The organism is Arthrobacter tumbae (assembly GCF_016907495.1).
Lineage (GTDB): Bacteria > Actinomycetota > Actinomycetes > Actinomycetales > Micrococcaceae > Arthrobacter_D > Arthrobacter_D tumbae.
Genome location: NZ_JAFBCC010000001.1, coordinates 1936054 through 2049491, shown reverse-complemented (window position 1 = coordinate 2049491; position 113438 = coordinate 1936054). Strand labels below are relative to the sequence as shown.

Sequence of the window (113438 nt, the reverse complement as noted above, 5' to 3'; positions counted from 1 at the left end):
CTATCAAACATATGGTGGAGAAGCGAACTACTTCAGTGAAGAACAGGGATTTTCCGACGGCCTCGCGGCAATAGCGCGGGCACGATCCTATGGGTTTCGGTCCGGAACGAGGATCTACTTCGCCGTCGACTTCGACGCCCTCGACTATCAGATCACAGATAACGTCATCCCCCACTTCCAAGGAATAACGAACGCAATCACCACCTACGGACCTCAATACGATGTCGGCATCTATGGTCCCCGAAATGCGTGCAGCCGGGTATCCATTCAAGGCTTAGCATCGGCGAGCTTCGTGTCCGACATGTCAACGGGATTCTCAGGAAATCTGGGATACCCGCTACCCACCAACTGGGCATTCGACCAAATTTCCACCATAGGCGTCGGCACGGGTTCTGGGTACATAGAGATCGACAACAACATTGCATCTGGGTTGGATGTAGGTCAGAGGGCTTTTGATCCAGCTCCATTATTTGAGTACCCGGATGTCTCCTTCAACCTCGCCCATCGTGACAGCCTCCTCGCCGACCTCCAGACCTACTTGGAGGGTATAGGGGTCCCGGAGCAGGGCGGTGAGACGCCGGCTGAGGCCGGCACATACTTCATCAACACCACCACCGAAGCTTTCGATAAGGTGTTGGAATTCGATGACCTCGTAACTCAACTTGCTAGAACCCTCAAGCTGCGCAAAGCATTGATCCAGACTCCATTATTCTGGGAAATCAGGAAGAGTAACGTCGATGAACCCCCTGCCGACGCATTGGTCAGGTCTTACTATGCGGGTACGGGCGGTATCGACGACTCATCAACAGGTATCGGTCAAATAAAGGCGAAAACCGCCATCAACTCTCGAAACACATGCATCGATGAAGGGATCGTTTACGGCTCGAAGAAGAGCGCTGACCTACCTAATGATGTGTGGGAAGAATGGCAGCTGCTCAACGAGAGCGAGACGCACAATGTGGCTCATCGTAATTGAGGGTGTAGCCGGGGTCTGAAGCCGCCTGATTCGAGCAGGCTGCGGACAATATAGTTTGTGAGGTTCCGGAATCCCAGGGCTGAGCCGCGGAGGTGCTCGAGGCCGCCCATTGATCGCCTCCGTGGGCCCGTTGCTGGTGCCGGGGCGGTCGAAGAACGCGAGGACGTCAGCGGCACGTTGCTTCAGTGTCCGGCCGATCCGGCGGATCTCGATGAGTGCAGCCGGAACGCCGCTGGTGACCGAGCCGATCACGGCCTGCATCATCTGCTTCCCTCGTGTCTTATTCGGTTCCCGGTAGGCGGCGACGATCCGCTGATAGATGCCCCAAGTCGCTTCAACCTCGACGTGCTCATCGACCGCGAACACCGTGTTGAGTCGGTCTTGCTGCTTCTCCGTCAGCAGGTCTGCGCCGGTATGCAGGGTCCGCCGGGCCCGGTAGAGAGGGTCACCGGCACGACCCCGATGCCCGAGCGTGGCCTGCTGAATACGCTGCCGGCACCGGTCCAACCCGTCCCCGGCAAGCCGAACAACATGGAACGGATCCATGACCGGCACCGCATCCGGGAGCTCCTCGGAGGTCGCGGTCTTGAAACCGGTGAAGCCATCCATCGCGACGACTTCCACCCCGTCCCGCCATGCTTGCGGACGGCCTTGAATCCAGTCCTTGAAGACCTGCTTGGAGCGACCCTCGACCATGTCCAGCAACCGCGCCGGGCCTGTCTTCTCGCGGATCGGAGTGAGATCAATGATCACCGTGACGAACTTGTCACCGCGCCGGGTATGCCGCCACACATGCTCATCCACGCCAATCGCGGTAACCCCGTGAAATCTGCCTGGGTCATCAATCAGCCGGCGCTTGCCTTCAGTGAGGATCGCGGTGTTCGCGGTATGCCAGGACACCCCGAGACCTGCCGCGACGCGGGACACGGTGAGGTGATCGATGACAATGCCTTCCAGCGCCCAACGAAGCCCGCGACGGGAAATTTTCGCCCTCCCGTCAGCCGCCTTCGATGTGTCCTGCCGCCACGTGCGCCCGCACCCGCTGCACCGGTAGCGGCGCACCCGTACCAGCAGCGTGGTGGGGCGGTGGCCGAACGGTTCGTGCGCAAGATGACGGGTAATCGTGTCTCGCGGCACGCCCTCTGCTCCGCACGACTGGCACCACGGATTCGCTTGAACGACACGGCACTTGATCACCGCCCGCTCAGAGCCCAAATGCTGCCCCACGGCTTCGAGCCCGAGCTCCTCAAGACGGCAGAACGTGGTCAGATCAGGCGCAGCGAAGGTAGCGTGGAGCATCGTCGAGGTCTTTCAGATGGGCAGTGTAGGAACTTCCATCATCGGAAGGCCTCGACCTCTATCCCGCCACCGACGCGCCAAACCCGCTCACGCCGACTACACCCTCAATTACGAAGAGCCCACAATGTGCGTACTGTGCCTATCGTCCTGATCGCCGGTGCTCTGGAGATGCAACTAGGAAGACCTTCGCTAACCACAACTGAGGACCAAGTGAAAGGCACGTTAGCCCGTTACAACGGAACCGGGTCGGAGGCTGCGATCTATGGCGATCAGCTCCTAGGTGTTTTCCGGTGCTTCGAGAAATTCAACAGTCTTCTTCGCTTCAGCTGATCCCAGCCCCTCCCCGAAAGGTACGAACATGAGTGTGACCATAGTAGGGCGGCGCCTCGTTCTCAAAGGACTCAGCGTCCTGGCGAGCGTCGGAGCTGTTGCATTGATCACCCCTGGCGCAGCATCAGCTACACCAGTAAAGAAAGACGGGCAAATTCCCTCTTCTCGCAGCGCTAATGGATGGCCGATTGAGCCCGAGGCCAATACGAAAGGCACGGTTTGGCGGCGCGAAATCATAGGAAGTGGAACCTTTGTGGACATCAAATTGGGACCGGTAGAAGTCGTGATGATGCACGCGCTCCGCAGATACCACTACGAAGTGGCGCCCATTCGATCTGACGAAGTGATCGGATTTCGGCACGCCGTCCATGCGGATGCAGGATACGAGACCAACCACGCATCGGGAACTGCCGTCGATGTCCGCCCGGATTTTTATCCGAAAGGAACTCAAGGGGGCTACTCGAAAAATCAGATGGAGACGATCCGATCAATCCTGGATGATTGTGAGGGAGTAATAGAGTGGGGTGGCGATTGGAATGATCCCGATGAAGCGCATTTCCAGATAGCAGTGCAGCCCGGCTCAGCAGAGTTGCATCGAGTTAGTGAAAAGATTCAAGGCTGGAAAGACGCACCGAGTAAGGGTGCCGGTACGCCTCCATGGGCCCAGAACCAGACCAGAAACTAAGTAAGCAGAGATTTGAAGAAAAAGGTCGCGGTCCTATCCATTGGCGTAGGCTTGAGTTCGGCTGCGTTCGCGCTTGTTACAGCCGTCCTTGTATCTTCAGCGCCAAGCGCCACGAGCGACGATTTCGGGCCGATGGCCCTAGCCATTTTTTACTTCGTCTTGGCATTTGTCACATGGCTTCCGATATCGCTCGTACAGGGAGCCCTAGCCCTAGTAGTACTGCGCCTCGTTCGCGTAAGCACCCTGAGACTGGTTCTCGTTTTCGTAATCACGCTAGGAATTAGTTCGCTTGTCTTGTTGATCGGTTTAAGTGAACTCGGCTTGAAGCCGAGCATGGTCCTCTCGTGGGCAGCGGTGGTCGCACCATTGAATGCCGTCTCATGGACATATGCCGCAGGCAAGTACTTGAAAGTATCGATATAAATGGGACCTTGGCTTTGGGTGACACCGTCTGGGTGGATGGAGAGTGCCCGGCATAAACGCAGCTCCCAACCATGGTGACCGAAATGTCCTCCCAGCCAGCCTCCGCACGCCGAACCGTTGTCCTTGATGCGTCAATTCCAGAGCTTCGCGCAGATCTGCTGCAAGAGTCAGAACGCAACGCACTATCTGGTGGTAGAGGCCTGTGGCGTACAGGTGTACCTCAACGCCACACTCCTTCCCGCCGCTTTGGGTATTCAGATCGGCGGGGCGGTTGCTTACTAACCACACATAGCCGCGGTCTATTGCTCATCAGGCCCCTACTGGTTGTTGGCGGAATGCGCGTTGCTCTCGGGGTGTGATGATGGGGAGTGTTGGGGCTATCACCCGCTGCTATCACCGCTGGGAGGATAAACCATCCGACAATCCATATTGTGGTGGCAAGTTGAATGGCGGGTCAGTAATCGATATAGCGCTTGGGTAGTCCCGGTGAGGGATCCCTTTACGCATTCAGTCCTCGCTAGGGTCACCTAAGTGAAAGTGCTGCTCGAGTGGCTTGAAGAGCGATCCGGACATAATGGCAGATCCTTGGATCGTCCGGCTGGACTCGCTTTGGCTGTCGATCACGCGTGAGTTGAGCACCGTCCGTCGGAGGATCCCTGATTCGGGTAGTTGGGGCTTCTGCAACGTTTAGGTGGGTGCCGGCCATGTATTGGGTAAGTGCCCAGCCTAAATGTGGAGGATGATCCTAGTGACTAAGCGATCGATTGATGAACTGCTCGCCCAGAGCGCACCACCGACCCGTGTTTCGGAACCTGGGGTCCAGTCCGCGCTTCGACGGGTAACGATGGAATCGCGAGAGCGAGCCCAGGCTTTTCGCCCGGCCCGTTCGCGGCTGCTGTGGTTGGCAGCCCCGGCCGTTGCACTGCCAATGGTTATCGTTCCTCTGACGGGAAGCACTGATGACCGGCCAGTACCGGATTTCACGATTCCAGTCAGCTACACCACTGACACCGGTCGGGAACTTTCTTGTTCGATTGACCTCTACAACGGAGAGATGAACAACGTGGTGACGAGCACTGCGGCAGTCGACTATCTCCGCGCTCAGAATTGGTCGGGAATCGGTCAGCGCATCTATGACAAGGCGCTTGTATATGAGAGTGCCGGTGATCCCAATGCCTGGGTCAGTGCGGAGATTGATCTGACTGCCGGGCAATTACCCGATGGAGTCCTGAAGCAGGGTGATGGTGGACTAGGCAGCAGCTCGGATTGCTCCGGAGAGCTCCATTGAGCGCCGGCGAAACTGTCTTTCCTGTGAGGTCGCTCCGCGCCTTGTCCAGCGGTCGCGACCGAGGCGCGGAAGTAGCAAGACTCGTGGAACGTGAGTCGGGGAGCCTGCTCAACTACTTTCTCCGTCGGACTGCAGCCGCTGAGGATGCAGCGGACCTTCTCGGGGAGACCCTTCTGATCGTCTGGCGTCGCGAGTCGTCCATCCCGGGAGATGAAAACCAGTCCAGAATGTGGCTATTCGGGATCGCCAGGAAGGTGCTCTCTGGCCAACGCCGCTCGACAAACCGGAGAAGCGCCCTCACAAACCGTCTGATCACCGAACTGACCGCCAACGATCGAACAGTGACTGACGACGTAGGAGAAGGAGTACGTGAGGTAATCGGCCTGCTGGACGAGAAAGACCAGGAGATTATCCGACTGGTGTACTGGGACGGATTCACCCTTACTGAGGTCGCCCAACTCCTTCACTCGCGCCCCGCAACCATACGCAGCCGGCATGCTCGCGCACGAACAAAACTTCGCAACGCATTTGCACAACATTGCGACCCTGACTGAGGAACCCCTTCAAGGAACCTCACAATCAGACGGTTTGGACATTTCAGCGAACGGAAATGTCCAAACCGTCACTTAAAAGCGGGTGAGCCTGTAGCTATGCAGGTGGTTCGGTGAAGTCATAACCCGCCCGTAGGAGAACTGGTAAGCAGGCTGACTGATGACTTGATAAAATGATGATTCCTGCGGAGTTGAGCAGGATCTCAAATGGAAGGCATTCATGCCTAATGTGGAGAATTGGTCAACGCAGCGTTTGCTGGGCACCGCCGCTCGTTTGGTTGAGCACCAGGTCAATCAGGAGCTTGCTGCTATTGGAGTAACGCACGCTGGAGTGCTCATCCTCACGGCTTTATATGATCGTGGAACGTCAACCCAGGTTGAGCTTGCCAAGGCGATGCACGTGCAACCTCAAACGGTGGGCAAGACACTCGAACGCCTCGAAGCAGCAGGACTGGTCGGGAGGAGCCGCTCAGATGCTGACAGGAGATCTCTGATAGTTTCCATCACCTCTCGCGGGCGTAGTGTGCTTGCCCACGCACAAGAAGCCGATCAGCATTTCCCGCTTGTTACGCACGGCCGACATGCCGAGTTGCGCGCACTGCTTCAAAACGTAATTTCTGGCCTAGCAGTTGGACGTCCAGATACGGAGGGCGATTCTTTGGACGTCCTTCCCGCCTCAGGTGTCATCAACATTCCAACAGCGTTCTCGGCTTCACGTTCTCTTAGTTCTTCTGACAGGACACTGTAGTTGTCCCTGGCTGTAGGGCCGGGGCTAGGTGTGTCGAGTTCTTCGAACGCCTGATCGCACAGCCGCCGAAGTTCCGCCGCGCTTAGAGCGCGAAGGTCGAGCGGAAGGAACGAAGGCTCGTCAGAGTCCAGGCCGAAACCCGCAGAGTCGAACTCACCAAAATAGAGGTCCAAACCATCGGAGAGCGCAGCGGAGCCCTCCGCTGCGGTATATGTCCGCGACTCGCTCATGCTGCCACCTCCTGTGCCCGCTGGCTGAGGGCCAGTGCCGGGCATACAGGAGGTATGGGCGGGGCCTGAACCGCTATTTTGCCGGAGGTTCCCATGCCGGCCAGCATCATGTTCAGTGCTTGTTCCAGCGAGCCGATTGCGTTGCCCTCGATGTGCCTGGCTCCGGTGAGATCCACCGTGACAGACAAGCCGCCGATTAGTGCGCATGCCCTCCGGGCGATCGGCAGCAGAGCGCGGTAGTTGATTTCTGTAAAGCACCCGTTCACGGCCAGAACCGCGGCCGTGCGGTCAACATCAAGCCTGACAAGTACACGCAGTTTGTGATTCATGAAGAACTCCACAAGATAACCGATCCTGCGGCTCACTGCTGAACCTAAGAAATTCCGCGGCCTACTGCTCGACCAGAAAAAGTGTAAAGCCAAGAGATTTAGTTAGGCAAGCGAGCGAACATTCGAGTAGCGACAGGACATCAAATGGAAGACGGGACGCACTCGTGACGTAGAACTGGCCACAGGGTTTTGCGTCCTGTGACCAGTCCTGTACAGGGCTGACTGCTTAACCCTGCGGCAACCTCATAAGAGGTGTACTCGCGTTCTGGGCCCGCTAATGATCGAAGTGGGTTGCCGGTTGTGAATTAGCGTTCGAGCTGGCGACGATCTGCCCGGCGAGGTCACGCAGTTTGATGTTCCGGTGTGACGACGCTTTTTTCAGGTACTCGAATGCGTCGGTTTGGCTGCACCGGCTCTGACACATAATGATGCCAATCGCGATATCAATAGGGGTGCGTGATTCCATCGCCGTTGCCAAGTCCTCAGCATGCTCGCTGTGACGTGCAATCCTCACCGCCAGGCGCAGAGACCGAGAAGCTTCACCGGCATAAGCTCTTGCACGTTCTATGGCTTCATCCGTGAAGGTGTGCGTGGTATCCGAGTACAGGTTCAGTGCAGCTTTCGCATCGCCTGCCAGGTCGAAGGGGACGGCGAGAATCGAGCGCATCCCGTGCCCGCTGATGGCATCTATATATTCCGGCCACCGTTCTTCCCGTTCCACGTTTGGGACTTCAACGGTGGTCTGCTCGCGGGCAGCGCTCAAGCATGGCCCATCATCGAACCTGTACTGAACCTCGTCCATCTTCCGGGCGGCTTCGCTGCTGCTAGCCACCGTCGCGGCCTTCCGATCACGCAGCAACGTAATCCCACACAGGACCTGTTCCCCGCCCAAGGACTGCGCGGCATGGCGGCACAGTCCATCAAGGAACTGGCTCACGTCCAGCGAATCTAGAACGGCATCTTGAAGGTCATTGGTGCGGGAATCAGCTGGATCGCTGCTCATTGCAGGGGCCCCGGATCTGTCATGCCAGAGCGGCATCAGAAGATAATTTCGACGCCCGGAGCACCAGCAGGCATGCAAAGGGAACAAAAACTAGCAACCATGTCGGCGTAGCTATTTTGACGGCCGTTTTGCTAGACCGTACCTCCAGTCTACAGGCCCTCCTGAACAGCTGCTGTGAGTAGATGTGATTGGAAGTTGTGAAACTCGCCAGAGAGTCAATCCGAGAATGGCCGCTAGCTGCTCTTGGTTTACTGAACGCCGAGCCATGGGACGAGGTTTAACCGGACCATTTTTCGGAGGGTGCTGGGCAACACATAGCTGAGCGCGCTGCAGTACGCGTCATCAGCCCTTCGGAGGAAGGCCGGCCGCTGGACTTGGACTCGCGGGTGTCAGCGCAGTAGCACTGGCTCTGCATCCACGCGTATCCGGAACAGTGTGTAGGGCTTTGCGCGCAGGTCTTCGCCGTTCTGATAGTCCGATTGCCGGTGCAGCTGGTTCGCGGTGACGTAGAGGTATCCGTCGCGGGCCAATGAGAGTGTGTCGGGCCATAACAGCCGGGGGTCGTGTGCCACCGTCTCCCACGCTCCGTCAGATCCGGAATCCCAACGCAGGACGGCGTTGTGTTCGTAGTTCGTCGCGTAGATGTAGCCTGCCGCGTCGGATTCGAGCCCGTCCCCGGCGCCGCCTTTGTCTCCTTCCTGGGTGACTGTGGCAGCCACGTCAGCATCGTCGAGTGAACGGTCCACGAGCGCATAGGTTGCCACACTGTAGAGGCGGCGGCTGGCCAGTGGACAGTAGTACAACCGACCGCCGTCGCTGCTGATGGCAATACCATCGGAGCCCATCGCTATCGCAGGCCCGGCAGAACCGTCCGGTTGACGTTCCAGCACGGGCCGCCCCTCGACTACCGGCACGAAGTCAGACAATTCCTCCGCTTTCGTCGAGGGGTGATCGTGCAGCCGCCGCCAACTTTCACCGGTGGCCAGATCGGCAACCACTATTCCGTTCGGTCCCTGGTCCGAGGAATCCGTCAGGTACGCGATACCCTCCTCTCCGCGGTGCAGATCGAAGCGGACATCGTTGAGATAGCTGGTCGGCAAGGCCACATCCTGGGGAAACAGAATGGTCTTCACGACTGTGTCGGTTGCCAGATCGACGCAGACCAGCTTTGGACCGCCAAATTCCGTTGGTTGGAACAACGGACTGCCGGTGTCCAGGATCCATAACCGGTTCGCCGGGTCCACCACCACACTTTGCACCGAGAGTAAGGTGCCCGCCAGGTCATCCGGATCACTCCGGTTGATCTCCTGATTGGGGTAGGCGACCGCCTCACCATTGACGACCTCGGCAACGGTGTACTCCACGTCGTCGCCCCATTTGGGATAGTTCACAAAGATCCGGCCCTCATGCGATACCGTGACGCCCGTAAGCATCGCCCCATGAAAGTACGCGACCTCCTCCAATTGGCCCAGCGGCTGCTCGGCGGGCAGCTCCCGCATCTGATCAGTCATGACATACCTCTTCCGGTCATTGTCCTGCGGTCTCCGGTCCCTTGGGCGCACAAGGGACCGGCCGCTTTTAGGGGAGTTTGTGTGCGATCACGTCCACGGGTTCGACGTCGGGCGCCTCGGTGAACAGTTCCTCTGCGCGGGCCATCAACGCAGTTCCGAGGCGTCCACCAAGGTGGGCCTGCCGCGCCGCGTCATCAGGAAACGCGTCAAAGATCCCGAAGCTCGATGGACCGAACCGGACCGCGAACCACGCCACCGTCCCTGGCTCGTCGTTCACGATCGCCAACCCATCACGTAGGAACTGCTCGACCTCATCTTCTTTCCCCGGCCGCGCCTGAACCCGCACCAACAACGCAGCGCTGACCGGGCCGCTCATGCGTTAGCCAACTCGGGCTTGATAACAACCTTGGTCCACCCGTCATTACGCTCATCGAAGTTGCGGTAGGCATCCGCCGCTTCGGTCAGCGGGATCTCGTGAGAGACGATCCAGGACGGCTTCACCTTGTCTCCGGCAATCAGGTCACGAAGCTGCCGGTTGTATTTCTTCACCGGGCACTGGCCGGATCCGATGGTCTGGCCTTTGAACCAGTGCAGGCCGTAGTCAATAGCAACCTTGCCCTGCTTGGCATCCTCATTGGGGCCACCAGGATCGGCTGGCATGAAGACGCCGACGACGCCGATCCCGCCGGTGAAGCGCACCGAGGCGATCAACCGATTCAACGTCAGCGCCGGATCTTCGGTACCTTGCGGGTCATGGGCCTGGTAGCCAACGCATTCACAGCCGCGGTCAGCACCCAACCCCATGGTCTGATCCAACACGAATTGCACCGGGTCGGTCTTCGAATCATCCACCGGGATGGCGCCGATTTCCTCGGCGAGCCGCAGCCGGTCCGGATGGCCGTCGACCACCATCACTCTGGCGGCGCCTTTGGTCGTCGCGGACAGCGCCGCCATCAACCCCACGGGGCCTGCACCGTAGATCACCACCGTGTCCCCAGGGACCACGCCGGCCATTTCAGTGGCGTGGTAGCCGGTGGGGAAGATATCGGCGAGCATCACATAATCGTTCTCTTTCTCTTTGGCGTCCTCCCCCAGGCGCAGGCAGTTGTGGTCACCGTAGGGAACCCGCAGCATTTCTGCCTGCCCGCCGGCCCACGGACCCATTCCCGCAAATCCATAGGCGGCGCCCGCCAGCGCTGGATCGGGCTGGGTGGTCAGGCAGTAGTTGGTGTGGCCGCGTTCGCAGTTCTTGCAGAACCCGCAGGAAATGTTGAAGGGCAGCACCACATATTCGCCGACCTTGACCTTGTCGACGCCATTGCCGACCTCAACGACCTGGCCCATATTCTCGTGGCCGAAGTTTCGTCCGGTCTCGAAATCCGTACGTCCCTCGTACATGTGCAGGTCGGATCCGCAGATATTCGTTGCGGTAATTTTCACCAACACATCGGTGGGCCGTTCAATCTTCGCGTTCGGAATGTCATCAACACTGACGTTCCTCGGACCGTTATACACAACAGCTTTCATCCTTGTTCACTCCTTTGAGATTCGTGTGTGCGTCACGGACGGAAAACGGTCCGGACGCAGTTGTCCTTCTTGTTCTTGAAAATGTCATACCCTTTGGGTCCTTCATCAATGGGCATGATGTGTGTGGCGAGATGCTCGGTTTTCAGCTCATCGGCTGCCATCCGCTCCAAAAGCATGGGAACGTAACGCTGTCCGTGCTGTTGAGCGGAGCGGAGGGTGAGCCCGTTGTTCATCACCGCTCCCAGTGGGAACTTATCCACCAGTCCACCGAAGACGCCGAGTACAAAAACGCTTCCTCCCTTGCGGCAGGCCATAATCGCCTCACGTACCGCTGTCGGGCGGTCGGTCTGCAACCGCAGCTGCTGCTTGACCTGGTCGTAGAGGTAATCGGGGCCGGTACTGTGGGCTTCCATACCCACGGCCTCAATGCATACGTCCGGCCCGCGTCCGCCAGTCATTTCCTTGAGCTCGGCCAGCACGGATGTCTTCGTGTAGTCCAGCGTGTCCGCCCCGATGTGCGTCTGAACCTGGTCCAGCCGGTACTGGTAGCGGTCGATGACCACCACGCGTTCAGCGCCGAGCAGTACCGCGGCCCGCGCTGCCATCTGTCCCACTGCGCCAGCTCCCCAGACGGCGACAACGTCACCGGGTTGAACGCCGCCAAGATCAGCGCCCATCCACCCCGTCGGGGCGGAATCCGAGGCGAACAACGCGCGTTCGCTACTGACGCCGTCGGGCACTTTGAAGGCACCGACGTCTGCGTACGGCACGCGAATGTACTCTGCGTGGCTGCCGGTCCAGCCGCCCATCGCATGTGAGTATCCGAAGCACCCGCCGGGGGCGTATCCCCACAGCGTTTCGGGGATTGCGTCATTGTTGTTGCCGTTATCGCACAGTGAGTAAAGCTCGTGCTTGCAAAACCAGCAATTTCCGCAGGCGATGAAAGAGCAGACCACTACCCTGTCGCCGATCTGATGCTTGGATACCGCGGAGCCGACCTCCACCACTTCGCCGACGAACTCATGACCGAGGACATCACCGGCGCGCATTGTGGGTATGTAGCCGCCGAGCAGATGCAGATCAGACCCGCAGGTAACCGTTAGCTCCACCTTGACGATCACATCGTGGCCGTTGAGGATGGCCGGGTCATCGATGGTTTCCACTTCCAGGGAATTGATTCCCCGCCATGTCAGGGCTTTCATAGGTATCCGCCTCCCTGGGCTCGCTTCTCCCACGCATCTACAAGTTTGCCGGTGGGTGTGGCCGGTCTTTTCCCGTGGGGCTTGGGCTCATCCCGGAGGATTTCCCCGGTCTCCAGGAGCGTCTTTGATTGGCGTAAAGCCCGGCGCACATCCTGCTTCAGTTTTCCCGCCGAAGTACGTGATGCCCCAGCCTTCGGCCGTGCACCAACCTCCGTTCCCCAGCTGCCTGGGCCCGGGATCATCCGCATCTCCACGGTGTCCCCGAGATCTGCCAGCGGTTGAGGGTAGCTCCCGCCGGGTGCAATCTCCTCAGGAGACAAGTCAACAGTGACGGAATTCCACCGTGGTTTATCCGAGTGCGAGGCCCGTTTTGTCTGAGCGTTCAAAGCGCGTTTCCCGACGACGGCGGCGGCTGCGACTGCGCCCCCAAAAATCATTAAACTTCCACGCATAACTGTCCCTTCAAGCTGTAATCAGTGAGGGAAACCAGTGAATTGCCAAACCCCGGAGGCCGGTGGCCACCGATCAGGGGGTGTCAGCGATGATGCCGGGCCAGCGTCCGCGCGTACGACTACTGGGCCGGTGTTTCCTGCCGGCGGCATACTCTAACGCCGGCATCGGGCGCACCCCCAGCGGATCCTTCTACAACCAGAGATGCCAAGCACCTACATTCTAAGCACGCTTACCAATCGGGCAACAGGGGCAGCGCGCGATTAATCTCAAGATGCGCCAGTTCATACTGTGGCTGTGGCATAGCCTGATGCGCGGTCGATTAGTCGGCGGATGAGGGATCCCCGACAGTGGTGATCCCTTGGCGTTCAATGGCCTCAGGAGCTGTCAACCGGCCCGATCGCAGGGTGCCGCCAGAGTTCCCAGCTCGTCTGCAGTAGGCAGACCAGGGTGAGCCCGGCAAGGGCTGCCAATGCCGGCGTGAACACAGCGACCGGGATGAGCGCGGAAGCCCCCACCCCGGCGAGGAGGCGATCGGCGGCGAGCTGGTGATGATCACGCCAGCGGTAGGCGACGTCGCCGAGGAAGAACAGCGCGACTCCACCGGCCAGGGCGACGGCAGGCAACAACGGAAGCGGCTCGGCCACATCCGAGACGGCCTCGTGTACACCGAGTGCGAAGAACACCACCCCGGCTACCAGCGGCAAGTGCAGATAACTGTAGGAATCCCGGGCCAGCCGTGCCCGCTCCCGGTCCCCGGTACCGCGCAACCGCCGTTCGGCCCCGCCGCGGAGATAACCGAAGTAGGACCACCATAGACCGGCCGCGATCAGCACGGCGAGCAGGACAGCGATCACCACACCCGGCCGCCCCACAGAACCTTCAGCACCGGCCCCGACCTCAACGATCGCCTCACCCAGCGCGATGATGATGATGAGCCCATGCCGCTCCACAAAGTAAGAGGGTGCCACACCCCAGCCAGCGGTGCCGACCAGAACCGGTCCCGAGAAGTCGATCACCACAGCCGCTATCCACAGCAGCTCCCGCGCCGGTGTATCGACGAACGCGGCGGCGACCAGCAGCACCGGCCCGGCGAGCAGAGTGGGCACCAACCGCAGAGCGTGCCCACCCACATCCGCATCGCTCCGTACATCAAGAACCAGCAACGCGACGTGAATCAGTCGGACCGCCATTAATGCAAGCCCGAACACCAGCGCCTCCGCGCCGAACGCCTGCGGCAACGCGACCGCGGCGACCAGCATCGCTGCCATCGCGAGAAAAATCAGCAGGCGGTGCGCAGGTCCGGCGTGGTCGGAACTGTTAGTTAGCCAGGCGTAGCAGACCCAAGCCCACCACACCGCGGCGAGCATCAGAAGCCCGCGACCGAAGCCCGTCCAAGAGATGTCCGCCAACATCAGGATGGTCACCTGGGACATTGCATAGACGAAGACAAGGTCAAAGAACAACTCCAACGTTCCGACCGATCGGTCCGCCGTCTCATCGGATCCCTGCTCACCGGACGCTGCTGCTGCGCCGCCGCTCATGTCTTCTAGATTACCCACGTCGACGCGGACCGCGCTGGTGCTTTCCCCGCCGGTAACAGAGTCCCGTTCTCGGGGGCCTGCTTACCACTCCGCTTCGTTGTTTTAGGGAAGATAGTTAGTTTGTTATTCGGCGCCTGCGCTCAACTCGTTGTACAGAGTGGGGTTGAGGGGGGCGCTTGTGACAACGGCGATACTGCCGGGTTCGACGCGGTCCTCGAAGGCAGCTAGTACGTAGCCGCGACCGGTCGCGGAGGGAGCCAGGACTCCACCGAACTCGAGAAACCAGGCTGCGTGCCCGACACTCTGGCAGGCATCCCACTCATCGCCGGCAATATCATCCATCGTCAGGCCGACCTGCTCCAGCATCTCAGCTGCCCGGAGATCCAGAACTGGCAAATTTGTGACAGTGAGGGAGTGAAACGTCTTGGGAGCTTCCAGAAACGTTACTGCCGCCATGCCTTGTGACGCTGCCGCCCTGTCCAGTTCACCCATACATGCGCTCTCGGGTATTGCCAGATAGGTGGCAGCGTAAATGCCTCGCGGGTTCCACCGACCCCCAAAAAGCCTGGCACCGGCCCCTGACAGAGGATCACGCCGGGTGGCGGTATAGCGATAGGCGAGACCAGAAAACGGCGTCGCTCCGATGCGGTCGACTTGAGCGACGACCTCATCGTTCGCAGGGGAACTCAAAGAACGACACCTTCGGCTAAGGCCTCAATTAGATCCAGAACATCACGGTATTGACCAGCATGAATTCGGTCAGCTGGGCTATCGTGCCCGAGCATACGATTCGGCGAGAACATCCACAGATTCGCGTGCTCCCTAGGAATAACTTCGGTGACTGCCTGCGCGACGTATGCCAATTCGAGCAATCTTTGCTTATTCAGGCGCTGAGGTACAACGACGCCTTGAGTCCACCGCGAGATCGTGCGAGCAGAGGCGTCGACTATTTGGCCAACTTCCTCCTGGGTCAATCCGAGGTTGTCGATGATGTCATGGACTTTGATAGCTAGCGCGTTATTTCCTGCAATGGCGGTCATGGCGTGTCTTCCGTAGTGTCGTGCTTATGTCGCCTAGTATGTCACCTATTACGGCATAATAGGAGAGGCAGTAAGGCATGGGTGTCGAGTTCCGTTTGGGGTACAACAACCACTTGAAAGTGGAGGACTTTGTAACACGAGAAGCCGCAGCAATTGGGGCAATCGCTCTCCACGTGTCCGGAGCTGTACACCAAAACGCCGTTGCTGAGGCCGCTCGCGAAGCAGGTGTCTCTGTTACTTTTGATCCTCGGACGGAGCGGCTCGCCAGCCCGGGATATGGGATGGAGAAAATTCCTGGCTACACAGGGATTCCCTACAACCTCCAAGACCTGGCTGCTGATCCAGGTGCACGCGCCAAATTGGTCGCCTCCGTGCTTGAAGCACATCCTGCCGCCACTACGCTCATCACCCCGCCAAGCTTCTTTATTGCCGCGCCGGAAACCGCGCTGCTAAACCTCGGGTTGGCCGAGATGACGCGGACTGAAACAAGCACTCCGGTCCGCCCAGTCATAACATTCGGATCACGGTGTTCCCACGCCCTGGTACGCAACGTCGCCGAAGAATATGCACGAGCCGGTTTCACTGCCGTGGATGTGCGATTCTCTCCACTGGGTGGCGAGAAGGAGAGTATCCGCAAGATTCGGGCAGTTTATAAGAATCTGGACGCGTTCAAGGGTTACGGATTCGAGGTGACCTTGGGACAATCGGGCAATATCGGTCAAGCCGCTGTGGCGTTGGGGCACGCGAACCACTACTCCGTGGGTGTCGCTCAGCTGGAGTCTGTTAATCATGCGCGTACAATCAATGCCCAGTCGAAACCGCCGATCCTTGACGAAGACGGTAAGAAAAAGCCTCGCCCCTCCCAAGAAGGTGTTTATCTCCCTGGCCTTGCGCTCACTGTCAGCCGTGCAACCGGCACCGCGCTGCTTGGACACACTGACATTCGGACACGCATCGGATGCCGTATTGGACCCTGTGCCAGCTCAATCAAAGGTCCACTCGATGACAATCGGGGTCACTACTTGCATGCAAGGGCAGCCGAAATGCAACAGCTAATGGCGCAGCCTGCAGCCTGGCGCGTGAAATCGGAAACCGATCGTCTCGCCCGAGCTCTCGAGCTACGCAAGCTGATCAACCGGAAGTATCTCGGCAAGGACGAACCGCAACTCAACACCCGCACCCTCGAAAGCATCCTCGGACAGATCGGTGAAGAGCAGGCGGCGGCGGTCGCTTAGCTAACACCTCAGCCAGGCTAAGCAGACAGAACTGGCGAACTCGCTCAGCCCTTCAGGGCAAGAAGGACAGTACGGCCCACCATGTCACCGATGCTCGAAGGTCACCTTGTCATAGCGGTGAGCATGCACAGCCTGTTCCTCATGGACGAGCTTCACCAACAAAAGGTGATTACTTCGTCCACAATGCGTCGAGATGTGCCTCGTACAACAAACCAAAGGGGTACGGAAACCGAGACAACACCCTATCGGCGTGTCCGAGTCAGGTTCAGCCTTGTCTTGCAAACTATGGCGGTCTCAACCGGTCGCGGACCACGTGGGAACTATCGCGTTGAGCGTTTCTCTTACCCTGGGCCTAGCTGGAGGGGTGTGTGAGGCAGGCTAGGGACATGACGACCACCATCGCCGTACTTTCCGACGTCCATGGGATGCTTCCCGCCCTGGACCGGGTTCTCGCAGAACCCGCCGTGCAAGCTGCTGATTCGATAGTCGTTACCGGCGACCACACTTGGGGACCACAGCCCACTGAAGTACTAGACCGACTGATGGAACTCGGAGACCGTGCGGTTCTTATCCGCGGCAACGCCGATCGGGAGCTCATGCAGATGGCTCAAGGCATCAGTGTCGGCCTCGACGATGATCCATTGTCGATATGGGGATCCGCTCAACTGTCCCCCGCTCATATCCAGCTGTTAGCTGGCATGCCCGAGCAACAGATCCTAAATGTGCAGGGCTTTGGTTCCGTCTTGTTCTGCCATGCCACCCCTCGCGACGATGAGGAGGTCGTTCTGGTCGACAGCCGAGTAGAACGTTGGGAGCAGGTTCTGCAGGACGTGCCAGCCGAGGTCGAGACTATTGTCTGCGGGCACACACACATGCCGTTCATGCGGCTCGCAGTCAATCGCATGGTGATCAATCCCGGCAGCGTTGGACTTCCCTACGGTAGGTCCGGTGCACACTGGGCGTTGCTCCACAACGGTGCTGCAACTTTCGCCCGAACAGTCATCGACACCGACCAACTCATCGACGAAATCACTTCTCATTCAACCTTCCCGCAGGTTTCGGAGTGGCTAGAGGAAACAATTCGCCGGCCTGCCAGTGATACCGACGCCCTTACAACGTTTGGACCCAGAGACGGACGACCGTCCCATTGACGGATCCGTTCGCGGCCCAACAGAACCGCCAATCGAAGCTGCGAATAACCGCCGTCCTAGTTGACAGTCACACTAAACAACGCGGTTTCCTCCGTTTTGCACAGTTGCGTTTGGGTGTACCCCAGCGCAACACGCAGGGGTACGACCCTACCCAATCTACGAGATGATTTCCGTCACCGATTGGCTGTCAATAGCAAAGTAGCGGAATCTGGGCTTAATTAATAAAGTCGATATACATAACGATTGTAAGTCACAAACCTGTTGCATTCTGCAATTACATCTTCCTATTTCTGCTGCTTTAAATAGTCTGAGAAGGGTAGGAAACTAAAAATTTGGAGGAGTAATGTTCAAAAAACTGAATGCAAAAGCGGCAGGCCTAATCGCTGGTACTGCGCTTGGAATAACAGCGCTGACCGGAAGCTCACTTCCACCCAATCAGGTGCAGCCCGCGCCTGATGCGGAAATGGGCACCCAGGCGGTAGAGCTCCAGGTTGCTGTGTCGTGCTTCCCAGGCGGTGACTACGCTTGGAATGCCACTCTGGTCGACGGGCCTGCAAACAGCTCGTTCTTTGTACAGAACATCTATACCTACTCATACGTTGGCGGAGGGGCCTTCGGTTCATATCAGTGGAAGTATGCAGGCCAGCTTTCAACCGGGCAGTACGGCATTGGAACTTCCTCCACCTTCTACGGAGAAGCAGGACCGGACGTAGAGGAAGTCGTCATAACCGCGCGCGTTCTCGGAGCCGGGGATCCAGTCGGCACCGGCTCCGACACTTGCTAATATCGGCTCATGGGTATCATTGCGGAATCATCGAACTACCGCCCCGGTGAACCACTGAGAGGATGGTTAACTGAAGACGTCGCTTCAATTGATATCAATTTAATAATAAAGAAAGCAGATGCGGGCGACGCACTCCAGCGGCTTATTGATAAAGAGCCACTGACCACGGAGGATTACCTCATATTCGGTCGCTTAAATTCGTGGTGTGTTCTCGACTGGTGGGAACCTCTTGTACTACTTATTGATCGCGCTCGAATAGCGCCCGAGATCGAGGATTTCCTAAGAAGGAACGCGAAAGTGATCAAAACTCACTGACGAGGCTCGCTTCGTAGGAAGGCCCGGAAGCTTACACGACAGGCTCCGGGCCTTCCGTCTATCAAGCACCGCTCGCTGGAAAAGCTTCCGCAGGAAGCCCGTTATCAAGACAGCGAATGGGTCACGGGAAACGAGGCACGTTCTGTTGGCGTGTCCTGTCTCACTGTTCGGCGTCTCGGAATCCATCGTCTGCGGGATAATCGATGAATGTCTAGCGCGAAGTTGTTGGGGAAGCTTGCCGAACTGATAGATGCACACCGGTGGGGCGAGCTAGCAGGCCTGTTACACCCGGAGTTTTCTTGGCTCTTCCCAGATGAGGGTGTAGGTCGGCCGGGAGCGTCGGTCCGCAGATAGACGTCGAGGTCTCCCGACGACGGAGGTTCCTACGCCATCCGTCCGAAAGACCTCGACGTGACCGACGCTACCCCGCCGGCCGGCTTCGGCCGCCCTGACCTGACCGCCTTCGCGTCTCATCCCAGTCGACCCTGATCGAGTCTGCTGACCCCCTCGACGAGAAAGCAGCGACATCACAGCCACCCAACCCCGACCGTCCGGGAAGCCGGGACACGTCACATGACCTGTGCTGCGGGCGTGTCGAGTGGGTCGTCCAGGGGCGACGCAGGAGCGTCGACGCGACGTGCTGAGAGGTGGTTCCAGTCGAGCGCTAGGACACCGGCTACAGGCATGGCGATAGGTCAGGAACGGCGTCGCTCCCTGCGCAGGAGGGAGCGCAGAGTCTCGGCGTTCGCGTAGCCGACCCGTAGCGCGATCTCGGCGGAGGTGAAGTCCGTGGTTGCTGAGAGGTGCCGAGCTCGTTCGATGCGAAGCCGTTGGACGAAGCCGAGCGGAGTGAGGTTGAGCGCCGCACGGACTCGTCGTTCGAGGGTGCGCCGGCTGGTGCCGAGCGACTGCGCGACGAAGGCGACGTTGAACGGTTCGTCCAGGCGGGCGCGCACGAAGCGTTCGAACTCGACGACGATCGGGTCCTCGTGCCGGAGATGTTCGTAGGCGACGAAGGCCGCCTGCGACGGACGCTCGTCGATGATGAGGAGCTTGGCGACATGTTGGGCCAGGTCGGGGCTGATCGATCGCACGAGTGAGAGCGCGAGGTCGATGTGGGCGAACGCGGCGCCGGCGGTGACGAGGTTCCCGTCGACCACGACCATGGTGTCGAGATCGAGGGCGACGGTCGGATAGCGCTTCAGGAACTCCGGCCCCAGGAACCAGCTGGTCGTCGCCCTCCGATGATGCATCCGTCCGGTCTCGGCGACAGCGAACACGCCGGTGCACGCCGCGGCGATCCGGGTGGTCGCCTCGTCGAGGCGCCCGAGCGAGGCGATGACCGAACGAGCATCTCGGCTCTGGAGGACGTCGTTGGTAGCGGCGGCCGTAAGGGTTCCAAGCGCAGGGACGACGACCACGTCGAACTCTCCGGACTCCGACAGCGGGTGGTCCACCGACAGGGTCATCGATGCCGTCGTGGTCACTCGCCGTTTCGGTCCGAGGATGGCGAGTTCGATCGGGTCGATCCGCGGGTCGACATCGCCGCGGGCTCCGTCGGCCACCCGCACGATGTCGATGATCGACGCGATAGCCGAACCGAAGCAGCCGTCGATCGCGATCAGTCCGATACGCATGACGTAAACAATAGCAATACTGCCGCATACGCCACTCCCCACCGGCCCTCGCTCGTCATACGCTGGACTCGTCCCACGAAGAACCCCGACGTCAAGGAGAGTCCCTCATGTCCACACCCGCATCACTTCCGTATGCCTTCGTCGCCAAGATCGTCGCGGCCGATGGACAGCACGACGCGGTCGCCGATCTGCTCGCCGGCGCTGTCGCACTCGCCAACGAAGAAGTAGGAACGATTGTCTGGTTCGCGGTCAGGACCCACGCCGACACCTTCTGGATCTTCGATGCATTCCCCGACGAAGCCGCTCGCGACGCCCACGCCAACGGCGCCATCGTCGCAGCCCTGATGGCCAACCAGCACCTCCTCGGCGCAGCACCCGAGATCCTGGCGGCCGACGTCCTCGCGTCCAAGCTCCCGTAGTCCGCCAACGCACGAGACGATCGCGCCCCGCCGAGCCGTCGCCAGGTCGCGACGCAACGCCACGCTGCGTTGCCGAGCGGTGCGAGGCCTATCGGCACACGGACAGGATGCCGGCCGCGAGCGCTCAGCCGGCGAGGGGTCCGTCGCAGAGGAGAGCGACGTCGGTGTCGGGCAGAGCCGTGAGGCCAGCGCATCGCGCGACCACCAGAACGGTTCGCCGGAGCCGCCTGTCGCAATCGAACGGACGACCTAATCACGTCGGCTTTGCGTCTATCGCTTGATGCGCCCACTGGGCGAACGAGCCGCTGACCTGCGCAAACGCCGAGCGTGGAGGACGCCGCCATCCGGTGGTGACTGACGACGACCGACCAGTACCGACCGTTTCACCGGAGCTTGCGGCGGCGTCGAAGCCGAGCAAGCTCCATTCTTTTAGCTCACCGCGCCCTCCTCCTCGCCGGCCCCGTCGTCGGCGAAGACGTTTCAGGGGTCTTCTCAGATGACGGTGTAGGTCGGCCGGGCGCGTCGGTCCGCAGATAGACGTCGAGGTCTCCCGACGACGGAGGTTCCTACGCCATCCATCCGAAAGACCTCGACGTGTCCGACGCTACCCCGCCGGCCGGATTCGGCCGCCCTGACCTGACCGCCTTCGCTCGACTCGACGGCCTCGGTCTGAGCGTGACCGGACAACGACTTGAACCGGATCGTGCGGTCCTCGCGTGCCGCGTGGTGGAACCAGATCAGTGGTGCCGACGGTGCGGCAGCGAAGGCGCTGCTCGTGACACCGTGATCCGGCGGTTGGCCCACGAGCCGCTGGGCTGGCGACCGACCGTGCTGGAAGTTGTAGTGCGCCGCTACCGCTGTGCCGACTGCGGACACGTGTGGCGCCAAGACACCAGCGCCGCGGCGGAGCCACGCGCGAAGCTCTCGCGCACCGGGCTGCGGTGGGCGCTGGAAGGGATCGTGGTCGCACACCTCACCGTCGCACGTGTCGCCGAGGGACTCGGGGTCGCGTGGGACACCGCCAACAACGCGGTCCTGGCTGAAGGCAAGCGGCTGCTGATCAACGACCCCACGCGGTTCGAGGGCGTGAAGGTCATTGGCGTCGATGAGCACGTCTGGCGCCACACCAGGCGTGGCGACAAGTACGTCACCGTGATCATCGACCTCACCCCGGTCCGCGATGGCGCCGGCCCAGCAAGGCTGCTGGACATGGTCGAGGGCCGGTCGAAGGCGGCGTTCAAGACCTGGCTCGCCGACCGCGACGACGCCTTCCGTGACGCGGTCGAGGTGGTCGCGATGGACGGCTTCACCGGGTTTAAGACCGCCGCTGCAGAGGAGATCCCGGACGCGGTCACGGTGATGGATCCCTTCCACGTCGTGCGCCTGGCCGGTGACGCCCTCGACAGGTGCCGGCGCCGGGTCCAACTCGCGATCCACGGGCACCGTGGGTTCAGGGACGACCCGCTCTACAAGTCGCGGCGCACGCTGCACACCGGCGCGGACCTGCTCACCGACAAGCAGAGCGACAGGCTACGCGCGCTGTTCGTTGATGACGCTCACGTCGAGGTCGAGGCGAGCTGGGGTGTCTACCAGCGCATGATCGCCGCCTATCGGCACGAGGACCGGCAACGTGGCCGCGAGCTCATGGAGAAGCTGATCACCGACCTCAGCGCCGGCGTCCCCAAGGTGCTCACCGAGCTCACCACCCTGGGCCGGACCCTGAAGAAGCGAGCCGCTGACGTGCTCGCCTACTTCGAACGACCCGGCACCAGCAACGGGCCGACCGAGGCGCTCAACGGACGGCTCGAACACCTGCGCGGCTCCGCACTCGGGTTCCGCAACCTGACCAACTACATCGCCCGAAGCCTGCTCGAGACCGGCGGCTTCAGACCCCAACTCCTACACCCCCGATTGGGATGAGCCGTTTTCTTGTCGCTACGTGCACACTAACGAGTCGTTCGACCGCGATACTTGGGTGCGGCTCAACGCGGACTATCCCGGTTTCCACAATTTCGTTCTTCTGGATTGGGTAGCCAACGGTGATCGCGCGGCAGGTCGAGCGCACGTAACGGGAGTGAGCCAAGGACAAGTGCAGCATTTCGAAGTCGCAACCTTCATCACGGTGCGCGATCAACTCATCATCGATATGACAGAAGTCTGGACGGGCGTCGAAGAAACCGCGCCCGAGGGAACCCGGCCCTATTGAGGGGTGATGTCTTACATACCATCGTTATTGAACGCACCAGGCGAAGTGCCACGGTCGAGGGCTCATGCTCGTCATATAGAACTGGCCACAGGGTTTTTGGTCCTGTGACCAGTCCGTACAGGGCTGACTGCTTAACCCTGCGCCTGACCTGCTAGTGATCGAAGTGTGTTGCCGGTTGTGAATTGGCGTTTGAGCTGGCGACGATCTGCCCGGCGAGATCGCGCAGTTTGACGTTCCGGTGTGAAGACGCCTTCTTCAGGTACTCGAATGCGTCGGTTTGGCTGCACCGGCTCTGACACATGATGATGCCGATAGCGATATCGATAGCGGTGCGTGATTCCATCGCCGTGGCCAGGTCCTCGGCATGCTCGCTGTGATGTGCGATCCGCACAGCCAGGCGCAGCGACCGGGAAGCCTCCCCTGCATAGGCTCTTGCACGTTCCATGGCTTCATTCCCAAATTTGTTTGGAGCATCCGAGTACAGGTTCAGTGCAGCTTTCGCATCCCCTGCCAAATCGAAAGGGACCGCGAGAATCGAACGCATCCCGTGCCCGCTGATTGCATCCATATACTCCGGCCAACGTGCTTCCCGTTCAACGTCCGGGATATCGACAGTGGCCTGCTCGCGGGCAGCGCTCAAGCAGGGCCCATCATCGTAGCTGTATTGAACCTCATCCATCTTCCGGGCGGATTCGCTACTGGAGGCGACCGTCGCGGCCTTCCGATCACGCAGCAACGTGATCCCACACAAAACCTCTTCCCCTTCACCCAGGGACTGCGCGGCATGGCGGCAGAGTCCATCAAGGAAGTGACCAACGTCCAAAGAATCAAGGACGGCATCTTGAAGGTCATTGGTGCGGGAATCAGCTGGATCGCTGCTCATTGCAGGGGCCCCGGATCTGTCATGCCAGAGCGGCATCAGAAGATAATTTCGACGCCCGGAGCACCAACAGGCGTGCAATGGGAACAAAAACTAGCAACCATGTCGGCGTAGCTGTTTTGACGGCCACTTGCTTAACCGTCACCTCAGTCTAACGGGCCACTTACCGAAGCGTTACCACCTTTGTCAGCACCACCTCAGGCAGACACGCGAGCGGGTACGTAGAGTGAGACGCATACCCGATCCGAGGTGGTTGCTGTGACGAACCATTCACGACTACCAGCACACACACGAATATGAATGCGGTGACAGGGGGAAGCTCCCGCAGAAGGAGCCAGTTCCCGGATGCCTAACGCACGGTTGCACGATGACACTGTTTTGCCGCTGATGATCGACGGCGAGGGACCGGCGTTGCTCGTAACGCTTGGCCTGGATCCGGCCCGCGGCGATCGCGAGCCTCAGCTGAAAATCGCTGACCTTGATCCGGATCTGGGCGGGACTTTGCTGCAATCGCTCACTGAACATTTCACCGTGGTGGCTTTCGATTATGAGCATCACCGGTTGAACCAACCAGCACCACGAACCCTGACACCACAGAATGTAGCCGAAGACCTTCTGGCGGTGGCTGACGCCGCCGGTGTGGGTTCCTTCGCCTATTACGGATCTTCCTGGTTGGGCCTTGCCGGGATTCTCCTCGCGGCATCTTCTGGCAGGGTCACCGCGCTGGTGGTTGGAGGCTTTCCCCCGATCGGGGCGCCGATCGATGCGCTCCATGATTTGGCGGTCCAGGCACACCGCAACGCTGTTGCGCGGGTCCAGACCACAAACCCGGCCACCCCGCACACGTTCGGACAGCCGCAGCCACAACTCCAACCGCTGGGCGGGAAGGAACACGCTCTGTTGCCGATGCGCGCCGCGCAGGCCAGGCAGTTCGTGGCGTTCTTCCGGGCTTTGAAGGACAGTAACGGCGCTGCGGAGGCGGTGCATCGGGTGAATTGCCCGGCATTGTGTTTTATCGGGTCCCAGGACGTTCTGCCCGGCCTGAGCGGGACCATCTCGATGGCCAGCCCGCTACTGGCGAACAGGGAAGAGCTGACGGAAGCTGGTTGGGATGTCCACGTGCTCGATGGCCTGGACCAGCCCGCCGCGATGCAACCGGATGTCGTTCTTCCGCTGGTTCTTCCCTGGCTTCAGGAGAATCTTTCCGGCCTGGACACCACCGGGGCTGTATCGGTTGGGCAGCGCAGCGGGAATCCGACCAGTGGGTAAGATCTCAACCCGGTGATCTGTCTATCATCAACGAAGCTGGGGTGGGCATCTACGATTGCTTGTTATGAACCTGCTCTCCGATCCCGTCGTGGGCAATGTGATCCAGATCGTTCTGATCGTGCTGACCGTGCTGGGCCTGTGGGTTGCGTTACTCAACGGTAAGAAGGGCCGCGAGAACGCGATCCGGCTGGCGATCAGCGACCGGCGTGCCGCTGAGGAACGCACGGAAAGCGATCGGCGGGAAGCCACCGTGACCCTCGAGGACGAGCGGTGGTACCTGAGGGAACAAACCCAGTTGCAGATGCAGTTGGATCATGCGCTGAAGCTGGTCCAGACAGCTGAGAATTACCCAGTGCACGATGTCCATGCGATGAAGCACTGGGGTCTGTCGATGCGGGCATCGATCATCGTTCTGGGCCAGGACGCAGCGCCGGCGGCGTGGTCCGTGTTTATTGACCGGGCGCGTTCCTGGGATGAGGGCCGAGAAGACGTGCTCCGCGAGATCAATGACCTGGCTATCCAGGCGGCACGAACACTGAATTGTTCCTCCTGTGTCCATGTCCACCGCATGCCGTCGACGGGCCGGGCGTGACGGGCACGGCTCCGGATGGAGCGTCTGCGTGCCGTGCCGCCGATTTGGTGGCTACGCGGGAAGAGTTGGCGGCGGCCGTCTTGGAGATCCGTGCACGGTATGAGGGCTGTGGGCCCGAGCGCGGAGGGTCAGGAGCTGCTCAGCGCAGCTGTGAAGGACCTTGAAGACATGGACGCCAAGCTGCTTCATCGACGGGAAAGGGACTAACACCCATCCTGGTCAACGCGCACAAGGTATTCCTGCCAGCAGCGTGCTGCCCGTGCTCTTTATACTGATCTTTTGAGACCGTTCCGGCTGATCTTGCTCTGACCGGGAACCGCACCACTTTGGGGCGCAAACTTTTGACCCACGATCACACACCGAACCCAGCCCAGGAACGCCCCGTGATTGAGGGCGGTGACTGGGTACGGATCCGGTTTTGGCGCACCGCGCTGGGATTCTTTGTCCCGGTAGCGGTTCTCAGCGTTGCCAGCGGCGCCCTGTTCTTCGCCGTTGACGCCGCCACCCCGGAAACGTTCGACCGGATTCACTTCTGGTTCTACTTTTTCGACGTCGGCCGGGAGATCAATGTTCCGACCTGGTTCAGCTCCGGGATGTGGCTGATCGCGGCAGTGCTTACTGGCGTGTATGCCGCCCGGTCCTCCCGCTACCGGATCTCCTGGTGGGTTTTCTCCGTCGTGTGCGTGGTGTTCTCGATCGATGAAATGCTCGAACTCCATGAACGCCTTGACGTCATCGGGCACGAGCTCTCCGTGTTCCTGCCCTTCGATCTTGGCTTCGTCTGGGTCATCCCCGGCGCCGTCATAGCCCTGAGTATTGTGGCGTTCCTGCTGCGCCTGATCATCAGCCTCCCGACCGGTGTCAGGAACGGGTTGCTTCTGGCCGGTTTGGTGTTCATCAGCGGTGCGCTCGGAGTCGAAACCCTGGCCGGTCTCACCCTGGCCTCCGACGGCGTCACCCCGGCATTCTTTGTTTTCACCCTGCTGGAGGAAACCCTTGAAATGGTTGGCATCGCCCTCTGCCTGGCCGCCCTGCTCCACTTGATCGAGTACCGGCCCTCCCCCACCGGTGGCACCACCTACCGCCTGGCAACCAAAACCCCCAGGGCTGCACGACGTCAGACGGCCGCTGCACACCGGCCGAACGCGGCGTAAACCAGGACACCAGTGGGCCTCTGTAGCGGTCCGGTGGTGACGCGTCCCGCCTGGCGTGGGTGCTGGGTTGAAAATTGTGGTGAACCTGCGGGTATCCGCGGCTGCTGTGCGGTCTGGGGGTGTTAGATTCGGGCAGCGCACCGGATGTGGAGCGCCTTTCACACGCTCATTCCTGGGGATACTGATGAACAGAAACATCTTGCACGTCTCCGCCCGGCTTGCTGCCTTCGTGCTTCTCGGCGCAGCCTCCCTGGCCGGGGGTGTGTCACCTGCGGCCAGGGAGGCTGCGCCGAGTAGCACGTATGTGGCTTTGGGAGATTCTTACTCCTCGGGAACCGGAACCCGGTCCTACCTTGCCGATGGCACGAGTTGTCAGCGTTCGGTGTACGCGTACCCGTCGCTGCTGGCTGCCAGCAAGGGGTACAGCCTGAACTTCCGGGCCTGTTCCGGGGCAACGACCTCCGATGTGACAGCCACGCAGCTGGGCGCACTGGGAAGCACCACCAGTTACGTCACCATCAGCGTCGGCGGCAACGACGCCGGGTTCGTCGATGTTCTCACTGAATGCGCGAAGCCGGCGTGGATGAGTAACTGCACGACGGCGATCGACAGGTCCGTGAACATCATCAATAACCAGCTCCCTTCCCGGCTGAGCAGCTTGTACGCGTCGATCCGCACCCGCGCGCCGCAGGCAAAAGTCGTCGTCGCGGGGTACCCGCGGATCTTCAACGGTGAGGACTGCAACGCAGCAACCTGGTTTTCCCCGACCGAGGAATCCCGGCTCAATGCCACCGCTGACCTGCTCAACACCCGCACCGCGGCAGCCGCCGCGGCCGCCGGCTTCACCTTCCGGAACCCCACCCAGGCATTCACCGGCCGGGCGGTGTGCGATGACACCGAATGGATCAACGGGCTCTCCCGGCCGGTCGCCGAGTCCTACCATCCCAACCGGGCAGGCCACACGCACGGATACACCCCGTTGCTGGCAACCAGCCTCACCGGCAGCACTGTCACCGTCACCACAGCAACCCTGCAGGAAGCCGCCGCCAAGGAACAGGAACTCACACACCAGCAGCGGACCTACACCGCCCAGGACAACACCATCACCCCGGAAACCTTCGAAGTACCGGACCTCACCAGCCCCGAAGCGAAGAAAGCGGCCAGCAAAGCCGGCGTGAACCTCAAGGACAAAGCCAGCGTCGACCGCGCCGACCGGCGCCACGAAACCCAACAGAACCGCTCCCGCCCCTGAAAATAGACCACCCACCGGAACACCACCGCACAGCAAACCCACCCGCACGGCCACCGCACGTGTCTGGCGCGATGGCGGGGGTGTGGGCGCGACAGGATGCTGGGCGCACCGTTGAAGCGAGGGTGTATAACTAAGGCAGCTGATCAACCGGCGGGTATAGGAGACAAAATGGCAGCTGCTCCAGGATCCGACGACACTAACCGAGGAAGCACACCGGTTCCTTCGAAGGCGGCAGCCGCTGCGCGGAAGGTCAAACGCGACGCAGAGGAACTCGAAGGAGCTGTGGAAGAAATCCCGCGCCCCTTTACCTCTCACACGATCATCGCGAACCTTGCCGATGCTGAGGAATCCTTGGCTGAGTCCGTGCAGGAACTGGCTATCTGGCACGGTCAGGCCTCCGATGGGACCCACTTCGCGGAATCAGGCGGGAAAGGGCCGGGCCGGCACAGCCGGGGCGGCCGTAAAACTCGACGAAGCAGCGGAACTGGCACTCGAACTCAAACACAAGCTTGAAGAAGCCCTCGACGAGAACGGCAAAGTGCGCTGGCTCGACCGGCCCGCAGATCCTCCCGCCGTATCTGAGCCAGACGATGAGGAACGAAGCGGCCTCAGGTAAACGTTCTGAGCCTCCTGCCGCCGTGGTGATGCACTTCCTCAGAGCAGTGTTTCGTGGGCTGCGGTGAGCGCGGTAATGAGCCGTTCCATCCGTGCGATACCTGCGAACCTGCCGGCATTGTCTGTGACCAGGACCGGGTCGAAGCGTTCCACGTCGGGGCGGGTCATGCACCGTGCCAGTGCCTCATGCACGGGGGTGTCAAGGTTCGCGCGCATCCCATCGTTCACCACGCCCATCGCCGCCCCGGCTGCGTGCACGAGGCATACCGGTCGGCGGTTTTCCCCGTCGACGAGGACCACTGTCTGCAGTCGTGGGTCGCTGGCGAACACGCCAGCGGCTTCCTCGACCGTGTGGACGGTCACGGCCGGTTCGGTGATTGCCCGCAACGTGGTGGAGTGCTCCACCTGGTTCCGTGAGGCCAGCCGCAGCGCCGCTTCCCCGGCAATCCTGGCCCACGGATCTCCCGGCCGCCCCAGGTAGTAGCCCTGTACCAGCGGCACACCGAGCCCGGCCAGAGCGTCCAGTTCCTCCGCGGTTTCGACTCCCTCGGCCAGGATCCAGGCATCGACGCGGCTGGCGAAGGTCCCGAGCATCTCGATGAGAGCGCGTTTAGCTTCGTCCCGGTCCACGTCATGGATCAGGTCGCGGTCGATCTTGATAATCGCTGGGCGCAGTGAGAGCAGGTGCCGGAGCCCGGCATACCCGGCGCCGGCGTCATCCACAGCGATGAGGGCACCGGCTGAACGGAGCTGGTTCAGATCCGGTTCGAGGTCACGGTAGGAATCGATTGCCGCCTGCTCGGTCAGTTCCACGACCAGACCGGCCAGGTTCCCCTCCTCCCGCCAGATCCGCCGGATGAGCTCGGAGTTGAGCAGGTCCGGTGAGATGTTCACGGTGAGAAAGCAGTTCGGCGGCAGGTGTCGACGTGCTGAGAGCGCCGCCCGGAGGGTGGCGGCCTCCAACTGATCCGATACGCTGAGCGCCCGGGCCGCAGCGAACCAGGTCTCCGGGTTCTTCTCTGTGTATCCGGGGAACCTGGCTAGGGCCTCGTAGCCCACGACCGTTCCCCGGGCACAGTCGATGATCGGCTGGTACGCGGCGCTCAGGCCGTGCCCGTCCGCGGCAAGAGCCAACCGGGAAGCCCATCCTGCCTGCGCGCCGTCCAGGATGCGCATCGGTTGCAGCGAGGAAACCTATGACCCCACGGTAACGATCGAGCGGCGCACCGATTCGACCAGCCCCGCAGGAACCTCATGCATACCGTGGACCGTGCGGGCGTGCGAGGCGACCTCGACAAGGACCTCGTCCTCCGTGCTGCACACCCAACGGGCCTCGCAACCGGGAACCACGTCACCACAAGCAAACGACTTCACAACATTTCCTCCAACGGAACAGTGAAACAAACAGCGAAGAAACAGACAGCAAAACAGGGACTGATCAAACTGCTGCCACTTCTTCGTCGCAGTGCCAGTAATGGATGAGTCATCAGCTTCAACAACTCAAAAAACTTTGTGTGCTGAAGATAGCAGGCTTCACAAATCCAGCACCCTTCACGGGTGTTCTCGCGGAAATCAGCGGTTATGATACTGAACGGCCCGCGGCGTTACCGCCCCCGGCCTCCCAGGTCTAGCAGCAGGCCTGACTACATTACCGTCTGATAGGTGCCCATGAGCAGCAGACTAGACCCTTCTGAATCGTTCCCCGATGATCTTGCCGAACTTGAGCTTCCCGAGGTGGAAGTCCTCAACAGCAAAGTGCACCGGGAACTGGAATTCGAGTACACCCGAAACGGTATCCCGGCAATGGAGACCGAGTTCCGAAAAGAAGAACTCACCGAGGAACTCGACCGGCGTGACGCCGCAGCCGATAAGCGTGAAGCCGCCACCGATGAGCGGGAAACCGCATAAGAAGCTCCCTCTTCCCGACGCCAGGGTGTCCCTAGGTTGAGGGTTTCTTGCCCCAAAGCACCCGGTTTTCCTCCCAAGAATTTCGGTCTAGGCCGGTAAGGTTGCCTACCACGTCCTGCCTCACCGGGTCGGGCGTCCCGAGGGGAGTTGAACGTCGATGGAGATGGACACCTGGTCGGTAAGCCGGCTGCTGAGCACCGCCGCCCGATTGAACGAACGGTATGACAATGAGCGACTGGGCGCCCATGGCATCACCCACGCCGGGATGACCCTGCTACGGGTACTTGACGTACGGGAGGCGATCAGCCAGGCGCGGCTGGCCGCCCTGCTCCACATTCAACCCCAAACCGCGGGGAAAACCCTGGCCCGGCTAGAACTGCGCGGCCTCGTCCAACGGGACCGCACCGAAGACGACCGGCGCCTCACCCTGGTGAAACTCACCCCAAGCGGGCACGATCTCCTGGCAGCCCTGGACGCTGAGGAACGACAACTCGAGGAATCCACCGGCCTATCAGATGAGGACCTGCGCAACGCGTTGCAGTCCATCATCGCCTCCCTGCGCCCCGACGCTTTCCATACCAACCACGAACCCGCGCTAGGTGAAACCCCTGGGCCGGATCCGCTGCTGGCACTGCTGCGCTGAGCAAGTGTCCACTGTCAGGAACCCGCACGCGAGACCGTCAAGGGTGTAGGGGCCAGCGGTCATACTGGACGACCAGTTGCCGGCCCCTACACGGAATCAGGGTATAGACCCGCTCCGATTCCACACCACCTCAGGTGCCCGTTCAGCGTACCGAGTGATTCACTAGACCCGTCAAGACACCAAGCCGTCACCGTCCGTGCCCCGAATGATCTTTAGATGGGTTCACTAAGCTGGGAGTCGTTTCTGCTCGATCAGCTCTGAGTTACGGGGAAAATCAGTGTCGATACGCACCATAAACCGGTTCCAAGTCCTACCCCGGCCGGATGGAATTGTGCATGTCCGCTGGGACACCGGGTGCGCGCTCGATGAAAACGATGCCCGCAGCCTCATCGACACCCTCACAACACTCGGCGGCGAATTCGGCGGTGTTGACCGGCTCCTCGTGGACATGGCCGCTCCGGCATCCATCAGCCTGGAAGCGCGAAAGGTTTTTTGGGCCGCAACCTGTATGAACCGACTGGCGATCCTCGGAAAGACCTCCATGGATCACGTGCTCGTCGCCTTCGCACTCACCGCACCAGTTCCCACCCAGTTCTTCCTCACGGAAGACACCGCGATCACCTGGCTGCGCGGTGACAGCGACTGATGACGGCGGCGACTGATACCGTGCTGCACACCATTCGGGAGTGAGAAGGTGGTGCCGGCGGCTTTGAGAACTTGGGGAAACTCGGACCGCCGGCACCTGAGAACCGCAGTCTCGGGACGGCTCTCTTGCTCGCACACTCAGGAAGTGCACACTACTAAGTGTGCTGATAATCCTTGAAGACAAGGTGAGTTGCTGCTCCTGAGCAGAGATATATCTGCACGGAACTCATTCGCTTTCATTCTTTTCGTCAAAGTCTCGAGCGACTTCTTGTAGGGCCGCTAGGTGTTCGTTGAAGGCAGACCGACCCGCGCTGGTGGGACGCAGTCAGTCATACTGTTCGGTCCTTGAACACCACGAAAGCTATCCCGCCCAACTTGAGCAGCACGTCCCATCCCGTCAATCTGCAAGAAAGGCATCCGCCTGCGACGAACGTCAAGAGAATCTATAGCGTCTACGCTGCTGGGCCCGACGACCCTGCCCTGCCTACCTGGCACCAGAAAAGGTAAGTATGCTGACCTTTCTGGAGGAGAGGGGGCGGGTATGGAGTCAGTGCACGAGCAGTCGGCCGAGTTTTCACACGATCTACTCGCCCATGCTTCGCGGTTGCTGGTTCAGACCTGGAACCAGTATTTGACCGGAGTGGGTGTTACCTATGCCGGTTACCTGGCTTTATCGGCGGCTGCCGAGAGGCCTATCGCCCATCAGGCCGCGCTGGCTGAAGCCCTCCATGTCCGCACGCCAACTATCGGATACACGCTGGACCGTCTGGAGCATCAAGGCCATGTGAGAACGTTCCGCAGATCCGCCGACATGAGGTACCGGATGGTGCGCGTCACCACTCGCGGGCATGAAATCCTGCGAAAAGGTCAGGAGATTGAGAGGTCGCTTCTGGCTGGCGCCGAAGGATTGCGGGCTCAACTCCTCCAACTCCTCCCCCAATTGCTACAGCAACCAGGAGCCGCGTAACCCATCAGTTACCTGCCAAATAACCATAATTGGGCAGGCCTCCTAGTAATAAGCATGCTTCCTATTCAGGGATGTTTGTGGTTACGGTTAGGTCACGCAAAAGGGTGCCGACGCAATCGGCACCCATAATTTCCGTTCAAATTTGGAGGTCTTGATGGAAGAAACACTGCGAAGCGGTCTAGCGACCGTCGTCGAATTCGTTCCGAAGCTGTTGCTGTTCCTGGTCATCCTGATCGTGGGACTACTCATCGCCAAAGCCATCTCCAAGGCCCTGTCCAAGCTCCTTGAGCGGGTCGGATTCGACCGTGCCGTGGAGCGCGGCGGAGTGAAGAAAGCGCTGGCGAAATCCTCGCTGGATGCCAGCGATATCATCGCGAAAATCCTCTACTACACCCTCGTATTGTTCGTGCTGCAATTCGCCTTCGGTGTCTTCGGACCCAACCCGGTCAGCGACCTGCTGCGCGGAATCATCGCGTTCCTGCCGAAGATCATCGTTGCGATCATCATCGTGATCATCGCCGCAGCCATTGCAGCAGCGGTCAAGAGCCTGATCCAGAACACCCTGGGCGGGCTCTCCTACGGCAAGGTCCTGGCAAACATCGCCAGCATCTTCATCCTCGGCCTTGGCATCATCGCAGCCCTGAACCAGGTCGAGATCGCCACCACGGTCACCACTCCGATCCTAATTGCAGTACTGTCCGCGATTGTCGGCGTCATCATCGTCGGTGTCGGCGGCGGACTGATCAAGCCGATGTCACAGCGCTGGGAAACCTACCTCAACAAAGCTGAGGAAGAAGCACCCCGGGTGAAGGCCGAAGCACAGACCTCTCCGTCCGCGAAGGACCAGCTCGAGAGCAAGGCCCAGCAGGAGAAGGCCAAGACCCAGGCCAATGACGGATCCGGCGCCCACCGCGTCTAACCACCGCTCAGAACCCTCCCTCCGCAGTATCGACTGCACTATCACTGACAAGGAGAACACCATGATTTCCCAGGACAACATCAACCAGATCCTCGAAGCCGGCGGTCAGGTCCTCGACAACGACGGCGACAAGATCGGCAAGGTCGGCCAGATCTACGTCGACGACCACACAGGCAACCCGAGCTGGGTCACCATCAACACCGGCCTCTTCGGCTCCAACGAGTCCTTCGCACCCCTGGAAGGAGCGTCCCTGGAAGGTAACGACGTCCGCGTCGCCTACGACAAGTCAAAGGTCAAGGACGCTCCCAACGTCGCGCCCGATGGGCACCTCAGCGAGCAGGAAGAAGCCGAGCTCTACCGCTACTACGGGCTCTCCACCGACAGCTACGCCACCGGGGATTACGATCGCACCGACCATGACCGCACCGACTACGACACTGGCCGCACTACTGATCGTGGGGCTGTTGGCCACGACACCTCGGGCCCGACGACCGATGACGCAATGACCCGCTCCGAAGAGCATCTCCGGGTCGGTACGGAGAGCCGGGAAGCCGGCCGGGCCCGGCTGCGCAAATACGTGGTCACCGAGAACGTCACCAAGACCGTTCCCGTGCAGCGTGAAGAGGTCCGGGTCGAGCGCGAGCCGATCACCGACGCCAACCGTGGCGATGCCTACGACGGTCCAGCGATCAGCGAAGAAGAGCACGAAGTCACCCTCCACGAAGAGCGCCCCGTCGTGGAAAAGGAAGCTGTACCGGTCGAGCGGGTTCGCCTGGATAAGGAAACCGTCACCGAGCAGCAGACAGTGAACGAGGAAGTCCGCAAGGAACAAATCGACTCCGACGACATCGACACCACCCGCGGCGACCGCCGCTGATAACTATCGGTGCCGGGCGCTGCTTTGGGCGTCCGGCACCTCGCATTTCAGGGAGACATCATGAGCACCAGCGCAGGATCAGCCCATGACGGGTCCGACGATAACGACCAGACCTCAGGCAGGCATTACAGCAATGATGGCGGCGACCGGCGGCGCGGCGACGCGGACCGGGATCAGCGGGACCATCTGCTGGAACGTGAAAAGGAAGAGTTCGGCGGCGTCAAGATCGGCTCGGCGTTCTTCGGCTGGCTCACCGCCATCGGCACCGCTGTCCTCCTCACCGCCCTGGCAGCCGCGCTCGGCGCCGTGGTGGGGAACGTGACCAACACCGACGACGCCAGCCAGGCAACCCAGGATCCACAACAGGCAGGCATTATCGGAGCCATCATCCTGGCAGTGATCCTATTCATCGCCTACTACTGCGGCGGATACGTCGCCGGGCGGATGGCACGGTTCAACGGCATGAAGCAGGGCATTGCGGTCTGGGTCTGGGCGATCGTCATCGCGGTCATCGTGGGCATCCTCGGCGCCATCGCCGGATCCCAGTTCAACATCCTGGCCCAGCTGAACAGCTTTCCGCAGATCCCCAACGCGGAGAACATGACCACCGCGGGAATCATCTCAGCGATCATCGCCGCCGTCGTCGCCCTCATCGGAGCGATCCTCGGCGGACTTGCCGGCATGCACTTCCACCGCAAGGTCGACAAAGCCAACCTCGTCGACAACCACTAAACCCACCGAACCACAGCAAGTCAACAGACAAGAAGGAGACGCACACCATGAACATTGACAAGCAACAGATCATCGACCTGCTGAAAAACCGTGGAGACCAGGACAAGGCCGACCAGGCACAGCAGGAACTCCCCGACCAGGTCGACACCGACCAGGACAAGGGCATGTTGGACAAGTTCGGCATCAACCCCCAGGACCTGCTCGGCAAGCTCGGCGGCGGATTCGGCGGCCTCGGCGGCTGATCCGCCCCTAACTAGTCACACAACGCCGGTTGTTCTGCAGGACCCTGTGATGGGTCCGGCAGGGCAACCGGCATTGTCTCGCGAGGAACGATGAGAACGTACCGCCGCCTCTGGATGACCGGATGGCTCTTCACCGCAATCATCGGCACCGCAATAAGCACCATCAGCCTGCCCTGGTTGGGCCTGACCATGCTTGCGCTCTTCGGCACCGCTGCCGGTGCCCTCGCTCTCACCCTGCGCCGGCATTACGGGCATCCCACCGGACACAGTGAATCCGCTGGATCGGTGGCTACGGTTGCCACTCACGCAGGGATCGGAACCATAGCCATGCTGGGAATAGCCGGACTGAGAACGTTGCTGGGCTCCTTCACCCTGTTATTACTCGTCATCATGGCGGTCACTTCCCCCGGGGCGCTCCGCAGAATCCACCATGCCACCCGGACAACCGACATATCGACAGGTGCACTGTCAGATCCGGCACTGGATCATGAGCATCATTCCGTTGTTCACACCGGCCGCCCTGGGACGAAAAGTATGCCCGTCTCCGAGTCGTTGCACGAGCTCAGCGACGCCGGATTGTGCAGGGCCTGGCGTACGACTTATCTACCCGTTCGCGAAGCCTCCGACGCCGCAACTTTGGAACAGTTGTATTTGTTCTGTCAATCCTGCTTGGATGAGTTGGAACGTCGCAACGCTCACGCTCTCAACGCCTGGCTGAACGCCGGTGCCAGGGCCTCAGGAAACCCCGCCACATTCCTCGCCTCGCCCGGTGAGGACGGGGAAAACCACACCGGCACCCGCAGACCTTGACAATCCCTGTCACCAGCCCCCTGCTTCTTCTGTGCGGGGGCTGGTACGACCGTGCAGATAGTCTGGGGCAGGCAAAAAAATAACCCCGGCCGCATCATGGCTCATGTCCAGAGAGGCGGGTCCGGGGACTTCACTCACTAGTGAAGCAAGGAGCCTCGTTCGTGAACAAGCCGCCGACGAGACTCATCTAAAGTGCCCGCGAAACACCCTCGGTGCCTCAAGTAAGGATGCCCGCGAAACGGTGACCCTCGTGAGGTATGAGGAGTGAACTGTCGATGACGTCTCGTGCTGAGGTCACCTCGAGGTATGCGCAGGCGTACGTGAAGGCGCCGAAGAAGGATAAGGGCCGGATCCTCAAGGAGGTGGTGGGAGTGACGGGCTGGTCGCGGGATAACGCCCGGCGGCGGCTCACCAAGGCGGCGAAACAGCCTCCTGGGGTTGGTCGTGAGATCGCGCAGAAGCCGAGGAAACCGCGGCCACCGAAGTACTCCTACGACGCGCTGAAGGTGCTCCAGCGGGTGTGGGCCGCCTCTGGTGGGCAATGCGGGAAGTATCTTGTGGTTTCGATGCGCATCCAGCTCGATCTGCTCGAAGCGCACGGCGAGCTCATCGATGGCGTCGAGCGGTATGGACCGGAGGTGCGCACCGAACTCTTAGCGATGAGCGCGGCGTCGATCGACCGATATTTGAAGCCGGCGAAAGCGGGGGATCAGATCCGGGGAGTGTCAACGACGAAGCCCTCACCGCTGCTGCGGTCCTCGATCACGATCCGCAGAGCCGGTGACGAGGTCGAGGCCGAACCGGGGTTCTTCGAGGGTGACACGGTCGCGCACTGCGGGCCGACGTTGCAGGGCGAGTTCGCCCGCACGCTGAACCTTCGGCTTACGGCACGGTTACTTCGCGGCGTAATCGATGGAAAGCAGTCCGGAATCGCTGGCGGGCCCCTTATACGGTGGGTTCGGGCGGACGGGGACCGGCCGCGTCGGTTGAGGGGTCTTCGTTTGCTCCGTCAAAGAACCGCCGGGCTCGAGGCAGCCAAAGTGGGCCGATCAGAATGACCGGTACGAGGAAGATTAGCCACTTCCAAGATGGTGGCCATGAGAAACCTAGCCCACAGGTCAGGACGGAATAGCTCATGTAATAGCGCATCTTCTGGTCACCATCTTTGAGTGTTTGAGCGAAGCTGGCGCCGAACACGGAAAGCAGCAGCAGGATGATCCCAAGCAACCAGGGCACCCATGTCGGTCCTGATTCTCCCGCCATATCCAACAAAACGAAGATGCCCATAATGTCTACTACCGCTATGGCCACTAGGAGGGCCCAAAAAACGAAAACCACCTCTAAGGGAGGCTTCCGCCTCTCCTCCTTAACACTCACTGGTCCTTCATTCGGCTTGGCATGACCAGAGCGTAAACCATTGCCAAGTCCAAAGCTTCTAGCCATCTGCGGTATCGGTAACGGAGGCGCCGAACTAGGCTGACACACAATTAGCATTCTTGGAGGGGCACCATGCAGGAATTAGCCGTAATTGCTTCGATAGTTTTTGGCATCTTGTTGGTCGCGGCGGTGATCCTACTACTGATATTGAGCCGCAGAACCACTAAAACTCGGACAGCTACACAGACCCGTGGTGTACAAACTAAAGGCACCGAAGCGAGTTTGGAGTTCTCCAGCAGAGAGGATTTGCAGACCCTGCAAGGACACGTTCGATCCTTGCTCTCATCCAATCACCGGTATGCCGATCTTCGAGAGTTGCCGAATGGGTTCACGCTCCGAGTTAAGGGAAACTTCTGGACCTTAGGCACTACGATCGAGTGCACCGTCGAGCCAGTACCAGAAGGATTACGCGGGCAGGCCACAGCGCAGCCGCGTCTCAAAACGACGATGGTTGACTACGGACAAAGTGGCAAAGAACTACTGGACTTCCTTGATGAGATCCCTATCGATCACAACTTGACCAAATAGGTCAGCCCCGGTGCTTTGATGGTTCGGTTTACGGGCGGTTCTAGCGGCTCCTGCTTGATGTGTCGGTGCCAGCGCTTAGAGTGCGAGTGTGATTGAGGAGAGCTACCCGCGAGCAGTTGCCCACGTCCGTTCTGCCCAGCAAGGTAGGTCAGAGATGGCCGCACTTTGGAGCTCGGCTCTGAACGAGCAGTTCATGGGTGCAATGGTGAACGTTAATGACGAAGGCTCTGGGACCATCACCGCTTCCGTCGAGTGGCCTGACGGTCTACGCGATGAGCTAACCCGACGCTTTGCGGCGTGCATCAATGAATTGTGGTCGGCGCTGGACTCGCTAATCACGGAGACGGTGCAGTTGTTCTCCTCCAGTCGCACGCCACGCGATCAGGATGTTCAGCGATACTGGCCAACTGCGAATTCCCAAGAGAACCTCGAGCTTTTATTGGCACAGGCGTGCATCAACGGGGTGCTGCGGACGCACGCTGACATTGTTCTAAGCACGCAGCCATTCCTTCCCGACTCAGAGATAGAACAGATACAACGCATTCAGAAGGGAATGCGGCAACTCCTGACATGGACCGAAGCGCTGGATGCCGGTGCGAACATCACCGTTTGGGCGACTCCAATTAATCCGACTGTCTCTACTGAACCAAACAGCGAGGGCATCGAGTGCATCCCCGGCTCGTCTTTCGACCTCGGAAGTAGGACGGAAGGAGTAGTTGCCGACTTTCGTGTACCTGCGTATCAGCGGGGCATGCGAGTATTTGGCCGTCCAGGCACGCTATTGGACCTAGGGTTTGCTGCGGACTTCGTTCCAGTCCAGGCGGACGACACGCTCGATTCGCGGTTGCGAGAGGTTCTGGAGGTAGTCATTCTGCTGCATGCTCACTTCGCGTCTGTTTCAGGCAAGGTGCGCGGCATACGAGCTCTTCCTATCGAATCTCTCAATCGAGACGATCTGTGGAGGAGTGCATCAGAGTCCCCGCGCCTTTGGGAACAGTCGGAGCTTGCAGGCTTGACTGAGACTGGTGCTCGTGTGGCTGTCGTCATCGATCCAAATCCGAGCGAACTTGTACTACTCGTGCCGACTGAGGACGGTGTGTTTGAGCCGGCGGATCCCTAATGCCACGAAGCTTCGAGCGTCCGACACTGTGGGTATCGCCGCAGAACGTGCAGTTCATGAAGCTGTAGCCACATGGGGATTACCGGACTTCGTGATGAAACCACAGGTAGAACGCAAGGGATCAGGCGTGCGAGAAGTCGGCGACGGTCTCCTAGTTGCTGGGGAGGTGGGGGCGATCGTCCAGGTGAAGGGCCGTAGCGCGGACCTGTCCACGGCAGACAAGGAAGCCAGATGGATCGATAAGAACGCCGCAAAGGCGACTAAGCAGGTTCAGGGGACCTATCGGCGACTTCAGCAGTCAGCGATAAACCTTGAGAACGGCCGCGGGCGCCTTCTGTGCATCGACGGCAGAGCTGTGCAGTGGGTAGGCGTTGTCGTCATCGACCATCCTAAGATTCCAGAGCAGCATCCCCTCGGAGTGACAGAGGGTTCACTCCCTACCATCGTGCTAACTAGGAGAGACTGGGAGTTTCTTTTTGAACAGCTCAAAACCACGAGTGCAGTCATTCGCTACTTGATTCGAGTTGAAACTTCGACTGAGTACCTAGGCGAGGAACCCTATCGATACTTCGATCTAGCGTCACTTGATGCCGCCGTTTCATTAACCGATTCCAATCCAGCTGATCCAAAGATCGAAGAACTAGGCACGCGGTTCAGCTACCCCTTGTTGCCCATGGAACCAGCGGGTGCGCAGTATCCGAGCGAATTTGGGTTAACCAGGCTAATCTGCGAGGACATCGCCAGCATCGACGGCGACGAATGCACGCCCGAGATGAGAGTCGAGGTTCTCGCCGCTATCGATGCGCTCCCGATAGCTTCACGAGTAGAGCTCGGAAGCCTTCTTCTTGGCGAACTCAACGCAAACCACGAGTCAGGCAGTATTCGATGGAGATCCCGGACGTTCCTGCCGTCCGCCCCGGGCGGATATCAGGTCTCCTTCGTAGTTTGTTCGGTCTACAGCGAAGCGACTGCGGATGCGTTCAAGGCATGGCTAATGCTCCGTCATACCGAGCGCGGCCAGAACGAGAACATCACTGAAGCTCGATCAATCGCGGTTCTGCTGACCCCACGCCTAGATGATTTTCGGCCGTGGGACACGACTTTGCTCGTGGTCGAGGGTGATTTCCAACTGTCGAATGAACAATTGGTTAGCTACACGGCGCTCTGGGGAAAACGGGAAGAACATGGGGCGCTGACGAGGAGCTTGGAGTAGCGAGGCGGGCGGCACACCGCCCGCATACAGTGCGATCAAGAGGTACGCAGGGCTGTTACCTCGGCCCTGGTGTGCGGTGAGCGGATCGCTTGCGGTGATGCCAATCCTCTCCCGTCGAGCACCGCAGGTTATCGTCCATGTATGCGCGAAATTTTCGTCGTCGCCCATCCCGAGGCCACGCATGTCACAGAGAATTTGGTCGGCGGCTGGTACGACTCATCCTTAACGGAGCGAGGAACCCACGATGCACATCGAGTTGCCCAGCGTCTATTGCAGATCATCCCGGAATCGACAGGGTTGCACCTCGCAACTTCTGACCTGCGGCGCGCCCGACAAACTGCCGACCCGATCGGGCGGGCGTTCGGCGTCCAGCCCCTGATGGACACCGATCTACGGGAGCGCTCTTACGGCGATGCCGAAGGGACTCCGCCTGGTACAACGGTCTTCCTAGCCCCTCCTGCCGATGAATCACGGATGGATCATCACCCGGGAACGCCCGGAACTGAAACGCGGCGCGAGTGGGCCACCCGCGCCTATAGGGCGCTCGACCGAGTGCAGCAGGCAGGGGTTGAGCGCGCCATCATCGTTACCCATGGAGGTACCCTGACTTACCTCCTCACAGCATGGATTGGCCTGCCTGTAGGCCACGCTGGATACGCGAAATTCTCTACAACACCTGGAGGGATCACGCACCTACGAGAGGATGACCTCACTCACGATCGCCAGGTAATCACCCTTAACGACACAACCCACCTCACATAATCCATCCAATGTCTAGCGGTCCGTGCACGTTTCGCCCGCTACTCACACTTGACCCTAAAAAGGTCTTCCACCACCTCCCGGCCCATTGACCTTGCACGGGAAGGAACGGTGGAGGATCCGCTTGTATAGGACGAGTCAATAAGAGGGATCGCCCGATCGAATTTTAGGTTGGGTGAACCATCGTGCGGATGGGGCGCATGACGTGCATAGCAACTGTCAGCAGCGCGGACAGGGCGGCGAAGGCGAGGAACGTTCCGCTGTAGCCGATGAAGTCGATCAGCAATCCAGCTCCCAGTGGTCCGAGCGGGGTGAAGATGCCGGCGACCAGGAGCATGGCGCTGAGGACTTTGCCTTGCAGTTCCTTGGGAGTGATGTGTATCTGGACTGCGACGAACATCGCGTTCGCAGGAGTAGCTGTCAGGTAGATCAGGCCGATCAGCAGACCTGCGGGGATGGTGGAGTCCACGCCCGCCAGGGCCAGCAGGGAAAGCGTCGCGGTCCACCCGAAGCCAGTGACCAGGAGAACCGGGCTCAGGCGCTTCTGAATGAGTGGCGCGATCACGGCTCCGGCGATGCCGCCGGCAGCGCCGAGGGCGAAGATCAGCCCAAGTTCCGATGTTGGTGTGCCGCGGGCGGTGAGTCCGGCGATCAAGGCTAGGGCGAGCCCGGAAAAGATGAACTGGAATCCGGCCGCGCAGATCATACTGGCCCGGAGGAACGCGTCGCCCCAGAAGTAGCGGAGCCCTATGAACAGTTCGGAGCGGATCTTCGCGTGGCCATCTGCTGGGGGTGTCCCGGTCATCGGATCTTTGATGGATCGGATGAGCAGGGCACTGAGCAGGTAGGACAGGGCATGGGTCAGAAAGGGGAGGAACCGTTGGACCGAGTAGAGGAGCCCGCCTGCCGGTTGTCCGACGAGGCCGACGGCGTGTCCTCTGCCTTCATTCAGGGCGAAGGCTTGCGGTAGCTGATCCGGTGGGACAACGTGGCGGACGGCCACACTCTGCGCTGCATCCGAGAAGACACCACAGATTCCGGTCACCAGCGCGGTGAGAAGCAGTTGAATGAAGGTCAAACGGTCGGCAATCAGCGCCACACACACCATGCCGGCGGCAACGGCGCGGACGAGGTCAGCCACCACCAGTAGCCGACGCAAGGGAACCCGGTCGATGAGGACTCCCGCGGGGAGCCTGAAAATTGTTCCTGCCCCCAGGCCCACGAACCCAACGAGCCCTGCAAGAGTGGCAGATTCGGTGACAGCGAGGGTCACGATTGGATAGGCGATAGCGGCGACGCTGGACCCGAACGAGGAAAACGCGTGCCCTACCCAGAGCAGCAGGAAGTTCCTACTCATGCCCAGTGACGTACCCCCGCTACTCCCCATTATTCGCTCATCCTATCGGCGCACGGCGCACGGCGAACCGCTTCACGCTAACCGGACCGCTATCGAAGAAACGGAGACTCTTTCAATCTGTCGGTGCTGCGCTGACGTAGGTTGGTCGGATGGGCTTGAATCTGCTGGAGACAGCCGCTGCAGAGCTGGAAGAGGCATGGGCGGCACACGCCGATCCAATACAGCGGGACACTCTGGAGAGAGTGTCGTTGCATCTCGACGAGCACGGACGTCACGCTCTCGCCAAAGCTGGTCACCCGGTACATCTGACCGCCAGTTGCTTCGTCTTCGACGAAATGCTTGAACAAACGCTTCTGACCTTTCACCGCAAAGGTCAGTTCTGGGTCCAGCTTGGTGGACACATCGAGGACCAGGATGCATCCCTACGCGAAGCTGCCCGGCGTGAGTTCCGCGAGGAATCGGGCATCAGCGCTGAACTTTGGTTTTCCACGGCTCCTCTGGACGCTGATATCCATGACGTCTCCTCAGCGTTTGGTACCTGCAGGACGCACGTCGACTTGGCCTTCGGTGCCGTAGTGCCCCGAGACTCGATGATTGCGGTCAGTGAGGAAAGTGATGATCTTAGTTGGCGGGCCGTCACTGACCTTCCCTCGGGCGCGGTTCCCGGTCTCGCAGGTCGTGCAGAACGCATCCGTAAATTGATAAGGCACGAGCAAGCCTCCAAGCACTAGATGCACCATACGTGCGGTGAGGGATCGCCTTCCTCAGCGCGTTCCGCTGATGATTTTGAGCGGTTTGATACGTTCCGCACAAGACACTCGGACGAGCGGAGCCGTGCCGTCGGAGACGCGATTGTTCTTTCCCGTGTCATCGCACCAGTCAATTTTGTGTGGGTATGCCTCCACAGCGGCCAACCCAGCTGTCGCCTCCGCCGGCACCTCAAAGGTGTAGGTGAACCCGCCCGCATCATTCATCGGCGCTGTTGTCTTGATGATCCTCTTGCCAGCGGCATCTGTAACCGTGACTTGTACCTTGGCATTCTGGCCATAACGCGGATCGCACTCCGAATCGGGAGCTTCGATAGTCACAACGTCCCCAATTGGCGCACTCGTCGGGCTCACCGAATGCATCGGCGGCAAGCAAGGAGGTGCACCCAGCGACGCAGGGCTGCAGCCGGAAAGCGCAGCGCTCAATCCGAGCACGGCCGGCACGAGTGATTTTGTTGCAAGGGATCTCAGCCCTAGGCGGGGCCACTTGGTCTGCCGCTCCATTACCTGATTATGTAGGCAGCTAGATCGCGGTTCTAGCCGAACGGGAATTCGTCTTCGTATCGTTGCCCAAGGAACCCCGTCTTCAGCGTCCGCTGAGGGATGGGCTCAGTATGCGTTTCGTGGTTAGGGAGATGGAATGAGCGGGCCTGCATGGCCGGCAACCAGTTTCCAGGTTCCTTCGTAGACCCAGACTTGAGTCATGGGCATTCGGTATTGGTTCCGCCCGGCGCTATTCGATACGTCGTCCTTCACAGTGCAGGTGAGTACAGCCGCCGTGCCCATCATCGTGATATTCGGCTCTTCAAGAATCTGAGCGTGCCAAGTGTTTTGCCCCTCGGTGTTGGATGCAAGGTAGGTATCGCGGTCAAAGTGGTCTCCTTTGTGCGAAACCCATCGAAACTGCGGGTGCAGCAGGCGGCGTAACTGCTCGCCGTCGCCTCTCCTCAGAGCGTCTGCTCGCGCTAGGGCAGCGTCCAGCACTTCCTGTTCAAGCATGCACTCAGTGTGTCAGCCATGAGGCACTTTTCACACGGTTGAGGTGTCCGGTGAGGGATCGCTACTGACGGTCGTGTTTTGATGCATCCTGATGAGATGCAACTCAGCAAGCACGAACAGAACAGCATCATTGATAGCGTCACCGTTCTGCTCAACCAATTGGATCCAAACGGGGTTGAACCCGGTGGCCATAACGGTGCCCCGTGGGACGAGTATGTGAGCGAGGCACAGCCGATGGCAAGCCTCCTCATCAACAATGGATCCGTGACCACCGATCAGATCGACGCGATCTGGCAGAAGTGGTTCTCGGAACCACTCATCGTCATTGTCGGTGCGACGCGTGCGAAGCAATTCACGGCTAGCCTCAACTCGCTCATCGAGCCAGCGCAGCAGCCGTGAGCTCACAGTGATGATCCTTCCCAGGAACTTAGGACAGCGATGAATGACTACATGTCGAAGCTGACACTAGAGCGCGGTGTCAGCTTCCCCCGACGCTGGGGTCGTGCCGCCGTTCAGCTGGGAGGGCTGCAGTGGTCCATCGACGGCAAACCTTTAGCGTTCACCCTGCAGGAGGCCAGACCATCACTGCCGAAGGAAGGGCGCCACCTCACGGCTGACCTCTACTATTCCGTTTTCCAGCGACGCAAGGACTTCTATGAAGACGCCGGACGCGACGCGCTACGGTTCCTACTCGGCGAAGATGAATGGGAGGAGTTTCCCGGCCGTGTTCCACTCCTCATCGGGCAATGTCTGCACGTCGAATGCGCCGTGATCAGTGCCGTCATCGAACGTCAAGACGACGCTGTGACCTGGGGGCAATTCCATGCCCACCAGCCTGGTCCAGACGTGCCCGGGTACCCTTTCCCGTCGACCGTCACATACACGTTCGATCGCAAACAACACGACTCCGTTCTACGTGCTGCCCAAGCTCAGATCTAGGTCAACGAACAGTGTCAGGCGAGGGATCCACTGCACAAGGATCCCCGCAGGCCCGGCAAATAGACTGTGCCCGTGAACGAGCGCATCATGTACGTCCAGCTGAAGACCGGATACAACACTGACAGAGGGCCGGCCTGGATCTCTCTTGTGCGGTTCAGCAAGAGTTGGCGCACCGCCTACTTCCACGGACGAACCCTGCACCGAGTGACCGGCACGGCCCGCGCAAACTTCGACTCGAACTTCTATGACATCGAATCCGGCGAAGAGTACTGGGTATCTGGCCCTAAACGCGACCGCGCCGATGGAAGATACAGCTCACAGCAACCCTTGGTGGAGGAAGGCGCGCGAGAAGCGTATGAGGCATTCCTCAACGGAGCGCCGCTGCCCGGCAGAGAACACGGATAGGCGTCGATCCTCAAGCTGTCCGGGGACGGATCATGGCTAACAGTGAGGCGATTTCAGGGCTGAACCCTCAAGAGCACCAGGACTGGCAGCATGGAGATGACGGTATGGAAAGGCATTCATTGGTTGGGGGCAAGGTAATCCGTCCGCAGGCGGAGGCGTGGGCGGCACTTCGGCTTCCGCGTTCTGGCTGGAAACACGGGGTCGTGGCTTGGCTCATCGCCGTGATAACGACGGGAATCGCATACGTTGTGGACCGGGGATGGGAGGACTTAGAAGACGATCTATGGGTCGGCCCTTATGACGCCCTCGACATGTTCGACCTCGCAAGCGCGGGCCTCCTCGGGGGGTTTGTCGCCATCGGCTGGTTCCTGGGGCGCCGCGGTCTAACAATCACTCCTTTGGTGTTGCTAATCGTCGCCATCTCTTTTGGCCGCGAAGGTGAGCCGGCGGCGACCGCGGTGTGGTGGGTCGGAACAGCCCTGGCTGGCCTCTGGGCGTTCTCCTATGCGGCCGGCGCGCTTCGAAGCCTGGCGCAAGTGCGATCGTTGGCTCGCGCCTCGCTCACAGAGCGAGAAACGTTGATAGGACCGAATGCGAAGAACGCGGTGACGCGGTTCTTCCGCAGGCGGGCATTCCTTCTGTTGTCGCTGGCGGCGTTGACCGCTACGGCGTGGACTATCACCATCCTGCTTTTCAGCTCCGAACGTGGACGCCAGTTCGAGGGCCCCGATGGCGACATAGTCTCGGATTTGATTGCCACCGTCGCCGTTGCAGCGACCCTGCTGGCCATCGCCGAGGCAGTCTTGTTCTTCTGGCGCCTTGTCGCGGTGCGAGCGGCCGGGCATGACCTGGTCTGGGAAGTCCCGCAGATCGAGGGAGCCGCTGCACCCTACACTCCCATCGGGCTCCGGGCCGTGATAGAGGCGGAAGACCTGCGCGCAGACTCCTGCATCTGCCGAACCGAATGGAGCCGTGCCGACCCCGAAGGGGAATATGAGCTCTCAAGTGATGACGACATTCCAGTCTCCGACTATTGCCCAGATCATGGAATCGACCGAATCAACGCCTCAACCCAGAGTGAATTCCTCGCCATGACGCACGAACCATGGATCTGGGATGAGAGTTCGGTCCTTCCGCAATCAAGTAACCCAGATGCGCAGCGGACTCTCCTTTACGGCTTCGCCGGTCCTTCGTTCGCTGGAATCGTCCTCCGCGAAAAGTCAGGAGTCGTCGATGCAAGCTCTCCCTATGCGGATCCCATCACCATGGAGCAACCAGCCATCCGAAGTTACGACGGCTACCACGGTGATTACAACCAGGCTCAACGCCCGGGCGCTGGGATGGTCGACGAGATCGATCTTCGCCCGGTCGGCTATGACGGAAGTGCCTTCCGGTACCGCCACGGACGAGCATGGTACGAATCAGCTCAATCCCATCCCGAAGACGAAAGGGAGCGCTGAGGGATCACTGGGATCCTAGGCTCATTAACGTCTACTGCGTGAGCCGCTCGTGAAGATGCTGTGTAGCTGTTTAGCTGTCCGGTCTAAGGCAGCTTCATACTCAGCGCGATCAAATACCAGCGTTCCAACTGAGGTGATGACGTCTTCATCGTCGAAGGTCTCGAGCTCACCTTTGGTTGTGGGTGCGTCGTGCCGAAAATCGCTCCATGTCACCCGGTCGTCTCCGATCTGGATCGTTACACTTACGCCGCCGCAACCTTCGTCGTAACACTCAGGGCAGAAGTAGAGCCAGACTCTTTGCGGGAAAAACGGTCCGGAAAGCTCTCCTTTCAGACGACGGACTTGTTCCTTAGCCATGCTGGACGAGAGTCGGTGTCGACGAAGGCGGCTAACTTCGCGCTCTTCCATGTCTTCACGTTCGAAAACCAACTCACGTAGGAACACACCATCGACCAGGAAGTCGAAACCTCCAGTGGAATCTGGGCGAAGGTCGAATCTGTGCACTTCACCTCCCAAGGATTTCTTGTTTCTTCAATTCTGGCGCCTGGTGGGTGAAGAGTACTCACAACGGCAGCGCGGCGCCTTGGCCCATTCGACCGTCTTACTAAGGGCTCGGTAATGGATGGGATGAGGAGCCGGGGGCACTTCTTCAGGTCTCCCAGTATCTGGCCCTTGTCGTAGGCACCAGGGCGAGGACAGCTTGGCGTGCTTCATCATCATTAATGCTGCGGCAAGCAGGTGGGGCGCCGCCGTACCCTGATTGAGAGGCGAAACGCGAGTCCAAGCTCAGTTGGCAGAAAATTTCTTCATCTTCCACTCAGTGCCATCGGACAGGGGTATGAGTAGATAGGTCCGCTTGAAGATACGGCTCTTGCACTCGGTGACGGCCCTTCCGCTCAGAAGGAATTCAGCGATCTCATTCGCAGTCGTTCGCGCGAACTCGAATTGATCTTCCATCTCACCGCCAATCGATTTGAATTGGATGAACTGTGCGTCGTAGACGATTTCAGGAACCTCACTCCCGAGGACTATCTCGAAAGCAGGAGAACCAGGACGCTGAAGTTCCATGTACACATGATGTCCACGGAAATCAACGGTCCCACTCACGCCCTCCGGTAAATCTGCAATGATCCGTTGCGCTTCTGATGCGATCTCCAACAAAGCATGAGGTGCATCTTCTTCATGACTCATTCGACTTGGGTTCCCCCTTCATGCCGCTCATCGTACTGGTCGAGAACCATTTGCCCGGTCCACACACGAGGGATGAGTGAGCGTGCGGTGAGGGATCCCTCACCGCACCCTTCCGACCTAGGTCGACTGAGACAAGATCCCTCAGACAGCAGCGGATGACTACGGGTTCCGGCGTGAGTCGTCAGATGCAGAGCCGTGTTCATCTGGCTTTAGATCTTGGGCTTCGGTCGGTTTGAAGCCATATAGTTCGGATTGAACTCCGCCGGACTTGAAGACCGGTCCGAGTACTTCCCTTTTGACCCCGTCTTTTCCACAGCGCACCATGACGATGATCAATCTTACGAGGACGCCCACGAGGATGATCAGGAGTATCGCGGATCCGACGATTCCTCCGATAGTCGGGGAACCGGGCGAAGTGGCGACCAGTATGCTGTTCAAAATGATGGGCTCCTCAGCGGCTATGGATCGGCTATGTGCCAGCAGTCGTGTACCGGCCGTTCAGCTCCTCGGCTAGGCGTTGGATGTCCCAGGTCGTCGGCTCGCCGGTCGCTACATCGGTCACGTCGACAACAATCCAATTAGCCCCTCGGACCAGATGGACTTCGCCCTGGTGTGAATTGACCAAAATTTCGAAGCTTGTCTGCAGTGCGGCTTCATCCGGATACAGGTCGACCTGTACATGCTCGGAGCACAGCCTCTGCTCAGTAGTCAGTTTCCCGGAATTTCCCACAGGCACGATCGGATCACCGACCGGATCGGACTCGCACTGTAATACCTCATCCACGGCCGCGTAAGCCTGATCCATCGAGCTGAATGTAGACAGGCCCTCGTCCTCGGGTTGATTGGTACATCCCGCCAGAAAGACAAGAGAAAGAAGGGCGCTAGCGGTTGCACCCAGCGATCGTCGTAATTTCATTACTTTCCACCCCCACATGGACTTTCAAGGCACTCTTCCACAAATAAGCCGAAGGGTGAAGCCAACAGGATGACCAATCGCGGACCTACACCCAATCGCCGATCCCTCAGCGCACATGGTTTCCGCTGTGCGTCGAGAACGCACCACCCTCACGAGATCAGGGCTTCCCACGTTGTAAGAAGCGGCGGACGGCGTTACGCGCAACTTCTGATGGGGTCATTCGCGCCGCGTATTTGCTGCGAAGGCCTTCGAGCACTTCCTCGTACTGCCGACGATCGAATGTGAAGGATTGGTCATGGAACAGCGTCAGTTCAGGCTCGTCCAACGCCTCTGGCTTTTCCCACCCCAACTTCCGCCAAGTCACCGCCTCCGGCGTGCGTACTATCTCCACACTCACCGCGCCGCACAACAAATCACCATCAATCGGGCACAGGTACAAGGCCACACGCCCATCGTCGAAGTCCCCGGGCAGGCGTCCGAGGAACCGATCCAACTGCTCGATAGCAGCTCGTGGCCCGATATCGTCTCTGAGTGAGGTTGCCCCGAACTCCAAAGGCGCCAACTCCTCAGGTACCCGTATCAGCTCGCGTAATGGTTGGTCCTTCACCATCACATCGAGGAAATCAATGCGGTGCTCACCTTCGGGGTGCATGCGGTCAATCGAGCTCGATCGAGGAACTAAGCGAAAGGCGTCTATGTTGGCCATCAGGACAGCCTACTGACAGCCTTCGCTTGAAGTCTCGATTGGTTATCGCCCATCGAACGCTATCCGGTGACCTAGATCTGGGCTTGGGCCTCGCGTAGAACGGAATCGTGTTGCTCGCGGTCAAATGTATAGGTGATGGCGGAAGGAAACGGGAATCCCTCCACCTCTGGCCCAGGTTGGTGAGCTTGGAACTGGCTCCAGGTCACAGCGTCGTCGTGACGTTCGATGATGGCACTGATCACTGCGCACTCGACATGCAGACATTGTCCGATAAGGAGCGGAACACGACCGGGAAATCCCTCCCAATCGTCCTCGCCGAGCAGGAACCGTAGTGCGTCGCGGCCGGCGTCCCCGTAGTCATCGTTGCTTCGCTGCAAAACGGAATAGTAGAGGTCAGCGGTGAGGTGGCGCCCTTCCTTCGGCAGCGACGACCTAGCCTCCTGCAGGATGAGCGCTAAAGGTCTATCGTCGATGGACCATTGCAGCCCTCCCACCTGAACGGCGGCACGACCCCAGCGTTGGCGGATGGCGACACCGCGCTCCAATGTCAGCTTGGACATGTCGTCATTAGTCATAATCGCCGCCCTAACCTTCGGACCCAAAGAGGCGTTATCACTGAAGACTCTCAGCTGCTCCGCTGGTCCGATTAGCGAGTTGAGGCTAGCAGCGAACTGCTCGGTCTGCGTAGCACCGACAACGACGCTAAGTGGTTCCGAGAACCACTTCTGCCAAATCGCGTCTATCTGATCGACAGTGATTGATCCCTTGTTGATGAGCAGGCTTGCCATCGAATGCGCCTCGTTCGCGTACTCGTCCCACGGGGCACCGTCATGGCCGCCGGGTTCAACCCTGTTTGGGTCCAATCGGTTGAGCAGCACCGTGACGCTTTCAGTGATGCTCTTCTGTTCTCGCTTGCTCGATTGCATCTCATCAGGATGCATCAAAAGACAACTATCAGTAGCGATCCTCCACCGTGCCTTGTCTTGTCGTTAAGCCCGTCTGGCGAGCAGTCAGTGCATGACCCACAATAGGCGGGGCTGCCGCATCCCGGCGTTATTGACTCAGAGACTAGGATCGCTGCATGGGCAGTTGGAAGCTAAGACGGGCGACCAGGGGCGAAATCCTGTTCATAGGCTTCCTCGCAGTGCTGCTATTGCTAAATCGCCTCTCACTTTTGTTCGATGGAGACCCGTCTAATCCGGTTCTCTTCTGGGTAGTCCTGGCTTTGAACCTAGGGTTTTTGGGCTGGCTCCCATACGCCTACCGCAGAGCGCCCAAAGCGCCTTCGCGGTCCGAATAGAGCACTCTGCATCGCCTACCTATGAGCCACGAGAACTAGCAACAGCCAAAGGTCGTCCTCTAGCTCATCCTCAACCGGGCGCATTCTCGGGGCAGTGCTTGAGCACCTCTTTCGTTACTTACGGTCAACGTATGTCTAAGCTCGAGGTTTCGACCGCCGAAGCCACGCAAGGAGCGGCCGCCTGTTTTGTTTTTCTTCTTCCTCAAGTGGCGGTACAAGCTCGGCGAATTGTTCGCGGAGCTGATGCATGAGGGCCAGATAGGCGGTCTTGTCGAAGGTAAAACACTGAGGCTCGAATAACCATGGCTGCGGTGGATCATCCGTGTATCCGTCTTGCCAGCCGAATTCCTCCCAAGTGACGGTGCTTTCCTCGACCGAAATTGTGGCACTGACAGCGCCACAATCGATATCCCCGCAGACCGGGCAGGCGAGAATAGCAACACGGCCGTCCACGAAATCCCCTGGTTCGGTGAGGCAGAGCCTGTCGATCTGTTCGACAGCAGCGTGCGGCCAGTCTCGACGCAATGCTGTCGTCTCTTGTTCGATCGCACTGAAGTCAGCGGGAACTTGCAGCCTCTCGCGCAAGAGCCGTCCGTCGATCACGAAATCATGAAACTCGATAGGGGTGGTTCGCCCCTCATAACTCACCTGAGCCGGTACCACGCTCAGTACATTCAGGGTTCTCACCCACTCAGTATGCGTTGCTTCATCCATCAGCTGAATGTCCGGCCCGCACGGATCCTCTACCGTGCCGCTCGGCGGGAGATTCGGCTGTGATGAGTCACGCGTCGTCACTCCCGGGGACTGATGCGTTCGGACGAAGGTCCAGTGATACCCGTTTCTGTGTCATGACGTCTGGCACGCGTTCGCATGACCGCGAGTACGATCCAGACCGCTGTTATCGCTGAACCTGCAATAACGAAGAAAATGTTTGTTAGCGGCCATGAAAAACTGCCCATAGGCGGCCACGAAAGTGCCCACTGACGGCCAGTAAAACTGCCCACCGGTGGCCATGAGATCTGCCCACTTCCTTACTGTTCCTACCGCGTCTTAAGCGGTACGGGGCCTCTTCCCGGGGTTTGATGACGGTGTCGAATCGCATCAAACCTGACCGAGGAAGAGACCCCTTGTATGAAGTCTGACGGAGAAATCATGGAAATTCTTGCTGCCTACGACCTGACCGGGTCGCTGCGCGCAACAGCGGAGCTCACGGGCTGCTCGCACCACACTGTTGCCAAGCATGTCGCGGCACGCGACGCCGGCCGCCCGATCGCCGAACCCGCTGCCCGGGACCGGGTCACCGACCCGTTCCTGCCCAAAATCGAGGAGTGGGTCCAAACATCCAACGGCCGGATCCGCGCCGATAAAGCCCACGACAAGCTCGTAGCCCTCGGCTATGAAGGCTCTGAGCGCTCCACCCGGCGGGCCATCGCTCAGGTCAAAGCCGCGTGGCGGCTCGGACACGTCCGGGTCCACCGGCCGTGGATCACCGAGCCGGGGATGTGGTTGCAGTACGACTTCGGCGACGGCCCGCGCATCGGAGGGGTGAAGACCGTCCTGTTCGTCGCCTGGCTGGCCTGGTCCCGGTTCCGGATCGTGATTCCGCTCAAGGACCGGACCGCGCCGAGCGTGTTCGCCGCCCTGGACCGGTGCTTCCGGATCCTGGGCGGGGCACCGACGTATGTGCTCACCGATAACGAGAAATCCGTGACCACCGCCCATGTCGCCGGGGTCCCGGTGAGGAACCAGCAGACCCTGGACTTCGCCCGGCATTACGGCGTAACGGTGCTGACCTGCCAGCCCGCCGACCCGGCAAGCAAGGGCGGGGTCGAAGCCGCGGTGAAACTCGCCAAAGCCGACCTCGTACCCAAAGACACCAACCTCCGCACCGACTACAGCACTTTCACCGAGTTGGAGGAGGCGTGCGAAGCGTTCATGGATCATGTGAACCAGCGCGAACACCGGATTACCCGGCGCAAACCCGCGACCATGCTCACCGAGGAACAACCCCGGTTGCACCGGATCCCGGGTGCTGCGCATACGGTCGCGTTCGGGCTCGCCCGCACCGTCCCGGAGAACACCCCCATGGTGACCTTCGAAAACGGGCAGTACTCGGTGCCCGCGCACCTGCTCGGCGCCCGCGTGTTCGTCCGCGCCCACGGCACCGGGCCCGGCGAGCAGATCATCATCGTCCACCACGGGCCAGCCGGTCCGGTCGAAGTCGCCCGACACCGCCGTACCCGCCCGGGCAGCCCGGCCATCTGTGATGAGCATTTCCCCGGCACCAGGACCCGCATCCCGGGCGATTACACGGTCAAGGCCCGCACCGCTGACGAGGCCGAGTTCCTGGCCCTCGGGGAAGGCGCCCGGACCTGGCTCATCGAAGCAGCCGCCACCGGCGCGCAGCGGATGAACGTGAAAATGGCCGAAGCCGTCACCCTGGCGAAGATCGCCGGCACCGCAGCCGTGGACCGGGCTCTCGGGACCGCCGCGCTGCATGGCCGGTTCGCCCACGGTGACCTGGCCTCGATCCTCAATGCCACCACCCAACGCACCACCACGCACGCCGCGAATGAAACCACCTCGCTGACTCAAGGAACGAGTGCCTGGGCGGCGATCGGCAACCCCGCCCCGAACCACACCACCACCCCTACCAGCGACACCACCATTACCGCAGATACCACAGCGGAGGACGCCCGATGAGCCCGGTCACCACAACCAACACCACCGCACCGCCCCTGCCTGCGGACCTTGAAGCGCTGATGCGTCAGTTGAAGATGCCGCACGCCCGCGCCCTGGCACCGGAACTGATCACCACCGCTAAAGCGCAGCGTTGGGAGCCGGTCGAGGTCATCAAGGCCCTCTTCACGGAGGAAACCGCCGGACGGGCACGGTCCATGCTCGCCAACCGGCGCAAAGCAGCAGGATTCCCCACCGGGAAAACCTTCGACGCCTGGGACCCCGACGCGTCTTCCATCCCCGCCCCCACCCAACACGCGCTACGGACCCTGGAATGGGTCACCCGGCGGGAAAACCTGGTCGTCTGCGGGCCCTCCGGAACCGGGAAAACGTTCTTCCTCGAAGCACTCGGCCAGCAAGCCGTGGAAGCCGGGATGCGCGTGGCCTGGTTCCGGCTCGAAGACCTCGGCGTCCTGATCCGGGCGCACCGCACCGATGACAGCGTCACCAGGGCCGTGTCCCGGATCCTCCGCGCCGAGCTCGTGGTCATTGATGACATCGGGCTGTTGCCGGTGGCCACGGACGCCGCCGAAGGTCTCTACCGGGTCGTGGACGCAGCCTACGAGAAGCGCTCCATTGCGATCAGCTCCAACCTCCACCCCGCCGGTTTCGATGAGCTCATGCCCAAAACCCTCGCCACCGCCACCGTGGACCGGCTCCTGCATCACGCCCACGTCTGCCAAACAAGCGGCGATTCGATCCGCCTCACCCAAGCCCTCGCCGGTAAGGGGGTCACAGCCCTGAACTAACCGCCCCAAAAATGGCCAACCCCGCCGAACCACTCAGTGGGCAGATCTGTTGGCCATCACAGGGCAGTTTTACTGGCCACCAGCGGGCACTTTTACTGGCCGCCCGTGGGCAGAAACTAATGGCCATTGACAAATGTTGATGCCAGTCCATCCCTGCTCCTCTAGCCGCAGCAGAGGTGGGATAACTAAACAAACCCCCACAATGATTCCAATCCAAATCTGGAACGGGTGTGGGTACCGCCTACTCGGTGAATTGGGCATGACCCAAGCTTGCCCCGTGAGGGGCCCGAGCAGAAGGGAACTCGAGGAAACTCATCGGGGTGCTGGTCGGCGGCGATCCCTCAGCGGACATACCGTCGCGCCTTCGTTATTTCGGAAGTTGTGTCCACGCTTCTTCTTGAGGTGAGGGGCGGTGCCATGCCTGTCGTGGTGTCTCCCATTCTCGAGCCACGTCGGTGAGCCAGAATGTGCGGTCTGGGTCCCAGCCGGCGATGACCGATGACGTGTCGGAATCAACGGGAAGGGCCTGGCCAGCGCTGCTGAGGTAGCCCAAGCCTGTCAGGTGCACGGCGTCCCATTCATCGGCCACTCGCTCCCAGTCGGGGAGGACCCAGCGGCCGTTCCGACCGGTTGTCTTGAACCAGTCGTGTCGGCGTGAGGCGGTTACTTCCAGCGGGTACTTCCGGCACAGTGCTACCCAGTCATCTGCGGTGCGGATCTCATACGTTGCGCCAATCCCGCGGACAGCGATAACGGTTGCCTGCTCCCATCCCAAAAAATCCTCGATGAGGCTCAAACCTGCCGGGATCTGCCCCACAGTGCTGATGGTGCCGCGCGGTACTGACCACCAGGTTCCGGACCAGTTGGCGTGTGGATCTTGCGGGCGGTCCCGAGAGGCACGCAGTTCTTCCGCACGCTCGTCCTGCGCCCATTTCGATAGTGCTTGCCGGGGTGCACGCGGCAACGGGGCCGGGTCGTCAGCTGATCGCCAGTCGATGGCCCATTGTTCGATGTGGCGTGGCTCGCGGAGCCATTGCATCGACGGCAGGGCCAAGATCTTATCCGCGATAGGTGCGAAGGCTTCGCGTACTTCAGGTAGTCCAGCGAGTATGTCTTCTCCGTCTGGTTCCTGCCAGTACCGCGCCGCCTCTACTGATCGTTGCAGAGCGGCGTTGAGCGCACCAGCACCGATATGAGCCAAGTCGAGTGAAACGATTGCTGCTGCCAGCTCGGACGGGGACCAACCGAGGAACGGCAAGGCGGTTTCCCCAGTATCGGCTCCTATCAAGACCCTCGACGTTCCACTTGCCGGATCGAGGCTGTGCGCAAACCGGAAAGCGCTCTGCCTTATATCAGGATCCAGCTCCATGACGAGCTCCAAACACAGACGTCTCCCGCGAGGTCCATCCAGAAGCAACGGTGAAGGAGTTTTCATCAGCTCATCCTTACATCCCCACCCGCAGTCGAGAACCGATCCCTCACCGTTCGGCGCGGATGGTGAGCCGAAGCGACGCTACTGAACCATCTAGTCCTGCGCTCCGCGCCACTGATTAGGTGGAGAAGGCCGCCAGATCCAGGCAACGACTCCAATGACGATCAGCAGACCCGCGAAGGCAAACAGTCCTTGTTCGCTGGGAGTCGCGCTCACCAGATGGTCGAATGTGGCCGATCCTTCTTTTACTCCTGAATCTTCGACCCAGAAGTATCGGGACATGAGCGATGCGAACAGCGTTGCGCAGATTACGAATCCAACACCAAGAAGCGCAGAGACTAGAAGTGTTCTTGAGCGGCGAAGTTCGCCTCGCTCCTTTGAGTTCCCCATCTAACCCATTGTTGTCCCCGTGATACTCAGCAACAAGACCATCAGCTCGACGGATCCCTCACCGCGCGCGTCCTCGCTCGGGATGTGCTGCTGAAAGCACTCCTACATGGTGAGCGTCGTTAGTGGGTCGGTGGATTCGGTTGCGCGTCGGAAGTGAGTGCTCGTTATCGCGTCCGATGGATGCCCACGGGCATCCATCGGACGAGACTCAGGTCCGTGGCTTCTTCGAGCACAGCCTGTGACGTGTCTTTGTAGAGCTCGCAGCGTCCACGCCGATTCATCCGCCTGGACAGCAAGATGTCGCAGGACCCGGGTGAGCTAGGACGAGCAGCAACATAGTGGTTAGCTCTTGCGCCGCCCACGATTACGCCGATGTGATGCTCAGTCCACGCACCTTCCGGGAAAGACCTTATGCTGGCCACCCGCAAGGCTTTCCGCCACGACAAGCGCATCCGGCGAGAGCTAGCTCCAGAGGAAGCGAAAGGTGGGTCAAGCGGCAGGACGGAGCCTGCTTCTGGATGAAGTAGCGCGGCAACATAGTCAATGACAGTGTCGCAGAGGTCCACTACTCCGGCTGCCACCCGGATGACCCTGAACCGTGAGGTGGCACGCCGCCGGCCGTCGCCTCGTCCGTGGCGGCCCATCAGTATCCTCCCGGTTGATGCGGCCCCCGCCGGAATCGCGTGCGCCAATTCCTGGTGAGCGCGGTTTGAGCCTTATTCAATTCGTGGTCGTACGCTGATGCATCAAATGAGAACGGGCTCGCGTTAGGAATCAGAGCGTCAGCAGTGCTTCCATTCTCATCGATCCAGCCGAATCGTTGCCACGTAACGGTTTCTTCGGTGCGGCTGATTTCTACTGCAAGGATCCCGTCAGATATGTCGAAGCAAGCGGGGCAATACAGCATCTCGGCCGTCGCTGGCTCCTGGCCTGGTTGGGGTCCTCGCAACTGATCTATCTGTTGCTTTGCTTCCGACGGTGCTGACCGGGAGAGCTGGGTTACGAAATCCAGGATTGGCAGTTCGTGCTGCCACTCGGGCTGTTCCCAGCCTCGCACCCAGGAACGCAAGGGCTGGCCGTCGACAACGATGTCTAACCGGTGGCTTTCTCGCCGTTGGTACCGGTGCGACTCCTTCCCGAACGCCGCGGCGATGAACTCCGGATCTTGCGGCCGCAGCGATAGGAGATTCCAGGAGCTCATTACTGCATCCTAAAGGCGCAGTCATGTGGTGAGAGTGAACCCACCGATCCTTTACCGTGCGAGTAGAAGTTACGGCAGGGCCGTCGGACAGTTGGGTTGATGTCGACACCCTGTGGCGCGGCGGTCAGAGGATGCCGGTGAGGGTTCCGCCGTCGGCGCGGAGGGCGGCGCCGTTCGTGGCGGAGGATCGCGGGCTTGCGAGGTAGAGCGCCAGGTCCGCGATTTCGGTGGGTTCGATGAACCGTTGCAGTAGGGACGTCTGGTTCCCTGCCGCGATGGCGTTCTTGAGGTCACCCGGGGCCATGCCCTGGGTGTGTGCGATGCCCTCGACTGCTTGGGCTACGCCGTGCGAGTAGGTTGGCCCGCCGAGGACGGTGTTCACTGTGACCTGGGTTCCCCGGGTGAGCTTGGCCAGCCCGTTCCCGAGGGCGAGCATCGCTGCCTTGGTCATCCCGTAATGCACCATCTGGGCTGGGACGTTCACTCCGGACTCGCTGGCGATGAAGATGATCCGACCCCAGCCGTTGGCAAGCATCGGGCCGAGCGCATGCCGGGAGAGCCGAACCCCGCTCATCACGTTGATGTCGAAATAGCGCTGCCATTCCTCATCGGGAATCTCCATGAAGTCCAAGACATCGAACACGCCAACATTGTTGATCAGGACGTCCACCTCGCCCAACAGGGACATCAGTTCACGCACCTGCTCGGGGTCGGTGAAGTCCGCAGCGATACCGGTGACATCAGCATCCGGCACGTCCACCTTCAGCCTCTCAACTGCCGTCAGTACGTTCTGCTCGTCGCGGCCGTTGACCACGACCGTTGCCCCCTCGCGCAGCAGCGCTTCAGCGATCGCGTAACCAATACCCTGCGTCGAACCGCTGATGAAGGCTCTCTTACCGACCAATTCCAGATCCATTATTTTCCCACCTCCTACTGCCGCCCGGCGGCGGCTTTAACTTTCTTAGTCAAGTGAACACTAGGATGGCTTGAGTTTCCTAAGCAAGTCACAGGAGGGCCTGCAGTCGGCTATTCTGGGGGAATGGAAGACTCCGACACTTCGGCAAGTTTCACGAGTGAGGAGCTCGAGACCTGGGCCGGGCTGGCGACTGTTCTTGAGTGGCTACCGGCAGCCCTGGACAGTCAGCTGCAACGAGACGCGCAGCTGACCCACTTCGAATACGGTGTGCTGTACGCGCTGGCCCACGCACCCGACTCCAGCCTCCGTATGAGCGTCCTGTCCGGGTACGCAAACAGCTCACTATCGCGCCTGTCGCGCGCGGCTACGCGGCTGGAATCCAAGGGCTGGATGCGGCGAACACCCGACCCCACCGACGGCCGATACACCCTGGCAGTCCTCACCGACATCGGCCGTCAGAAGATCGAGGATGCGGCACCCGGTCACGTGCAAACGGTCCGCGAGCTGGTCCTCGATCGACTCACCAAACCACAAACCCGGCAGCTACGCGAAATCACACACCGAATCACCCACGCCATCCGAAGCGAAGGGAGCTGGACGGCTCCAGTGCCCCGCGACTGAACCTACACAGACATGTCAGCTTGCCTATAGCAGCGGCAGTCGTTAGATCTAGGGAGTCTGAAACAGCGTCGGGTGCGGCGACGTCTACGCACCATCTTCCACCGTGCACTTCGGCGCAGGCCCAGAAGCAGCGGTAGAGGATCCCGGTTGCGGTAGTTCTCTACATTGTGTGAGAGGACCACTCCTAATGTCCTGGCACTCACGGCGGGGTCAGTGTTCGGTTTCGTCCATCGGGTAGAGGCTCGCGCCACCGTCGACGAGCAGGGTTGAACCGGTCATGTAGCTGGCTGAATCGCTGGCGAGGAATAGGAAAGCGTCGGCAACTGATTGTGGGTCCTGCATTTTCCTGAGCGGGATCGCTCTGCTGGTCCGTGTCCGGTAGTCGGGCTCGGTGTCCCATTGGTGTTGTGCCATGCCCGCCGCCACGATTCCTGGGGCTAGTATGTTCGCCCTGATGCCGTATGGTGCAAGTTCTCTTGCGAAACTCCTAGCGATTGCCTTCAGCGCAGATTTCGTGGCGATGTATCCGGCGATTCCCGGCCATGGGATGTCTTGGACCCAGGAACTAGTGAATATCAGGTGGCCTGGTTTGTTTTCGGCCACCCACCTCCTCGAAACCTCCTGCGCGAGAGAGAACTGTGCGATGACGTTGGTGCGGAGCATGTCTTCCAAGTCCTGCGCCGTGTGCTCAAGAATCGGAGCCGAGCGGACGATGCCCGCGTGGCAACACACGACGTCTGGGAGGCGACCGAGTATTTCGGTGCATCGGTCTACGAGAAGGGTGGTTTGGCCCGCGGTTGAAGCGTCTCCTTGTATGTATCCTTCGACGGAATGGGGCAGCTCACACAGTTGGTCTTCGGGCTTAATGTCGTTGATGACTACTCGGGCTCCTGCCGCGGTAAGCGTGTTCACGATCGCACCGCCCAAAGCGCCCAGTCCGCCGGAGATTAGAATTCCACGGTCATCGAGCCGGATGTTGTTATCCGCAACGGTCACGTTCTAGCTCCTAGCCTTGCGCCCGGTGTTCGAGGCACTTCGGACAATAGATTCGCATGATGGTGGAGGGAAGTCCCAGAGGATCCACGCGCTGGTGACGGATCTCTCTCCTTGCCCCGCCGGTGCTTCCCACACGACAGGTAATTGCCGTACCAGTTCGTCAATTCCGGATGGATGAATTACCCAACTCTGTGGCTGCGATGACGCAGTGAACCGTTCTTCGGTTATGTCGGGATCGAGGGGATGACGGTGGACTCGTCACGGTCATCCCCTCGGTTCGGGGGTCGTTAGTGTTATGGCCGGGGGGTGAAGGATTCTGTGAGTGCGCGTCCTTGTGCTGCGGTTGGCGGCTCAACGCCGAGGATGCGTGAGATGGTCGGGGCGACGTCGACGTGTCGTGGGTTCTCGGGTGCGCGTCCGGGCACGACGCCGGCGCCGCTGATCAGGAATGCAACGTTGAGTTCGTTTGTGGTGCCGTGGCGTCCGCGTGTGAGGGGTGAGTCGGCGGCGAACATGGCCCAGCCCGGTGCCGGCTCGACGATGAGATCGCCGTAGGATGGTGCCATTTTCATGTCAGCCTGGTCTTCCTTGGTGTAGATTCCACCGATTCCTTCGACTTCTCGGAGGGCGGCAGCGACCCGTCCGGCGGCGTCGGTGTTGCCTGCCAGCTCACCGAGCAGGTGCACGGAGGTGAGCCCTCCACCGACGAGGGCTACCTCGGTGTCCGGTGATGGGCGGCGGCCTGAGCTGACCCATTCCGCTTCGTAGCCGGCGGCTTCGATGGCGGCTTCGCTCTGGGGTCCGTTGACGTCATCGTAGGAGGTGATTCCATGGTCTCCGGTCAGCAGGAAGGTTGTGTGGGCGTAAGTTCCAGCCTTCTTTGTTGCCTCCACTACCCGACCAATTTGCGCGTCGACGCGCTCTAGGGCGTTTTTGGTTTCTGCGCTGTTCTCACCGGTAGCGTGGCCTGCACCGTCAACATCGTCGCAATACATGACGAGCAGGTCGGGCACCTCGGGCATGGTGACCATCGTTCCGTTGGAGTCGACGGGCTCGTTTTCGATGAGATCGACTGCATCGTTTCCGCGTTCCTGGCAGTCACCTCCAGGCTGTGTGTAGAGCGCTTCGGGGTTTCCGTAGGCTACACCGCGGTTTTGCATGATGAACCATTGGACGGAAGCCACCGTCTTGCCTGCCGCGACCAGCGACTCGGCGAGGGTTTCCACGGCGATGACCCGGGATTGCCCGCGGGCTACGCCGGTGTTGTCCAGGTAGTAGGACGCGTTGAGGGTTCGCTCGGGGTATGCGCCGGTGGCCACTGAAGCCCAGGACTGGTTGGTCATTGACGACATGACTCCTGTGCTTGAGGTCAGTGAACCTCTGGCCGCTAGTTTGTCGATGTTTGGAAGGTCCGCGCGTCCATCGAGGTAATCCGCGTCGAACCCGTCGATGGCGAAGAGCACCACTTTGTTCTCCGGCTTCGGGCTGTCGGGGTCGGAATTTCCGGCCGCCGGGACTGCCAGCGCGCTGATGGTGCCGACGGCGAGCGTGGCTGCCAGGGCAACCGTTCTGATCTTCTGCATGGGCATATCGTGTTCTCCTAGCTGCTTGGGCTGGGGGGTTCTGCGTTTTGGACCGCAACTTCTGTTGGGTTCAGGTAAATACCACTTCCTCACGGTGAATCTTCGCTTCATCCAGGGTCATCCCGAGGCCGCTCGCGGTTGGTAGGGTGAGCTGCCCGTTCGCCGGGGTCACGGGATTCTCGAGGAAGTACTGGTGAATTCTGTTCCACGTGACCAGATGTTCCTGGTACGGGGTGTGAATCGGAGATTGCGTAAGGGAGAAATGAAGGGTGGCGGTTGCCGAGTGTCCGTGGGGAATGACCGTGAGATCGTGGGTGGTGGCGTATGCGGCGATCTTCAGGGTCTCGGATAGGCCGCCGCACCAGTAAATGTCGGGCTGAAGGACGTCCAGGGCGTTCGCGTCGACGAAGCGCTTCATTCCCCACCTGGTGTATTCGTGTTCCGCTCCTGCTAGGGGGATGGAGGTTCGCCTTTTCAGTTCGCTGTAGCTGCCCACCCGGTCCGGCATGACTGCTTCTTCGAGCCAGCGTGGCTTGAACTCCTTGATCCGATCAGCCAGCTCCGCGGCGTAGTGGACATCCATTGCCTGCCAGCAGTCGAACATCAGGTCGTAGTCCTCGCCCACGGCTTCGCGGACGGTGCGAACCAGGTTGACGTTCTGCCGCATCCCGTCATGCCCACTCATGGGTCCGTGCCGGAAGAACCACTTCTGGGCAGGAAATCCCAGCTCTTTGTACTCGAGCGCGCGGTTCTGTACCCGCTGCTCATCGAGGACGGAGAATCCCAGCATCGACGCATAGGCGGGTATTTCGTCCCGGGTGGGTCCACCGAGCAGGCGATAGACCGGTTGGTCGAGCCAGAGCCCCTTGATGTCCCACAGCGCACAGTCGACGGCGCTGATGGCCAGCATGGCCTCGCCTTGGCGTCCGTGGATTAGGCTGCGGTGCATCTGGTCCCACAGCTTTTCTCCGGCGATGGGGTCCTGGCCGAGCAGGAGCTTGCGCAGGCTGCGGGCGATGATGAAAGCGACCCCTTCGGGGATAGGTCCTGCCCGGCCGGTCACTCCTTGATCGGTTTCCACTTCCAGGAAGAACGTGGTGATGTGGAACCCGTCAACGAGTTGCACGCCACCCTCGAAGTCATTGTCTCTGCGGTATTCGGGGTAGATGTCGATGGGACGGGCGAGTCGTTCCTCCCATACGTCTTCGCCTGTCGGAAGAACGCCCTCGATCCGGCGCAGGCGGACGTCGGTGATCCTCATTCGTCGCTCTCTGAGATTCTGACGGTCATACGGGAAGACCCGCCGGGAAGTCGATAATGGTGTTGTTGAGCCTGGCCTCTTCGGCTGCGAATGCCATCCAGTGGCTGTCTAATGAGGTTGCGAGGGTAGTGCTGACGTGGTCATCGAAATGGTCGCTGAGCACACCGTCGATGAATTTTTCGGTAAGTGCATCGTCTCCGCCGGCATGCCCGCGGTGATCGCCGTTATCTGACGCTACGGGTAGGGCTGTCCACTCGTAAACATTGTGGCCCAGTGGTCCGTTGGTGGATTCCAGAGCTTGGATTCCGAGGTCCGCGAGCCGCGGTGGTTCGGGCGCGAACCGTTCCAATCGGATGTGGCCGGAGTCCATCTGGCCGGACATTTCGCCTCGGCTGCCGGTGATCTGGAAGGTGCGTGTGTTGTGGCCGGTGAACGCGGAGGTGGTCAGTGTGGCAGTGAGCCCGCTGGGGAAGTCGAAGAGGCTTTGCTGATGGTCGACGACGTCGTTTTCGCAGCGGTAGACACATCGCCCGTAGGGGCTGACCGCTAAGGCTTCGAGTCGTCCTTCAACGGTGGTGTCGTCTGTGACGAGAGCTACCGGCCATCCATGTACGTCTTTGAGCGCCTCGGCGTAGTAGCGCGGTGCGTAGAAGGGGCAACTTTCGGAGACGGGGCAGCCCTTGACGCAGTGGGACGGTGCGCCCGCCGGTGCTCGGTCCCTACGGAAGTGCAGGAGCTTCCCGAAGCTTGCCACCCGTTCCGGTGTTTGGCCGCTGAGCCACCGGATGATGTCCAGGTCGTGCGAAGTTTTCGCCAGGACCATCGGGCTGGACGTCGCGGAATTACTCCAGTTGCCGCGCACGTAGGAGTGCGCGAAATGCCAGAACCCGATGTTTTCTTCCATGCGGATGGTGGCCAGCTCACCGAGAATTCCCGAATCGACGACAGCCTTAATCGATCGCCAGAACGGTGTCTCGCGAAGCACGTGCGCTACCGCCACCCGGTGTTCCAACCCGGCGATGCGCTCTTGAACCGCGCGTAGCGTTTCAGGGTCGGGGGCGATAGGTTTTTCCAGTAAGACTGCGATCCCTTTCTCCACGGCGGTGATCAAGGGTTCGAGATGGTCCCGGTCTGGCAGTGCAATGATGACAGCGTCCAACGCCAGTTCGTCCGCCCGTGACATCAGTTCCCGCCAGTCTGAGAACCGGCCGCCCGCCGGAATGCCGGCCCGCGAAGCAAACGTTTCACGGCGGGCTTTGATCAATTCCGCGACTGCCACAACAGTGGCTTTGGCGGGGTGTCTCAACAGCCAGGAGCCGTAAGCTTCAGCGCCCCTTCCACCGAGACCCAGAATGGCGACGCGGGCCGGGATGAATGCTTTGCCTGTCATTTCTCCGCTCCCGCTGTGAGGCCGGTGAGTAGGAGGCGCTGGGCCATGATGAAGACGATGACGATGGGGATGGTCATCGCGATCGACCCGGCCATGAGTACCGTTGCCGGCACCGCGAAGTCTGACAGTTGGGCGACGCCGAGGGAAACGGTCCATCTGTCGCGGTCATCGGCGAGGAAGAGCAGTGCGTAGAGGAACTCGTTCCAGGCGATCATGAATACGTAGAGCCCGGTGGAGATGATCCCTGGCATTGCGGTTGGCAGCACGATCCGGCGGATCACTTGGAGCCTGGAACAGCCGTCGATCATGGCGGCTTCCTCGATACTCTCCGGCACCGCGAGGAAGTAGTTCCGGAGCATATACAGGGCGACCGGCACCGTCTGGGCGAGGTAGATCAGGACGAGGCCGATCAGCTCTCCTCTCAACCCGATACGTGAGAAGACGACGAACAGGGGAACGGCGAGCACGATCCCGGGGAACAGGTAGACCCCGAGGAACATTCCGTTGACGGTGTCGCGTCCGAAGAACCGGAGACGGACCGCGGCGTAGGCGCCCAGGACGCTGCATAGGATGGCGAGGATCACTGTGCCGATCGCGACGTAAAGGGTGTTCCCCATGAACCGGGCGAGCCCGAATCCTCCTTGGCTCTCGTCCTTCAACGCGGTCGCGTACGAGCTGAAATCCAGCTCGGAAAGCGGTGGGAAGATCGCTAAGGGTTCGTTGATCACCTGGGTCAACGGCCTCACCGAGAGGAGGACTCCGTAGAGGAGCGGGCCGGCGCAGGCAAGGACGGTGAGTACGATCAGCGTCCAACGCAGGATCGGTATCGCCCGGTTCTCGATCCGGTGCCGGGTGGATCCCTTGGGCTTGCGCACAGTGGCAACGCCGGTCATTGCGATACTTCCTTTCGGCTCATTCGCACATAGATGAGGAGGAAGACGGATAGGACGACCATCATGATTAATCCGAGCGCTGAGGCGGAGCCGATGTCCCCCTGTGTGGTGAGCTCCTCATAGACCCGCACGGCAAGTACTTGCGTTCCTCCTGCACCGCCGGTGAGCAGGTAAATGTCATTGAAGTTCTGGAATGACCAGATGAAGCGGAGCACTCCGAGCAACGCAAGCACCCCGTAGAGCTGGGGTAAGAGCACATACCGGAGCTGCTGGGAGGGTGCGGCACCATCGATGAGCGCGGCTTCCTCAGTATCACGGGGTACCGCCAGCAGCCGGGCGGTAATGAACAGGTATGCCAACGGGGCGGACTTCCAGATTTCGAATAGTACGACCACGATGAGCGTGACGGGCACCGGGATGCCAGCGAGGTCCTGGCTGGTTGTGCTGAGGAAGGAAATCGGTTCGGTCCAGCCGAAGAATTGCTCGCCCAGCGCGTTCACCACCCCGTATTGGGTGTTGAGCAGTTGTTGCCAGATCATGACTGCGGCAACGACCGGGAGCACGTACGGAACCAGTACGAGTCCGCGTATTATGCCCCTACCCCTGAATGGTTTGCGCAATGCCAGGGAGACTGCCAGCCCCACCACTACGGAACCGATGGTGGTGGCCGCCGCATAGATCAGGGTGGTCCAAAGGGCAGACCAGAACCCGCTGCTGGTCACCGCGGCGGTGAAGTTCGCCAGGGTGAATTCGATTGATCCCGTACCCAGGGGGCCGATGTCGATCACATCCAGGTCGAGGAACGCGAACACCACGCTGGCGAGGAAGGGCAGGAGGACGACGAGAGCGACGACTAAGACTGTGGGTGTCACGAGAGCGCGACCGGTGAGGTCCTCCCTGCGTGCCATCCCCGATCGGTGTTTCCGCTCCTTACCAGGAGCCTGAGCTGTTCGCCCAGGCTCCTGCTTGGATGCTTGGAGTGTCATGAGTTTTCTTGTTTGAGGGTTTGGGTGATTTCGGCGATGTGCTGCGCGTACTCCTCGGGTGAGCCTCCGTCGAGCAGCATGTTCAGATCCGTCACGAGGGAGTTTTGCGAAGCGGCTGCGCCGGCGGTCGCCCAGTTCTCCGTACCGAATCCCCACCGGGTGAAACTGTTGGCGGCATCGAGCACGGTATCGGCAACTTCTGACGAGAATGCCTCGTTGAAGGGACGCTGGTTCGCCGGGTCCGCGCCCAAGGGGAGCGCCTTCCACTCTTCCAGGTACTTGTTCGGCTCCTCTGGAGTGCCGGTGCGGACGGGGGCGCGACCTTCGGGAGTCATGGCGAGTGTGTCAATGTATCCCTCGTTCAGGACGAAGTCGATGTACTGGGAAGCAGCGTCCTCGTTAGCGCCTTGGAGTACCGCCATGTTCATCGTCAGCCCGTAACCTGTCCCTTCACTGTTGTCCGGTCCGGTCAGCGGTCCGACCACGCCTGTGTTGGAGGCCAGGAAGTTGGGATCGTCAGCGCATTGCTCGCAGCTCACGGGGAAGTTCGCGTCCAGCCCCGCGATTTCGTCGAGCAGGTGTGGCGACCACATGACCATTGCGGCTTCCCCGGCAAGGTAAGCGGCGCGGGTGCTTTCGACATTCTGGTCTCCGGCAACCGATGCTTCTGACAGTCGCTGGTACGTCGACAAGGCTGTGACGCACTGTGGCGAGTCGAGCGCGACCTCGGAACCATCGAACATGTGGCAGCCATTGGCGAGGCTGATGTGTTCGAGGTTTTCCCGTGACATCGCGTCGGCTGGCTGTGTGCCAAGGACGATGCCCGTCATGCCGAGGTCGGAGTCGGAGATCGTTTCCGCGGCGGTCACTACGTCCTCAAGCGTCGAGGGGGCGTCGAGTCCCAGCTGTTCGAAGACGTCGGTGCGGTAGTAGAGCAGTTCGCCCCAGCCGTCGGATGGAACCGCTCCGTACGCTCCGTCGACGGTGACGAGGTTGAGAGCTTCCTCGCTGAACGTGCTTTCATCCAGTGAGGAGACGATGCTTTGCGCGGCATCGGTGTTGAGCAGGCCCTGGGAAGCCCAACTGGCTACCTGATCCGGGCCCACCAGTGCGATGTCGGGCAGGTCACCAGCTGCGGCTCCGGCGACTACGGACTGGTTTTGTTCCGCGGCGGCGAGTCCAACGACGTTGACGTCGATACCGGTCGCCTCCGTGAAATCGGCGGCGACTTGTTCCTGGACAGCGAGCCGCTGCGGGGTGTTGTGCGGCGTCCAGACGGTCAGCTCGGTATCCTGCGCGGTACCTTCGTCTCCACCGTTGTTTGCGGAGCAGGCCCCCATGCTGACGGCGAGCCCGAGTGCCAGCGTGACGGCGCCGTATTGACGCGACTTTTTCATTGTCTTCACCTTTGTTTGGGTTCTTTATCGGGACGAGTGTTTGAAACAGGTTCAGATTCACCGCTCGAAGGCGGCGAGAGCCGAGGGATCTTGGCCCCGTCTAGGATGGCAAGCGCGGTCAGTACCAGCCCGGAAACCATGCCCAGTGGCGCGACCGCTGCCGGTTCGCCCATCGCGGTGACCTTCTCGGGAAGTGATCCCATGCGGGTCCTGTGGTTGTCTAGCCAGTCCAGCAGGAAGTGCGCAGTCTGACTTTGGTTGAGTGATGCGGCCGTCAGAGCGAATAGTGCAGTTTGGGGTGTCCAGGCCGTATCCGGGTCGGGCCATTCCTGTCCCGGGCGCAAGCCACCGTTGGGTTGCTCAAGCGCGCGTAGAGAGCGCTTCCACGCGTCGATGATGCCGGAGCCTTCAGTGGAGTCGTTTGGCGCGCTGATGAAGGGGGGAAGGAGGTACGCCACGGATGCATCGAAGCCACCGCCCGAGGGGAAGCGTTGGTATCCGTTGCGGCCGTAGACGGGATGAATTGTTCGATAGAGGCTGGTCGCCCCTGCTTTAGCGGCATCACTCAATGCCGGTTCACCTACGCGACGTGCTAGATCAGCCCCGGCGAGAAGACCGGCCAGCAGCGGCGCCGCGAGGCCGAGCGAGGCCTCCGGATGATCCAGTTCCCAGTAGTCCTGCCCTGGGCGCGGGAGACCGTCCTCCTCCGCGGCGACTTGTACTGCGGCTCGAATACCGGCGATGATACCGCTTCTCAGCCGCGGAAGCTGGTCATCGACTTGATCTTGGGGGGAAAGCTGTATGACCACCCAGGTTGCCCAGAGGGTGAGTCCAAGGCCGTCGTGCTGCCGTCCACGCTGATCCGGGACTCGCCCGGACCCGTCCGGTAAGTAGCGTGCTTCGAACTGCCCGTCCGCCTCCTGCATGGAGTAGACGTAGCGAAGGGCCGCCCACATGTTGGCATGCATTCCCGTGAGCGCTAACGCAACGACTGCGAAGGCGTTATCTCTGGGCCACACGAACCGCCAGTACGGACTGGCAGCGGCCACGATGGCGCCGCGCGGGTTCTGTAGCGCCATCACGTCCAACAACGCCGTCTCGGCCATGTCGTAGTAGCGGCCGTTGCCGGTGGGTAGGTCCGCCGATTGAAGCTTCCTTCGAAGGGATGCCACGACGCCAGGTGTTGGGCGGAGTGCCCCGTCGAGCCAGGCTCCGTCTGAGTGGAGCAAGTTGGTACCCGGGATACGGCGGCAGGAGGTGCCTTCGGGAACGAGGACCGGCCCGTCGGTCCCGGCGACAATACCCTCAGCGTACAGCGCCGTTTCAGGGGCTCCGGCCGGAACAGAGGCGTCGGTGTTTGTCAGCATGCTGCGGGAATGCGGGGTCACCGACGGCCCCCAGCACTGCCGTACTTTCTGAAGCAAACCTCAATGATCATCAATACCGCCTCGTATTGTGTGAGTCGTGCCGCGCAACTAAGCCCGAGTGAGTGTCGTAGGTCACTAACTTTGTTCGGTAATCGAACCCTATCATTCGAAGTGTGTTTGTTGTAGTCCGAATTCAGATCCACTTAAGCCGATAGTTCCGATATAGTCGAGGACATGCAGAACCCCGCGCGCTATGTGGAGGCTGACTTCACGCCTGGATCCGTCGGCGACATCTTCCGCATGATTCGCGATGGTTCAGCCACTTCCAGATCAGCTCTTGCACGGGTCACAGGACTGGCTCCCTCGACCATTTCACTGCGCGTGGAGCAGCTGGAGGCCGCAGGCCTCCTAGCGGAAATCGGTCCCGAAAAATCAACTGGCGGTCGACGGGCGCGGCAATTGACGGTCGCAGCCTCCTACGGTGTAGTCGCGGTGGCCGACCTTGGTGCGCATCATGTAAGGATGGCCCTGGCAGACGTCACAGGCACCATCCTCGCCACCCAGGAAGGCCCCGTAGACACAGCCGGAGGGCCGGAGCTCACCGCGCGCCTCCTGTGGGAGAACGTGCTGGAACTTACCCATAGTCGAGGCCTAACGGAGCTGGACCTTAAGGGGACGGCGATCGGCCTACCCGGCCCGATCGAGTATCCGAGCGGGCGTGTCATCCTCCCCTCTTTCATGCCCAACTGGCACAAAAGCAACCTGCCCGAACTGATGTCCGCCTACACGCAGATCCCGGTCCTGGTGGAAAATGACGCGAATCTGCTGGCACTGGGCGAGTATGGCGCGGCGACCGGCAGGCAAAAGCCGCAGCACCTGCTGGCGGTCAAACTCGGCACACGCATAGGCTGCGGAATAGTCAGCGGCGGCAAATTGCACCGCGGCGCTGGCGGTGCCGCAGGTGAAATCAGCCACACCGCAGTCAACGGAACCTCGACTATCAGCTGCAGCTGCGTATCGACCAACTGTTTGGAGTCCGTCGCCAGCGGTGGCGCGCTCATCCCTCGGCTGCGGGAGCTCGGTTTCGACCTTCAGAGCACCAACGACGTCGTCGCGCTCGGCAGCAACGCCGAGCCGGCAGCCGTAAAGGTGCTGCGTGAAGCGGGAGCCCAAATCGGAGGAGTCCTGTCCTCGATCGTGAACTTCTTCAACCCCAATGAAGTGGTGCTGGGCGGAACACTGTCGTCCTCTTCCGTGCTCGTCGCAGCCATCCGGGCGGAACTCTTCCAACAGGTACTGCCCCTCGCCGCCGACAGTCTGGACATCCGGGCGAGCCAGAACCCCGCAGACGCCGGGATCCTCGGAGCCATAAACCTCATCCTTGAGGAACTGCTGGCACCGGCACGTATCGAACGATCTGTCGCGGAACTCGGCACCGGAACCAGCAAGTCCGCCTGAGCCCCAATGAATCCAATCCGCCACCAGACGCCTCAAGCACCCGCTAAGTCCCCGAAGGAAGGAACCGGGAGCGTCCTCGCGGTGGACATCGGCGGCACAACCATCAAAGGCGGCATATTCACCAGCACAAGCCAGCAAATCCTCCATCGCACTCGGCCTACCTTCGAATCCGGACACACCCCCTTGGAGAATCTGCTGCATCTGCTGCATCTGCTGCGTCGCGAGGCGAATAACCTTGGCTTGGAGCCACAAACCGTCGGCATCGGCACCCCCGGCTTCGTCGACTCCTCCCGCGGAATCATCCGCTACGCGGCGAACCTCGGCTGGCATGACATCAACCTGCGCGCGCTCCTCCAGGAGGCCGTCGCGCTGCCAGTGGTCATAGACCACGACGCACGGGCGGCAGCTCGGGCAGAACTGAACATCCGCCCGCACCTGCAGGATCTGATCGTCATACCCATCGGCACCGGTGTCGCCGCCGCCATCATCACACAAGGACGCATCGTGAGCGGCTATGAAGGAGCAGCCGGCGAATTCGGTCACACGATTTCCGTGCCAGATGGTGAACCGTGCCCCTGCGGACAGAAAGGGTGCCTGGAAACCTACGCATCAGCGTCCGCCATCCTCCGCCGCTACCGTGCCGCCGGCGGCACACAGGCACACCACACCTCCGAAATACCCACCCTGCTCAACACCGACAGGGTGGCCGCCCACGTATGGGCCGACGCCATCGCGGCCCTAGCCACCGGGATCAGCAATCTCACCGCCGTGCTCGACCCGCAGGAAGTCGTCATCAGTGGAGGGCTCGCCCGAGCTGGCAACAACCTGCTCCATCCGCTTCGCACAGCAATCACCCAACGTCTGCAATGGCGACGCACACCAACAATATCCCTCTCCAACATGGCCTCAAGGGCAGGACTGCAAGGAGCCGCCCTGATGGCGCTGGATCAAGCAACCCCTCCCCACAACCAATCAACTCGAGCGCCGAACCGAACGCAGCTTACAAATGAGCGCCGGCGTCCAACAATAACCCGTTAGCTTCAGGACCATCACACCCCATCCCTCACGTGGCTTCAAGGATCCTTCAACGGGCCAGCAGACGATTCATCCGCGCTTCAGGCTAAGAAGATGCAAAACGGATGACCGGCCGGATCGGCGTAAACGTATAACGGCTCGTTCGGATCGTCTGTGCGATCGAAGCGGAGCTCTGCCCCTAATGACAGCGCCCTGGAATGGTGATGCTCGAGTGTGTCCCGGTCAGGAACGGTCAGATCGAGGTGCATCTGCATCGGCACATCCGGCAAGGGCCATGTAGTCCGCTCTAAATGATCGACGTGCTGAAAAGCGAGTTTGCGGTTGCCCTGTCCATCAGTGAGAACGAGCCAATCGACATCATCTGGCGTGCTCTCATCCGCGGGCTCGTCCCCTGGCCGGTACTGGAGGCCGAGAAGCTGGCGGTAGAACTCCGCCAGTCCTCGCACGTCAGTTGTGTCGAGAACCGTGTGCAGTATTTGAGGGAATCCGGTCATGGGCCGAGACTAACGATTATCAAGGTTCTTTAGCTAGCGTCTGCCGCATCGTCATTAGGCTGGGCGGAGTCATCGAGGAACGATCCCTCAGCGAACACTCTTCGCGTTTAGCTTCTGGAGTTCTTGTTGCGATGCAGCCCAACCGTGGCGATAGTCAGCAGGATTGCGCCAGTCGCTCCAACACCGCCACCGAGAATGAGCAAGAGTCCAGGGAGAATGGGCACCGAATTCGGGTGAAGGATCCGTGAGTACAGCATTAAGGCGAACATAGCCACAGCAAGGGGTCGCTCCACCAGCCAAGATGATAATGCCGATCAGTCTTAGATCCTTCATCTTCCCCCAGTGAATTTTCGGATAGGTACCTTCCTCGCAGGCCTTACCCGCTTCTTGGATCCGGCCCAGGGTCCTGGTCTGGCAGCTTTGCACTGACATGGCCGCGATCAGTCACTTTGTATGGCTTGCCGTCTTTGTCATATGTGGTCCATTGCCCCACCGGCTCGCCCGCGTCAAAATATCCAGACCGCTTTACGGTGCCATCTATTCGGTACCACTCCCAGTAGCCGACCGGATTCCCATTCTCGATGCATCCCTTCGACCACCGGGTAGTACCGTTCGCGTGGTACTTGACGGTGTAACCATCGATGACCTCAGACTTTTTCGCGTTTGCAGCCATCCGCCTACTTTATGCTCAGGAATTTCATGACCCGGCGCCGGCACTCAGCGCCTGGTCTCGTACCTGGTCAGGATCACACCGCCGGGAAACGACCGGGCCTCTGCAAGGCTCAGGTTCACCCAGTTGTCCAGCGCAGTGAAGACCGGCGTGCCGCCGCCCACCAACACCGGATGGGTGACAAGTACGTACTCGTCGATCAGCCCTGCCCGCATAGCCGCTGCGGCCAGGGTGGCACCGCCGATGTCCATGGGTCCGCCGTCGTCGGCTTTGAGTCTGGTGATCTCGCCAACCGCGTCGCCGGTAACCAAGCGGGTGTTCCAGTCAACCGTGCTGATTGTCGAGGAGAACACCACTTTCCGCATGTCCCGCCAGCGGCCCGCGTACTCAATCTGCGCCGGTGTTGCGTCTGGCTGCTGGTCCGCCGTCGGCCAGTGTGAGCTCATCGTCTCCCACAGTTTGCGCCCGTATAGCGCCAAATCCGTCGAGCCCACGCGGTCGGACCACCATTGGAACAGTTCGTTGCTCGAAACGCTCCAGCCGAGTTCGTCGCCCGGCGCGGCGATATAGCCGTCCAAGCTCAGGTTCATGGCGAAGGTCAGGTTGCGCATGGCATCGGTCTTCCCGAGACGGCATCCATCAGCGCGCCCTTTCTCGCACCAACTCTGCGATGAGGGCGGGCTTCTCGAGGCCGGGCAGGTGTGCCACGTCGGGTAAGACCTGTACGGCCCCTTGCCCGATCCGGCGTGCTGTCTCCTCGTAGAACGGCACATCACAGGGCAGATCGAGATCACCCCAGGTGCACAGCACCGGCACGCCCACCTCACCGAGTCGGGTCCAGGCATCAGTACCGCTGCTGCCGGCTGAGTCTGGCGCAGCGACCGCGAGAATCTTCCGGTTCATAGCATTGAAGAGGTCACGGGCTTCACCCGCGACTCGGCCTTCCGCGGCCCTTGGCCCATCCAGCCACAGATGAGCAAGCGCACGAATCCTGTTCTCATCTGTCGCCTTTAGGTCATCTGCGCGCGCCATGAGCGGTCCGGACGCGTCATCCGGCTCCCAGTCAAACGGAGTGTCCTCGTCGGTCATGCCAGACACCGCAGCACCGATGAGTACCAGTCCCTTCACTCGATCAGGGTGCATCAGCGCAGTATCGAGCGCGACTGCCCCACCCATCGAGTTGCCAACGAGGAGGACTCGCTCGAGGCCCAGGTTGTCGATGATAGTGAGCAGATCTTCAACGTGCGTGAATGATGAAGACTCGGTAGCGGCCGGGGTGTCACCGTAACCCCGCCTGTCGTAGGCGATCAGCTCGAAACCATCATTCTGGAGGGCATCCGCGACCGCGGTCCAGGAACGTCTATCCGCTACACCAGCGTGTAAGAAGACGATTGCAGGTCCCGGGGCTTGCCACCGGCTCACAGCGAGCTGACTGCCATCCGAAGCCTCGACCAGGAGGTGCTGGGGATTCATGGGCCCAAATTTACTTCAAACATGAGGCGGTCGTCAGGGGTCTATGTTCACAGAGTCGGTTCACCGGGCTGGGGTGGCGTTGCGTCGTCGTCGGCTTTCGACAGGGTGAATATTCCATAGCGCATCGCGCCGGTGCGGTAGGCCAGGATCAGACGTGGAATGCTCAGAACAAAGATTCGATTTCGTGCGCCAAGGGCGAGATGCCGGGTCTCGCGGTCGAGGAGCAAGGCCTTCACGAGTCGACGGGCGCAAATCGTCCAGGTGCGCGCAACCCGGCCGCTGACATCCTCATAGTCAGTGACCACGAAACCCGCCGCCATTGCCATCGCCTCATACTCCTCGCGAGTGCCCATCGAGGGCAGGCGTCCCTCGCGGCAAATCGGCTCGAGCAGGTGCCGAACCTTCCAACCGCTCGCATCCGTCTCTGCGAGCCACGCGCACACGACCAAGCGGCCGTCGGGCGACAGCACGCGATGCGCTTCGGCGAAGAACCGGGGCTTGTCGACCATGTGCTCGCTCGACTCGATCGCCCATGCGGCATGGGCCGAAGCGTCGCTCAGCCCGTTGTCGAGCCAGTCGCGGACTTGAATGTCCACGTTGGGTTCGGGATGCTCGGCAGCGTAGTTGGCCTGCTCAGCGGAAAGGGTGAACCCGGTGACACGGACTCTCTGTGTGTCCGCGAGCTGCCTCGCGGTGGAACCATAGCCGCAGCCGATGTCGACGCACTCGTCGCCGGGCGTTAGCTGCAGCCGATCGCCGACCGTCTCGGCCAGCGCGACGACGGCCTCGGCGGGTGTCTCACGGCCCGTCGCCCAGAGCCCATGATGAACATGATCGCCCCATACGTGCCGGTAAACCGGATCGAGCTCGTCGTAGTGATCGGCGACTGCCACGGCGGTCTGAGAGGTATTGGGGAGGATCACGCAATCACACTACAATGCCGATTCAAGTCGTCGGAAGGCCTCAGAGCGTTCGGCGGCGGCATCGTTACGGCACGCCCCCTCCCTGTGAAGCAGACCCGCAGGTTCAGTCCGTCCCTCCACCCAGCACGTCCACATGCACGTGGTCGAGGTGACGCAGGATCTCGTTGCTGGGATCCGGTGCGTCGTAGTCGTGCCATCCACCTCGAGCGAGATGCGCGCTCCAGAACCGGTCGTCGAAGATTACGTACTGAATGTCGAAATCGTCTGCATGAGCGACGAGCCAATGAGCCAGGACCCAGCCTTCGCGCCGGTTCTCCTCGGTCACCGGACGGAAGAAGATATCAATGGCGCGTCCGTCATAGTGCGTCGAGTCAGCTCCGTGTCCCTGACCGACGCCTCCCGGTGCGAACCCTCCCAGGCTCTGGTCACCGAACACCTCCCTCATCGCCACGCGCAACTGCTCCGCGCGCAGCGTCAGTCCGGTGGCAGTCAACTGCTCTTCGGGCAGGTCGCTGGCCGCTGATCCGCGGCAGCTCAGGCTGGGACCGGCGTCCTCAGGCGGACCCTCGGTCAGCCGCTCCAATACCGCCTCGTCAATTCCGGATGTGTCCGGAGCTTCCATGCCGCGGGCCAGGAGCGCCACGGCCGTCGTGGCCAGCTGAGCCTCGTCACGGCTGAGCCCGACGTCCCCTTCCGAGGTTTCCACCGTGCAGTCAGCAAGTCCCAGCAGTGAACCGCCGTCCACCTGCAAGCCGTTGACCAATCGGGGACCGAGGAACATCACCGAGGCGAGCAGCGCGAGCAGCACAGCGCTGGTCACGGTGATCCTGCGTACGATGGCGTGTGCCTTCCGGTGGGTCGCCGAACTTCAGCGAAAGCGAACAGAGTATGAAGACTTAACCGTCCGCTGAAGCTGATAGTTCCGTTACGAGCCGATGGCGGAATACTCCCCATTCAGTTCATCGGCAACGCTCTCGATGTCCCAAGTTGATGGCTCACCCGTTGCCACATCCGTCACGTCGACAACCATCCAGTTGGCGCCCCGAACCACATGGACCGTGCCCTGATGTGAGTTACTCCAGATCTCATACGCTGTCTGGAGCGCAGCGGCATCCGCGTACAGGTCTACCTGCACATTCTCGGCGCACAGTCTCTGCTCCGAGGTCAGCCGGCCTTCATCCGCAGGCACAATGGGCTCGCCAGTCGGGTCGGTTTCGCACTGCAGCACTTCGTCGACCGCCGCATAAGCGTCATCCATGGAACTGAAGGTCGCCAGACCGTCGTCGTCGGTTGGGTTTTGGCCTGAGCACGCTGTCAAAAGGACAGCGGCAAGGAGAGCCGACGCTGCAGAGCCAGCGAGACGTCGTCGTTCTTTCACTTTTGGAACCCCCATATGCACGTTGACAGCACTCTTCCACGAACCCGCCCGCAGGTGAACCCTGCGCCTGGCTGGCACGACTTTCACTAGGTCAGCTGATGTGTCTATGGTGGAGATAACGAGAGGAAGGAAGAAGCGATGACTTCGGATCGGGTCCGGCAAACCGGCGTGACGGTTGCGTTTGTTCTCTGCATCATCGGCACCGCTATCGGCTCCGGCGCACTCGGCGGCACCCAGATCAACGAGGCCGCCGGTGGAGCGCTCAGTTCGGATGCCACACTCCTGGCACCTGCGGGCGCGGCGTTCAGCATCTGGAGCGTCATCTACGCAGGCCTGGGCGCATACACCGTCTACCAGTGGCTCCCCTCGCAGCGCACCACGCGCCGCCAGCGCCGCCTCGGCTGGTGGGTAGCCGCATCAATGTTGCTCAACGCAGCATGGATCCTGTCGATCCAGGCCGGCTTACTTGGCGGCAGCGTACTGGTCATTCTCGTCTTGCTCGCCGTACTTGCTGTCCTCTTCGCCATCTTCACCTCCACGAAGCCCACCTCCACAATCGACGGGATCGTCACGGACGGAACGCTTGGACTCTACCTGGGCTGGGTCTGTGTGGCGGTCTGCGCGAACATCACCGCCGCCCTCGTCGCAGCGGACTTCGGTGGCTTCGGCATCCCACCGGCAGTGTGGGCCGCAATCGTTCTCGCCGTCGTCGCCGGAATCGGTGCGCTCCTCGCATTTCGCGGCAGCGGACGCTTTGCGATCGCCGCTGCCATTAGTTGGGGTTTGGCCTGGATTGTGGTGGGGCGCACCCTCAGCGCGCCGGAATCGACGACGACGGCGGTTGCCGCAGGACTCGCGGCGGTCGCCGTCATCCTCACGACCGTTGCGGTCAGGGTCAGGCGGCGGTCACATCCCGCGACCCGCAGTTAACTGGCCAACCACGCGGTGTTAGTCCGCCCACAATGGGCCGATCTTATTTTGAATAGCTAAAAACAACGCGTAGCGTTCACGGCATGGCAAAAGCAACCGTCGAGCGGAACGAAGACCTGGTGCGCATCATCCGCGCAGCCGGTCTGAAGGTCACTGCTCCGCGGCTTGCCGTCCTGGAGGCGCTGCAGCAGGCGCCGCATTCCAGCGCCGAGCACCTTTTCCTGAACGTCCGGCCGGCCTTGCCCGGCACGTCCGCCCAAGCGGTTTACGGAGTGCTTGCGGCCTTCACGGAGGCAGGGCTGGTCCGGCGTTTCGACCCACCGGGCACCGCTGCGCTCTTCGAATGCAGGGTGGGTGACAACCATCATCACCTGCTGTGCATCCGGTGCGGGAAGGTGACCGACGTCGACTGCGTCGTTGGTGCCGCTCCCTGCCTGAGCCCGTCTGACAGCGCCGGCTTCGCCGTTCTGTCAGCCGAAGTGACGTTCAACGGCATCTGCCCGCAGTGCCGGAACGCCGTCTGAACTTTCATCCTTCCTAGCCCCGGCAGCGTCGCCACAACGGACGTAGTGCTGCGCCATGCTCGCGCGCCGTCCGCACCGTTACCCGACCACCGATAACCATCGATCAGGAGATACCCATGACACTTCTCGCGAGCCGCCCCCTCGAAACAACCGAGATCCGCGCTGCAAAGCGCCCTGCACTTCCCGGCGGCGCCTACGTGACAACGCAATCACGCCCTGCAACCACCGGCAGCTACGTCACTACCCAACACTCCGGAATGGTTCCTGCCGATGCAATCCGCGGCCGATACGTCTCCCTTGGCCACCGCGCGCCGAGGCAGACCGAAGGCCGCTACACCGACCGCGGCTGAAGCGCGGCCCTCAGGGCTTCCGCTTCTGCGGATAGGGCGCCTCGTGCCGTGCGAGCATGTCGACGAAGGCCTCGATTCTTTTCTTCCGCCCGGCCTCTGTCTTCAGCTGACCGAGCCGGAAGATGAGCGCGTACCGGTTCTGCGAAGTGAGCACGTCAAACATCGCCTGCGCGTCCGGATTCGCCGCTATCGCGGCTGCGAGATCATCCGGCACGACGGCGGTGGCCGGCCCCGCGTATGCGCGCTCCCACCGCCCGTTCGCCTTGGCACGTTCGACGGCGGCGCGACCAGCATCCCGCATCTTGCCTTCCGCTTCCAGCCGTTCAATGTGCCCTACATTGCGCAGCGACCAGATGCTCTGCGGCCCGCGCGGTGTGAAGCGCTGGAAGCTGCTCTCGTCGTCGCGCTTTCTGGCCTGGCCGTCAATCCAGCCGAAACACAAAGCCTCATCGAGAGCAGTAGCCCAGGTCAGAGTGGTCACCGCTCCGCCCTTCTTGTGGAGGACCAGCCACACTCCCGACGACGACGCATGGTTCTCCTCCAGCCACACCCGCCAGCGCGGGGCGTCAGGCAGGAGCAGTTCGGGCAGGTCAGCGGCCATGGGTTCAGGCTACTGGACGGTGTGTTGAGCTAGATTGCAAGCTGCACATTCAGGATGAGGAGAAGTAATGCTCAGGGTACGACCCATCGTTTTCACCCCGAACGTCGACGCTTTCTCGGACCTGTTCACCACTCTCGGCCTCGCTCTCATCGAAGACGCTCCCGGTTGGCGGGTTTTCGCCGCGGACAGTGGGCGGGTCGCACTACATGTCGCTGACGAGCCGACCTTCGAATTCAGCTTCGAGGTCGGGTCCATCTCGGAGTTCGCCCGCCGTACCGCTGAAGCGGGGACAGCCGCCGTCGTCATTGACACTGCAGATGGGCCGGCTGCGCAGGTCACCGCAGCGGACGGGCGGACGTTCCTCGCTTATGAGGCGGCGCTCCGCGATACAGCGCCGGCGGAGAAAGGGCTAGCGGTCCTGCCCATCTGGTACACACCTGACTTAACAGCCGCCTCGAAGGTGTTCACTGACATCGGCGCCCGCAAGCGGCTCAGCTCCGATGCGGGGTCATGGGTCGACTTCACGGCGAAGAACGGCGGCCTGATCGCGGTCCATGGAGCCGACAAGGTCAGCACGGAGCTCGCCTTCGAGTTCTCCGGCGACGTGAAGACCCTGCAGGAGCGGCTGCAGCAGTCGTTCGTCCCGTCGACCCTGGCCGACGAAAACCACGGGCGATCCCTGCGACTGCCCAATCCGGACGGCGGCGAGCTCCGGGTCAACCAGTGGCAGGAAGACCTCAGTGGCTATACCCGGAACACCGCTTCCTGAGCGTCCCCACTATTCAGCCATTGGCCGAAGTACAGCGAGTCAGGGACACCGCGCCCGCCGTCTGCTATAAAACAGAGGGTATGAACCTGCGCACCCCAGACCCCAACCCCGGCTGGCTCAACGAGGATGACCTCTACGAGGCACGGCGCCGGCTGCCCATGGTCTATGTTGAGGCCATCCCGGTCCGATGCGACACGCTCGGATATGTCACCGAGGTCGGGTTGCTGCTGCAGGCCAATGACCAGGGCGAGATGGTGCGCACCTTCGTCTCCGGCCGCGTGATGTACCGGGAGACCATTCGAGCCGCCCTGCTGCGGCACCTCGAGAAGGATCTCGGGCCCTTTGCACTCCCCCAGTTGCCGCCGTGCCCCACGCCGTTCACTGTTGCCGAATACTTCCCCTCCCCCTCGGAAACCGGGCTGACCGACGACCGCCAGCACGCCGTCGCGCTGGCGTACCTCATTCCGGTCACGGGCGAATGCAACCCGCGGCAGGACGCCCTGGAACTGACCTGGCTGACGCCCGAGGAAGCGCTCAGCCCCGGCGTCAGCTCCGAGTTCTCCGGCGGACGCGACAGCCTCCTGCGCCAAGCCCTTGCCTACGCCGGTTGGGGCCGCTGAGGCGTTACCGTTTCTTTATGACCGGTTCCGTTCGAACCGGGGGCAACAGGCGCAGTGAGGCAGGACTTCCCAATGATCGACAGCGACGTAGGCGCGCGGGTACAACCGCTCGCCGCCGAGGCAGTGAGCGCCGGCCGCAAGCTCCTCCTTCCGGGAGGCGAGCGCACCAGCGAAGTGGTGGACACCGCCGTCGAGCATGATGATTTCGGTGTTCCGGCCATGGTGGTGGCCACACTGGAATCAGGTGAAACGGTGCGGATTGCCACCGGATCGACCGTCCAGGCGGAGGCTCCCGAGGAACTGGCGCACATGGTCGCAGACGAGGGGTCGCCGGAGGCGCTGGTCGCTCACGTCGCCGCCATTCATCCCGAAAATCCGCGCGTCCATGAGCTGGCCGAACGGCTCACCCGCGGCGTCAATTTCAAGTCGGGCAGCAGCCTGCAGGACATCCGCGACCTCGCGCTGACGCTCTACGTGGACCTCTCGGATGCCACGAGCGCGCTCAGGGTCTGCGACCTGCTCACCGACCAGCCGTTCGACGGCAACTTCGGCCGCTGGAACCTGATCGAGAGCTGCCTTGCGCTCGCTGCGCACCTCACCCAGGACGACGGCGCCAACTCCCGTGCCGCTGCGTATTCCGCTGCGCTTCGAACGGCCGACGACGCCGAGACAGACCCGCTGAAGGCAAAACTCGCTGCTGCAGTGCGCCAGCGGCAGCTGAACGAGCCGAACCTGTATGACCGGGAAATCGCGCGGTCGGCGAAGGATCCCGCGGCCGAAAAGGACTGGCGCGGCTTGCGCCTGACGGTCCTGCTGTACCTGCGGGCGCACGGCGGCTCTGAGACCCTGGGCGCCGAAGCGCTTGACCGGCGCATCGGGCATGAGCTGCTCGCCATCCGGGCCCTGAACGGGAAGACCGCCGCCTCTGGTTAGCCGGCAGGTGCGGGAGTAGAGTGGCGCGCATGAGCGAGCAGGCGGATTCCCTCACACAGTCCAGCACCGAACAGCATCCCGCCCGGAATGTGCCGGTTGCGGGAGCAAACCCGCTGAGTGTGCACATCAACGCCGATGCACGGCAAGTATGGCTCATGCTTCGGGAGCCGCGCCTGGTCCGGCAATGGCATGGGTGGGAGGCCGAGACCCTGGACGAGGAGATTCAATCCATCTTCTTCGCGCCGTCCGTAGTCGAAGGGCCAAACCATACGTTCCTGACCGTCGACGGCGGTGATACGTTCCGGATCGAACCGGTGCAGGACGGCTGCGTGGTCACGATTGAGCGGGTGGAGGCCGAGGCGGACGAGATCACCGAGGGCTGGATCACCTTCCTCCAGCAACTGCGGTTCGCGCTCGAGCGTCACCCCTCCAACACCCGGCGCACGGCTTTCTTCATGGGCGAGCCTGCTGACGGCGGTTCGATCATCGCGAAGCTGAATGCCGAGCAGTTGCAGCAACCCGGCGACTCCTATTCCCTCGACCTCCCCGACGGGCACGAGCTGACCGGATCGGTGTGGTTCCGTACCGAGAACCAAGTTGGTCTGACGGTCTCGCAGTACGCCGATCATGGTGAGGGGCTGGTGATCCTCGCTGATCAGCCGTCTCTCGAAGGGCCGGGATCCAGCCTTGTCGTCATTTCAACCTATGGTCTGGGAGCGAAGGCGCTGCGCACTGCCTGGAGCAGTTGGGACACGTTCCGCCGGCAGCACTACCCGTCCTCGGACCCGCTGGAAACCTCGAAGCTTGAGCGTTAGTCGCTAGTTGATCGCGGGTCGCGGATCAACAGCACAACCAGGACTCCCACGGCGACCCCGATCAGTGTCTCCAGGAACCGGTCAGCCAGCAGACTCCCCTCGTCAGCGACGGGAGCGGCAAGCTCACTCATCAGCAATGCGAGCGGTGTGATGAAAACCAGCGCCAGGCTGTAATGACGGACCACGAACATCTCCGTCAGGAATTGCAGCGCAATCAGCACCAGGACCAGCTGCCACGGCACCAGACCGACCACGAGCAACAGGCCCGTCAACCCCAATCCGACGATGGTCCCGAGCACCCGGTGGACCGCCCGCTGCAGGCGCGTGGCACGGGTAGCCGCTGCAAGCGGCACGATAGCCGACACAATAGCCCAGTAGTTATGGCCGATACCCAGCAGCGTGGCGATTCCTCCTGCCACTCCGGCCGCAACTGCATACCGTGCCGCGTTGGCGCGCAGCTGCACTGCGGGAAGCTGCGCGCGCGTCCGGCGGCCGGGCCAGGCGGATCGACCGCTCGGAAGCAGCCAACCTGCGGCCCCGATAGCCAATGACAGCATCGCGCTCACCGCGGCAGTGCCGAAGGCCTCTGGCGCGGTCGCACTGCTTGAAATCAAGGCGGTCCCGGCGAATGCGAAGACCGGGAAGAACGGCCCCGCCGGACGGAGGGCCCAACGGTCCGCCGCAACGGAACCCAGTCCTCCCACGAAGGCGGAGCCGACAACCACAGCCCAAGGGCCGGCGTCGTACTCTGTCACCAGGATGCCGGCAGCGATAGCAGCCAGCAGAAGGATGGCCGCTGCGCTCTGGTGTTGCAGGCGGATCCCGTGGGGGTCGCCGCGGCCGAAGACACCAGTGAAGGCGCCGAAGACTGCGAAGACCGCCAGATCGATGCGGTTGAGCAGGAGCAGAACAACGAGCGGAACGGCAACGCCGAGCGCAACGCGCAAAGCCGGGAGGTGGTCGTTCTGGGATGGTCCTACCCGGAAAAATGCCGTTACCGCATTCACGTTCTCGGTCCTTCCGCTCGGCCCAGGTCCATTCTTCAGCGTATCCGTCAGAAGCCGGCAGCTGATTGCTGAGAAGATGGGCGGGTGCCACAATCAGACTTTTCGTTCTCCATTGGTAAACGCCTCAGCGAGACCACAGCGTCCGGCGACGGCCTGCATGGCCGGACCGGGACCATCACCACTCCCCATGGCGAGATTCAAACGCCGGCCTTCATCGCCGTCGGAACCAAGGCCACCGTGAAAGCGGTACTGCCGGAGTCCATGGCGGAGGCCGGGGCGCAGGCGCTCCTCGCAAACGCCTACCATCTCTACCTGCAGCCGGGGGCCGATGTTCTCGATGAGGCCGGCGGGTTGGGGAAGTTCATGAACTGGAATGAACCCACGTTCACCGATTCGGGCGGCTTCCAGGTCATGAGCCTTGGCTCGGGATTCAAGAAGGTCATCACGATGGACTCGGCCGCCGCTGCCGAGCACGCCGGTGACGACGACCGCGTTGCGGCGGGCAAGGAGCGCCTGGCCCACATCGACGACGACGGCGTGTGGTTCGTCTCCCACCTCAACGGAGACCGGCACCGGTTCACCCCGGAAATTTCGATGCAGGTGCAGCACCAGCTCGGCGCCGACGTCATGTTCGCGTTCGATGAGCTGACCACGCTGATGAACTCGCGTGGGTACCAGGAGGAGTCCCTGGAGCGGACGCGGCTGTGGGCTGAGCGGTGCATCGCGGAGCATGAGCGGCTGACCGAGGTGCGGTCCGACAAGCCGTACCAGGCACTTTTCGGCGTCATTCAGGGCGCGCAGTATGAAGACCTCCGGCGGAAGGCTTCACGGGACCTCGGGGAGATGAACTTCGACGGGTTCGGCGTTGGCGGTGCGCTGGAGAAGGAGAACCTCGGCACTATTCTCGGCTGGTGCGCGGACGAGCTGCCGGAGTCCAAGCCGAGACACCTGCTGGGCATCTCGGAGCCGGATGACCTGTTCACCGGCATTGAAAACGGGGCGGATACCTTCGACTGCGTCTCCCCCACCCGGGTTGCCCGGAATTCCGCGTTCTACGTGCCGGACGGGCGGTGGAACCTGTCCAACGCCCGGTTCAAGCGCGACTTCACGCCCCTCATGGAGGGCTGCGACTGCTACACCTGCACCCACTACACCCGGGCGTACATTCACCACCTGTTCAAGGCGAAGGAGATGATCTCGGCAACGCTCATCTCCATCCACAACGAGCGGTTCGTGATCCGGATGGTCGACGACGCCCGCGCAGCCATCGAGGACGGAACGTACTTCGACCTCAAGGCCGAGGTGCTGGGCCGCTACTACGCGTCGAAGCGCTAGCTCACACCGCCCGCACCTCTGCGCACCGCCTTCCCCGCAAGCCACACACCCACTTCCGGCCGCCCGCACACCCGCCTTCCTCTCCACCCTCCCGCAAAAGCGCCGCGCTTGTGCAGGATCGTGGGGACGTCCCCACGATCGTGTCGCTCCCCGGCACTTTTGCGCACGAGGTGCGGCGGTTTATCCACAGAACCACGACGACGGTCACGCGGCCGAGGTTCACCCGTCAAGCTGGTGCAATGGACGTGAATGCATACTCCTGGCTGAGCGCATCGGCCCGTTCCTGGCGTACCTCCGAACTGGAGCAGATGGGGGTCAGCCGCCGCACAATCACACGACTGGTCGAGCGGGGCGTCCTCGTCCGCCTGCAGGTCAACGCCTATGTGCCAGCAAAGTACTGGAAAACCTTGAGCGAAGCGGAGCAGGGTCGACTCAGGCTCATGGCCCACAGCCGTGCCAGCCTTGCACTGACACCTACCGCATATAGCCACACGTCCGCAGCACGCATTCATCGCCTCAGCCTGTGGGATGTGGACGACAGGATTCACATCACGCAGCCGTCTTCCGGATCGTCGAGGGAGCACAACCCTGATGTTGTTCGACACCGAGCGAAGCTGCTGCCCAGCGAGGTGGACATGGTTGACGGGTTGCAGGTTACCTCCCTCGCCCGCACCGTCGTGGACTCCGCCCGGCTGGTGTCCTTCAGGCAGGGGCTGGTCACCGCCGATCACGCCCTTCACCTGGGAGTGCGCCGCGCCGAGCTACATCAAGTGCTTCAGCGCCAGGCAGGCTACAAGGGTGTACAGATTGCTCGCCAGGTTGTCGAAAACGCCAGCGCCCTCTCTGAGTCGCCGGGCGAGTCCCTCACCGCACACCTGCTGGCCGGTATGCCGATACCCCAGCCGGAACAACAGTTGGTCGTGCGCACCCGATTTGGTGAGCACCGCATCGATTTCGGTTGGCGCGAGCAGAAGCTTGCGCTCGAGTTTGACGGCAAGACCAAGTACTTCGACTACGCTCCGACCCCCGAGGTGCTGTTTCAGGAGCGTCGCCGCGAAAAGGCCCTCATGGAGCAGGGCTGGGTGTTCATCAGGCTCGTGTGGGGGGACCTATTTCAGGAAGCTACCCGGGGGCGAATTCTGAAAGCGTGGTGGAACTGCACTAGGAGTGCCGCATAGTGACAGGATCGTGGGGACGTCCCCACGATCCTGCACAACAACGGCGCTTTTGCGGAGGGTTGGCGGGAACTGCGTACGCGCCGACGGGGGCTAGGAGGCCGCGTAGCTCGGTTCCCGACGCTTAACCCAGCGGATCGCCGTCGTCGTAACGGGCAGTAGAAGCACCTCCACCAGCGTCTTGTAGACGAAGCCGAAGAAGAGGTAATTCAGGAACGTGGGGAAGTCCGTAATGCCGATCACCGACGCGGCAATCGCACAGAAGATCAGCGTGTCGGCGAACTCGCCGACGCCGGTCGAGGCGACGAGTCGGGCCACCATGCTGCGCTCACCGAACCGCGACTTCATCCGTACCAGCACCAACGAATTCAGCGTCTGCCCGACAACGAAGCCCAGCAACGACGCGAGCACAATCAGCGGTACCGGGCCGAGCGCCAACTCCAGCGCCTCCTGCTTGGCGAGACCGAAATCATCGTCAAACCCGGGTAGCGCGATGATGACGGCGTACGCGAGCGAGGCAAAGGCCGACAGCACGAAGGTCACGATAATCCCGAGCCGGGCGGCCTTGAAGCCGTACACCTCGCTGATGACGTCACCGAGAATGTACGCGAGCGGGAAGAGGAAAAACCCGCCGTCCGTGATAATGCTGAAGTCACCAACGATCGGTCCAATCACCACACCTTTCGATGCACCGATATTCGAAAGGATGACGACGACGGCAAGAACCGCCAGCATGATCGAGAAGTTTGCGCTACCGGCGGTCGCATAACGCGCGCGGGCATGGTCCTGCAGTTGAGTCATTGTTTCTCATTCGTGGAAGTGGTTCGCGCAGCCCGAAGGGCCCGCTGTATTAGCACTGTCGCCCGGCTGCCCCCAGGCATCCGTCAATTGTCCCACGCCGGCCTTCGGGATAATCTGCAGCCATCGTTGTTCAGAGCAGATCGACAGGTGGAGGCAGCAATGAAGTTTCGCGCTGAGCTCGAATCATCCGGAAAAACCACAGCCGGATTCGAGGTTCCTGACTCCATCGTGGAAGGTCTTGGTGGCGGCAGGCATCCGAAGATTGTCGCGACCGTCAACGGCTTCACCTTCCGCACCTCGATCGCGTCGATGGGTGGCCGGTTCATGTTCGGGCTCAGCGCGGACAGGCGCCGGGAAGCCGGCGTTCAGGCGGGCGAAGTACATGACGTCGAGGTGGAACTCGACACGGCCCCACGTGAAGTTCAGCTTCCAGAGGACTTCGCGGGCGCGCTCGAGAAGGACCCCGCAGCGAAGTCGTTCTGGGACACCCTCTCCTACAGCAACAAGAGTTGGCACACGCTGCAGGTTACCGGTGCCAAGAAGGAGGAGACCCGCGCGGCTCGGATCGAAAAATCGGTCGGCATGCTGCGGGAGGGAAGGGCCAGATAACGTTGGCGCAAGCCGCGAGGCGTCGGGCAGACTGGTGTCATGGCTACTGAGGCACCCGCAATCACCCTGACCATCGCAGGTTCCGAGGCCACCGGCGGCGCCGGCGCGCAGGTCGACCTGAAGACATTCCAGGAACTCGGCACGTACGGTATCGCCGCGCTCACCTGCATTGTCTCGTTCGACCCGAAGGACAGCTGGAACCACCGCTTTGTCCCCGTAGACCCGCAGGTCATCGCAGACCAGCTCGAGGCCGTTCAGTCCTGCTATGCAATCAGCACCGTGAAGATCGGCATGCTGGGCACGCCGCAGACCATCGACACAGTCGCGGGTGCGCTGAAGTCCCAGGAGTGGAAGAACGTGGTGCTGGACCCGGTGCTGATCTGCAAGGGCCAGGAGCCCGGCGCGGCACTCGACACCGATCAGGCGCTCAAGGCGAACATCCTGCCGCTGGCAACCTTCGTCACGCCGAACCATTTCGAGGCGGAGTCGCTGTCCGGAATCGAGATCCGTTCTGTGGAGGATTTGAAGGAAGCGGCGCGGCGCATCCATGAGGCAAGTGGCGCCGTCGTCCTGGCAAAGGGCGGAGTGAGGCTGGAAGGCAGCGACGCCGTGGATGTCTATTACGACGGCGCGACGCTGGAAATTCTCAGCGCCCCCCAAGGTGGGCGACGTGGCTGTCAGCGGTGCGGGCTGCACGCTTGCGGCGGCGGTTGCGGCGGAGCTTGCCAAGGGCGCGACACCGCTGGAAGCGGCCCGGACTGCCAAGGCGTTTGTTACCGAGGGGATCAGGAACAGGGTCTCGTCGAACGCGCCGTTCGACGCCGTCTGGCAGGGTGGCGCTGCGTCGTCTAGGGCTGCGCGGATTAAATCTTGACCAGTTAGCTACCTTAACGAACCAAATCCGTTGACTTGTGACCATCAACACATAAAGCTGTAAGGGTGAAGCTCGAACGGGCTTCACATCTCTGCTGGCACCCATCGCAACACATGGAATTTCACTCACACCGGTCTCGGCCGTGCCAGCAGTGCTGCAGGGGGCTAGGAATGGACTCAAGCGGTATGGCCTTGACTGATCCTGACTAAGGAGAAGCATGAGCAAGAACTACCGCCGGGGCTCGGGGAAGGCTGTGTTGGCTTCGCTGACCGGCCTCGTCCTAGCTTCCAGCATGTGGGCGCCTGCTTCGGCTGTCGAAGCGCCGGACGGCGCTCCCACAGCCGAAGGCCTCGCTCTACAAGCAGCCCCTCCGGGCTTGAAGGTCTCAGATAACCTCGCCAACGCCTCAGGCGTGGTTGCGGCATACATCCAGTTCGCGGGCAAGGGCGCTTTCGAACAGACGCAGCCGCTTGATGTGCGCCGCGGCATCAAAGCTCCCGTAGCGAAGCCGGACCAGGTCGCCACCATCCGGGCCGAGATCGAAGCGAAAGCCGCAGAAGTCACCGCAGCTGCTTCCGCCACTGCGCTGTATACGACCACCAACACCATTCCCGGGGTCGCCATCAGCGGCGATGCTGCGGCCATCCGCGAACTGGCACAACGGTCCGACGTGGTCAAGGTCAGCCGCCTCGTGCCGAAGGTGCCCACCAACAAGGGCGGGGTAGTGGACACCCGCGCCCTGAACACCTGGGCGGGTGATCTGGGACAGACCGGAAACGGCGTAACCATCGCCATCGTTGACACGGGAATCGACTACACCCACGCCGGCTTCGGCGGACCGGGAGACATCGAGACCTTTGAAACCGCGAGTTCGCCGGCCGCTCAGGAGAGCGCTCCGGATCCGGCCTGGTATGACGAGAGTAAGTACGTCGGCGGCTGGGACTTCGTCGGTGACGCCTATGACGCAAGCGACCCGGCCACAAGTATTCCGGTGGAGGACCCTAACCCCATCGATTGCCAAAGCCACGGCTCCCATGTTGCCGGCACCGCAGCAGGGTATGGCGTCACCGCTGAAGGTGAGACCTTCGCGGGTGACTACGCGTCACTCACCGCTGACGCTGTCAACGAAATGCGGATCGGACCAGGCACGGCTCCTGAGGCTCAACTGGTTTCCCTGCGCGTCTTCGGGTGTGGCGGATCGAGCCTCGTGGTCGGCAACGCGCTGGACCGCGTGCTGGATCCCAACAATGACGGCAACTTCGGTGACCGCGCTCACGTGGTTAACATGTCCCTCGGGTCGAACTTCCCACTGCCGGACGACCCAGAGGTTGACATCGTCAACAACCTGACGTCCCAGGGCGTCCTGTCCGTAGTTTCGTCCGGTAACGACGGCGATATCTACGACATCGGCGGTACTCCTGGCAGCGCCAAGTCAGCCCTCACTGTGGCGAACAGCATCGGTTCACAGATCACCCTGGATCGGATCGACGTACTTGCTCCGGCAGATGTTGCCGGCAGTGCGCAAGGCCAATACAGCGTGAACTTTGACAGCTACGCCACTGCCACCGCTGAGGAATTGCGTGGTCGCGTGGTTATGGCTGACGCCTCAAACCGCTTCGGCTGCAATGCGTTCCCTGAGGGATCCTTTGATGGCGAGTGGGTCTGGCTGCAGTGGGAAGAGAATGGCGAGTTCCCGTGTGGGTCCGGCGTTCGATTCGACAACGTGGAAGCAGCGGGCGGCGCAGGCGTCGTCCTTGATTCACCACGCGACGTCTTTGACGCAGGCATTGGCGGTAACGCAACGATCCCCGGTGTCCAGTTCAACCGTGAGTCGTCTGACCGTCTCCGTCCTGCTGCTGAAGCGGGCACCTTGGAGATCCAGCTGGCTCCGGAGTACATCGCATCGACCACAGGGCCCTCCAACGCTCTTGACACCCTGAACGCCAGCTCATCACGCGGCGTTCATGGGTCCGACGGAGTGGTCAAGCCTGACGTAGCTGCACCCGGTACCCTGATCGGCTCGGTCGCAGTGGGCACCGGAGACGGAGCCTCGGTCAAGACCGGCACCTCCATGGCTGCGCCGAACGTAGCGGGTATCGCTGCACTTGTGTACGCGGAGACCGACTTGAACGCCTACGAGGTCAAGAACGTCATCATGAACACTGCAACGACCGACGTGACTGTCGAAGCCGGTGGTGACGTGGAGTACGCACCGAACCGCACCGGCTCCGGCCGTGTCGATGCCCTGAACGCAGTCAACGCGTCGGCGATGGCCTACGACTCTGAAGACCAGGCACTCGTCTCAGTCAACTTCGGAGTTGTTGAGCTTGGCGCGGACGCCCTCACGGCAACCCGTCAGATCTCCGTGCGGAACCTTTCCGACGACACCCAGATCTTCACCGCCGAGTATCTGCCCGCCAGCACCATGCCGGGTGTCGATATCTCACTCGGCGCTGAGAGCGTTGAGGTGCCCGGAAACGCGGTAGTGGACCTGGCAGTCACCATGACGATTGAGGACCCGGCAGCGCTGGCGAAGACAATCGATCCTGCTGCGGAAGTCACCCAACTGGGCGTCGCGCGGCAGTTCCTGGCCGATGTGTCAGGGCGCGTGGAACTCACCAGCGAGACCAACACCCTGCGTGTTCCGGTTTACGCTGCTCCGAAACCAACTTCCGAGATGTCGGCTGATCCCAAGCTGACGTACCTCAACGGTTCCGATACAGAAGCTGTCCTCACACTGAGCGGCCGCTCGCTGGCTCAGGGCGGTGCGCTGGGCGAGCCCACGGCGTACACCTCCCTGGTGTCGCCGTTTGTCCTCGGCCTCGAAAGTCCCCGCCGGGATGATCTGCCGCTCGAGTCGCTGTACGCACTGGACCTCAAGTCAGTCGGCGCAGCGTCGACAGTGCCGGCCGTCATCGAATCAGGTGGCACAGCCGAAGAAGGCCTGCTGAACATCGGCATCGGCACCTGGGAGAACTGGAACACCCTCGCTGGTTCGCTTGGCGTTGATATTGAGCTGGACGTCGACAACGACGACACAGTCGACTTCATCTTCCAATCGGTACGCGCCGACGGACTTGACCTGATCGTTTTCCAGATGGTCACCGTGGCAGATGATGGAACCGAGACTGCCACCAATAACCTGTACTTCGGGAACGGTGTAGACGGCTCCATTGACACGAATACCTTCGACACCAGCGTAGTGACCTTGCCGCTTCCGCTGGCCGACCTGGGGCTCGATCTCGGAATCGACGATCCGATCCAGTACAACGTAGCCACGAACAGCGGCTTCAACGTCAACGCCGAAGGCGACATTGCTGGCCCTGTGGATGAAACCGGCTGGATTCCGTTCAACCTGACGGACCCGAGCCTGTGGTTTGAAGGTGCGGGCCTCGACAACTTCGTCTTCGCGGACCAGGACGGCGCAACCCTGAACGTTCACCGCGAGCTCGGTGTGATGGGGGCAGAGGTTCTCCTCCTGCACCACCACAACGCGACGGGCGTCAAGGACGAAGTTGTGCCGACCGAAGTTGGCAAGCTCCGGTTCCCTGACGACAACGGCAACCTGTTCGAGGACGAGATCAACCAGATCGCGGATCTCGGCATCACTACGGGGTTCACGGACGGAACCTACCGCCCGCTTGACGACGTGCGCCGTGATGCAATGGCTGCCTTCCTCTACCGGCTTGCAGGTGAGCCTGCCTTCGCGCAGCCCACGGAATCACCGTTTACGGATGTGCCGACGGACGACCTCTTCTATAAGGAGATCGCCTGGATGCACGCTACCGGGCTGTCCACCGGCTACGAAGAGGATGACGGCACTTTCACCTACCGCCGCCTGGCTGCTGTGAACCGTGATGCGATGGCTGCCTTCATGAACCGGTTCTCCGGCCTGTACTGCAACATCGCTGACGCCGAGGAGTATGTCGCACCACAAGTAGAGCCGTTCCCCGATGTTCCGGTGAACGACCTCTTCCACCGCGAGATCTCCTGGATGAAGACGACCGGCATCACCACCGGTTACCCGGACGGCGAGTACAAGCGGGTCACCCCCGTGGCTCGTGACGCGATGGCTGCCTTCATGATCCGTCTTCTCGACTACAACGAGGAGAACGGCGGCTGCAACCCGTAAGGGTAAGCAATAGCCAGTAGAAAGTGGCGGTCACCCGGAAACGGGCGGCCGCCACTTTCATTTTTCCCCTGTCGAAGCTAGCCGGCTTTCTCCGCGAGCCGGGCACGGTAAGCCGCTACCGCAGCACGGTTCCCGCAGCCTGATTCGCAGAACCGCCGGGACCGGTTCTTCGACAGATCCACCAGCACGTTCCCGCAGTCCGGCGACGCGCACAGCCGCAACCGGCTCAGTTCCTGACTACGCACCAGGTCAACGAACGCCATTGCCGCCTCGACCGCCATCCGCGCCGACAACGGCGCTTCCCGCGGAACTGCGTGGATGTGGTAATCCCAGGAATCATGCCGGACCAGCTGCGGCAGAGCGTTGAACTCGCGCAGCAGGGCGTTCACCGTCTCCACCACGTAGTCCTCATCCCCACTCCAGAGCGCGCGCAGTCGCGGGCGTAGGTGACGGACGGCATCCAGCTCTGCGTCGTCGAGCGCCAGGTTGCCGGTCCAGTTCCAGTCGCGGGCAAACCGGACCAGCGAACCGACGTCGGGAAGCTGTTCGCCGTCCTCGGTATTTACGAGCGCGGCGGCGCTCCGCAACCCCTCTTCGGTGTCATTGGCAAAAAGCATGAGGCTCCTGTCAGTCTCGCTCCAGACTAGCCCGAGTGCGCCTGCAGGAAGGAGTACACCTCGGTCTCGTCCACGCCCGGAAAAGCGCCCGGCGGCATGGCGGCGAGCAGGTGGGAGTGCGCACGCGCACTGGGCCAGGCGAAGCCTGACCACTCACCCGCCAACGACGACGGCGGCACCTTGCAACATGATTCCTCCGGACAGCGGGACTCGCCACGGATGGAAGTTTCGCGTCCGCGGAACCACTTCACGTGCGCATACGGCACGCCGACGCTGAGGGAGAACTCTCCGGCAGCGGCCCGCTCGGTGCGGGCGGTGCACCAGTAGGTGCCGCTCGGCGTATCGGTGTACTGGCTGTAGGCGGAGAAGCGGTCCGGAACATCGAACACCACCCGGGAGGTCCACTTCCTGCAGGAGGGTTGGCCCTCAATGGCGCCGGTGTGATCCTGCGGGAAGGTCACGCCGTCGTTCTCGTAGGCCTTGTAGATAATCCCGCTCTGGTGGGTCTTCTGGAAGTGGGTCGGGATGCCGAGGTGCTGGGTTGCGAGATTGGTGAACCGGTGTGCGGCGGTCTCGTAGGAGACGGCGAACGCATCCCGAACGTCCTCGACAGCGATCTCCTTGGCGGATTTCGCCATCTGGAGGAAATCCACCGTGGCCTTCTCGGGCAGCAGGAGCGCCGCCGCGAAGTAGTTGGTGGCCACCCGCTGCCGCAGGAACTCACGATAGTTCTCGGGTGTCTCATGCTGCAGCACGTAGTGGCCAAGAGCCTGGAGCAGGACGGACCGCGGGTCGTGGTCCGTCCGCTGCGACTGCGTGAGGTAGATACGCCGGTTCTTCAGATCCGTCACCGATCGGGTGGAATGCGGCAGGTCCCCCACATGGTGCAGCGTGAAGCCGAGATGCGCCGCGATATCGGCGATGAGGTGCTGCGAGAGCGGCCCGCTGGTGTGGCCGACGGACGACAAGACCTTCTGCGCCTCCGCCTCGATATCCGGGAAATAGTTATTCTGTCGCCGCATGATGCCGCGCAGTTCGGCGTTGGCGCGGCGGGCCTCCTCCGGCGTTGCCACCTGCTCATTGAGCCGGCGTTCGAGCTCCGCCTGCAACCCCACCAGCGCCTCCAGCGCCTCCATCGGCAGCCGCGCCGACGTGCGGACCTTCGGCAGCCCGAGCGACTCGTACAGCGGGCCCCGCTGAGCCCGTTCGAGGGCAATCTCAAGCGCAGCCCGCCGGCTGGGCGGTTCCGCTCCGAGCAGCTGGTCGATGCTCACCCCGAGCGCCTTCGCAAGGGACTGCAGCATGCCCAGCCGCGGCTCACGCTTGCCGTTCTCCATCAGCGAGAGCTGGGAAGGCGCGGTACCGACGACGGCGCCCAGTTCCTCCAGCGTCATGCGCCGGCTCTTGCGGAGGTGCCGCAGGCGGCGGCCAAGGCTGATCGCGTCCTCACCTTCGGGGACGGACCCGGTTTCGGGCTGCCGGGTGCGGTTCCAGCTGGAAGTCGTCATTTTTTGACCATACGCGAAGAAATGCAATTCTTTCCAGATGTTTGCTCTGTCACGAGGTTGCAGGATGGTGAATCGTTGATTTCACCAGCAGTTACCGCCGAGGCATCGACGCCTCCCGGAAGGAGAAACGCCATGACGCAGGAAGCCGGAATCCCAGGCAGCAACCACCGCACCGAAGCGGTCCGCGAACTCGAGCTCGAGTGGGCAGCTGATCCGCGCTGGGAAGGGATCCAGCGTGATTACTCGGCAGCCGACGTCGTACGCCTTCGTGGAAGTGTTCAGGAGGAACACACGCTTGCCCGCCGGGGCGCTGAAATGCTGTGGCAGCAGCTCACTACCCAGGCACAGACGGGCGAGTACACCCACGCCCTCGGTGCGCTGACCGGCAACCAGGCCGTGCAGCAGGTGAAGGCCGGGCTGAAGGCCATTTACCTGTCCGGTTGGCAGGTTGCCGCCGATGCCAATCTTTCCGGCCAGACATACCCGGACCAGTCGCTGTACCCGGCCAATTCGGTCCCACAGGTGGTGCGCCGCATCAACAACGCGCTGCAGCGTGCGGACCAGATCGAGTGGGCCGAGGGGACGCAGTCAGTCGAAGACTGGCTGGTGCCGATCGTCGCGGACGCCGAGGCCGGGTTCGGCGGGCCGCTCAACGCGTTCGAGCTGATGAAGTCGATGATCACCGCCGGCGCTTCGGGCGTGCACTGGGAGGACCAGCTCGCGTCCGAGAAGAAGTGCGGACACCTCGGCGGCAAGGTCCTGATCCCCACGCAACAGCATGTCCGTACGCTCAACGCAGCGAGGCTGGCGGCCGACGTCGCCGGCGTTCCATCGGTCATCGTGGCCCGGACCGACGCCGAAGCGGCGACACTTCTCACGTCCGACGTCGATGAGCGGGACCGTCCGTTCCTGACCGGAGGACGCACGCCGGAAGGGTTCTACGAGGTGCGCAACGGGATCGACCCCTGCATCGCCCGGGCACACGCGTATGCTCCGTACGCGGACCTGATCTGGATGGAGACCGGCACCCCGGACCTGGAGCTGGCCAGGCGCTTCGCCGAATCCGTCAAGGCAGAGTTCCCCGACCAGATGCTCGCGTACAACTGCTCACCGTCGTTCAACTGGCGCAAGCACCTCGACGACGCGACCATCGCCAGGTTCCAGCGCGAACTCGGCGCCATGGGCTTCACCTTCCAGTTCATCACCCTCGCCGGGTTCCATGCACTGAACTACTCGATGTTCGACCTCGCCCACGGCTACGCCAGCGACGGCATGAGCGCCTACGTCGAACTTCAGGAGAAGGAATTCGCCTCCGAAGCACGCGGCTACACCGCCACACGCCACCAGCGGGAGGTTGGTACCGGCTACTTCGACCAGGTAGCAAGCGCCCTCAACCCGACGGGCAGCACCCTCGCCCTCGCCGGTTCCACCGAGACCCAGCAGTTCTCCTGAACCCCTCCCTCGTGAGTTGGCAGGACACACCCCTTTTGGACGCCCATAAGCAGCGTGTCCTGCCAACTCAACGCAAGCTTTGAAGGAGCACCTTCCATGAACACTCACGGCATCACGCTGACCGCACCACCTATCCCCCGCCAGGACGAAATGCTCACCCCCGAAGCGCTGAACTTCCTCCGCGAACTCCATGCCTTCGCTGAACCACGCCGCCAGGAGCTGCTGCAGCGGCGCCGGGAAGCCCGCAACCGGATCGCGCGCGGCGAGGATCCGCGGTTCCTGGCCCACACCGCACACATAAGGAACGACGGCGGCTGGCAGGTTGCGCCGCCGGCTCCCGGTCTGGAGGACCGCCGGGTCGAGATCACCGGACCGGTGGACCGCAAGATGACGGTCAACGCCCTGAACTCCGGTGCAAACGTTTGGCTGGCGGACCTTGAAGATTCGCTGACTCCTACCTGGTCCAACGTCATCAACGGACAGCTCAACCTGCACGACGCGCTGCGACGCCGCATCGACTTCACCACCGAGGAGGGCAAGGAGTACCGGCTCGGCGAAAAGCTGCCCACCGTCGTCGTCCGTCCGCGGGGATGGCACCTGCCGGAGCAGCACCTGCTGGTCGACGGCGATCCGATCTCGGGCAGCATCGTGGACTTCGGTCTCTACTTCTTCCACAACGCCCACCGGCTCATTGACTCCGGCCGCGGCCCCTACTTCTACCTGCCGAAGCTCGAGAACCACCTCGAGGCCCGGCTGTGGAACGACATCTTTCTCCGCTCCCAGCAGCTGCTCGGCATCCCCCGCGGCACCATCCGCGCCACCGTTCTCATCGAGACCATCACCGCCGCCTTCGAGATGGAGGAAATCCTTTACGAACTGCGCGAACACTCCTCAGGCCTGAACGCCGGCCGGTGGGACTACATCTTCTCGCTGATCAAGAACTTCCGGCTTCGCGGCCCGCGGTTTGTCCTGCCCGACCGCACCATGGTCACCATGACCGCTCCCTTCATGCGCACCTACACCGAACAGCTGGTGCGCGCGTGCCATCGTCGCGGCGCTCACGCCATCGGCGGGCCGGCCGCTTTCGTTCCCAGCCGGCGGGATGACGCCATCAATGCCATCGCCCGGGAACAGGCCCGCACCGAAAAGTCCCGTGAGGCCGGCGACGGCTTCGACGGCGCCTGGGTGGCTCATCCTGACCTGGTTCCGGTGGCGCGGGCCGTGTTCGACGTGGTGCTCGGCGACCGCCCGCACCAGTTGGAACGCCAGCGCATGGACGTGGTGCCCGACGACCGCGCCCTCATCAACCTCACCGGCACGCAGGGGCTCATCACGGAAACGGGCGTCCGGACCAACCTGACTGTCGGCGTCCGCTACCTTGAAACCTGGCTGCGCGGCCACGGGGCGGTGACCCTGAAGAACCTGATGGAGGACGCCGCCACCGCGGAAATCTCCCGGTCCCAGATCTGGCAGTGGATCCACGTCCATGCCGTGACCGACACCGGCGAGATCATCACCCGCGAGTGGGTGGAACAGCTGTTGGAGGACGAGTTCGAGCGGCTGCCCCGCTTCGATGATGACCGGTACGACGACGCCCGCCGGCTCTTCGAGGAAGTGGCCCTCCGCGAGGACTTCCCCGAATTCCTCACCCTCCCCGCCTACACCCGGCACCTCTGCGCCGGGCAGCGTCCGGTCCTGGCCCTGCAGCGCTAGCCCCTTCAATTGAGTTGGCAGGACACGCCCTTTATGCGACGCCATAAGGGGCGTGTCCTGCCAACTCGACGCGAAAGTGTGGCGCGGGAATAGCGCGCCGCCGTCGTTCCGTTGCGAAAGGTATGCACATTGAAATCTGGTCCGACGTCAAATGCCCGTGGTGCTTCGTGGGCAAGCGCCGCTTCGAGAAGGCTCTCGCTGACTTTCCGCACCGCGACAGCGTGGAGGTGACGTGGAAGAGCTTCCAGCTGGACCCCACCCTCCCCGAGCACTACGACGGCACCGAGCAGCAGTACCTTTCCGAACGCAAGGGAATCGCTCCTGAGCAGGTCCGCCAGATGTGGAACCAGCTCACCACCTCCGCGGCCGATGTCGGCGTGAACTTCGACTTCGACTCCGTGGTTGTCGGGAACAGCTTCCCCGCCCACCGGTTCCTGCACCTCGCGAAGTCGCTCGGTCACGGCAACAAGGCGAAGGAAGCCATCCTCTCGGCGCACTTCGAGCAGGGCCTGAACACCTCCGACACCGACGTGCTCGTGAAGCTTGGCAACGACCTCGGCATCGATGAGCAGTCAGTCCGCGACACGATGGCCGGCGACCGCTTCGCTGACGACGTGCGGCGGGACATCAACGAGGCCCAGACGCTCGGGGTCAGCGGTGTGCCGTTCTTCGTGATCGACCGGAAGTACGGCATCTCCGGCGCACAGCCCGTGGAGCTCTTCCGCCAGGCACTGGATCAGGCGTGGCAGGAAGCCCATCCGCTGATTCCCGTGTCCACCTCCGCCGACGGCGAGGCCTGCGGCCCGGACGGCTGCTAGCAGGCCGGCTGCGCGTCGTCGGCGTTTTTTGCGGTTCCGTCCCTACGGCTTCCTTGCTACGGAGCAGCGGACGACGGCGCGGGCGTGGGGCTCGCTGTGGATGGTAGTTCACAGATCAGTCCGCCCGGTTCGGCGTTGACTTCCTCAGCGGGCACCAGGGCTTCGAACTCGGACCCGAGCACAACGTCCACGGTGGCGTCCGGCCGTTCATCCTCGACGTAGGTTGTTCCGGGAATGATCCGCTGAAGGGTGAACGCCTGGGCGTACCCGGACGGCCCGGAGACGACGATTGCGGTCATGTTGGTCTGCCCCACGGACCGGTTTCCGATGGTACTCACCGTGACACCGCGTTCCTCCAGTGCCGCCGAAGCGTTGCCCGCGAGCCCGGCAATGCTGGTGCTGTTGAGAACGTTCACCGTAATGGTGGCTGGATCAACGAGGTCGAACGGGCCGGCAGGGCAGGCGCTCACAGGGCTCGGCGACGGCTGGCTGGCGGTGAGCTGGATATCCCCGCGGGCCAGGGCCAGCGCGAAGAGCACGGCGGCCGTCACCAGCGCGAGGAGCAGCACCAGCACCACACCGTGCCGCAGCCTGCGCATGTAGATGTGCGGGCGCTCGACATTGCCGTCATCGGCGAAGACCGTCTCAAGATCATTCTCGGTAACAATGCGGTGACCGTGCCACTCGATCGGGTTCCTCTTCGACCGGATGGGCTTGCGTTTCGGTGTCCTAGCCATCGATGACCAGGACGCGTGCGTGCAGGATGGTGCGCTGGTGCAGGGCGGTGCGAACGGCCCGGTGCAGCCCGTCCTCAAGGTATAGCGTGTTATTCCACTGCACCACGTGCGGGAACAGGTCCCCGAAGAAGGTTGAGTCTTCGGCCAGCAGCGCTTCGAGGTCCAGGGTGGTCTTGGTGGTGACGAGTTCGTCCAGCCGAACCTGGCGTGGAGCTACGTTGGCCCAGTCCTTGGGCGTCACGTGTCCATGGTCGGGATAGGGGCGTCCATCGCTCACAGCTTTGAAGATCACCAATACAGCCTAGGCAAGATATTGCCCCAAGGGAATGTGGCCCTCTCGGGACGCGCACGTCGTCGCCAAAGAGTTACCGGAAAAGTCCTCCTTCCCGAGATGGCACAGACTGTCAGGTTCCGTCTATTGTCAGGTCGCGTCAATCGGGATGGTGCGCGATCCGACAACCGCGCCTGTGATCCAGTCTTCCCAGTCGACGCGCAGGTAGTACCGGCCTGGTGCCGGCGGAAGCAGCAGCATGTCGTAGCGCTCAGCGGCCCCGTAGGCGAGCCTGCTGGTGATCAGTGGATACTCCGCGTCCCTGCAGGGAGGTGAGGGGAGGCCTGGCACCGAGGTATCCCGGAACGGGCGCCCATCGTGGGAGATCAACTCGGCAATGGGCGCTTCAACTCCCGCGGCGTCGGTGAAGGTCACCATGTTGGGCAGGTAGTTGGCATTCACTGTCCTCAGCAGCGTCGGCTTCTTCGGGCCGCCGACCACATTGGCACGCAGGCCAGACAGGCTCCACACGCGCTCCCTACCCGCCGGACGCCGTGCCAGTTCCCCGCCCAACAGGTAGAAATGCTCAGGCTCAAATCGGTTGAGGCCGGCGTCTTCACCGGACAAGCCATCGGCGTGGTTCATCTCATGCCAGCGCGGGTCCACGCAGTAGGGAGCGAAGAGCGCCTCGGTGTCGATGTCATACTCCGGCCCGTCCACGAAGGCGCGGCGGGCGCCCGGACTGACCGGGTAGTCAGGATGCACTACAGGGTCGATGACCAGCGGCCCGAACATCCCCATCTGGACGTGCAGCGGGGTGTTGACGTGGCAGTGGTAGAAGTACGTTCCCGCTGCCCCGTAGTTCGGGTCGCCGGGCCGTCCCGCTTCAGGCTGCATCTGGTACGTGTACCGTCCGTCAACCTCGAACGATGTGTGCCCCACGCCGTCATTCCGGGGGTCAGGCTCCATGCCGTGCCAGTGGATCGTGTGCGGTCCCTTGCTCGGATGCACGGTGGCGTGGAAGACCTTCCCCTCCTGGACCCGAAGGGTGGGTCCCGGGAAACCGCGCTCGTACTGTTCGTCCTCGAAGCTCCACATCTCGAATTCCGCGCCGTCGTCCAGGACGAGGTCGCGGCTGTGGAAGTCGAACTCGACCGCGACGGCAGGGGTTTGCGGAAACTCCGTGACCGGGTTCTCCACCTCCAGCTGGTCCGAGCTGAAGTCCACCTGGCTCTGGAAGCGGTGATGCAGCACCGGTTCCGCCCCTCCCACCGGGTCCGGCTGTTCCGTGGGTTCCGCCGTGACCGATGGTTCCGCTGTGACCGTCGGATCTGCTGTGGCGGAAGGCGCGACGGATTCGGTAGCCGTGGCGCTGGGGGTGGCGCTCGCGGTTGCGGAGGCGGTGGGAGTGGCGACAGACGTTGCGGTCGCGCTTGCTGACGACGACGGCGTCGCGCTTGGTTTAGGTGACGCGCTCGGCGTCGCGGTTGCGGTTGGCTTTCGGGTCGGCTTCGGCCGGCGCTTCGCCGCCGCCGCCCGCCGGCGTTCCTCCTCCCGCCTGCGGCGCTCCGCCGCTGCCTCCCGTCGTCGCTCTTCCTCCCGCTTGCGGCGCTCTGCCGCCTCACGCCGTCGTACCTCTTCCCGACGACGGCGATCAGCGAGTTCCTGCGCTCTCTCGATTGCGCGGATTGATCGGCGACTGGGGCTTCCCTCACTTCGTTTGCGGCTGAAAATACTCACGGGGTGGCTCCTGGGATCGGACCCTTGAGGGTCCAGTGGGCAACAAGTCCGCCGGGATACATTCCGCCGGCGGCGGTCTGGGACGGCTCGGCGTGGCAGTGCATGGGGTAGACCCAGTCGCCGGTGCGCGCGAACCACACCGGATCAATGGCGTCCGGCGGCCGTTTGATCGGAATGATGATGTCCTTGCGGTCCATCGGTTCAAGCTCGACGACGTCCTCCCACTGCTGGAGGACCACGTGGCCGTCGGGGTCGACGAATCCCTCATGCCGCGGCCAGTCCACGCCGTTTCGGCGAACTGTCCAGACGTGGTTCCCGTGGAAATGCATCTGGTGGAAGACGATCCCGGGGTTGATCAGCCGGACGAGCTGGCCGCCGCGGAGAGTACCGGCCTCGGTCCCCTCACCGAACTGGCGTACGTCCAGTTGCCGCGGGTACCCCGAGATCAGGGTCTCCTCCTCCGTAGCGAGGTTCGTGGCGTCGTCGAACGTGATGCCCAGGGATTCAAACCCGCTGCGGCCGTTGAGCGTGAAGTACCGCGGCACCGCCCGGTTCTGGGCCGGATTCACGGTCTGACCCGCGGCCTCCATGGACGCCCATCGGGGCTCCACCGCATGGGAGATCCACACCCATTGCCGCTCGAACGTTGCACGGTCCTCCGCAATATCCCACTGGTGCTCCGGGTCCATGACCACCAGCACCCCGAACAGGCCCAGAACCCGTTCGACCGGCGCGTTGGTCGGGTCGGCGAAGATGTAGGTTCCCGGTGGCGGACAGGGGAACTCGAGGACTGCGACGGAGTCGGGTGCAACGGGCCCGGTAGTGATGTCGGCACCGGCTGCACCCGCACCAAAGAAGGTGAGGGTGTGCGGTTTGCCCAACCGGTTCTGGACGCGAAGACGGACGGTGCTCCCCAACTCGGCGATGATGGTCCGCTGGGGAAAATAGCTCGCCCAGTAGTTGCGGCGGATGAAAAACTGGCCTGGATTGGCCGCGTCCGCCCGCAGCGGCGCCGGCGTTCCTTTGGGTGGCAGCGCCGCTCCAAGCGGGTAGCTGCGGCTGGGAACCACATCACCCGCAAGGGTGATCACCGTCGGGTCCATGGTAAGGCTTGGGCTCGGGTCGTCAACGTCGGTCGGCCGGCTGCCGAAGCCGCGGTGGTAGACAAGTGTGTCGTCCACCATCTTCAGGTAGCCCTCGTTGATGTAGAGGTCCAGTACCCCTCGCTGCGGAGCGAGCGCCAACGGAATAGGTGTCCGTGCAACGCGCTGCCGGGAAGCTGAGGGTTGCACCAGCGGCAGTGCCGCGAAGCCCAGCCCAGCCGCCGCGCCCAGCTTGAGAAGGTCCCCACGGGCCAGTATTTCGGGAGGGAGCTGCTCAGCCATGGTAATCCTCCAGTGAACCTGGTCGAAGGGATATCCGGGGAAGCGCCAACGCCAACGGCGCCGGGCTGCCCCAGGGATCGGTGAACTGTGCAGCGAGCCCGGATGCGCCGCTCGGAACCAGGAAACTGACCCACAGGCTGCGGTGGGAGCCGGCTGTCAGCAGGATCTTGGCGACGTCGGCGCCACGGTTTGTCACCGTCGTCGTCTTCGCCACGAGGAGGCGCAGCTGCCCGGGCGCGAAGAGCACGTTGCGCTCGGAGGTGTTGCGTACATCCAGCTTCACTGCCAGGTGTTCGCCCCAGGTGTGGTTGAACGGTTGCGCCGAGGCTCCCGGCGGAGCGGCCCCGTGGCCTGCGCTGCCGGCGTGGCCACCGACCGCGCCAACCATGCGGGCCTGCCGCTCTGCGGCTGCAATCCGAACTGTCCCGAACGACGTCGGAACCTCCTCGGTGCCACCGGCGGCGGAGACGATTCCCCAACCCGCTGCGGTGCCCAGTGCACCGGTGCCTATCAAAATGCCAAACACTCGTCGCGTAAGTCCGATGGGACGGTCGGCTGCCTCCCCAGGCATCAGGTCAGCCGCATCCTGCTCGGCCAGCGCGATATTTTCAATCGCCATTACTCGCCTCTATATCGTGCCTTGGATGCTGCAGGGATTAAGTGTTATTGCCGAACCTTGGGGAAACCCTGCACGTCACCGATTTCGCCGCGGCAGCCCGAACCGCGGATACTGGGGCGGTGACTTCTTCGGTGTCCTCCTCCACAACCGTGCCCGCTCCCGTCGGCCTGCTGCTCGACGTCGACGGGCCGGTTGCCAGCCCCGTTTCGCGGACCGTGCGCCCGGAGATCATTGATGCGCTCATTGCGCTGGCAGGAGCGGGATGGCCGGTGATCTTCAATACCGGCCGATCGGATGAGTTCATCCGCGAAGAGGTGCTGAAGCCCATGCTGGCCGCCGGAATTCCTGCCGGAATCACGTTCCACGCCATCTGTGAGAAGGGCGCGACCTGGTTCAGTTTCACCTCCGACGGCGCCACTGAAGTGCAGGTCGATGAGACCCTCGCGCTGCCGCAGGAGTTCGGCGACGAGGTGCGTCGGCTGGTGGAGGAACAGTTCGCCGACCATATGTTCTTCGACGAGACCAAGCGCGCCATGGTGTCGATCGAGCAGCGCCTCGACGTGGGCAACGAGGACTACCTCGACCGGCAGGGCCCGTTCGACGCCGCCGTCCTGGAGATCATGCAGCACTTCGACATGGGCGTCTGCCGGCTTGCGCACCACCTGCCGGACAGCGATGACAGCGTCGACTACCGGGTTGACCCCACCATCATCTCCACGGACATCGAGTCCGTGCGCGTCGGCAAGGACCTGGGCGCCGAGCGTGCCCTGCGCCTGATCGACGGCGACATCCCACACTCCTGGCGGACCGTGGGCGACTCACGCACTGACTACGCCATGGCCGATTACCTCCACGAGCACGGCTACAGCGTTGCCCACGTCGATGTCCGGCCCGCCGACGGCGTTCCGGAAAAGCCCTACCCGGTCCTCACCGAGGGTGAGCTGACCAATGACGACGCCGGTGCCGCCTTCCTGCTGCGCTGCGCCGAAACGGCGGTCTCCCCCGTCTAGCCCTTGAGCGCCTGCTCGATGGCTGCCACGATCTCCTCGGAGTCCGGCGCCACAGTGGGAGCGAACCGCGCAACCACAGTGCCGGCGTCGTTCACCAGGAATTTCTCGAAGTTCCACTTCACCAGACCGGGCAGCGCTCCCGTCCTGAACCGGGTCAGCTCTGCATAGAGCGGGTGCTGGTTCCGGCCCCGGACGTCCGTCTTGGTGGTCAGGGGAAAGGTCACTCCGAAGTTCATCGAGCAGAAGGCCTGGATGTCCGCTTCAGTTCCCGGCTCCTGGCCCATGAACTGGTTGCTCGGTACGCCCAGCACCACCAACCCCTGGTCCGCGTACTTCCGGTAAAGCTCCTCAAGGCCGGCGTACTGCGGGGTGAAGCCGCACTGCGACGCGACGTTCACCACCAGGACCGTCTTGCCCCTGAAATCCCCGAAGCTGCGCTCAGTCCCGTCGATCATGGTCAGCGGGATGTCGTGAAGGTTCTGCGGGGACACTGGTACTCCTTGAAGGAAACGGTATTCGGCTTGCATTGTCGCTGAAGGCGGTTCGTCAGCAAAGCTTTCCTGGATGGGACTCACGGGTTGACCCTGCATACTGGTGCCATGGCGTCACCCTTTACCCGCCTCCGCGTCGAGCTCAAGAACACTTTCACGGGCACCGGCGCGCAACCGCCTGCCTGGACTGAGGAACTGGCTGACGGCGACGACGCCGGCTACTTCGCTCCCGGCTCAGCCGTCTGGGCTGTCCACAGTTCAATGACCCCGACGGTGGGCGGCATTCGTGCCCTCCTGCTGCAGGCGTTGCATCCCGGAGCCATGGCGGGAGTGTATGCCCACTCGGACTTCCGCGAAGACCCGCTGGGCAGGCTGGCCAACACCATCCGCTGGATCTTCACCGTGACGTACGGGTCCACGGACGCCGCGCGCGGCGCCTCCGCGTGGGTACGCCGCCTGCATGAGAAGGTGACCGGCACATATGTGGACGCGAACGGCGTCGAACAGGACTACAGCGCCAACGATCCCCACCTGCTCCGCTGGGTGCACCTGGCCTTCGCCGACGCCTTCCTCAGCGCGCACCAGCAGTATGGGCTCGGGTTTCCCGGCGGGGCGGACGAGTACGTCAGGCAGTGGGCGGTCGCCGGTGAATTGATGGGTGTGACGGACCCGCCGCGAAGCGCCGGGGAGCTGCGCGAGCAGCTTGCCGCGTACGACGACGAACTGACTTCCAGCGAACAGGTCCAGGACGCGCTGGCCTACATCCGGCGCCCCCCGCTTCCGCGGTCACAGCGCCTCGGGTACCGGGTGCTGTTCGCCGGGGCAGTGGCCACCCTGACACCCCGGCAGCGCGAGCTCCTCGGGCTATCGCTGCCGCATATCGGACCGGTGCGGCTGCCCGTGAAGCCGGCGGTCCTGCTGGTGCTCGGGGTGATGAAGCTCGGCCTCGGCAGCCAGAGCCCCACCGAGCAGGCGGCACTGCGCCGGATCAGGCGGGTGCAGGAGCCCCCGCCTGCCGGCGACTGACGTACGCCGCGTCTCCTAGCTGGTCTTGGGCGCCCGGTCCGGGAGTGCCAGCCGGAACACCTTCGCCCAGGCGGAACCGACCTGCTTGAGCAGCGGCCCGGTGGTGTACGGCAGGTTGTAGCGGGCGCAAATCTCCCGGATCTTCGGCGCGACCTCGTGGTAACGGTTGGACGGCAGGTCCGGGAACAGGTGGTGCTCGACCTGGTGGGACAGGTTGCCCGTCATCAGGTGCATGAACTTGGAGCCGGAGATATTTGCCGACCCGATCATCTGGCGCACGTACCAGTCGCCGCGGGTTTCGCCGTCGACCATTTCTTCCGTGAAGGTGTCAGCGCCCGTGGGAAAGTGTCCGCAGAAGATGACTGCGTGTGCCCACACATTACGCACGGCATTCGCGGTCAGCGTCCCGACCAGCGCCTGCTTTCCGGAACCGGTGAGCATGGCCACCGCCGGTGTCGCAGCATAATCCTTGCCGAACTGCTTGGCCGCCTTCAGCCCGAGCGCCCGGAGGTCCTTGCGCATGGCCTCCTTGGACTTGAGCCCTTCCTTGTACTCCGGGATCTCCAGATCATAGAGGGCGATCCCCCATTCGAAGACCGGTGCCAGGATGGCGTTGTACAGGGGGTTGCCCAGGTTGAAGGGCTTCCAGGGCTGGTCATCGTCCATCCGCAGCAGGTTGTAGCCGACATCGCGGTCCTTGCCCACCACGTTGGTCCAGCGGTGGTGGAGATCGTTGTGGGTGTGCTGCCAGGAGCGTGCCGGGGTGACGAAGTCCCACTCCCACGTGGTGGAGTGGATGTCCGGATCCCGCATCCAGTCCCACTGGCCGTGGAGGATATTGTGGCCCAGCTCCATGTTTTCCAGAATCTTGGCGAAGCTCAGCATCGTCGTGCCTGCAACCCAGGCCGCCTTGTTCCTGCTGAACAGCAGCGCTGCCCGTCCACCAAACTCCAGCGCGCGCTGGGCCTTGACGACACGGCGGATGTAGTCGGCGTCGTGCTTGCCCCGGCGGCCGAGGACCTCATCACGGATGGCATCCAGTTCCCGGCCCAGCTCGGCAACCTGCTCGTCGGTGAGATGGGCAGCGGCCGGGGGACGGACCAGCGGGTGGCCGGTCTCCGCAAGTGCTCCGGGCCGGCGGCGCGGGGCCTGCTTCTCCAGCGTGGTGTCCTCTGACGTTTTTTCTACGAGGTCTGTCATACCTACACTCCTTCAGATATCGAGGTTCACCGGTCCGGCTGCCGCCGAAACGCACGTTTGTATCAACTGACCGGGGTCTCCGTGTACTTCGTCGGTGCGAAGGTCCCTGACCTGCCCCGCGCGAAGCGGGAGCAGGCAGCTGTGGCAGATGCCCATGCGGCAACCGCTCGGCATGAGCAGCCCTGCATCCTCGCCGACCTCGAGGAGCGGAGTATCTCCGTCAGCCTCCACCTCCCGGTCGGAAGCCTCGAAGGTGACCAATCCGCCGTCGTTCCCTGTTCCGTCAGCCAGCGCCGTGCTGAAACGCTCGATGGTCAGGTTTCCGGAGGGAAGCTTCGCCTGCTTTCCCCACAACGATTCCGCACTCTCGAGGAACTCTTCGGGACCGCAGGCGTACGCTGCCCTCTCGCGCCAATCCTCACAGAGCTCGTCAAGGGCGGCCGGCGAGCTGAAGTCGATGCGCCCCTGCTCGGAGGTGAACCGCAGCTTCACCCGGAACTGACGGAACTGATCTGCAAGCTCCCGCAGTTCTTCGAGGAAAAGGCTCTTCAGCGGGGTCCGCGCCGAGTGGATCAGGACAACGTCCGCATCCGGGCGGCGGGGAACAAGCGTGCGGATCATCGACATGACCGGGGTGATGCCGCTGCCCGCAGTGAGCATCAGCAGGGGCCTGGGCCGGTCGGGAAGAACGAAGCTGCCCTGCGGGGGCGCGAGGAACAGGATGTCGCCGGGCTTCGTTCCGCGGACGAGTTCCCCGGACACAGCGCCCATGTCCGTCACGGTGATCGCTGGATCCTGCCCTGCAGCGGTACTCAGGGAGTAGGAGCGCCAATGGCGGACACCGTTCAGCTCAACCCCGATGCGCGCCCACTGCCCCGCGCGGTGCGCCTTCCACCCGCGGCCGGGACGGAAGTGGATGGTCACCGAGTCAGCCGTTTCCGGCACCACCTTGGTGACGATCCCGCGCAACTGGCGTGCGGAGAACACCGGGTTGAAGAGGGAGAGGAAGTCTTCCGGTGCGAGCGGCGTAGTCAGCGCGGAAACAGCGTGTTTCAGCCGTGGTCGGGGTGTCATCGCTGCAGGTCCAAGAGCAACTCCTAACAGGACGGGCACGGGCTGAGGTCACCAGGCGTACAAGGCGAACCCAGTTTCCAGTGTGTACTTTCCAAGTGACGCTTTGAAAGACTAACTTACGATTACTTTAATCAGCACGCTTACGATCACGTGCAGGCTGGTGGGCCTGCGACGTTCACGAGGACATTCGGAGCGGGCCGCCGCCTGGACTGTTGCGTCCCCATCCGCTGCGCACCGTCGCTGTAAAAAACGAAGCACCCCGACTGCCGGCCGGGGTGCTTCGATTCAAGCGGAGGATGGGGGATTTGAACCCCCGAGGGCGTGAACCCAACACGCGTTCCAGGCGTGCGCCATAGGCCGCTAGGCGAATCCTCCTTGTTTGGAGCAGGTTCCAGAATACCCGTACATGCCCCATGTGCCGAATCGGGAGCTGCGCAGCAGGCGGGCAACCCTCCCAGTGGTTTGTGTAGACTATTACGCGGCCCCTCATGTGGTGTCATCCTGTTGAACTCCCCCAGGACCGGAAGGTAGCAAGGGTAAGCGGGCTCTGGCAGGTGCATGGGGGGTCTTTACGTTCCCTCGCAAACGCCTCTGGTGAAGGAGTTCTGTGACCGCCGGCCGCTTCGCTCCAAGCCCCACGGGTGAGCTTCATGTGGGGAATCTTCGCACCGCGATCCTGGCCTGGCTCTTCGCGCATTCCACCGGCAGGCAGTTCCTGCTGCGGGTCGAAGACCTCGACCGGGTCCGCGCCGGAGCGGAGGAAACGCAGCTCGCTGAGCTCGCCGCCGTCGGGCTCAGCTGGGACGGGGAGGTCACCCGCCAGAGCCAGCGCCGGCTCCATTACGACGACGCCGTCAGCCGCCTGCGCCGGGATGGGCTCCTTTTCGAGTGCTTCTGCACCCGCCGGGACGTTGCTGAGGCGGCATCCGCGCCGCATGTCCTTCCGGGCCACTATCCGGGCACCTGCCGGGACGTTCCGGAGGCAGAGCGGATGGCCGCCCGCAGGGTGCGGCCTGCGGCCCTGCGGCTGCGCACCGACGTCGGGCAGTTTGAGGTTCACGACGTGCTGCACGGTAGATATACCGGCGCGGTGGATGATTTCGTAGTGGTCCGCAACGACGGGGTGCCGGCCTACAACCTTGCCGTCGTCGTCGACGATGCGGAGCAGGCCATCGATCAGGTGGTGCGCGGCGACGATCTGCTCACATCGGCTCCACGGCAGGCGTACCTTGGATCGCTGCTTGGACTGCCGCCGGTTGAGTACGCGCACGTGCCGCTGGCCCTCAATCCTGAACGACGCCGCCTGGCCAAGCGGGACGGCGCCGTCACCCTCGAAGCGCTCGCCGCGGAGGGCTGGGAGGCATCGGCAGTCAGTGCTGTGATTCTGCGCTCGCTCGGCTTACCGGACAGTTCGCTGGAAGCCGCGCTAAGCGTATTTGATCCTTCCCGGCTGCCTCGTGAACCATGGATTGTTGACCCTTCCCACCTGTCCTCCACCGATGCCGCTCCTGTCCGACCCAACCGATAGAGTTCTTCTGTGAGTACAGCCCTTTACCGCCGGTACCGTCCGGAGACCTTCTCCGACGTGATCGGCCAGGAGCACGTCACCGAGCCACTGATGACGGCGATTTCCAAGAACAGGGTCAACCACGCCTATCTTTTCTCGGGTCCGCGCGGTTGCGGCAAGACCACTTCCGCCCGCATCCTTGCCCGCTGCCTCAACTGTGCGCAGGGACCCACGCCGGTCCCCTGCGGCACCTGTGACAGCTGCGTGGAGCTGGCCCGCAACGGCTCGGGCAGCCTGGATGTCATCGAGATCGACGCCGCTTCCCACGGTGGTGTGGATGATGCCCGTGACCTCCGCGAGCGTGCCACCTTTGCGCCGGTCCGCGACCGCTTCAAGATCTTCATCATCGATGAGGCGCACATGGTCACCAGCGCCGGCTTCAACGCGCTGCTGAAGATCGTCGAAGAGCCGCCGGAACACATCAAATTCATCTTCGCCACCACTGAACCGGACAAGGTGATCGGGACCATCCGTTCCCGCACGCATCACTACCCGTTCCGCCTGGTTCCGCCCGAGCCGCTCATGGCTTACCTGGAGCTCCTATGCAACCAGGAGAACATCCCGGTGGCACCGGGGGTACTTTCCCTCGTGGTTCGTGCGGGTGGCGGGTCGGTTCGTGATTCCCTGTCTGTGCTGGATCAGCTGATGGCCGGCGCAGGGGCGTCCGGTCTCGATTACGAGCTTGCAGTCTCGCTGCTCGGCTACACCCATGCATCCCTGCTCGACGATGTGGTTGACGCCATTGCGGCCGGTGATTCCGCGACCGTCTTCGGCGCTGTTGACCGTGTGATCCAGACTGGCCACGATCCGCGCCGCTTCGTTGAGGACCTGCTGGAGCGGTTCCGGGACCTCATCATTGTGAACGCTGTCCCCGACGCCGCCGCGTCCATCCTCCGTGGAACCCCTGATGACCAGTTGAACCGCATGCGGACGCAGTCCCAGCAGCTTGGACGTGCGGAACTGTCGCGTGCCGCGGACATCACCAATACGGCATTGACCGAGATGACCGGTGCCACCTCTCCACGGCTGCACCTCGAACTGCTCTGTGCCCGCATTCTGCTGCCCGCTGCGGACCAGTCCGAGCAGGGCACCCTTGCCCGTGTCGACCGGATCGAGCGCAGGCTCAGCTACGCCAGCGGCCTCCCGAATGCTGGTGGCCTCCCTGATGCTGGTACAGCGGCGTCGACGTCCGCGGCGTCCGTGGCGTCTGCTGCTGCACCGGCTGCGGAAACGGATCCGGCGCCAGCCGCGAAGACGGAACCGTCACAGGCTGCGGTAGCTCAACCCGCTGCCGCCAACGCACCACGGCAAGCACCGCCTGCGGCGTCGGCACCCCGAAGCGCGGACCAACGCCCGGCCGGCTCCCAGAAGGAAGCTCCGGCTCCAGCGGAGAAACTGGAGCGGGCCACGGAGCCGGCCCAGGAACCTGCCGCTGCAGACTGGGGTGGCGGATGGGGTTTGCCGCCCGAGGCGTCCACCAGCGAGGACCGGCGCTCTGCAGGCCCACGCGAGCAGCCGGATCGCGCTGCAGACCGAAGTGAGCAGCAGGTGAAGCTACCGCAGCCCACTGCGACGCAACCCCTCCAGCCGCAGACATCTGCACCGCAGGACGCGCAACCGACTGACTCACGACCGCAGGACCCGCAGCCACCCGCGCAGGCGTCCGGTCAGATCGAGATGATCCGCAGAGCGTGGCCGGAGATCATGGACGAACTGACCCGCATCAAACGCAGCACCTGGCTGAACGTCAACGCCGACGCGAAGCCGCGTTCCTTCAGCGACAATCAGCTCACACTGGCGTTCGCTTCACAGGGCAACGCGCTCGGTTTCCAGCGCGGACAACACGCGGACAACCTGAAGCAGGCTATCAATAAGGTGCTCGGGCTGAGCTGCAGCATCGAAGCCATCCACGACGGCGCCGCGGCAGCGGGTGAACCCGACCCAAAAGTACCAACTAGCCGGAACCAGCCGGCAGAGGCGCAGGAACCGCAGGTCACCAATCAAGCTGTTCCCACCGTTACCGCTCCTGCATCAGCTACGCCGGCCCCGAAGAGCGCAGCCACAACGGAAACAGTGGACGACGCATGGGGGCTCTCCGAGGACGTGCCCGCCGGACCACAGGCTCAATCGGACCAGACGGACGACAAGACGGCGGAAGACAGCCCCACAGCTGCCGCCGACCGCTGGCTGACAGCTGAACCTTCCCGTGAACCTTCCCGTGATCCTGACGATCCCGGCCCGGAGGAACCCTCGTTCGAGGAGGAATCACCGGCACGTCCCAGCCGCTACCGACAGCTGCTCGACGAAGCTGCGCGGGCGGAAGCAGCCCGACCGAAGCAGCAGGAGCGTCCAGCCGGCGCCGTAGACTTGAGTTTCGTCGAGGACGTTCCCAGTGCGGATGATGAGACCATCGAACAATCCGGGCTGGTGGGCCGCCAGGCCATCGAACGGATCCTCAACGGCCGGTTGATCGAGGAACGCAGCCTCGATCAATAACCTGGCTTATCCAGGACCAGCCCAGCACCACCTACAGCTAAGGCATACCCGTGTACGAAGGCGCAGTTCAGGAGCTCATCGACGAGCTGGGACGCCTCCCGGGCGTGGGCCCCAAATCGGCACAGCGCATCGCGTTCTACATCCTTGAATCTGACGGGGAAGACACCAAGCGCCTCGTCAACGCCATTGTCACCGTCAAGGAACGGGTCAAGTTCTGCACCATCTGCGGGAACGTCGCAGAGCAGGAAACCTGCGGCATCTGCCGCGACCCGCGTCGCGATCCAAGCGCGATCTGCGTGGTCGAAGAGTCCAAGGACGTCATTGCCGTTGAACGCACCCGTTCCTTCCGCGGCAAGTACCACGTTCTCGGCGGGTCCATCAATCCCATCGCCGGAATCGGGCCGGAGCAGTTGCGCATCCGTGAACTGCTGAGCCGTCTCTCGGATGATCAGGTCCAGGAAATCATCATCGCCACGGATCCCAACCTCGAGGGCGAAGCAACAGCAACCTATCTGGTGCGCATGCTGAAAACCATCGGCATCAAGGTTACCCGCCTGGCCTCCGGGCTACCGGTGGGCGGTGACCTCGAATACGCCGATGAGATCACCCTCGGCCGCGCTTTCGAGGGCCGCCGCACCGTCTCCTGACTTGCACGCTGGGCCGTTTCAGTCAGCCGGTCAGGGCGATCAGGCGATGCGCGTGCCCCGCGCGAGACGGCGAACAGGAGTCACCAGCTTGCGCCGGCCTGCCCACAGCACCAGGCCGGCCAATGTTCCCTGCAGGGCGAGCCCCAGCGGCCAGATCGGCAACGGCTCGGACTCTATGTCCCGGGAACCCGACCCGAAGAACTGCGCCTCATCACAGGTGACCTCGTAATCCGGGCCGGCCTGCGCCAGGCGGACCTGCTCACTGATGCTTTCCATTACTCCGGGAGCGCGGTAGTTTGCGGTCAGCACGCCGGAGTTCGCAGATCCTGCATCACGGTCATACGGCACCGCGTCGGCGACGAGCACGAACGGATTGGCAGCGAGCAGCCACGCCGTGCGTTCGGTGTGCAGGACAGACGTGAGCACCTCGTTGGTGACGCACTCCAGATCCTCTTCCGTGAGCATCTGCCCGCTCTCGAGTGCTTCCTGGGGATAGTCGTAGAAGGATTGCGTGACCCGTACGTCCTCCTCGATCACCAGCGACATGCTCAGGCCGAAGGCAATCAGGGTGCCGATGCAGAGCAGCGCAACCATCATGTAAGTGGTGACAATCGAGAACAGGGGCCTGCCTGCGAGCGCCGAGATGCCGACACCGAGCGCGCACACAAGGCCCAGCTCAATGGACAGCACCAGCAGCGAGACGAACGCCTCGAGCGGATTGACCCCTCCCAGGGCCAGCGCCCAGAAGATGAACG

At 61.8% G+C, this 113438-nt stretch carries 113 protein-coding genes, 1 tRNA gene, 1 other RNA gene and 2 pseudogenes (2 of these 117 only partly in view); 62 read left to right on the top strand and 55 right to left on the bottom strand.

The genetic code is table 11. The features are described from left to right. On the top strand, positions 1–976 hold the 3' portion of the coding sequence (locus JOD47_RS09940; RefSeq protein WP_204536607.1) for a glycoside hydrolase domain-containing protein. The gene continues 212 nt to the left of window position 1, outside the view; only the last 976 of its 1188 coding nucleotides appear in the window; the start codon falls outside the window, past its left edge; it ends in the stop codon at positions 974–976. Here the strand turns inward: JOD47_RS09940 and JOD47_RS09935 are convergent. Beyond that, positions 964–2275 (bottom strand): annotated as a pseudogene (locus tag JOD47_RS09935) (ISL3 family transposase). The gene JOD47_RS09940 and the pseudogene JOD47_RS09935 sit on opposite strands and share 13 nt — an antisense overlap. A 358-nt stretch (positions 2276–2633) precedes the next feature. On the opposite strand from JOD47_RS09935, the gene JOD47_RS09930 reads away from it, so the two are divergent. The 4 genes from JOD47_RS09930 to JOD47_RS09915 all read left to right on the top strand — a co-directional run bounded on the left by JOD47_RS09930 (position 2634) and on the right by JOD47_RS09915 (position 6300). Further along, the gene (locus tag JOD47_RS09930; RefSeq protein ID WP_204533953.1) at positions 2634–3290 is read left to right on the top strand and encodes a M15 family metallopeptidase; all 657 of its coding nucleotides are present in this window, start codon (positions 2634–2636) and stop codon (positions 3288–3290) included. Between the two features lie 1351 nt (positions 3291–4641). Next, positions 4642–5001 (top strand): hypothetical protein, encoded by a 360-nt coding sequence (locus JOD47_RS09925; RefSeq protein WP_204533952.1) that lies wholly within the window; start codon positions 4642–4644, stop codon positions 4999–5001. A gap of 23 nt (positions 5002–5024) precedes the next feature. Next, positions 5025–5555, top strand: a complete 531-nt coding sequence (locus JOD47_RS17880; RefSeq protein ID WP_372432844.1) for an RNA polymerase sigma factor — start codon at positions 5025–5027, stop codon at positions 5553–5555. A gap of 217 nt (positions 5556–5772) precedes the next feature. Continuing rightward, on the top strand, positions 5773–6300 hold the full coding sequence (locus JOD47_RS09915) for a MarR family winged helix-turn-helix transcriptional regulator (RefSeq protein WP_204533949.1): 528 nt from the start codon (positions 5773–5775) through the stop codon (positions 6298–6300). Positions 6301–6526: 226 nt separating this feature from the next. On the opposite strand, the gene JOD47_RS09910 is transcribed toward JOD47_RS09915, so the two are convergent. From JOD47_RS09910 to JOD47_RS09870, 9 genes are all read right to left on the bottom strand, one after another. Beyond that, positions 6527–6859 carry a hypothetical protein gene (locus tag JOD47_RS09910; protein ID WP_204533948.1) on the bottom strand — a complete coding sequence of 111 codons (333 nt, stop codon included), beginning with the start codon at positions 6857–6859 and terminating at the stop codon, positions 6527–6529. Positions 6860–7133: 274 nt separating this feature from the next. Beyond that, positions 7134–7862, bottom strand: a complete 729-nt coding sequence (locus JOD47_RS09905) for a GAF and ANTAR domain-containing protein (protein ID WP_204533947.1) — start codon at positions 7860–7862, stop codon at positions 7134–7136. Between the two features lie 389 nt (positions 7863–8251). Then, on the bottom strand, positions 8252–9373 hold the full coding sequence (locus tag JOD47_RS09900) for an L-dopachrome tautomerase-related protein (RefSeq protein ID WP_204533946.1): 1122 nt from the start codon (positions 9371–9373) through the stop codon (positions 8252–8254). A 67-nt stretch (positions 9374–9440) separates the two neighbouring features. After that, positions 9441–9749: a putative quinol monooxygenase gene (locus JOD47_RS09895; protein ID WP_204533945.1), complete on the bottom strand. Its 309-nt coding sequence runs from the start codon at positions 9747–9749 to the stop codon at positions 9441–9443. Further along, a complete protein-coding gene (locus JOD47_RS09890; RefSeq protein ID WP_204533944.1) occupies positions 9746–10900 on the bottom strand; it encodes a glutathione-independent formaldehyde dehydrogenase in 1155 nt (384 codons plus the stop codon). The genes JOD47_RS09895 and JOD47_RS09890 overlap by 4 nt, the downstream gene beginning before the upstream one ends. Positions 10901–10932: 32 nt before the next feature. Further along, a complete protein-coding gene (locus JOD47_RS09885) occupies positions 10933–12102 on the bottom strand; it encodes a zinc-dependent alcohol dehydrogenase (RefSeq protein ID WP_204533943.1) in 1170 nt (389 codons plus the stop codon). Between the two features lie 827 nt (positions 12103–12929). Beyond that, positions 12930–14096 (bottom strand): low temperature requirement protein A, encoded by a 1167-nt coding sequence (locus tag JOD47_RS09880; protein ID WP_204533942.1) that lies wholly within the window; start codon positions 14094–14096, stop codon positions 12930–12932. A 123-nt stretch (positions 14097–14219) separates the two neighbouring features. Further along, positions 14220–14786, bottom strand: a complete 567-nt coding sequence (locus JOD47_RS09875; RefSeq protein WP_204533940.1) for an RES domain-containing protein — start codon at positions 14784–14786, stop codon at positions 14220–14222. Next, on the bottom strand, positions 14783–15136 hold the full coding sequence (locus JOD47_RS09870; RefSeq protein WP_204533938.1) for an antitoxin Xre/MbcA/ParS toxin-binding domain-containing protein: 354 nt from the start codon (positions 15134–15136) through the stop codon (positions 14783–14785). Before JOD47_RS09870 ends, JOD47_RS09875 begins: the two co-directional genes overlap by 4 nt. A gap of 77 nt (positions 15137–15213) precedes the next feature. Here JOD47_RS09870 and JOD47_RS09865 point away from each other — a divergent pair, with 77 nt between their 5' ends. The 4 genes from JOD47_RS09865 to JOD47_RS09850 all read left to right on the top strand — a co-directional run bounded on the left by JOD47_RS09865 (position 15214) and on the right by JOD47_RS09850 (position 18621). Continuing rightward, a complete protein-coding gene (locus tag JOD47_RS09865; protein WP_204533936.1) occupies positions 15214–16371 on the top strand; it encodes a hypothetical protein in 1158 nt (385 codons plus the stop codon). Between the two features lie 386 nt (positions 16372–16757). Further along, positions 16758–17522 carry a metallophosphoesterase family protein gene (locus tag JOD47_RS09860; protein WP_204533934.1) on the top strand — a complete coding sequence of 255 codons (765 nt, stop codon included), beginning with the start codon at positions 16758–16760 and terminating at the stop codon, positions 17520–17522. A 343-nt stretch (positions 17523–17865) separates the two neighbouring features. Further along, positions 17866–18306 carry a hypothetical protein gene (locus JOD47_RS09855; protein ID WP_204533932.1) on the top strand — a complete coding sequence of 147 codons (441 nt, stop codon included), beginning with the start codon at positions 17866–17868 and terminating at the stop codon, positions 18304–18306. Positions 18307–18315: 9 nt separating this feature from the next. Further along, the gene (locus JOD47_RS09850; RefSeq protein ID WP_204533930.1) at positions 18316–18621 is read left to right on the top strand and encodes a hypothetical protein; all 306 of its coding nucleotides are present in this window, start codon (positions 18316–18318) and stop codon (positions 18619–18621) included. 695 nt (positions 18622–19316) lie between these two features. On the opposite strand, the gene JOD47_RS09845 is transcribed toward JOD47_RS09850, so the two are convergent. Then, positions 19317–20258: a GlxA family transcriptional regulator gene (locus tag JOD47_RS09845; RefSeq protein WP_053548963.1), complete on the bottom strand. Its 942-nt coding sequence runs from the start codon at positions 20256–20258 to the stop codon at positions 19317–19319. A 107-nt stretch (positions 20259–20365) separates the two neighbouring features. Here JOD47_RS09845 and JOD47_RS09840 point away from each other — a divergent pair, with 107 nt between their 5' ends. The 3 genes from JOD47_RS09840 to JOD47_RS09830 all read left to right on the top strand — a co-directional run bounded on the left by JOD47_RS09840 (position 20366) and on the right by JOD47_RS09830 (position 22883). Then, positions 20366–20677 carry a putative quinol monooxygenase gene (locus tag JOD47_RS09840; protein ID WP_033107114.1) on the top strand — a complete coding sequence of 104 codons (312 nt, stop codon included), beginning with the start codon at positions 20366–20368 and terminating at the stop codon, positions 20675–20677. Between the two features lie 594 nt (positions 20678–21271). Beyond that, the gene (locus JOD47_RS09835) at positions 21272–22597 is read left to right on the top strand and encodes an ISL3-like element ISPfr2 family transposase (protein ID WP_204533213.1); all 1326 of its coding nucleotides are present in this window, start codon (positions 21272–21274) and stop codon (positions 22595–22597) included. A 19-nt stretch (positions 22598–22616) separates the two neighbouring features. Next, the gene (locus JOD47_RS09830) at positions 22617–22883 is read left to right on the top strand and encodes a nuclear transport factor 2-like protein (RefSeq protein WP_204533928.1); all 267 of its coding nucleotides are present in this window, start codon (positions 22617–22619) and stop codon (positions 22881–22883) included. 151 nt (positions 22884–23034) lie between these two features. Here JOD47_RS09830 and JOD47_RS09825 read toward each other — a convergent pair whose 3' ends face one another. Continuing rightward, a complete protein-coding gene (locus JOD47_RS09825; protein ID WP_204533926.1) occupies positions 23035–23766 on the bottom strand; it encodes a GAF and ANTAR domain-containing protein in 732 nt (243 codons plus the stop codon). Positions 23767–24108: 342 nt separating this feature from the next. Between JOD47_RS09825 and JOD47_RS09820 the strand changes: the two genes are divergently transcribed. From JOD47_RS09820 to JOD47_RS09800, 5 genes are all read left to right on the top strand, one after another. Further along, positions 24109–25032, top strand: a complete 924-nt coding sequence (locus tag JOD47_RS09820) for an alpha/beta fold hydrolase (protein ID WP_204533924.1) — start codon at positions 24109–24111, stop codon at positions 25030–25032. Positions 25033–25096: 64 nt separating this feature from the next. Next, positions 25097–25624 (top strand): hypothetical protein, encoded by a 528-nt coding sequence (locus JOD47_RS09815; RefSeq protein ID WP_204533922.1) that lies wholly within the window; start codon positions 25097–25099, stop codon positions 25622–25624. Positions 25625–26007: 383 nt separating this feature from the next. After that, entirely contained in the window at positions 26008–26778 is a 771-nt protein-coding gene (locus tag JOD47_RS09810; RefSeq protein ID WP_204533920.1) for a DUF8692 domain-containing protein, read from the top strand. A gap of 184 nt (positions 26779–26962) precedes the next feature. After that, complete coding sequence (locus JOD47_RS09805) at positions 26963–28030, top strand: SGNH/GDSL hydrolase family protein (RefSeq protein ID WP_204533918.1); 1068 nt, start codon at positions 26963–26965, stop codon at positions 28028–28030. Between the two features lie 400 nt (positions 28031–28430). Further along, positions 28431–28646: a hypothetical protein gene (locus JOD47_RS09800; protein WP_204533916.1), complete on the top strand. Its 216-nt coding sequence runs from the start codon at positions 28431–28433 to the stop codon at positions 28644–28646. Positions 28647–28684: 38 nt separating this feature from the next. Here JOD47_RS09800 and JOD47_RS09795 read toward each other — a convergent pair whose 3' ends face one another. Both JOD47_RS09795 and JOD47_RS09790 read right to left on the bottom strand, forming a co-directional pair. Further along, entirely contained in the window at positions 28685–29821 is a 1137-nt protein-coding gene (locus JOD47_RS09795; protein WP_204533914.1) for an EAL domain-containing protein, read from the bottom strand. Between the two features lie 18 nt (positions 29822–29839). Beyond that, a complete protein-coding gene (locus JOD47_RS09790; protein WP_204533912.1) occupies positions 29840–30019 on the bottom strand; it encodes a DUF1059 domain-containing protein in 180 nt (59 codons plus the stop codon). Between the two features lie 294 nt (positions 30020–30313). On the opposite strand from JOD47_RS09790, the gene JOD47_RS09785 reads away from it, so the two are divergent. The 14 genes from JOD47_RS09785 to JOD47_RS09720 all read left to right on the top strand — a co-directional run bounded on the left by JOD47_RS09785 (position 30314) and on the right by JOD47_RS09720 (position 41448). Next, positions 30314–30553 (top strand): hypothetical protein, encoded by a 240-nt coding sequence (locus JOD47_RS09785; RefSeq protein ID WP_239548061.1) that lies wholly within the window; start codon positions 30314–30316, stop codon positions 30551–30553. A 157-nt stretch (positions 30554–30710) separates the two neighbouring features. Beyond that, positions 30711–31196, top strand: coding sequence for a MarR family winged helix-turn-helix transcriptional regulator (locus JOD47_RS09780; protein WP_204533909.1), 486 nt, complete (start codon positions 30711–30713; stop codon positions 31194–31196). A gap of 277 nt (positions 31197–31473) precedes the next feature. Continuing rightward, the gene (locus JOD47_RS09775; protein ID WP_204533906.1) at positions 31474–31842 is read left to right on the top strand and encodes a DUF7793 family protein; all 369 of its coding nucleotides are present in this window, start codon (positions 31474–31476) and stop codon (positions 31840–31842) included. 540 nt (positions 31843–32382) lie between these two features. Next, complete coding sequence (locus tag JOD47_RS09770) at positions 32383–32808, top strand: MarR family winged helix-turn-helix transcriptional regulator (RefSeq protein WP_204533905.1); 426 nt, start codon at positions 32383–32385, stop codon at positions 32806–32808. A gap of 154 nt (positions 32809–32962) precedes the next feature. Further along, a complete protein-coding gene (locus tag JOD47_RS09765; protein WP_204533902.1) occupies positions 32963–33727 on the top strand; it encodes a mechanosensitive ion channel family protein in 765 nt (254 codons plus the stop codon). A gap of 61 nt (positions 33728–33788) precedes the next feature. Next, on the top strand, positions 33789–34604 hold the full coding sequence (locus JOD47_RS09760) for a DUF2382 domain-containing protein (RefSeq protein WP_204533900.1): 816 nt from the start codon (positions 33789–33791) through the stop codon (positions 34602–34604). Positions 34605–34664: 60 nt separating this feature from the next. Further along, complete coding sequence (locus JOD47_RS09755) at positions 34665–35336, top strand: hypothetical protein (RefSeq protein WP_204533898.1); 672 nt, start codon at positions 34665–34667, stop codon at positions 35334–35336. A 47-nt stretch (positions 35337–35383) separates the two neighbouring features. Then, on the top strand, positions 35384–35578 hold the full coding sequence (locus tag JOD47_RS09750) for a hypothetical protein (RefSeq protein WP_204533896.1): 195 nt from the start codon (positions 35384–35386) through the stop codon (positions 35576–35578). Between the two features lie 90 nt (positions 35579–35668). Beyond that, positions 35669–36388, top strand: a complete 720-nt coding sequence (locus JOD47_RS09745; RefSeq protein ID WP_204533894.1) for a hypothetical protein — start codon at positions 35669–35671, stop codon at positions 36386–36388. A 275-nt stretch (positions 36389–36663) separates the two neighbouring features. Next, a complete protein-coding gene (locus JOD47_RS09740; RefSeq protein ID WP_204533892.1) occupies positions 36664–37446 on the top strand; it encodes a hypothetical protein in 783 nt (260 codons plus the stop codon). A gap of 451 nt (positions 37447–37897) precedes the next feature. After that, the gene (locus JOD47_RS09735; RefSeq protein ID WP_204533890.1) at positions 37898–38353 is read left to right on the top strand and encodes a hypothetical protein; all 456 of its coding nucleotides are present in this window, start codon (positions 37898–37900) and stop codon (positions 38351–38353) included. Positions 38354–38441: 88 nt separating this feature from the next. Beyond that, entirely contained in the window at positions 38442–39473 is a 1032-nt protein-coding gene (locus tag JOD47_RS09730) for a hypothetical protein (RefSeq protein ID WP_204533888.1), read from the top strand. Positions 39474–39501: 28 nt separating this feature from the next. Further along, a complete protein-coding gene (locus JOD47_RS09725) occupies positions 39502–40686 on the top strand; it encodes a hypothetical protein (RefSeq protein WP_204533887.1) in 1185 nt (394 codons plus the stop codon). A 141-nt stretch (positions 40687–40827) separates the two neighbouring features. Continuing rightward, a complete protein-coding gene (locus tag JOD47_RS09720) occupies positions 40828–41448 on the top strand; it encodes a histidine phosphatase family protein (RefSeq protein ID WP_204533885.1) in 621 nt (206 codons plus the stop codon). A 163-nt stretch (positions 41449–41611) separates the two neighbouring features. Here JOD47_RS09720 and JOD47_RS09715 read toward each other — a convergent pair whose 3' ends face one another. Further along, complete coding sequence (locus JOD47_RS09715; RefSeq protein ID WP_204533884.1) at positions 41612–42802, bottom strand: MFS transporter; 1191 nt, start codon at positions 42800–42802, stop codon at positions 41612–41614. A 149-nt stretch (positions 42803–42951) separates the two neighbouring features. Here JOD47_RS09715 and JOD47_RS09710 point away from each other — a divergent pair, with 149 nt between their 5' ends. Beyond that, the gene (locus JOD47_RS09710; protein ID WP_204533882.1) at positions 42952–43533 is read left to right on the top strand and encodes an NUDIX hydrolase; all 582 of its coding nucleotides are present in this window, start codon (positions 42952–42954) and stop codon (positions 43531–43533) included. A gap of 33 nt (positions 43534–43566) precedes the next feature. Here the strand turns inward: JOD47_RS09710 and JOD47_RS09705 are convergent, their stop codons facing one another. Continuing rightward, positions 43567–43890, bottom strand: a complete 324-nt coding sequence (locus JOD47_RS09705; RefSeq protein ID WP_204533880.1) for a hypothetical protein — start codon at positions 43888–43890, stop codon at positions 43567–43569. A 306-nt stretch (positions 43891–44196) separates the two neighbouring features. Continuing rightward, positions 44197–44568 carry a nuclear transport factor 2 family protein gene (locus JOD47_RS09700; RefSeq protein ID WP_204533879.1) on the bottom strand — a complete coding sequence of 124 codons (372 nt, stop codon included), beginning with the start codon at positions 44566–44568 and terminating at the stop codon, positions 44197–44199. 81 nt (positions 44569–44649) lie between these two features. Here JOD47_RS09700 and JOD47_RS09695 point away from each other — a divergent pair, with 81 nt between their 5' ends. The 4 genes from JOD47_RS09695 (at position 44650) to JOD47_RS09680 (ending at position 47372) form a co-directional block, all read left to right on the top strand. Continuing rightward, complete coding sequence (locus JOD47_RS09695) at positions 44650–44967, top strand: hypothetical protein (protein ID WP_204533878.1); 318 nt, start codon at positions 44650–44652, stop codon at positions 44965–44967. 51 nt (positions 44968–45018) lie between these two features. Then, positions 45019–45507, top strand: a complete 489-nt coding sequence (locus JOD47_RS09690; protein WP_204533877.1) for a hypothetical protein — start codon at positions 45019–45021, stop codon at positions 45505–45507. 72 nt (positions 45508–45579) lie between these two features. After that, positions 45580–45912, top strand: coding sequence for a hypothetical protein (locus JOD47_RS09685; protein WP_307836253.1), 333 nt, complete (start codon positions 45580–45582; stop codon positions 45910–45912). A gap of 203 nt (positions 45913–46115) precedes the next feature. Then, entirely contained in the window at positions 46116–47372 is a 1257-nt protein-coding gene (locus JOD47_RS09680; RefSeq protein ID WP_204533876.1) for a hypothetical protein, read from the top strand. A 24-nt stretch (positions 47373–47396) separates the two neighbouring features. On the opposite strand, the gene JOD47_RS09675 is transcribed toward JOD47_RS09680, so the two are convergent. The 6 genes from JOD47_RS09675 to JOD47_RS09650 all read right to left on the bottom strand — a co-directional run bounded on the left by JOD47_RS09675 (position 47397) and on the right by JOD47_RS09650 (position 52199). After that, positions 47397–47876: a hypothetical protein gene (locus tag JOD47_RS09675; protein WP_204533875.1), complete on the bottom strand. Its 480-nt coding sequence runs from the start codon at positions 47874–47876 to the stop codon at positions 47397–47399. Positions 47877–48158: 282 nt separating this feature from the next. Further along, positions 48159–48563, bottom strand: coding sequence for a hypothetical protein (locus JOD47_RS09670; RefSeq protein WP_204533874.1), 405 nt, complete (start codon positions 48561–48563; stop codon positions 48159–48161). Between the two features lie 469 nt (positions 48564–49032). Continuing rightward, positions 49033–49368 carry a hypothetical protein gene (locus JOD47_RS09665; protein WP_204533873.1) on the bottom strand — a complete coding sequence of 112 codons (336 nt, stop codon included), beginning with the start codon at positions 49366–49368 and terminating at the stop codon, positions 49033–49035. A gap of 268 nt (positions 49369–49636) precedes the next feature. Beyond that, the gene (locus JOD47_RS09660; RefSeq protein ID WP_204533872.1) at positions 49637–50185 is read right to left on the bottom strand and encodes a hypothetical protein; all 549 of its coding nucleotides are present in this window, start codon (positions 50183–50185) and stop codon (positions 49637–49639) included. 71 nt (positions 50186–50256) lie between these two features. After that, positions 50257–51111 carry a hypothetical protein gene (locus tag JOD47_RS09655; protein ID WP_204533869.1) on the bottom strand — a complete coding sequence of 285 codons (855 nt, stop codon included), beginning with the start codon at positions 51109–51111 and terminating at the stop codon, positions 50257–50259. Positions 51112–51620: 509 nt separating this feature from the next. Then, positions 51621–52199 carry a hypothetical protein gene (locus JOD47_RS09650; protein WP_204533867.1) on the bottom strand — a complete coding sequence of 193 codons (579 nt, stop codon included), beginning with the start codon at positions 52197–52199 and terminating at the stop codon, positions 51621–51623. Positions 52200–52616: 417 nt separating this feature from the next. Between JOD47_RS09650 and istA the strand changes: the two genes are divergently transcribed. Then, positions 52617–54188 (top strand): IS21 family transposase, encoded by a 1572-nt coding sequence (istA, locus tag JOD47_RS09645; RefSeq protein WP_239547998.1) that lies wholly within the window; start codon positions 52617–52619, stop codon positions 54186–54188. Further along, positions 54185–54973 (top strand): IS21-like element helper ATPase IstB, encoded by a 789-nt coding sequence (gene istB, locus JOD47_RS09640; RefSeq protein WP_204532013.1) that lies wholly within the window; start codon positions 54185–54187, stop codon positions 54971–54973. Before istA ends, istB begins: the two co-directional genes overlap by 4 nt. A gap of 367 nt (positions 54974–55340) precedes the next feature. On the opposite strand, the gene JOD47_RS09635 is transcribed toward istB, so the two are convergent. Beyond that, entirely contained in the window at positions 55341–56342 is a 1002-nt protein-coding gene (locus tag JOD47_RS09635) for a hypothetical protein (protein WP_239548060.1), read from the bottom strand. A gap of 1778 nt (positions 56343–58120) precedes the next feature. Next, entirely contained in the window at positions 58121–58912 is a 792-nt protein-coding gene (locus tag JOD47_RS09630; protein ID WP_204533863.1) for an SDR family NAD(P)-dependent oxidoreductase, read from the bottom strand. A 123-nt stretch (positions 58913–59035) separates the two neighbouring features. On the opposite strand from JOD47_RS09630, the gene JOD47_RS09625 reads away from it, so the two are divergent. Further along, a complete protein-coding gene (locus JOD47_RS09625; RefSeq protein ID WP_204533861.1) occupies positions 59036–59533 on the top strand; it encodes a MarR family winged helix-turn-helix transcriptional regulator in 498 nt (165 codons plus the stop codon). Between the two features lie 210 nt (positions 59534–59743). Here JOD47_RS09625 and JOD47_RS09620 read toward each other — a convergent pair whose 3' ends face one another. The 8 genes from JOD47_RS09620 to JOD47_RS09585 all read right to left on the bottom strand — a co-directional run bounded on the left by JOD47_RS09620 (position 59744) and on the right by JOD47_RS09585 (position 69406). Further along, entirely contained in the window at positions 59744–60529 is a 786-nt protein-coding gene (locus JOD47_RS09620) for an SDR family NAD(P)-dependent oxidoreductase (RefSeq protein WP_204533859.1), read from the bottom strand. Positions 60530–60822: 293 nt separating this feature from the next. Further along, positions 60823–62112 (bottom strand): alkaline phosphatase family protein, encoded by a 1290-nt coding sequence (locus tag JOD47_RS09615; RefSeq protein WP_204533857.1) that lies wholly within the window; start codon positions 62110–62112, stop codon positions 60823–60825. A 70-nt stretch (positions 62113–62182) separates the two neighbouring features. Then, positions 62183–63373, bottom strand: a complete 1191-nt coding sequence (locus JOD47_RS09610) for an enolase C-terminal domain-like protein (RefSeq protein ID WP_204533855.1) — start codon at positions 63371–63373, stop codon at positions 62183–62185. 25 nt (positions 63374–63398) lie between these two features. Next, positions 63399–64763: a Gfo/Idh/MocA family protein gene (locus JOD47_RS09605; RefSeq protein WP_204533854.1), complete on the bottom strand. Its 1365-nt coding sequence runs from the start codon at positions 64761–64763 to the stop codon at positions 63399–63401. Further along, the gene (locus tag JOD47_RS09600) at positions 64760–65656 is read right to left on the bottom strand and encodes a carbohydrate ABC transporter permease (RefSeq protein ID WP_204533853.1); all 897 of its coding nucleotides are present in this window, start codon (positions 65654–65656) and stop codon (positions 64760–64762) included. The genes JOD47_RS09605 and JOD47_RS09600 overlap by 4 nt, the downstream gene beginning before the upstream one ends. Beyond that, a complete protein-coding gene (locus tag JOD47_RS09595; RefSeq protein WP_239548059.1) occupies positions 65653–66564 on the bottom strand; it encodes a carbohydrate ABC transporter permease in 912 nt (303 codons plus the stop codon). The genes JOD47_RS09600 and JOD47_RS09595 overlap by 4 nt, the downstream gene beginning before the upstream one ends. A gap of 74 nt (positions 66565–66638) precedes the next feature. Then, positions 66639–68039 (bottom strand): ABC transporter substrate-binding protein, encoded by a 1401-nt coding sequence (locus JOD47_RS09590; RefSeq protein ID WP_204533851.1) that lies wholly within the window; start codon positions 68037–68039, stop codon positions 66639–66641. Positions 68040–68044: 5 nt separating this feature from the next. After that, on the bottom strand, positions 68045–69406 hold the full coding sequence (locus tag JOD47_RS09585; RefSeq protein WP_204533850.1) for a glycoside hydrolase family 15 protein: 1362 nt from the start codon (positions 69404–69406) through the stop codon (positions 68045–68047). A gap of 234 nt (positions 69407–69640) precedes the next feature. Between JOD47_RS09585 and JOD47_RS09580 the strand changes: the two genes are divergently transcribed. Continuing rightward, positions 69641–70864, top strand: a complete 1224-nt coding sequence (locus JOD47_RS09580) for an ROK family transcriptional regulator (protein WP_204533849.1) — start codon at positions 69641–69643, stop codon at positions 70862–70864. Between the two features lie 6 nt (positions 70865–70870). Next, positions 70871–71902: an ROK family protein gene (locus JOD47_RS09575; protein WP_204533847.1), complete on the top strand. Its 1032-nt coding sequence runs from the start codon at positions 70871–70873 to the stop codon at positions 71900–71902. 77 nt (positions 71903–71979) lie between these two features. Here JOD47_RS09575 and JOD47_RS09570 read toward each other — a convergent pair whose 3' ends face one another. From JOD47_RS09570 to JOD47_RS09540, 7 genes are all read right to left on the bottom strand, one after another. Further along, positions 71980–72393 carry a VOC family protein gene (locus JOD47_RS09570; RefSeq protein ID WP_204533845.1) on the bottom strand — a complete coding sequence of 138 codons (414 nt, stop codon included), beginning with the start codon at positions 72391–72393 and terminating at the stop codon, positions 71980–71982. Between the two features lie 376 nt (positions 72394–72769). Next, positions 72770–73066 (bottom strand): toxin-antitoxin system YwqK family antitoxin, encoded by a 297-nt coding sequence (locus JOD47_RS09565; protein WP_204533843.1) that lies wholly within the window; start codon positions 73064–73066, stop codon positions 72770–72772. A gap of 44 nt (positions 73067–73110) precedes the next feature. After that, positions 73111–73674: a dihydrofolate reductase family protein gene (locus tag JOD47_RS09560; RefSeq protein WP_204533841.1), complete on the bottom strand. Its 564-nt coding sequence runs from the start codon at positions 73672–73674 to the stop codon at positions 73111–73113. Positions 73675–73702: 28 nt separating this feature from the next. Then, entirely contained in the window at positions 73703–74536 is an 834-nt protein-coding gene (locus tag JOD47_RS09555) for an alpha/beta fold hydrolase (RefSeq protein WP_204533839.1), read from the bottom strand. Between the two features lie 47 nt (positions 74537–74583). Continuing rightward, positions 74584–75459, bottom strand: coding sequence for a class I SAM-dependent methyltransferase (locus tag JOD47_RS09550; protein WP_204533837.1), 876 nt, complete (start codon positions 75457–75459; stop codon positions 74584–74586). A 103-nt stretch (positions 75460–75562) separates the two neighbouring features. After that, positions 75563–76279 (bottom strand): VldE C-terminal domain-containing protein, encoded by a 717-nt coding sequence (locus tag JOD47_RS09545; RefSeq protein ID WP_307836252.1) that lies wholly within the window; start codon positions 76277–76279, stop codon positions 75563–75565. Between the two features lie 105 nt (positions 76280–76384). After that, complete coding sequence (locus JOD47_RS09540; protein WP_204533835.1) at positions 76385–76837, bottom strand: hypothetical protein; 453 nt, start codon at positions 76835–76837, stop codon at positions 76385–76387. 138 nt (positions 76838–76975) lie between these two features. Between JOD47_RS09540 and JOD47_RS09535 the strand changes: the two genes are divergently transcribed. The 3 genes from JOD47_RS09535 to JOD47_RS09525 all read left to right on the top strand — a co-directional run bounded on the left by JOD47_RS09535 (position 76976) and on the right by JOD47_RS09525 (position 78641). Next, positions 76976–77767, top strand: a complete 792-nt coding sequence (locus JOD47_RS09535) for a TspO-related membrane protein (protein ID WP_204533833.1) — start codon at positions 76976–76978, stop codon at positions 77765–77767. A gap of 83 nt (positions 77768–77850) precedes the next feature. Continuing rightward, entirely contained in the window at positions 77851–78291 is a 441-nt protein-coding gene (locus JOD47_RS09530) for a Fur family transcriptional regulator (protein WP_204533831.1), read from the top strand. 116 nt (positions 78292–78407) lie between these two features. Next, a complete protein-coding gene (locus JOD47_RS09525) occupies positions 78408–78641 on the top strand; it encodes a hypothetical protein (protein ID WP_204533829.1) in 234 nt (77 codons plus the stop codon). A 10-nt stretch (positions 78642–78651) separates the two neighbouring features. Here the strand turns inward: JOD47_RS09525 and JOD47_RS09520 are convergent, their stop codons facing one another. Continuing rightward, the gene (locus JOD47_RS09520) at positions 78652–79242 is read right to left on the bottom strand and encodes a YdeI/OmpD-associated family protein (protein WP_204533827.1); all 591 of its coding nucleotides are present in this window, start codon (positions 79240–79242) and stop codon (positions 78652–78654) included. A gap of 67 nt (positions 79243–79309) precedes the next feature. Here JOD47_RS09520 and JOD47_RS09515 point away from each other — a divergent pair, with 67 nt between their 5' ends. The 4 genes from JOD47_RS09515 to JOD47_RS09500 all read left to right on the top strand — a co-directional run bounded on the left by JOD47_RS09515 (position 79310) and on the right by JOD47_RS09500 (position 82379). Continuing rightward, on the top strand, positions 79310–80011 hold the full coding sequence (locus tag JOD47_RS09515) for a VOC family protein (RefSeq protein ID WP_204533825.1): 702 nt from the start codon (positions 79310–79312) through the stop codon (positions 80009–80011). Between the two features lie 80 nt (positions 80012–80091). After that, positions 80092–80631, top strand: coding sequence for an NUDIX hydrolase family protein (locus tag JOD47_RS09510; protein WP_204533823.1), 540 nt, complete (start codon positions 80092–80094; stop codon positions 80629–80631). A gap of 72 nt (positions 80632–80703) precedes the next feature. Continuing rightward, complete coding sequence (locus tag JOD47_RS09505) at positions 80704–81564, top strand: DUF6707 family protein (RefSeq protein ID WP_204533821.1); 861 nt, start codon at positions 80704–80706, stop codon at positions 81562–81564. A gap of 29 nt (positions 81565–81593) precedes the next feature. Then, positions 81594–82379 carry an SRPBCC family protein gene (locus tag JOD47_RS09500; protein WP_239548058.1) on the top strand — a complete coding sequence of 262 codons (786 nt, stop codon included), beginning with the start codon at positions 81594–81596 and terminating at the stop codon, positions 82377–82379. Here JOD47_RS09500 and JOD47_RS17775 read toward each other — a convergent pair. Next, complete coding sequence (locus JOD47_RS17775) at positions 82376–83386, bottom strand: FUSC family protein (protein WP_204533819.1); 1011 nt, start codon at positions 83384–83386, stop codon at positions 82376–82378. The genes JOD47_RS09500 and JOD47_RS17775 overlap by 4 nt on opposite strands. Positions 83387–83470: 84 nt before the next feature. Here JOD47_RS17775 and tgt point away from each other — a divergent pair, with 84 nt between their 5' ends. Further along, positions 83471–84721, top strand: coding sequence for a tRNA guanosine(34) transglycosylase Tgt (gene tgt / locus JOD47_RS09490; protein WP_307836251.1), 1251 nt, complete (start codon positions 83471–83473; stop codon positions 84719–84721). A gap of 239 nt (positions 84722–84960) precedes the next feature. After that, entirely contained in the window at positions 84961–85899 is a 939-nt protein-coding gene (locus tag JOD47_RS09485) for a type IV toxin-antitoxin system AbiEi family antitoxin domain-containing protein (RefSeq protein ID WP_204533817.1), read from the top strand. Positions 85900–85989: 90 nt separating this feature from the next. Here the strand turns inward: JOD47_RS09485 and JOD47_RS09480 are convergent, their stop codons facing one another. Further along, entirely contained in the window at positions 85990–86697 is a 708-nt protein-coding gene (locus tag JOD47_RS09480; protein ID WP_204533815.1) for a queuosine precursor transporter, read from the bottom strand. 159 nt (positions 86698–86856) lie between these two features. On the opposite strand from JOD47_RS09480, the gene JOD47_RS09475 reads away from it, so the two are divergent. The 3 genes and pseudogenes from JOD47_RS09475 (at position 86857) to JOD47_RS09465 (ending at position 92312) form a co-directional block, all read left to right on the top strand. Beyond that, the gene (locus tag JOD47_RS09475; RefSeq protein WP_204533813.1) at positions 86857–87306 is read left to right on the top strand and encodes a YdeI/OmpD-associated family protein; all 450 of its coding nucleotides are present in this window, start codon (positions 86857–86859) and stop codon (positions 87304–87306) included. 39 nt (positions 87307–87345) lie between these two features. After that, positions 87346–88180, top strand: a pseudogene (thiD, locus tag JOD47_RS09470) (bifunctional hydroxymethylpyrimidine kinase/phosphomethylpyrimidine kinase). A gap of 217 nt (positions 88181–88397) precedes the next feature. After that, positions 88398–92312 (top strand): S8 family peptidase, encoded by a 3915-nt coding sequence (locus tag JOD47_RS09465; protein WP_204533811.1) that lies wholly within the window; start codon positions 88398–88400, stop codon positions 92310–92312. Positions 92313–92389: 77 nt separating this feature from the next. Here JOD47_RS09465 and JOD47_RS09460 read toward each other — a convergent pair whose 3' ends face one another. Further along, positions 92390–92929, bottom strand: coding sequence for a CGNR zinc finger domain-containing protein (locus JOD47_RS09460; protein ID WP_204533809.1), 540 nt, complete (start codon positions 92927–92929; stop codon positions 92390–92392). A gap of 26 nt (positions 92930–92955) precedes the next feature. Next, positions 92956–94464 carry a helix-turn-helix domain-containing protein gene (locus JOD47_RS09455; RefSeq protein WP_204533807.1) on the bottom strand — a complete coding sequence of 503 codons (1509 nt, stop codon included), beginning with the start codon at positions 94462–94464 and terminating at the stop codon, positions 92956–92958. 105 nt (positions 94465–94569) lie between these two features. Here JOD47_RS09455 and aceA point away from each other — a divergent pair, with 105 nt between their 5' ends. The 3 genes from aceA to JOD47_RS09440 all read left to right on the top strand — a co-directional run bounded on the left by aceA (position 94570) and on the right by JOD47_RS09440 (position 98420). Next, positions 94570–95889 (top strand): isocitrate lyase, encoded by a 1320-nt coding sequence (gene aceA, locus JOD47_RS09450; protein ID WP_204533806.1) that lies wholly within the window; start codon positions 94570–94572, stop codon positions 95887–95889. 96 nt (positions 95890–95985) lie between these two features. Then, positions 95986–97602, top strand: coding sequence for a malate synthase A (aceB, locus tag JOD47_RS09445; protein ID WP_204533805.1), 1617 nt, complete (start codon positions 95986–95988; stop codon positions 97600–97602). Between the two features lie 122 nt (positions 97603–97724). Beyond that, positions 97725–98420, top strand: a complete 696-nt coding sequence (locus JOD47_RS09440; RefSeq protein ID WP_204533804.1) for a DsbA family oxidoreductase — start codon at positions 97725–97727, stop codon at positions 98418–98420. 56 nt (positions 98421–98476) lie between these two features. Here the strand turns inward: JOD47_RS09440 and JOD47_RS09435 are convergent, their stop codons facing one another. The 5 genes from JOD47_RS09435 to JOD47_RS09415 form a co-directional block, all read right to left on the bottom strand. Then, on the bottom strand, positions 98477–99157 hold the full coding sequence (locus JOD47_RS09435) for a LytR C-terminal domain-containing protein (RefSeq protein ID WP_204533803.1): 681 nt from the start codon (positions 99155–99157) through the stop codon (positions 98477–98479). Beyond that, positions 99150–99449 carry a type II toxin-antitoxin system VapB family antitoxin gene (locus tag JOD47_RS09430; RefSeq protein ID WP_056546123.1) on the bottom strand — a complete coding sequence of 100 codons (300 nt, stop codon included), beginning with the start codon at positions 99447–99449 and terminating at the stop codon, positions 99150–99152. The genes JOD47_RS09435 and JOD47_RS09430 overlap by 8 nt, the downstream gene beginning before the upstream one ends. Before the next feature lie 129 nt (positions 99450–99578). Further along, on the bottom strand, positions 99579–101168 hold the full coding sequence (locus JOD47_RS17770) for a multicopper oxidase domain-containing protein (RefSeq protein ID WP_307836250.1): 1590 nt from the start codon (positions 101166–101168) through the stop codon (positions 99579–99581). Then, the gene (locus JOD47_RS09420; protein ID WP_204533802.1) at positions 101165–102553 is read right to left on the bottom strand and encodes a multicopper oxidase domain-containing protein; all 1389 of its coding nucleotides are present in this window, start codon (positions 102551–102553) and stop codon (positions 101165–101167) included. Before JOD47_RS09420 ends, JOD47_RS17770 begins: the two co-directional genes overlap by 4 nt. Next, positions 102546–103172 carry a hypothetical protein gene (locus JOD47_RS09415; protein WP_204533800.1) on the bottom strand — a complete coding sequence of 209 codons (627 nt, stop codon included), beginning with the start codon at positions 103170–103172 and terminating at the stop codon, positions 102546–102548. The genes JOD47_RS09420 and JOD47_RS09415 overlap by 8 nt, the downstream gene beginning before the upstream one ends. A gap of 119 nt (positions 103173–103291) precedes the next feature. Here JOD47_RS09415 and JOD47_RS09410 point away from each other — a divergent pair, with 119 nt between their 5' ends. Continuing rightward, positions 103292–104182 carry a Cof-type HAD-IIB family hydrolase gene (locus JOD47_RS09410; RefSeq protein ID WP_204533799.1) on the top strand — a complete coding sequence of 297 codons (891 nt, stop codon included), beginning with the start codon at positions 103292–103294 and terminating at the stop codon, positions 104180–104182. On the opposite strand, the gene JOD47_RS09405 is transcribed toward JOD47_RS09410, so the two are convergent. Continuing rightward, a complete protein-coding gene (locus tag JOD47_RS09405) occupies positions 104179–104709 on the bottom strand; it encodes a glutathione peroxidase (RefSeq protein WP_275577925.1) in 531 nt (176 codons plus the stop codon). The two genes, JOD47_RS09410 and JOD47_RS09405, sit on opposite strands and share 4 nt — an antisense overlap. Before the next feature lie 72 nt (positions 104710–104781). Here JOD47_RS09405 and JOD47_RS09400 point away from each other — a divergent pair, with 72 nt between their 5' ends. Continuing rightward, positions 104782–105699: an oxygenase MpaB family protein gene (locus JOD47_RS09400; RefSeq protein WP_204533797.1), complete on the top strand. Its 918-nt coding sequence runs from the start codon at positions 104782–104784 to the stop codon at positions 105697–105699. A gap of 15 nt (positions 105700–105714) precedes the next feature. Here JOD47_RS09400 and JOD47_RS09395 read toward each other — a convergent pair whose 3' ends face one another. The 3 genes from JOD47_RS09395 to JOD47_RS09385 form a co-directional block, all read right to left on the bottom strand. After that, entirely contained in the window at positions 105715–106899 is a 1185-nt protein-coding gene (locus tag JOD47_RS09395) for a fatty acid desaturase family protein (protein ID WP_204533795.1), read from the bottom strand. Positions 106900–106911: 12 nt separating this feature from the next. Beyond that, positions 106912–107973: a ferredoxin reductase gene (locus tag JOD47_RS09390; protein WP_204533793.1), complete on the bottom strand. Its 1062-nt coding sequence runs from the start codon at positions 107971–107973 to the stop codon at positions 106912–106914. Between the two features lie 290 nt (positions 107974–108263). Continuing rightward, a tRNA-Ser gene (locus tag JOD47_RS09385) sits at positions 108264–108348 on the bottom strand. 102 nt (positions 108349–108450) lie between these two features. Here JOD47_RS09385 and ffs point away from each other — a divergent pair. The 4 genes from ffs to recR all read left to right on the top strand — a co-directional run bounded on the left by ffs (position 108451) and on the right by recR (position 112683). Then, positions 108451–108547, top strand: an RNA gene (gene ffs, locus JOD47_RS09380) — signal recognition particle sRNA small type. A 33-nt stretch (positions 108548–108580) separates the two neighbouring features. Beyond that, positions 108581–109501, top strand: a complete 921-nt coding sequence (gluQRS, locus tag JOD47_RS09375; RefSeq protein ID WP_204533792.1) for a tRNA glutamyl-Q(34) synthetase GluQRS — start codon at positions 108581–108583, stop codon at positions 109499–109501. A 9-nt stretch (positions 109502–109510) separates the two neighbouring features. After that, positions 109511–112036 carry a DNA polymerase III subunit gamma and tau gene (locus tag JOD47_RS09370; RefSeq protein WP_204533791.1) on the top strand — a complete coding sequence of 842 codons (2526 nt, stop codon included), beginning with the start codon at positions 109511–109513 and terminating at the stop codon, positions 112034–112036. Between the two features lie 50 nt (positions 112037–112086). Next, on the top strand, positions 112087–112683 hold the full coding sequence (recR, locus tag JOD47_RS09365; RefSeq protein ID WP_056546101.1) for a recombination mediator RecR: 597 nt from the start codon (positions 112087–112089) through the stop codon (positions 112681–112683). Positions 112684–112722: 39 nt separating this feature from the next. Here recR and JOD47_RS09360 read toward each other — a convergent pair whose 3' ends face one another. Continuing rightward, positions 112723–113438, bottom strand: the 3' portion of a protein-coding gene (locus tag JOD47_RS09360; protein ID WP_239548056.1) for an ABC transporter permease. 403 nt of this gene lie beyond the right edge of the window; only the last 716 of its 1119 coding nucleotides appear in the window; its start codon lies off the right edge, out of view; the stop codon is at positions 112723–112725.

Bases quoted from the DNA above. Each gene is read 5' to 3' on its own strand.
- JOD47_RS09755 (WP_204533898.1), top strand. From the start codon at position 34,665: ATGAGCACCAGCGCAGGATCAGCCCATGACGGGTCCGACGATAACGAC.
- JOD47_RS09855 (WP_204533932.1), top strand. From the start codon at position 17,866: ATGTTCAAAAAACTGAATGCAAAAGCGGCAGGCCTAATCGCTGGTACT.
- JOD47_RS09720 (WP_204533885.1), top strand. From the start codon at position 40,828: ATGCGCGAAATTTTCGTCGTCGCCCATCCCGAGGCCACGCATGTCACA.
- JOD47_RS09560 (WP_204533841.1), bottom strand. From the start codon at position 73,674: ATGCGCAACCTGACCTTCGCCATGAACCTGAGCTTGGACGGCTATATC.
- JOD47_RS09485 (WP_204533817.1), top strand. From the start codon at position 84,961: ATGGACGTGAATGCATACTCCTGGCTGAGCGCATCGGCCCGTTCCTGG.
- JOD47_RS09535 (WP_204533833.1), top strand. From the start codon at position 76,976: ATGACTTCGGATCGGGTCCGGCAAACCGGCGTGACGGTTGCGTTTGTT.
- JOD47_RS09625 (WP_204533861.1), top strand. From the start codon at position 59,036: ATGGAAGACTCCGACACTTCGGCAAGTTTCACGAGTGAGGAGCTCGAG.
- JOD47_RS09580 (WP_204533849.1), top strand. From the start codon at position 69,641: ATGCAGAACCCCGCGCGCTATGTGGAGGCTGACTTCACGCCTGGATCC.
- JOD47_RS09395 (WP_204533795.1), bottom strand. From the start codon at position 106,899: ATGACAGACCTCGTAGAAAAAACGTCAGAGGACACCACGCTGGAGAAG.
- JOD47_RS09435 (WP_204533803.1), bottom strand. From the start codon at position 99,157: ATGGCTAGGACACCGAAACGCAAGCCCATCCGGTCGAAGAGGAACCCG.
- JOD47_RS09770 (WP_204533905.1), top strand. From the start codon at position 32,383: ATGGAGTCAGTGCACGAGCAGTCGGCCGAGTTTTCACACGATCTACTC.
- JOD47_RS09405 (WP_275577925.1), bottom strand. From the start codon at position 104,709: ATGCAAGCCGAATACCGTTTCCTTCAAGGAGTACCAGTGTCCCCGCAG.
- JOD47_RS09475 (WP_204533813.1), top strand. From the start codon at position 86,857: ATGAAGTTTCGCGCTGAGCTCGAATCATCCGGAAAAACCACAGCCGGA.
- JOD47_RS09415 (WP_204533800.1), bottom strand. From the start codon at position 103,172: ATGGCGATTGAAAATATCGCGCTGGCCGAGCAGGATGCGGCTGACCTG.
- JOD47_RS09890 (WP_204533944.1), bottom strand. From the start codon at position 10,900: ATGAAAGCTGTTGTGTATAACGGTCCGAGGAACGTCAGTGTTGATGAC.
- JOD47_RS09735 (WP_204533890.1), top strand. From the start codon at position 37,898: ATGCAGGAATTAGCCGTAATTGCTTCGATAGTTTTTGGCATCTTGTTG.
- JOD47_RS09750 (WP_204533896.1), top strand. From the start codon at position 35,384: ATGAACATTGACAAGCAACAGATCATCGACCTGCTGAAAAACCGTGGA.
- JOD47_RS09700 (WP_204533879.1), bottom strand. From the start codon at position 44,568: ATGCTTGAACAGGAAGTGCTGGACGCTGCCCTAGCGCGAGCAGACGCT.
- JOD47_RS09785 (WP_239548061.1), top strand. From the start codon at position 30,314: ATGAGCAGCAGACTAGACCCTTCTGAATCGTTCCCCGATGATCTTGCC.
- JOD47_RS09930 (WP_204533953.1), top strand. From the start codon at position 2,634: ATGAGTGTGACCATAGTAGGGCGGCGCCTCGTTCTCAAAGGACTCAGC.
- JOD47_RS09805 (WP_204533918.1), top strand. From the start codon at position 26,963: ATGAACAGAAACATCTTGCACGTCTCCGCCCGGCTTGCTGCCTTCGTG.
- JOD47_RS09515 (WP_204533825.1), top strand. From the start codon at position 79,310: ATGCTCAGGGTACGACCCATCGTTTTCACCCCGAACGTCGACGCTTTC.
- JOD47_RS09635 (WP_239548060.1), bottom strand. From the start codon at position 56,342: ATGGAGCTGGATCCTGATATAAGGCAGAGCGCTTTCCGGTTTGCGCAC.
- JOD47_RS09840 (WP_033107114.1), top strand. From the start codon at position 20,366: ATGTCCACACCCGCATCACTTCCGTATGCCTTCGTCGCCAAGATCGTC.
- aceB (WP_204533805.1), top strand. From the start codon at position 95,986: ATGAACACTCACGGCATCACGCTGACCGCACCACCTATCCCCCGCCAG.
- istA (WP_239547998.1), top strand. From the start codon at position 52,617: ATGAAGTCTGACGGAGAAATCATGGAAATTCTTGCTGCCTACGACCTG.
- JOD47_RS09895 (WP_204533945.1), bottom strand. From the start codon at position 9,749: ATGAGCGGCCCGGTCAGCGCTGCGTTGTTGGTGCGGGTTCAGGCGCGG.
- JOD47_RS09530 (WP_204533831.1), top strand. From the start codon at position 77,851: ATGGCAAAAGCAACCGTCGAGCGGAACGAAGACCTGGTGCGCATCATC.
- JOD47_RS09820 (WP_204533924.1), top strand. From the start codon at position 24,109: ATGCCTAACGCACGGTTGCACGATGACACTGTTTTGCCGCTGATGATC.
- JOD47_RS09390 (WP_204533793.1), bottom strand. From the start codon at position 107,973: ATGACACCCCGACCACGGCTGAAACACGCTGTTTCCGCGCTGACTACG.
- JOD47_RS09420 (WP_204533802.1), bottom strand. From the start codon at position 102,553: ATGGCTGAGCAGCTCCCTCCCGAAATACTGGCCCGTGGGGACCTTCTC.
- JOD47_RS09715 (WP_204533884.1), bottom strand. From the start codon at position 42,802: ATGAGTAGGAACTTCCTGCTGCTCTGGGTAGGGCACGCGTTTTCCTCG.
- JOD47_RS09915 (WP_204533949.1), top strand. From the start codon at position 5,773: ATGCCTAATGTGGAGAATTGGTCAACGCAGCGTTTGCTGGGCACCGCC.
- JOD47_RS09525 (WP_204533829.1), top strand. From the start codon at position 78,408: ATGACACTTCTCGCGAGCCGCCCCCTCGAAACAACCGAGATCCGCGCT.
- JOD47_RS09510 (WP_204533823.1), top strand. From the start codon at position 80,092: ATGAACCTGCGCACCCCAGACCCCAACCCCGGCTGGCTCAACGAGGAT.
- JOD47_RS09660 (WP_204533872.1), bottom strand. From the start codon at position 50,185: ATGGCCAACATAGACGCCTTTCGCTTAGTTCCTCGATCGAGCTCGATT.
- JOD47_RS09575 (WP_204533847.1), top strand. From the start codon at position 70,871: ATGAATCCAATCCGCCACCAGACGCCTCAAGCACCCGCTAAGTCCCCG.
- JOD47_RS09765 (WP_204533902.1), top strand. From the start codon at position 32,963: ATGGAAGAAACACTGCGAAGCGGTCTAGCGACCGTCGTCGAATTCGTT.
- JOD47_RS09900 (WP_204533946.1), bottom strand. From the start codon at position 9,373: ATGACTGATCAGATGCGGGAGCTGCCCGCCGAGCAGCCGCTGGGCCAA.
- JOD47_RS09870 (WP_204533938.1), bottom strand. From the start codon at position 15,136: ATGACCGCCATTGCAGGAAATAACGCGCTAGCTATCAAAGTCCATGAC.
- JOD47_RS09825 (WP_204533926.1), bottom strand. From the start codon at position 23,766: ATGAGCAGCGATCCAGCTGATTCCCGCACCAATGACCTTCAAGATGCC.
- JOD47_RS09760 (WP_204533900.1), top strand. From the start codon at position 33,789: ATGATTTCCCAGGACAACATCAACCAGATCCTCGAAGCCGGCGGTCAG.
- JOD47_RS09885 (WP_204533943.1), bottom strand. From the start codon at position 12,102: ATGAAAGCCCTGACATGGCGGGGAATCAATTCCCTGGAAGTGGAAACC.
- JOD47_RS09860 (WP_204533934.1), top strand. From the start codon at position 16,758: ATGACGACCACCATCGCCGTACTTTCCGACGTCCATGGGATGCTTCCC.
- JOD47_RS09905 (WP_204533947.1), bottom strand. From the start codon at position 7,862: ATGAGCAGCGATCCAGCTGATTCCCGCACCAATGACCTTCAAGATGCC.
- JOD47_RS09850 (WP_204533930.1), top strand. From the start codon at position 18,316: ATGGGTATCATTGCGGAATCATCGAACTACCGCCCCGGTGAACCACTG.
- JOD47_RS09865 (WP_204533936.1), top strand. From the start codon at position 15,214: ATGGGTGTCGAGTTCCGTTTGGGGTACAACAACCACTTGAAAGTGGAG.
- JOD47_RS09690 (WP_204533877.1), top strand. From the start codon at position 45,019: ATGTCGAAGCTGACACTAGAGCGCGGTGTCAGCTTCCCCCGACGCTGG.
- JOD47_RS09740 (WP_204533892.1), top strand. From the start codon at position 36,664: ATGACGTCTCGTGCTGAGGTCACCTCGAGGTATGCGCAGGCGTACGTG.
- JOD47_RS09815 (WP_204533922.1), top strand. From the start codon at position 25,097: ATGAACCTGCTCTCCGATCCCGTCGTGGGCAATGTGATCCAGATCGTT.
- JOD47_RS09605 (WP_204533854.1), bottom strand. From the start codon at position 64,763: ATGACAGGCAAAGCATTCATCCCGGCCCGCGTCGCCATTCTGGGTCTC.
- JOD47_RS09880 (WP_204533942.1), bottom strand. From the start codon at position 14,096: ATGAGCGGCGGCGCAGCAGCAGCGTCCGGTGAGCAGGGATCCGATGAG.
- JOD47_RS09780 (WP_204533909.1), top strand. From the start codon at position 30,711: ATGGAGATGGACACCTGGTCGGTAAGCCGGCTGCTGAGCACCGCCGCC.
- JOD47_RS09460 (WP_204533809.1), bottom strand. From the start codon at position 92,929: ATGCTTTTTGCCAATGACACCGAAGAGGGGTTGCGGAGCGCCGCCGCG.
- JOD47_RS09520 (WP_204533827.1), bottom strand. From the start codon at position 79,242: ATGGCCGCTGACCTGCCCGAACTGCTCCTGCCTGACGCCCCGCGCTGG.
- JOD47_RS09400 (WP_204533797.1), top strand. From the start codon at position 104,782: ATGGCGTCACCCTTTACCCGCCTCCGCGTCGAGCTCAAGAACACTTTC.
- JOD47_RS09695 (WP_204533878.1), top strand. From the start codon at position 44,650: ATGCATCCTGATGAGATGCAACTCAGCAAGCACGAACAGAACAGCATC.
- JOD47_RS09595 (WP_239548059.1), bottom strand. From the start codon at position 66,564: ATGGCACGCAGGGAGGACCTCACCGGTCGCGCTCTCGTGACACCCACA.
- JOD47_RS09925 (WP_204533952.1), top strand. From the start codon at position 4,642: ATGGTTATCGTTCCTCTGACGGGAAGCACTGATGACCGGCCAGTACCG.
- JOD47_RS09570 (WP_204533845.1), bottom strand. From the start codon at position 72,393: ATGACCGGATTCCCTCAAATACTGCACACGGTTCTCGACACAACTGAC.
- JOD47_RS09585 (WP_204533850.1), bottom strand. From the start codon at position 69,406: ATGCTGACAAACACCGACGCCTCTGTTCCGGCCGGAGCCCCTGAAACG.
- JOD47_RS09910 (WP_204533948.1), bottom strand. From the start codon at position 6,859: ATGAATCACAAACTGCGTGTACTTGTCAGGCTTGATGTTGACCGCACG.
- istB (WP_204532013.1), top strand. From the start codon at position 54,185: ATGAGCCCGGTCACCACAACCAACACCACCGCACCGCCCCTGCCTGCG.
- JOD47_RS09665 (WP_204533873.1), bottom strand. From the start codon at position 49,368: ATGGATCAGGCTTACGCGGCCGTGGATGAGGTATTACAGTGCGAGTCC.
- JOD47_RS09505 (WP_204533821.1), top strand. From the start codon at position 80,704: ATGATCGACAGCGACGTAGGCGCGCGGGTACAACCGCTCGCCGCCGAG.
- JOD47_RS09615 (WP_204533857.1), bottom strand. From the start codon at position 62,112: ATGCAGAAGATCAGAACGGTTGCCCTGGCAGCCACGCTCGCCGTCGGC.
- JOD47_RS09650 (WP_204533867.1), bottom strand. From the start codon at position 52,199: ATGGATGAAGCAACGCATACTGAGTGGGTGAGAACCCTGAATGTACTG.
- JOD47_RS09565 (WP_204533843.1), bottom strand. From the start codon at position 73,066: ATGGCTGCAAACGCGAAAAAGTCTGAGGTCATCGATGGTTACACCGTC.
- JOD47_RS09745 (WP_204533894.1), top strand. From the start codon at position 35,669: ATGAGAACGTACCGCCGCCTCTGGATGACCGGATGGCTCTTCACCGCA.
- JOD47_RS09800 (WP_204533916.1), top strand. From the start codon at position 28,431: ATGGGACCCACTTCGCGGAATCAGGCGGGAAAGGGCCGGGCCGGCACA.
- JOD47_RS09655 (WP_204533869.1), bottom strand. From the start codon at position 51,111: ATGCAATCGAGCAAGCGAGAACAGAAGAGCATCACTGAAAGCGTCACG.
- JOD47_RS09440 (WP_204533804.1), top strand. From the start codon at position 97,725: ATGCACATTGAAATCTGGTCCGACGTCAAATGCCCGTGGTGCTTCGTG.
- JOD47_RS09465 (WP_204533811.1), top strand. From the start codon at position 88,398: ATGAGCAAGAACTACCGCCGGGGCTCGGGGAAGGCTGTGTTGGCTTCG.
- JOD47_RS09630 (WP_204533863.1), bottom strand. From the start codon at position 58,912: ATGGATCTGGAATTGGTCGGTAAGAGAGCCTTCATCAGCGGTTCGACG.
- JOD47_RS09610 (WP_204533855.1), bottom strand. From the start codon at position 63,373: ATGAGGATCACCGACGTCCGCCTGCGCCGGATCGAGGGCGTTCTTCCG.
- aceA (WP_204533806.1), top strand. From the start codon at position 94,570: ATGACGCAGGAAGCCGGAATCCCAGGCAGCAACCACCGCACCGAAGCG.
- JOD47_RS09555 (WP_204533839.1), bottom strand. From the start codon at position 74,536: ATGAATCCCCAGCACCTCCTGGTCGAGGCTTCGGATGGCAGTCAGCTC.
- JOD47_RS09710 (WP_204533882.1), top strand. From the start codon at position 42,952: ATGGGCTTGAATCTGCTGGAGACAGCCGCTGCAGAGCTGGAAGAGGCA.
- JOD47_RS09845 (WP_053548963.1), bottom strand. From the start codon at position 20,258: ATGCGTATCGGACTGATCGCGATCGACGGCTGCTTCGGTTCGGCTATC.
- JOD47_RS09600 (WP_204533853.1), bottom strand. From the start codon at position 65,656: ATGACCGGCGTTGCCACTGTGCGCAAGCCCAAGGGATCCACCCGGCAC.
- JOD47_RS09795 (WP_204533914.1), bottom strand. From the start codon at position 29,821: ATGCGCATCCTGGACGGCGCGCAGGCAGGATGGGCTTCCCGGTTGGCT.
- JOD47_RS09670 (WP_204533874.1), bottom strand. From the start codon at position 48,563: ATGAGTCATGAAGAAGATGCACCTCATGCTTTGTTGGAGATCGCATCA.
- JOD47_RS09590 (WP_204533851.1), bottom strand. From the start codon at position 68,039: ATGAAAAAGTCGCGTCAATACGGCGCCGTCACGCTGGCACTCGGGCTC.
- JOD47_RS09500 (WP_239548058.1), top strand. From the start codon at position 81,594: ATGAGCGAGCAGGCGGATTCCCTCACACAGTCCAGCACCGAACAGCAT.
- JOD47_RS09480 (WP_204533815.1), bottom strand. From the start codon at position 86,697: ATGACTCAACTGCAGGACCATGCCCGCGCGCGTTATGCGACCGCCGGT.